The 111,694-nt window shown below is 73.6% G+C and carries 103 protein-coding genes, 1 tRNA gene, 5 pseudogenes and 2 riboswitches (1 of these 111 running past the window's edge); of the genes and pseudogenes, 43 read left to right on the top strand and 66 right to left on the bottom strand.

What is annotated here, in order from left to right; all coding sequences use genetic code 11:
- Nucleotides 1-180 precede the first annotated feature (180 nt).
- From FXF52_RS01305 to FXF52_RS01290, 5 genes are all read right to left on the bottom strand, one after another.
- A complete protein-coding gene (locus tag FXF52_RS01305; protein ID WP_148793260.1) occupies nt 181-522 on the bottom strand; it encodes a DUF1416 domain-containing protein in 342 nt (113 codons plus the stop codon).
- 5 nt (nt 523-527) lie between these two features.
- Nucleotides 528-1,376: a sulfurtransferase gene (locus FXF52_RS01300; RefSeq protein ID WP_148793259.1), complete on the bottom strand. Its 849-nt coding sequence runs from the start codon at nt 1,374-1,376 to the stop codon at nt 528-530.
- A 203-nt stretch (nt 1,377-1,579) separates the two neighbouring features.
- Complete coding sequence (locus tag FXF52_RS43955; protein ID WP_311202345.1) at nt 1,580-1,657, bottom strand: Ms5788A family Cys-rich leader peptide; 78 nt, start codon at nt 1,655-1,657, stop codon at nt 1,580-1,582.
- Between the two features lie 122 nt (nt 1,658-1,779).
- Nucleotides 1,780-2,565: a DUF2993 domain-containing protein gene (locus FXF52_RS01295; RefSeq protein ID WP_148793258.1), complete on the bottom strand. Its 786-nt coding sequence runs from the start codon at nt 2,563-2,565 to the stop codon at nt 1,780-1,782.
- A gap of 98 nt (nt 2,566-2,663) precedes the next feature.
- The gene (locus FXF52_RS01290) at nt 2,664-3,710 is read right to left on the bottom strand and encodes a hypothetical protein (RefSeq protein ID WP_148793257.1); all 1,047 of its coding nucleotides are present in this window, start codon (nt 3,708-3,710) and stop codon (nt 2,664-2,666) included.
- A gap of 252 nt (nt 3,711-3,962) precedes the next feature.
- Here FXF52_RS01290 and FXF52_RS01285 point away from each other — a divergent pair, with 252 nt between their 5' ends.
- From FXF52_RS01285 to pstB, 7 genes are all read left to right on the top strand, one after another.
- On the top strand, nt 3,963-4,676 hold the full coding sequence (locus FXF52_RS01285; RefSeq protein WP_148793256.1) for a response regulator transcription factor: 714 nt from the start codon (nt 3,963-3,965) through the stop codon (nt 4,674-4,676).
- Between the two features lie 172 nt (nt 4,677-4,848).
- Nucleotides 4,849-5,694: a polysaccharide deacetylase family protein gene (locus FXF52_RS01280; protein ID WP_148793255.1), complete on the top strand. Its 846-nt coding sequence runs from the start codon at nt 4,849-4,851 to the stop codon at nt 5,692-5,694.
- Between the two features lie 146 nt (nt 5,695-5,840).
- Complete coding sequence (gene mshD / locus FXF52_RS01275; protein ID WP_148793254.1) at nt 5,841-6,767, top strand: mycothiol synthase; 927 nt, start codon at nt 5,841-5,843, stop codon at nt 6,765-6,767.
- 305 nt (nt 6,768-7,072) lie between these two features.
- A complete protein-coding gene (gene pstS, locus FXF52_RS01270; protein WP_148793253.1) occupies nt 7,073-8,176 on the top strand; it encodes a phosphate ABC transporter substrate-binding protein PstS in 1,104 nt (367 codons plus the stop codon).
- 44 nt (nt 8,177-8,220) lie between these two features.
- Nucleotides 8,221-9,306 carry a phosphate ABC transporter permease subunit PstC gene (gene pstC / locus FXF52_RS01265; protein WP_148793252.1) on the top strand — a complete coding sequence of 362 codons (1,086 nt, stop codon included), beginning with the start codon at nt 8,221-8,223 and terminating at the stop codon, nt 9,304-9,306.
- The gene (gene pstA / locus FXF52_RS01260; RefSeq protein WP_148793251.1) at nt 9,303-10,391 is read left to right on the top strand and encodes a phosphate ABC transporter permease PstA; all 1,089 of its coding nucleotides are present in this window, start codon (nt 9,303-9,305) and stop codon (nt 10,389-10,391) included. Before pstC ends, pstA begins: the two co-directional genes overlap by 4 nt.
- A 20-nt stretch (nt 10,392-10,411) precedes the next feature.
- On the top strand, nt 10,412-11,188 hold the full coding sequence (gene pstB, locus FXF52_RS01255) for a phosphate ABC transporter ATP-binding protein PstB (protein WP_148793250.1): 777 nt from the start codon (nt 10,412-10,414) through the stop codon (nt 11,186-11,188).
- Nucleotides 11,189-11,253: 65 nt separating this feature from the next.
- Here pstB and FXF52_RS01250 read toward each other — a convergent pair whose 3' ends face one another.
- Complete coding sequence (locus FXF52_RS01250) at nt 11,254-12,081, bottom strand: NUDIX domain-containing protein (RefSeq protein ID WP_148793249.1); 828 nt, start codon at nt 12,079-12,081, stop codon at nt 11,254-11,256.
- A 72-nt stretch (nt 12,082-12,153) separates the two neighbouring features.
- Between FXF52_RS01250 and FXF52_RS01245 the strand changes: the two are divergent.
- Nucleotides 12,154-13,122, top strand: a pseudogene (locus FXF52_RS01245) (Gfo/Idh/MocA family protein).
- A gap of 39 nt (nt 13,123-13,161) precedes the next feature.
- Here the strand turns inward: FXF52_RS01245 and FXF52_RS01240 are convergent.
- The 3 genes from FXF52_RS01240 to FXF52_RS01230 all read right to left on the bottom strand — a co-directional run bounded on the left by FXF52_RS01240 (nt 13,162) and on the right by FXF52_RS01230 (nt 15,913).
- Nucleotides 13,162-14,166, bottom strand: a complete 1,005-nt coding sequence (locus FXF52_RS01240; RefSeq protein WP_148793248.1) for an inorganic phosphate transporter — start codon at nt 14,164-14,166, stop codon at nt 13,162-13,164.
- A 4-nt stretch (nt 14,167-14,170) separates the two neighbouring features.
- Nucleotides 14,171-14,797: a DUF47 domain-containing protein gene (locus tag FXF52_RS01235; RefSeq protein WP_148793247.1), complete on the bottom strand. Its 627-nt coding sequence runs from the start codon at nt 14,795-14,797 to the stop codon at nt 14,171-14,173.
- Nucleotides 14,798-14,917: 120 nt separating this feature from the next.
- Nucleotides 14,918-15,913 (bottom strand): PPK2 family polyphosphate kinase, encoded by a 996-nt coding sequence (locus FXF52_RS01230; RefSeq protein ID WP_148793246.1) that lies wholly within the window; start codon nt 15,911-15,913, stop codon nt 14,918-14,920.
- Between the two features lie 176 nt (nt 15,914-16,089).
- Here FXF52_RS01230 and sigJ point away from each other — a divergent pair, with 176 nt between their 5' ends.
- Nucleotides 16,090-17,046, top strand: a complete 957-nt coding sequence (gene sigJ / locus FXF52_RS01225; protein ID WP_148793245.1) for an RNA polymerase sigma factor SigJ — start codon at nt 16,090-16,092, stop codon at nt 17,044-17,046.
- A gap of 7 nt (nt 17,047-17,053) precedes the next feature.
- Here sigJ and FXF52_RS01220 read toward each other — a convergent pair whose 3' ends face one another.
- Entirely contained in the window at nt 17,054-17,560 is a 507-nt protein-coding gene (locus FXF52_RS01220; protein WP_148793244.1) for a DUF402 domain-containing protein, read from the bottom strand.
- An 82-nt stretch (nt 17,561-17,642) separates the two neighbouring features.
- On the opposite strand from FXF52_RS01220, the gene FXF52_RS01215 reads away from it, so the two are divergent.
- Nucleotides 17,643-19,829: an ATP-dependent DNA helicase gene (locus tag FXF52_RS01215; protein ID WP_187413278.1), complete on the top strand. Its 2,187-nt coding sequence runs from the start codon at nt 17,643-17,645 to the stop codon at nt 19,827-19,829.
- 133 nt (nt 19,830-19,962) lie between these two features.
- On the opposite strand, the gene FXF52_RS01210 is transcribed toward FXF52_RS01215, so the two are convergent.
- A complete protein-coding gene (locus tag FXF52_RS01210; RefSeq protein WP_148793700.1) occupies nt 19,963-21,243 on the bottom strand; it encodes an AI-2E family transporter in 1,281 nt (426 codons plus the stop codon).
- A 172-nt stretch (nt 21,244-21,415) separates the two neighbouring features.
- Here FXF52_RS01210 and FXF52_RS01205 point away from each other — a divergent pair, with 172 nt between their 5' ends.
- On the top strand, nt 21,416-21,763 hold the full coding sequence (locus FXF52_RS01205; RefSeq protein WP_148793242.1) for a co-chaperone GroES: 348 nt from the start codon (nt 21,416-21,418) through the stop codon (nt 21,761-21,763).
- A 76-nt stretch (nt 21,764-21,839) separates the two neighbouring features.
- A complete protein-coding gene (locus FXF52_RS41420) occupies nt 21,840-22,007 on the top strand; it encodes a hypothetical protein (protein WP_187413277.1) in 168 nt (55 codons plus the stop codon).
- Nucleotides 22,008-22,104: 97 nt separating this feature from the next.
- Here FXF52_RS41420 and FXF52_RS01200 read toward each other — a convergent pair whose 3' ends face one another.
- Complete coding sequence (locus FXF52_RS01200) at nt 22,105-23,592, bottom strand: PrsW family intramembrane metalloprotease (RefSeq protein ID WP_187413276.1); 1,488 nt, start codon at nt 23,590-23,592, stop codon at nt 22,105-22,107.
- Nucleotides 23,593-23,615: 23 nt separating this feature from the next.
- A riboswitch (SAM riboswitch) is annotated at nt 23,616-23,736 on the top strand.
- Between the two features lie 49 nt (nt 23,737-23,785).
- Here FXF52_RS01200 and FXF52_RS01195 point away from each other — a divergent pair.
- Complete coding sequence (locus FXF52_RS01195) at nt 23,786-25,105, top strand: aminotransferase class V-fold PLP-dependent enzyme (RefSeq protein WP_148793241.1); 1,320 nt, start codon at nt 23,786-23,788, stop codon at nt 25,103-25,105.
- 25 nt (nt 25,106-25,130) lie between these two features.
- On the opposite strand, the gene FXF52_RS01190 is transcribed toward FXF52_RS01195, so the two are convergent.
- On the bottom strand, nt 25,131-26,393 hold the full coding sequence (locus tag FXF52_RS01190; RefSeq protein WP_148793240.1) for an aromatic acid exporter family protein: 1,263 nt from the start codon (nt 26,391-26,393) through the stop codon (nt 25,131-25,133).
- Between the two features lie 68 nt (nt 26,394-26,461).
- Here FXF52_RS01190 and FXF52_RS01185 point away from each other — a divergent pair, with 68 nt between their 5' ends.
- Nucleotides 26,462-27,103, top strand: a complete 642-nt coding sequence (locus tag FXF52_RS01185; RefSeq protein WP_148793239.1) for a metal-dependent phosphohydrolase — start codon at nt 26,462-26,464, stop codon at nt 27,101-27,103.
- Here FXF52_RS01185 and FXF52_RS01180 read toward each other — a convergent pair.
- Nucleotides 27,069-27,356 (bottom strand): DUF4031 domain-containing protein, encoded by a 288-nt coding sequence (locus FXF52_RS01180; RefSeq protein WP_148793698.1) that lies wholly within the window; start codon nt 27,354-27,356, stop codon nt 27,069-27,071. The two genes, FXF52_RS01185 and FXF52_RS01180, sit on opposite strands and share 35 nt — an antisense overlap.
- 59 nt (nt 27,357-27,415) lie before the next feature.
- On the opposite strand from FXF52_RS01180, the gene FXF52_RS01175 reads away from it, so the two are divergent.
- The gene (locus FXF52_RS01175; RefSeq protein WP_148793238.1) at nt 27,416-28,816 is read left to right on the top strand and encodes an FAD-binding oxidoreductase; all 1,401 of its coding nucleotides are present in this window, start codon (nt 27,416-27,418) and stop codon (nt 28,814-28,816) included.
- Between the two features lie 3 nt (nt 28,817-28,819).
- Here the strand turns inward: FXF52_RS01175 and FXF52_RS01170 are convergent, their stop codons facing one another.
- Nucleotides 28,820-29,329: a hypothetical protein gene (locus FXF52_RS01170; RefSeq protein WP_148793237.1), complete on the bottom strand. Its 510-nt coding sequence runs from the start codon at nt 29,327-29,329 to the stop codon at nt 28,820-28,822.
- A 61-nt stretch (nt 29,330-29,390) separates the two neighbouring features.
- The gene (locus FXF52_RS01165; RefSeq protein WP_148793697.1) at nt 29,391-31,196 is read right to left on the bottom strand and encodes a glycerol-3-phosphate dehydrogenase/oxidase; all 1,806 of its coding nucleotides are present in this window, start codon (nt 31,194-31,196) and stop codon (nt 29,391-29,393) included.
- Nucleotides 31,197-31,269: 73 nt separating this feature from the next.
- Between FXF52_RS01165 and FXF52_RS01160 the strand changes: the two genes are divergently transcribed.
- From FXF52_RS01160 to FXF52_RS01150, 3 genes are all read left to right on the top strand, one after another.
- Nucleotides 31,270-33,810 carry a S8 family serine peptidase gene (locus FXF52_RS01160; RefSeq protein ID WP_148793236.1) on the top strand — a complete coding sequence of 847 codons (2,541 nt, stop codon included), beginning with the start codon at nt 31,270-31,272 and terminating at the stop codon, nt 33,808-33,810.
- 71 nt (nt 33,811-33,881) lie between these two features.
- Nucleotides 33,882-34,811, top strand: a complete 930-nt coding sequence (locus FXF52_RS01155; RefSeq protein ID WP_148793235.1) for a GNAT family N-acetyltransferase — start codon at nt 33,882-33,884, stop codon at nt 34,809-34,811.
- A 92-nt stretch (nt 34,812-34,903) separates the two neighbouring features.
- Nucleotides 34,904-35,146: a hypothetical protein gene (locus FXF52_RS01150; RefSeq protein ID WP_148793234.1), complete on the top strand. Its 243-nt coding sequence runs from the start codon at nt 34,904-34,906 to the stop codon at nt 35,144-35,146.
- Between the two features lie 65 nt (nt 35,147-35,211).
- Here the strand turns inward: FXF52_RS01150 and groL are convergent, their stop codons facing one another.
- The 3 genes from groL to FXF52_RS01135 form a co-directional block, all read right to left on the bottom strand.
- Entirely contained in the window at nt 35,212-36,834 is a 1,623-nt protein-coding gene (gene groL, locus FXF52_RS01145; protein WP_148793233.1) for a chaperonin GroEL, read from the bottom strand.
- Between the two features lie 278 nt (nt 36,835-37,112).
- Nucleotides 37,113-38,411, bottom strand: a complete 1,299-nt coding sequence (locus FXF52_RS01140; RefSeq protein ID WP_148793232.1) for a hypothetical protein — start codon at nt 38,409-38,411, stop codon at nt 37,113-37,115.
- Nucleotides 38,412-38,519: 108 nt separating this feature from the next.
- Nucleotides 38,520-38,723, bottom strand: coding sequence for a cold-shock protein (locus FXF52_RS01135; RefSeq protein ID WP_013288855.1), 204 nt, complete (start codon nt 38,721-38,723; stop codon nt 38,520-38,522).
- A 223-nt stretch (nt 38,724-38,946) separates the two neighbouring features.
- Between FXF52_RS01135 and FXF52_RS01130 the strand changes: the two genes are divergently transcribed.
- Complete coding sequence (locus FXF52_RS01130; RefSeq protein WP_148793231.1) at nt 38,947-39,477, top strand: GNAT family N-acetyltransferase; 531 nt, start codon at nt 38,947-38,949, stop codon at nt 39,475-39,477.
- A gap of 269 nt (nt 39,478-39,746) precedes the next feature.
- Here the strand turns inward: FXF52_RS01130 and paaN are convergent, their stop codons facing one another.
- The 4 genes from paaN to FXF52_RS01110 form a co-directional block, all read right to left on the bottom strand.
- Entirely contained in the window at nt 39,747-41,420 is a 1,674-nt protein-coding gene (paaN, locus tag FXF52_RS01125; protein WP_187413275.1) for a phenylacetic acid degradation protein PaaN, read from the bottom strand.
- A gap of 52 nt (nt 41,421-41,472) precedes the next feature.
- Nucleotides 41,473-42,492 (bottom strand): GNAT family N-acetyltransferase, encoded by a 1,020-nt coding sequence (locus FXF52_RS01120; protein WP_148793229.1) that lies wholly within the window; start codon nt 42,490-42,492, stop codon nt 41,473-41,475.
- A 435-nt stretch (nt 42,493-42,927) separates the two neighbouring features.
- A complete protein-coding gene (thrC, locus tag FXF52_RS01115) occupies nt 42,928-44,217 on the bottom strand; it encodes a threonine synthase (protein ID WP_148793228.1) in 1,290 nt (429 codons plus the stop codon).
- A gap of 10 nt (nt 44,218-44,227) precedes the next feature.
- Nucleotides 44,228-44,359: riboswitch (SAM riboswitch) on the bottom strand.
- 175 nt (nt 44,360-44,534) lie between these two features.
- Nucleotides 44,535-45,527 (bottom strand): DMT family transporter, encoded by a 993-nt coding sequence (locus tag FXF52_RS01110; protein WP_148793227.1) that lies wholly within the window; start codon nt 45,525-45,527, stop codon nt 44,535-44,537.
- Between the two features lie 90 nt (nt 45,528-45,617).
- Between FXF52_RS01110 and FXF52_RS01105 the strand changes: the two genes are divergently transcribed.
- Nucleotides 45,618-45,935 (top strand): helix-turn-helix transcriptional regulator, encoded by a 318-nt coding sequence (locus tag FXF52_RS01105; protein ID WP_148793226.1) that lies wholly within the window; start codon nt 45,618-45,620, stop codon nt 45,933-45,935.
- 138 nt (nt 45,936-46,073) lie between these two features.
- Here FXF52_RS01105 and FXF52_RS01100 read toward each other — a convergent pair whose 3' ends face one another.
- Nucleotides 46,074-46,961 carry an ABC transporter permease gene (locus tag FXF52_RS01100; protein ID WP_148793225.1) on the bottom strand — a complete coding sequence of 296 codons (888 nt, stop codon included), beginning with the start codon at nt 46,959-46,961 and terminating at the stop codon, nt 46,074-46,076.
- Nucleotides 46,961-49,831, bottom strand: a complete 2,871-nt coding sequence (locus FXF52_RS01095; RefSeq protein WP_148793224.1) for an alpha/beta fold hydrolase — start codon at nt 49,829-49,831, stop codon at nt 46,961-46,963. The genes FXF52_RS01100 and FXF52_RS01095 overlap by 1 nt, the downstream gene beginning before the upstream one ends.
- Nucleotides 49,832-50,343: 512 nt before the next feature.
- On the opposite strand from FXF52_RS01095, the gene FXF52_RS43795 reads away from it, so the two are divergent.
- The 3 genes and pseudogenes from FXF52_RS43795 to FXF52_RS01085 form a co-directional block, all read left to right on the top strand.
- Nucleotides 50,344-50,814, top strand: a complete 471-nt coding sequence (locus tag FXF52_RS43795) for a hypothetical protein (RefSeq protein WP_148793223.1) — start codon at nt 50,344-50,346, stop codon at nt 50,812-50,814.
- A gap of 55 nt (nt 50,815-50,869) precedes the next feature.
- A pseudogene (locus tag FXF52_RS43950) lies at nt 50,870-51,464 on the top strand (ATPase); the annotation flags it as partial.
- A 131-nt stretch (nt 51,465-51,595) separates the two neighbouring features.
- Nucleotides 51,596-53,155, top strand: a pseudogene (locus tag FXF52_RS01085) (AAA family ATPase); the annotation flags it as partial.
- Between the two features lie 88 nt (nt 53,156-53,243).
- On the opposite strand, the gene FXF52_RS01080 reads toward FXF52_RS01085, so the two are convergent.
- The 16 genes and pseudogenes from FXF52_RS01080 to FXF52_RS01005 all read right to left on the bottom strand — a co-directional run bounded on the left by FXF52_RS01080 (nt 53,244) and on the right by FXF52_RS01005 (nt 64,107).
- Complete coding sequence (locus FXF52_RS01080) at nt 53,244-53,597, bottom strand: gas vesicle protein K (protein ID WP_222870412.1); 354 nt, start codon at nt 53,595-53,597, stop codon at nt 53,244-53,246.
- Nucleotides 53,594-53,830, bottom strand: a complete 237-nt coding sequence (locus FXF52_RS01075) for a gas vesicle protein (RefSeq protein ID WP_148793221.1) — start codon at nt 53,828-53,830, stop codon at nt 53,594-53,596. The genes FXF52_RS01080 and FXF52_RS01075 overlap by 4 nt, the downstream gene beginning before the upstream one ends.
- Nucleotides 53,831-53,882: 52 nt before the next feature.
- The gene (locus FXF52_RS01070) at nt 53,883-54,701 is read right to left on the bottom strand and encodes a GvpL/GvpF family gas vesicle protein (RefSeq protein ID WP_148793220.1); all 819 of its coding nucleotides are present in this window, start codon (nt 54,699-54,701) and stop codon (nt 53,883-53,885) included.
- A gap of 160 nt (nt 54,702-54,861) precedes the next feature.
- Nucleotides 54,862-55,062: pseudogene (gene gvpJ, locus FXF52_RS43945) on the bottom strand (gas vesicle protein GvpJ); the annotation flags it as partial.
- Between the two features lies 1 nt (nt 55,063).
- Nucleotides 55,064-55,414 carry a gas vesicle protein gene (locus FXF52_RS01060; protein WP_148793218.1) on the bottom strand — a complete coding sequence of 117 codons (351 nt, stop codon included), beginning with the start codon at nt 55,412-55,414 and terminating at the stop codon, nt 55,064-55,066.
- Nucleotide 55,415: 1 nt separating this feature from the next.
- On the bottom strand, nt 55,416-55,754 hold the full coding sequence (locus FXF52_RS01055) for a gas vesicle protein GvpG (protein WP_222870411.1): 339 nt from the start codon (nt 55,752-55,754) through the stop codon (nt 55,416-55,418).
- A 3-nt stretch (nt 55,755-55,757) separates the two neighbouring features.
- Nucleotides 55,758-56,534, bottom strand: coding sequence for a GvpL/GvpF family gas vesicle protein (locus FXF52_RS01050; protein WP_148793217.1), 777 nt, complete (start codon nt 56,532-56,534; stop codon nt 55,758-55,760).
- Between the two features lie 202 nt (nt 56,535-56,736).
- Nucleotides 56,737-56,958: pseudogene (gvpJ, locus tag FXF52_RS43940) on the bottom strand (gas vesicle protein GvpJ); the annotation flags it as partial.
- A complete protein-coding gene (locus FXF52_RS01040; protein ID WP_148793215.1) occupies nt 56,955-58,115 on the bottom strand; it encodes an SRPBCC family protein in 1,161 nt (386 codons plus the stop codon). The gene FXF52_RS01040 and the pseudogene gvpJ (FXF52_RS43940), both read right to left, overlap by 4 nt.
- A 2-nt stretch (nt 58,116-58,117) precedes the next feature.
- The gene (locus tag FXF52_RS01035) at nt 58,118-58,567 is read right to left on the bottom strand and encodes a hypothetical protein (RefSeq protein ID WP_148793214.1); all 450 of its coding nucleotides are present in this window, start codon (nt 58,565-58,567) and stop codon (nt 58,118-58,120) included.
- 288 nt (nt 58,568-58,855) lie between these two features.
- Nucleotides 58,856-59,365, bottom strand: a complete 510-nt coding sequence (locus FXF52_RS01030) for a GNAT family N-acetyltransferase (protein ID WP_148793213.1) — start codon at nt 59,363-59,365, stop codon at nt 58,856-58,858.
- 136 nt (nt 59,366-59,501) lie between these two features.
- Nucleotides 59,502-60,404, bottom strand: coding sequence for a hypothetical protein (locus FXF52_RS01025; protein WP_148793212.1), 903 nt, complete (start codon nt 60,402-60,404; stop codon nt 59,502-59,504).
- 205 nt (nt 60,405-60,609) lie between these two features.
- Nucleotides 60,610-61,053 carry a DUF3263 domain-containing protein gene (locus FXF52_RS01020; RefSeq protein ID WP_148793211.1) on the bottom strand — a complete coding sequence of 148 codons (444 nt, stop codon included), beginning with the start codon at nt 61,051-61,053 and terminating at the stop codon, nt 60,610-60,612.
- 131 nt (nt 61,054-61,184) lie between these two features.
- Nucleotides 61,185-62,198, bottom strand: a complete 1,014-nt coding sequence (locus FXF52_RS01015; RefSeq protein ID WP_148793210.1) for an ABC transporter permease subunit — start codon at nt 62,196-62,198, stop codon at nt 61,185-61,187.
- A complete protein-coding gene (locus tag FXF52_RS01010; RefSeq protein ID WP_148793209.1) occupies nt 62,195-63,202 on the bottom strand; it encodes an ATP-binding cassette domain-containing protein in 1,008 nt (335 codons plus the stop codon). Before FXF52_RS01010 ends, FXF52_RS01015 begins: the two co-directional genes overlap by 4 nt.
- Nucleotides 63,203-63,321: 119 nt before the next feature.
- Nucleotides 63,322-64,107 carry a DeoR/GlpR family DNA-binding transcription regulator gene (locus tag FXF52_RS01005; RefSeq protein WP_148793694.1) on the bottom strand — a complete coding sequence of 262 codons (786 nt, stop codon included), beginning with the start codon at nt 64,105-64,107 and terminating at the stop codon, nt 63,322-63,324.
- Between the two features lie 199 nt (nt 64,108-64,306).
- Between FXF52_RS01005 and FXF52_RS01000 the strand changes: the two genes are divergently transcribed.
- The 3 genes from FXF52_RS01000 to nagA are packed head-to-tail and all read left to right on the top strand — an operon-like array spanning nt 64,307 to nt 67,272.
- Entirely contained in the window at nt 64,307-65,236 is a 930-nt protein-coding gene (locus FXF52_RS01000) for an SIS domain-containing protein (protein WP_148793208.1), read from the top strand.
- Nucleotides 65,233-66,153, top strand: coding sequence for an ROK family protein (locus FXF52_RS00995; protein WP_148793207.1), 921 nt, complete (start codon nt 65,233-65,235; stop codon nt 66,151-66,153). Before FXF52_RS01000 ends, FXF52_RS00995 begins: the two co-directional genes overlap by 4 nt.
- Nucleotides 66,154-66,162: 9 nt before the next feature.
- The gene (gene nagA, locus FXF52_RS00990; RefSeq protein WP_148793206.1) at nt 66,163-67,272 is read left to right on the top strand and encodes an N-acetylglucosamine-6-phosphate deacetylase; all 1,110 of its coding nucleotides are present in this window, start codon (nt 66,163-66,165) and stop codon (nt 67,270-67,272) included.
- Between the two features lie 416 nt (nt 67,273-67,688).
- Here the strand turns inward: nagA and FXF52_RS00985 are convergent, their stop codons facing one another.
- The gene (locus tag FXF52_RS00985) at nt 67,689-68,900 is read right to left on the bottom strand and encodes a DUF4032 domain-containing protein (RefSeq protein ID WP_148793205.1); all 1,212 of its coding nucleotides are present in this window, start codon (nt 68,898-68,900) and stop codon (nt 67,689-67,691) included.
- Between the two features lie 140 nt (nt 68,901-69,040).
- On the opposite strand from FXF52_RS00985, the gene FXF52_RS00980 reads away from it, so the two are divergent.
- A complete protein-coding gene (locus tag FXF52_RS00980; protein WP_187413299.1) occupies nt 69,041-69,778 on the top strand; it encodes a phosphatase PAP2 family protein in 738 nt (245 codons plus the stop codon).
- Between the two features lie 9 nt (nt 69,779-69,787).
- The gene (locus FXF52_RS00975; protein WP_148793203.1) at nt 69,788-71,035 is read left to right on the top strand and encodes an APC family permease; all 1,248 of its coding nucleotides are present in this window, start codon (nt 69,788-69,790) and stop codon (nt 71,033-71,035) included.
- Nucleotides 71,036-71,041: 6 nt separating this feature from the next.
- Here FXF52_RS00975 and FXF52_RS00970 read toward each other — a convergent pair whose 3' ends face one another.
- The gene (locus tag FXF52_RS00970) at nt 71,042-72,820 is read right to left on the bottom strand and encodes an NAD-binding protein (RefSeq protein ID WP_187413274.1); all 1,779 of its coding nucleotides are present in this window, start codon (nt 72,818-72,820) and stop codon (nt 71,042-71,044) included.
- Nucleotides 72,821-72,907: 87 nt separating this feature from the next.
- Here FXF52_RS00970 and FXF52_RS00965 point away from each other — a divergent pair, with 87 nt between their 5' ends.
- Nucleotides 72,908-73,387, top strand: coding sequence for an MSMEG_6728 family protein (locus FXF52_RS00965; RefSeq protein ID WP_148793202.1), 480 nt, complete (start codon nt 72,908-72,910; stop codon nt 73,385-73,387).
- 326 nt (nt 73,388-73,713) lie between these two features.
- A complete protein-coding gene (locus tag FXF52_RS00960; protein WP_148793201.1) occupies nt 73,714-74,157 on the top strand; it encodes an HNH endonuclease in 444 nt (147 codons plus the stop codon).
- Nucleotides 74,158-74,236: 79 nt separating this feature from the next.
- Here the strand turns inward: FXF52_RS00960 and FXF52_RS00955 are convergent, their stop codons facing one another.
- The 3 genes from FXF52_RS00955 to FXF52_RS00945 form a co-directional block, all read right to left on the bottom strand.
- On the bottom strand, nt 74,237-74,503 hold the full coding sequence (locus tag FXF52_RS00955; protein WP_148793200.1) for a hypothetical protein: 267 nt from the start codon (nt 74,501-74,503) through the stop codon (nt 74,237-74,239).
- 118 nt (nt 74,504-74,621) lie between these two features.
- Nucleotides 74,622-75,389, bottom strand: a complete 768-nt coding sequence (locus FXF52_RS00950) for an enoyl-CoA hydratase/isomerase family protein (RefSeq protein WP_148793199.1) — start codon at nt 75,387-75,389, stop codon at nt 74,622-74,624.
- Between the two features lie 97 nt (nt 75,390-75,486).
- Nucleotides 75,487-77,883, bottom strand: a complete 2,397-nt coding sequence (locus FXF52_RS00945) for a M4 family metallopeptidase (protein ID WP_148793198.1) — start codon at nt 77,881-77,883, stop codon at nt 75,487-75,489.
- Between the two features lie 171 nt (nt 77,884-78,054).
- Here FXF52_RS00945 and FXF52_RS00940 point away from each other — a divergent pair, with 171 nt between their 5' ends.
- The gene (locus FXF52_RS00940) at nt 78,055-78,594 is read left to right on the top strand and encodes a hypothetical protein (protein ID WP_148793197.1); all 540 of its coding nucleotides are present in this window, start codon (nt 78,055-78,057) and stop codon (nt 78,592-78,594) included.
- 106 nt (nt 78,595-78,700) lie between these two features.
- Here the strand turns inward: FXF52_RS00940 and FXF52_RS00935 are convergent, their stop codons facing one another.
- From FXF52_RS00935 to FXF52_RS00915, 5 genes are all read right to left on the bottom strand, one after another.
- On the bottom strand, nt 78,701-79,312 hold the full coding sequence (locus FXF52_RS00935) for a histidine phosphatase family protein (protein ID WP_148793196.1): 612 nt from the start codon (nt 79,310-79,312) through the stop codon (nt 78,701-78,703).
- 68 nt (nt 79,313-79,380) lie between these two features.
- The gene (locus tag FXF52_RS00930; RefSeq protein WP_255471675.1) at nt 79,381-80,046 is read right to left on the bottom strand and encodes a DUF998 domain-containing protein; all 666 of its coding nucleotides are present in this window, start codon (nt 80,044-80,046) and stop codon (nt 79,381-79,383) included.
- Nucleotides 80,047-80,059: 13 nt separating this feature from the next.
- Nucleotides 80,060-80,479, bottom strand: coding sequence for a VOC family protein (locus tag FXF52_RS00925; RefSeq protein ID WP_148793195.1), 420 nt, complete (start codon nt 80,477-80,479; stop codon nt 80,060-80,062).
- Between the two features lie 35 nt (nt 80,480-80,514).
- On the bottom strand, nt 80,515-80,943 hold the full coding sequence (locus tag FXF52_RS00920; protein WP_187413273.1) for a helix-turn-helix domain-containing protein: 429 nt from the start codon (nt 80,941-80,943) through the stop codon (nt 80,515-80,517).
- On the bottom strand, nt 80,940-81,827 hold the full coding sequence (locus FXF52_RS00915; RefSeq protein WP_148793194.1) for a sigma-70 family RNA polymerase sigma factor: 888 nt from the start codon (nt 81,825-81,827) through the stop codon (nt 80,940-80,942). The genes FXF52_RS00920 and FXF52_RS00915 overlap by 4 nt, the downstream gene beginning before the upstream one ends.
- Before the next feature lie 146 nt (nt 81,828-81,973).
- Between FXF52_RS00915 and FXF52_RS00910 the strand changes: the two genes are divergently transcribed.
- The gene (locus tag FXF52_RS00910; protein WP_148793193.1) at nt 81,974-82,438 is read left to right on the top strand and encodes a carboxymuconolactone decarboxylase family protein; all 465 of its coding nucleotides are present in this window, start codon (nt 81,974-81,976) and stop codon (nt 82,436-82,438) included.
- Between the two features lie 66 nt (nt 82,439-82,504).
- On the opposite strand, the gene FXF52_RS00905 is transcribed toward FXF52_RS00910, so the two are convergent.
- Complete coding sequence (locus FXF52_RS00905; RefSeq protein ID WP_222870418.1) at nt 82,505-82,972, bottom strand: MarR family winged helix-turn-helix transcriptional regulator; 468 nt, start codon at nt 82,970-82,972, stop codon at nt 82,505-82,507.
- Between the two features lie 113 nt (nt 82,973-83,085).
- On the opposite strand from FXF52_RS00905, the gene FXF52_RS00900 reads away from it, so the two are divergent.
- Nucleotides 83,086-83,304, top strand: a complete 219-nt coding sequence (locus FXF52_RS00900; RefSeq protein ID WP_148793192.1) for a hypothetical protein — start codon at nt 83,086-83,088, stop codon at nt 83,302-83,304.
- A gap of 41 nt (nt 83,305-83,345) precedes the next feature.
- On the opposite strand, the gene FXF52_RS00895 is transcribed toward FXF52_RS00900, so the two are convergent.
- Nucleotides 83,346-83,419, bottom strand: a tRNA-Thr gene (locus FXF52_RS00895).
- 364 nt (nt 83,420-83,783) lie between these two features.
- Here FXF52_RS00895 and FXF52_RS00890 point away from each other — a divergent pair.
- A complete protein-coding gene (locus tag FXF52_RS00890; protein ID WP_148793191.1) occupies nt 83,784-84,875 on the top strand; it encodes an ABC transporter ATP-binding protein in 1,092 nt (363 codons plus the stop codon).
- 63 nt (nt 84,876-84,938) lie between these two features.
- On the opposite strand, the gene rlmB is transcribed toward FXF52_RS00890, so the two are convergent.
- Both rlmB and cysS read right to left on the bottom strand, forming a co-directional pair.
- Nucleotides 84,939-86,054, bottom strand: coding sequence for a 23S rRNA (guanosine(2251)-2'-O)-methyltransferase RlmB (gene rlmB, locus FXF52_RS00885; protein WP_148793190.1), 1,116 nt, complete (start codon nt 86,052-86,054; stop codon nt 84,939-84,941).
- The gene (gene cysS / locus FXF52_RS00880) at nt 86,054-87,469 is read right to left on the bottom strand and encodes a cysteine--tRNA ligase (RefSeq protein ID WP_148793189.1); all 1,416 of its coding nucleotides are present in this window, start codon (nt 87,467-87,469) and stop codon (nt 86,054-86,056) included. The genes rlmB and cysS overlap by 1 nt, the downstream gene beginning before the upstream one ends.
- A 64-nt stretch (nt 87,470-87,533) precedes the next feature.
- Between cysS and FXF52_RS00875 the strand changes: the two genes are divergently transcribed.
- Together FXF52_RS00875 and FXF52_RS00870 are read left to right on the top strand one after the other, a co-directional pair.
- Nucleotides 87,534-88,181 carry an IclR family transcriptional regulator gene (locus FXF52_RS00875; protein ID WP_148793188.1) on the top strand — a complete coding sequence of 216 codons (648 nt, stop codon included), beginning with the start codon at nt 87,534-87,536 and terminating at the stop codon, nt 88,179-88,181.
- 333 nt (nt 88,182-88,514) lie between these two features.
- Complete coding sequence (locus FXF52_RS00870; protein ID WP_148793187.1) at nt 88,515-89,633, top strand: hypothetical protein; 1,119 nt, start codon at nt 88,515-88,517, stop codon at nt 89,631-89,633.
- Between the two features lie 207 nt (nt 89,634-89,840).
- Here FXF52_RS00870 and FXF52_RS00860 read toward each other — a convergent pair whose 3' ends face one another.
- On the bottom strand, nt 89,841-90,800 hold the full coding sequence (locus FXF52_RS00860) for a DMT family transporter (protein WP_148793186.1): 960 nt from the start codon (nt 90,798-90,800) through the stop codon (nt 89,841-89,843).
- An 86-nt stretch (nt 90,801-90,886) separates the two neighbouring features.
- Here FXF52_RS00860 and FXF52_RS00855 point away from each other — a divergent pair, with 86 nt between their 5' ends.
- Nucleotides 90,887-91,432, top strand: a complete 546-nt coding sequence (locus tag FXF52_RS00855; RefSeq protein ID WP_148793185.1) for a CGNR zinc finger domain-containing protein — start codon at nt 90,887-90,889, stop codon at nt 91,430-91,432.
- A 116-nt stretch (nt 91,433-91,548) separates the two neighbouring features.
- Here the strand turns inward: FXF52_RS00855 and FXF52_RS00850 are convergent, their stop codons facing one another.
- Together FXF52_RS00850 and FXF52_RS00845 are read right to left on the bottom strand one after the other, a co-directional pair.
- Nucleotides 91,549-92,958 carry a class II fumarate hydratase gene (locus FXF52_RS00850; RefSeq protein ID WP_187413272.1) on the bottom strand — a complete coding sequence of 470 codons (1,410 nt, stop codon included), beginning with the start codon at nt 92,956-92,958 and terminating at the stop codon, nt 91,549-91,551.
- Between the two features lie 96 nt (nt 92,959-93,054).
- Nucleotides 93,055-96,030, bottom strand: coding sequence for a BTAD domain-containing putative transcriptional regulator (locus FXF52_RS00845; RefSeq protein WP_148793689.1), 2,976 nt, complete (start codon nt 96,028-96,030; stop codon nt 93,055-93,057).
- Between the two features lie 346 nt (nt 96,031-96,376).
- Between FXF52_RS00845 and FXF52_RS00840 the strand changes: the two genes are divergently transcribed.
- Nucleotides 96,377-98,773: a DNRLRE domain-containing protein gene (locus FXF52_RS00840; protein WP_187413271.1), complete on the top strand. Its 2,397-nt coding sequence runs from the start codon at nt 96,377-96,379 to the stop codon at nt 98,771-98,773.
- Nucleotides 98,774-98,836: 63 nt separating this feature from the next.
- Here FXF52_RS00840 and FXF52_RS00835 read toward each other — a convergent pair whose 3' ends face one another.
- From FXF52_RS00835 to FXF52_RS00825, 3 genes are all read right to left on the bottom strand, one after another.
- Nucleotides 98,837-100,504, bottom strand: coding sequence for a fumarate hydratase (locus FXF52_RS00835; protein ID WP_148793182.1), 1,668 nt, complete (start codon nt 100,502-100,504; stop codon nt 98,837-98,839).
- A gap of 67 nt (nt 100,505-100,571) precedes the next feature.
- Nucleotides 100,572-101,966: a PQQ-binding-like beta-propeller repeat protein gene (locus FXF52_RS00830; protein ID WP_148793688.1), complete on the bottom strand. Its 1,395-nt coding sequence runs from the start codon at nt 101,964-101,966 to the stop codon at nt 100,572-100,574.
- 143 nt (nt 101,967-102,109) lie between these two features.
- Nucleotides 102,110-102,613, bottom strand: a complete 504-nt coding sequence (locus FXF52_RS00825) for an Lrp/AsnC family transcriptional regulator (protein ID WP_148793181.1) — start codon at nt 102,611-102,613, stop codon at nt 102,110-102,112.
- Nucleotides 102,614-102,752: 139 nt separating this feature from the next.
- Here FXF52_RS00825 and hppD point away from each other — a divergent pair, with 139 nt between their 5' ends.
- From hppD to hisC, 4 genes are all read left to right on the top strand, one after another.
- On the top strand, nt 102,753-103,958 hold the full coding sequence (gene hppD, locus FXF52_RS00820; protein WP_148793180.1) for a 4-hydroxyphenylpyruvate dioxygenase: 1,206 nt from the start codon (nt 102,753-102,755) through the stop codon (nt 103,956-103,958).
- Between the two features lie 193 nt (nt 103,959-104,151).
- A complete protein-coding gene (locus FXF52_RS00815) occupies nt 104,152-104,691 on the top strand; it encodes an RDD family protein (RefSeq protein WP_255471673.1) in 540 nt (179 codons plus the stop codon).
- 132 nt (nt 104,692-104,823) lie between these two features.
- Nucleotides 104,824-105,828, top strand: coding sequence for an RDD family protein (locus tag FXF52_RS00810; RefSeq protein WP_148793178.1), 1,005 nt, complete (start codon nt 104,824-104,826; stop codon nt 105,826-105,828).
- A complete protein-coding gene (gene hisC / locus FXF52_RS00805; RefSeq protein ID WP_148793177.1) occupies nt 105,825-106,928 on the top strand; it encodes a histidinol-phosphate transaminase in 1,104 nt (367 codons plus the stop codon). The genes FXF52_RS00810 and hisC overlap by 4 nt, the downstream gene beginning before the upstream one ends.
- 69 nt (nt 106,929-106,997) lie before the next feature.
- Here the strand turns inward: hisC and FXF52_RS00800 are convergent, their stop codons facing one another.
- The 5 genes from FXF52_RS00800 to FXF52_RS00780 form a co-directional block, all read right to left on the bottom strand.
- Nucleotides 106,998-108,251 carry a PQQ-binding-like beta-propeller repeat protein gene (locus FXF52_RS00800; RefSeq protein WP_148793176.1) on the bottom strand — a complete coding sequence of 418 codons (1,254 nt, stop codon included), beginning with the start codon at nt 108,249-108,251 and terminating at the stop codon, nt 106,998-107,000.
- Nucleotides 108,252-108,360: 109 nt separating this feature from the next.
- On the bottom strand, nt 108,361-108,843 hold the full coding sequence (locus tag FXF52_RS00795) for an SRPBCC family protein (RefSeq protein ID WP_148793175.1): 483 nt from the start codon (nt 108,841-108,843) through the stop codon (nt 108,361-108,363).
- A gap of 110 nt (nt 108,844-108,953) precedes the next feature.
- Nucleotides 108,954-109,163, bottom strand: a complete 210-nt coding sequence (locus FXF52_RS00790; protein WP_148793174.1) for a DUF397 domain-containing protein — start codon at nt 109,161-109,163, stop codon at nt 108,954-108,956.
- Between the two features lie 138 nt (nt 109,164-109,301).
- Complete coding sequence (fahA, locus tag FXF52_RS00785) at nt 109,302-110,501, bottom strand: fumarylacetoacetase (RefSeq protein ID WP_148793173.1); 1,200 nt, start codon at nt 110,499-110,501, stop codon at nt 109,302-109,304.
- Complete coding sequence (locus tag FXF52_RS00780) at nt 110,498-111,364, bottom strand: hypothetical protein (protein ID WP_187413270.1); 867 nt, start codon at nt 111,362-111,364, stop codon at nt 110,498-110,500. Before FXF52_RS00780 ends, fahA begins: the two co-directional genes overlap by 4 nt.
- A 94-nt stretch (nt 111,365-111,458) precedes the next feature.
- On the opposite strand from FXF52_RS00780, the gene FXF52_RS00775 reads away from it, so the two are divergent.
- Nucleotides 111,459-111,694, top strand: partial view of a homogentisate 1,2-dioxygenase gene (locus tag FXF52_RS00775; protein ID WP_148793172.1) — the start only. 931 nt of this gene lie beyond the right edge of the window; only the first 236 of its 1,167 coding nucleotides appear in the window; the start codon lies at nt 111,459-111,461; the stop codon falls past the right edge of the window.

Raw genomic sequence — 111,694 nt, 5'->3', positions numbered from 1 at the left:
TGCCAGGTCGCCGATCTGGCGGTGTCGCACGGCCGCGGCCCCCACCACATCGCCGACCCGCAGTCGATCAATCCCGAGCCGGCCTGACCGGGCCAGGCCGGGCGGGAGCGCCCCGGAACGACCCGTGGCCCGCCGCCCTGGGGGGCAGGGCGACGGGCCACGGGTCGGTCAGAGCGTGGGTCAGGCGGCGACCGTCACGGCCACCTCGTTGATCCCGCGAGCGGCGGTGACGGCGGTGTCGCCGTTGCCGTGCCGGGAGAGCGCCCGCAGGGTCCAGTTGCCCGGCGCGGCGAAGAACCGGAACTGGCCGGCCGGGGAGGTCACCACCTCGGCGGTGAACTCGCCGGTCGAGTCGAGCAGCCGGACGTACGCGCCCGGCACGACCTCGCCGGACTCGGCCTTGACCAGGCCGGTGATGACGGTCTCCTTCTCCAGGTCCAGGCTGGCCGGCAGCGGCGCGGCCTGGTCGGGAGCAGCGCAACCGGCGGCGGTGGCAGCCGTTGCCGCAGTGGAAGCAGTCATGGTGATCAGGCCTCCCCCGGCTCGTCGCCGAGCGCGACCGGCACGCCGACCAGCGAGCCGTACTCGGTCCACGAGCCGTCGTAGTTCTTCACGTTCCGGTGGCCGAGCAGCTCCTGGAGCACGAACCAGGTGTGCGAGGAGCGCTCGCCGATCCGGCAGTAGGCGATCGTCTCCTTGCTGTCGTCCAGCCCGGCGTCCGCGTAGATCCTGCGCAGCTCGTCGTCGGACTTGAAGGTGCCGTCCTCATTGGCCGCCTTGGACCACGGCACGCTGATCGCGGTCGGCACGTGGCCGGCCCGCTGGGCCTGCTCCTGCGGCAGGTGGGCGGGGGCGAGCAGCCGGCCCGCGTACTCGTCGGGGCTGCGCACGTCGACCAGGTTCTTGGTGCCGATCGCGGCGACCACCTCGTCGCGGAAGGCGCGGATCGAGGTGTCCGGCTCGCTCGCGACGTACTGCGTCCGCGGGCGCTCCACCCGGTCGGTGACCAGCGGGCGGGCGTCCAGCTCCCACTTCTTGCGACCGCCGTCGAGCAGCTTCACGTCACGGTGACCGTAGAGCTTGAAGTACCAGTACGCGTACGCGGCGAACCAGTTGTTGTTGCCGCCGTAGAGGACGACGACGTCGTCGTTGCCGATGCCCCGGTCCGAGAGCAGCGCCTCGAACTGGGTCTTGTTGACGAAGTCCCGGCGCACCGGGTCCTGGAGGTCAGTCCTCCAGTCGAGCTTGACGGCGCCGGCGATGTGGCCGGTGTCGTAGGCCGACGTGTCCTCGTCGACCTCGACGAAGACGACGCCCGGGGCGTCGATGTTCTTCTCGGCCCACTCGGCCGAGACGAGTGCGGTGTCGCGACTCATCAGATCACTCCCTGGTGAGGACGGATGGTGAGCCTGCGCGCGGAGATCGAAGTCGGTAGTTGTCGCACCACGCGCGGGACCCAGAGCTAGGAACGGATCACGGGTACGTGCGACGGCGCCGCTGCCGGGCGATCAAGGGAAACCGGAGGGTACGCGGACCCTGTGTGCCGGTGGCCGCTAGGCGGCCGAGGACAGCCCCGCCGTCAGATGACGGGGCGACACAGGCAGGTGGCCACGCGGCACAGGTCGACCGCGCGCCGTTTGGTGAGGAGCGTCCCCATGGGGAGGGACACTACCAGCCGCTCCGGCCGGCGCCACCGGTCCGACCAGCATCCGGGACACGGCACCAGCCCGGACAACGCCGACGGCCCGACCGGTGGTCGGGCCGTGAGTAGGGATTCCGTCAGCTGGCGGAGTTGATCGGCACGTTCTTCGCGTCGGCGGTGACCACCAGGCCCTCCGGCTTCGGTTCCACCTTCCGGACAGCGAGCTGGAACGGCAGCTCGGGCAGGGGCACGTTGATCGAGATGCTCCGGGCGTAGTTGGCCAGCAGCGCCTTGGCCATGGGCAGGTTCGGCAGGCCCTCGGCGGTCAGGTCGTTGAACCGCAGCGCCACCTTGCCTCCGGCGACCGTCAGGTCGGCGGTGCCGTGGACGGTGAGCTTGACGCCGAGGATGTCCGCCGGAGCGGTGACCGTGAGCTTGCCGTCCCGCTCGCCGAGGGTGAGCCCCGGCCGGTCGAGCATCTTCGCCAGGCTGTCGTAGCTGATGGTGGCGCGACCGTCGACGCTCTCGGCGACCACGTCACCCTGGCCGGACCGGAGGGTGTCCAGCGACGCCCGCACGTTGCGGGCGTCCACGTCCAGCCGCGGCACACTGACCGCGTCGCCCTGCACGGAGCCCGTCACGTCGGTCAGCACGATCGAGATGTGCTGGTACTTTCCGGCGACCACCTGGGTGAGGAACGGGAAGCCGGCCACGTCGACCTTGGGCGGCGCGGACTGCACGTCCTGCTTGGCGACCTCCTGCCGCACCTGGTCGGCGATGGCGCGCTCGGCCACGCCGGCGGCCGCCCGGTCGGCGACCACCAGCAGCCCGGCCAGGACCAGCAGCAGGACGACGAAACCGATCAGCACCTTCCGGCCCCGTCGTCGGGGCCGGTCCTCGTACGCCGGGTACGCCTCTGCCACGCCGCCTCCTGTCCTCGCTGCCGGTCGCGAGATCCGCGCTGTCGTCCTCTCGGGGCGCAACGGTACTTACCCGAGGCGTGAAATCCCCAACCGCACGCTCAGAGGAAGAGCACGCACATGGCGTACGCGGCCGGCGCGGCGAGCGCGAAGCCGCCCAGTGGCCCCTGCATGTGCCGGGCGATCCACATGGTGGGCGGCTCGCCGGCCATCAGCCGGCCCGCCTCGGCGTACCCGACGGCGAGGTCGGCCAGCACGGCGGTGGCCGCCGTGACCAGCCCGACCAGGGCGGCGCTGGTGGGGGTGAAGCCGACCAGGTAGCTACCGAACACCGCGCTGGTCAGGGTGCCGAGCATGGCGCCCACGACCACGCCGGCAGCCCCCCGGGGCACCTGCGGGGCGAGCCGGGGCCAGGGCGCCACCGCGTCGGTCAGCCGAGCCACCAGGAGCGCGACACCGGTGGCGGTGAGGCAGACGGTGATCGCCTGGGTCCCCTTCGGGATCCGGCTGAGCACGATCAGGCTGGCGAACGCGACCACGCCCACCACGATCAGCAGGGTGCTGCCGAGCGAGTCGGTCACCCGGACCCGGTCCACCCGGCGGACGAGCTGGCCGAGCACGCCGAGCACGAAGCCAGCGGCCGCGGCGTACCCGAGCGGGGCCAGGCCGGCGATCTCCGACTGCACCGCGGCGGCGTCGGCGATCGCGGCCACCCCGGCGCTGACCAGCGCGACCACCAGCAGCGCCGGCGGGCGCATGGCCATCGTCCAGGCGAGCACGAAGAGCAGTTGGACGCCGAAGACGATGAACGCGAAGGGCAGCCGGTGCCCCGGGCCGGCGGTCTGCGCGCCGAGCACCAGGCCGACGCCGAGCAGCGCGGCGAAGCCCGCGACGGTCAGCGCCAGCGGTCGGCGGACCGGGACCGGGGGCACCTCCTCCACGGCCTCGTCGGCGGACTCGGGGTCCGGGCGTCGCCCCGGGCCGCCCTTGCGGAGCCGGCGCGGGCCCGTCCGTTCGGTCCGCTCCTCGCCGTCCGTCGGACCAGTGCGCGGACCCGGCGGATAGCCACGGGACGGGCCGGCCGGCCCCGGACGCGCGTCGTCGGCCCACGGGTCGCGGCCCGTGTCGGGCGAGGTGGAGGGAAACACGCCCCGATCGTGCCAGACCCGGCGGCTCCGGCGGAGGTCACGGTTTCGGCAACGTTAAAACCTGGGCCGCGATCGAGGGCAGATCGGACAAACGGGAAATCGTACGGAAGCCGGATCCGGTCGATCCGTTACGCTCAAGCCGTTAGTCGCCCGTCAGCGACGCCGGGTCCCACGCAAGTTCGCAGTGCCACCCCGCCCGGGAGTGTCGCTGGTCACGCGCGGCCGAGGCCGCCGGGGGACGGAGGTGATCGTGTGGAGATCCTGCTGCTGGTGACCGCCCGCGCGGGGGAACCATCGGCGGTGCTGCCGGCGCTCGACCTGCTGCCGCACTCGGTCCGCACCGCGCCCCGCGACGTCCGCACGCTGGTGTCCGGCCCGACCCCGGACGCCGTCCTGGTGGACGCCCGCTCCGAGCTGAGCGAGGCCCGCGCGACCTGCCGGATGCTGCACGCCACCGGGCTGGGGGTGCCGCTGGTCGCCGTGGTCACCGAGGCCGGCCTGATCGCGCTGAACGCCGACTGGGGCGTGGACGACGTCATCCTGGCCGGGGCGGGACCGGCCGAGGTGGAGGCGCGGCTGCGGCTCGCGGTCGGCCGGCTCAGCAACGCGACGGCCGGCGCCGGCGGCTCGATCCGGGCCGGCGAGCTCACCATCGACCCGGACACCTACGCGGCCAAGCTCAAGGGCCGCCCGCTCGACCTCACCTACAAGGAGTTCGAGCTGCTGAAGTTTCTCGCCCAGCATCCGGGCCGGGTGTTCACCCGCGACCAACTGCTCCGCGAGGTCTGGGGCTACGACTACTTCGGCGGCACCCGGACGGTCGACGTGCACGTCCGGCGGCTGCGCGCCAAGCTCGGCTCGGAGTACGAGTCGATGATCGGCACCGTGCGCCAGGTGGGCTACAAGTTCGTCGTGCCGCCGTCGCGCTCGCTGCCGGAGTCGGAGACCGCACCCCTGCCAGTCTGACCGGAAACCTCTTCTGTTTCCCTCTTTCGTGAAGCTTCCTCCCTTCTGACCCTTTTGCCCTCTTGGCCGAGATTATCCTGAGTCAAATTCGGACAAAGGGGGCGGCAATGCGTACGGGGATCAGGGAGAAGCGCACAGGCCGACACGGCGAGCCCGACGGGCGGTGCCGGTGATGTCGGCCAAGACACTACGCCGGATCGCGACCGTGACCCTGGTGCTGGCCGCGCTGCTCGGCTCGTCGTTCGCGATCGGCCACAGCCTGATGGCCCAGCTGGCACCCCCGCCCACCGGGGCGACCGCCAACGTCAACAGCACGCACTACGCCGACCAGCCACCCCCCACCCGCCCCTCCGCCTCGCCGTCCGCCAGCCCGAGCCCGTCCGAGCGGGACCGCCAGCCGCAGGGTGACCCGGACGGGCCGTTCGGCGCCATGGTCACCACCGGGTCGTCCCGGGTGGCGCTGACCTTCGACGACGGGCCCGACCCGCAGTACACCCCGCAGGTGCTCGCCCTGCTCAGGCAGTACCGGGTGAAGGCCACCTTCTGCGTGGTGGGGGAGAACGCGGAGAGCAACCCGGACCTGGTCCAGGCGATCGTGTCCGAGGGGCACACCCTCTGCAACCACTCCTGGAACCACGACGTGAGCCTGGGCGACCGGTCGCCGGGGACGATCCGGGACGACCTGCTGCGGACCGACGCGGCGATCCGGGCGGCGGCGCCGAACGCGCGGGTCGCGTACTACCGGCAGCCCGGTGGGGCCTGGACGTCCCAGGTCGTGTCGGTCGCCGAGGAGTTGGGCATGGTCCCGCTGCACTGGGCGGTGGACCCGGTGGACTGGTCGATGCCCGGCGCGGCGCAGATCGCCGATACGGTGCTGACCCAGACTGCCCCCGGCTCGATCGTGCTGATGCACGACGCCGGCGGCGACCGGTCGGGCACCGTCGAGGCGTTGCAGTACCTGCTGCCCGAGCTGCTGCGCCGGTTCCAGCTGGAGGCGCTGCCCACCGGCACCACGTGACGACCACCACGGGCCAGCGCGGGCGTCGGGCCGGATCGGCGGCCCGCCGCCCGCTACGGTGACGGGATGAGCGAGCGGCAGCGAGCGAATCGTCAGCACAGTGCCGTGGTGCCTCATGCCGCCGCCGAGCGCAGCGAGGCGGCGGCATGAGCAGCACCGAGCCGACCGCCGACCGGGTCGTCCGCGCCGACCGGCTGGCGCCGGTCGAGGTGGCCGAGGTGCTGGCGCTGGCCCGCGTCGCCGGAGACGCCGACGGCGCCGACCCGCTCGACGAGCACGTGCTGCTGCGGCTGCGGGAGCCGGAGGCGGCCGCCGTGCACCTCACCGCCCGGGCCACCGACAACACCCTCACCGGGTACGCCCACCTGGACACCACCGACCCGGCGAACGGCATCGGGGTGGAGATGGTGGTGCATCCGACGTACCGCCGGCGCGGCACCGGACGGGCGCTGGCCCGGGGCGTGCTGGCCGCGGCGTCCGGGCCGCTGCGCGCCTGGGCGCACGGCGACCACCCGTCGGCCGCGGCGCTCGCGGTCGACCTGGGCTTCGCCCGCGCCCGGGTGCTCTGGCAGCTGCGCCGCCCGCTGACCACGGCCCTGCCCGAGCCTGCGCTGCCAGACGGGGTCGAGCTGCGTGTCTTCCGCCCCGGCGAGGACGACGAGGCGTGGCTGGCGCTCAACAACGCCGCCTTTGCCGCGCACCCCGAGCAGGGCCGGTGGACCCTGGCCGACCTGCGGGTACGCCTCGCCGAGCCGTGGTTCGACCCGGCCGGTTTCCTGCTCGCCGTGGAGTCGTCCACCGGCCGGCTGCTCGGCTTCCACTGGACCAAGGTGCACGAGCGGCCCGGCTCGACCCCGATCGGCGAGGTCTACGTGCTCGGGGTGTCCCCGACCGCGCACCGGGGCGGGCTCGGCCGGGCGCTCACCACCGCCGGGCTGGCGTATCTGCGGGACCGGCGCGGGCTGGACCGGGTGATGCTCTACGTCGACGAGTCGAACACCGGGGCGGTCGCGCTCTACGAGCGGCTCGGCTTCGCCCGCTGGTCCGCGCACGTCAACTACCAGCTCGGCTGACCCCGTCGCCGACGTCGACAGGACCGGACAGCACGCATCACGGGACCATCACGGTGACGTTCCGGGGCGATCCCGCGCCGCCCGACGTATGGCGATAAAGGGGACACCTCCCCGCCAGTTCATGTAATGGACAACACACACTCAGCTGGCCGTCGTTCCACGGAGCGAGCCTGTTCATCTTCCGTTCACTTCTGACCGGCGAACCGTCTACCTGGCACTTCTAGCTTCATCTTCAGCCGGTCAGCGCCGGCACCCGGCCTCCCGGACCGGGCGACCTGACAAAGACGTGAAGGGAAACCCCTCAGGTGAAGCTGCAGCGCCACGGCGCCATCGCCTGCCTCGCTCTTACCGCGGTGCTCGGTCTCAGCGCCTGCGGTTCGGACAACAACGCGCCGAGCGGCGCCTCCGCCTCCGGCTCCGCCGCTGCCGCCGACTGCGCCACGGGCACGCTGAACGCGCAGGGTTCCTCCGCGCAGAAGAACGCGATGGCCGAGTGGATCAAGGCGTACCAGCAGAAGTGCGCGGGCACCACGATCAACTACGAGCCCAGCGGTTCGGGCGCCGGCATCCAGGCCTTCATCGCCGGCACCGCCGACTTCGCCGGTTCGGACTCCGCCCTCAAGCCGGAGGAGCAGCCGCAGGCGGACGCCAAGTGCGTCGGCGGCCAGGCCCTCAACCTGCCGATGGTGATCGGCCCGGTGGCCATCGTCTACAACGTCGGCGGCGTGGACAACCTCCAGCTCAAGCCGGCCACCCTGGCACAGATCTTCGCCGGCAAGGTGACCAAGTGGGACGACCCGGCGATCAAGGCCGACAACCCGGACGCCAAGCTGCCGTCGACCGCGATCCAGGCGGTGCACCGCTCCGACGAGTCGGGCACCACCGACAACTTCACCAAGTACCTCTCCAAGACCGCTGAGGCGGACTGGACCTTCGGCAACGCCAAGGCCTGGAAGGCCCCGGGCGGCGTCGGCGCGGCCAAGTCCGACGGTGTGGCCAGCAAGGTCAAGAGCACCGAGGGCACCATCAGCTACGTCGAGTGGTCGTACGCCGAGAACTCCGGCCTGAAGAAGGCCAAGGTCCAGAACGGTGCCGGCGAGTGGGCTGAGCTGACCGCCGAGTCGGCCGGCAAGGCGATCGCCGGGGCCAAGATCGAGGGCCAGGGCAACGACCTGAAGATGTCGATCGACTACAACACCAAGGAGGCCGGGGCGTACCCGATCGTCCTGGTGACCTACGAGATCGTCTGCAGCAAGGGCCTGGCGGCCGACAAGCTGCCGCTGGTCAAGGGCCTGCTGACCCACGCGGCCAGCGCCGAGGGCCAGCAGGACCTGGTCGAGCTGGGCTACGCCCCGCTGCCGGACTCGGTCCGCACCAAGGTCGAGACCGCGGTCAAGAGCCTCGCCTGACGCACCGGCCCACACCACCTTCTCAATGCGAAGCGAGCGAGCAGATGGGTGACACCCCTCAGCGCTCGGCGCACGCCGGCACCGGCGGGACCCGCGTGGCCTCAAGCCACGAGTGGCCCGCCGGTGCCTCGGCGCGTGTGGCCGAGACCTCCGGCAACCCTGGTAACCGCGAACCCGGCCTGGGCGGTGGCGGGGCCCTGCCCCGGGCCCGGGCCTTCGGCGCGGAACGGGCGTTCCGTGGCCTTACCCTGGCCGCCGGCACCGCCGTCCTGGTCGTCATCGCGGCGATCGCGGTCTTCCTGATCGCGAAGGCCGTGCCGGCGCTGCGGGCGAACACCGAGTCCTTCTGGACCTTCGAGGGTTGGTTCCCGAACGAGAACCCGCCGAAGTTCGGCATCGGGGCGCTCGCCTTCGGCACCGTGCTCACCGCGCTGCTCGCTCTGCTCATGGCGGTGCCGGTCGCGATGGGCATCGCCCTCTACCTGTCGCACTACGCCCCCCGCCGGCTGGGCAACGGCCTCGGCTTCCTGATCGACCTGCTGGCCGCCGTGCCCAGCGTGGTCTTCGGGCTCTGGGGCCGGGACTATTTCGCCCAGCCGATCGCCGACCTGTCGACCTGGCTCAACCGCTACTTCGGCTGGATCCCGATCTTCGGCGAGGGCCCGTACGGGAACTCGATCCTGCTCGGCTCGGTGGTGCTGGCGATCATGGTACTGCCGATCATCACCTCGCTGTCCCGCGAGGTGTTCCGGCAGACGCCGACGGCCAACGAGGAGGCCGCCCTCGCCCTGGGCGCCACCCGCTGGGAGATGATCCGGACCGCCGTCCTCCCGTACGGCCGGCCGGGCGTGATCGCCGCGGTGATGCTCGGCCTGGGCCGCGCGCTCGGCGAGACCATCGCCCTGGCGCTGACCCTCGGCTCCACGTACGCCATCTCGTTCAACATCCTGCAGAGCGGCGGCAACTCGATCGCGGCGAACATCGCGAACCGGTTCGCCGAGGCGAACGACACCGGTCGGGGGGCCCTGATCGCCTCCGGCCTGGTGCTCTTCGCGATCACGCTGATCGTCAACATCACCGCCCGCGCGATCATCTACCGCCGCCGCGAGTTCACGGAGTCGGCCGCATGACCACCACCGTCACCTCCCACCGCCCGCAGCCCCCGGCCCAGCCGGTCACGCTGCGGGCCAAGCGGCTTCCGGCGTACGCCGCGCCCGCCGTCGCCGTCGTGGCCCTGCTGGTCGCCGCCGGGATCGTGTACGGCGCCGGCATCGGCGGCCCGGTCCTGGTCGTGGTCCTCGGCGCGCTGCTCTACCTGGCCGGCCTCTACGCCGCCGCGAACGCGGTGGAGGGCCGCCGGTCCGCCCGCAACCGGACCTGGAGCGCGCTGATCCACTCCGCCTTCGTGCTGGCGGTGCTGCCGCTGGCCTCGGTGGTCTGGACCCTGGTCAGCAAGGGCGCCGAGCGGCTGGACGGCAACTTCTTCCTCACCTCGATGAACAACATCGGCGCCCGGGACGCGAACGGCGGCGCCTACCACGCCATCGTCGGGACCCTGGAGCAGGTCGGCATCGCCGCCCTGATCACCGTCCCGCTCGGCGTGCTCTGCGCCATCTACGTCGTCGAGTACGGCCGCGGCCGGTTCGCCTTCACGATCCGCTTCTTCGTGGACGTCATGACCGGCATCCCGTCGATCGTCACCGGCCTGTTCGTGCTGGCCTTCTGGGTGCTGATCGTCTCGCCATTCTTCAACGACGGCCGGCCCGGCTTCTCCGGCTTCGCCGCCGCCCTGGCGCTGAGCGTGCTCATGCTGCCCACCGTGGTCCGGTCCAGCGAGGAGATGCTCCGCCTCGTCCCGGCCCCGCTGCGGGAGGGCGCGTACGCCCTCGGCGTGCCGAAGTGGAAGACCGTCCTGCGGGTCGTGCTGCCGACCGCGCTGCCCGGCATCGTCACCGGCATCATGCTCGCCATCGCGCGGGCCGCCGGCGAGACCGCGCCGGTGCTGCTCGTCGCCGGTGGCGGCGCGGCGATCAACTTCAACCCGTTCGAGAACAACCAGTCGTCGCTGGCCCTCTTCGTCTACCAGCAGGCCGGCGAGGCCTCGAAGTACTCGCCGGCGCGGGCGTGGACCGCGGCGCTGACCCTGGTCGCCCTCGTCCTCATCCTGACCGTCGCGGCGAAGTTGCTGGCCCGTCGCAACCGGCTCGGCCGATGAACCCCGGAGGTACCACCACCATGGCCAAGCGCATCGAAGCCACCAACGTCACGGCCTACTACGGCGCCTTCAAGGCGATCGAGAACATCAACCTGACCGTCGAGCCGAAGACGGTGACGGCGCTGATCGGCCCCTCGGGCTGCGGCAAGTCCACCTTCCTCCGGTCGATCAACCGGATGCACGAAGTGCTGCCGGGTGCCCGGGTCGAGGGCAGCCTGACCATCGACAACCAGGACATCTACGACCGGGACGTCGACGTCACCGCGGTCCGCCGGATGATCGGCATGGTCTTCCAGCGGCCCAACCCGTTCCCCACCATGAGCATCTTCGAGAACGTGGTGGCCGGGCTGCGGCTCAACGGGGTGAAGAAGAAGTCGATCCTGGAGGAGGCGGCCGAGAAGGCGCTCCGGTCGGCGAACCTCTGGGACGAGGTGAAGGATCGGCTCGGCAAGCCGGGCGCCGGCCTCTCCGGCGGTCAGCAGCAGCGGCTCTGCATCGCCCGCACGATCGCGGTCGAGCCGCAGGTGGTGCTGATGGACGAGCCCTGCTCGGCGCTCGACCCGATCTCCACGCTGGCCATCGAGGACCTGATGTTCCAGCTCAAGGACAAGTTCACGATCATCATCGTCACGCACAACATGCAGCAGGCCGCCCGGGTGTCGGACCGGACCGCCTTCTTCTCGATCGAGAAGACCGGTGACCCGGGCCGGCTGATCGAGTACGACAACACCCAGAAGATCTTCAGCAACCCGAGCGTGAAGAAGACCGAGGACTACATCACCGGCCGCTTCGGCTGAGCCACTGATCCCGGTCCGCGAGGGGCGTCGGTCGATCTCGACCGGCGCCCCTCGGCGTACCCGGGTCAGTCGAGGAGGAAGCGGGGCTCGCCGTTCGCGGGGAGGTCGAGGCGCGGGGTGACGGGGGTGGCGGCGTCGCGGGTCGCCGCGGCCCGGGCCACGCCGGCCAGGTCACCCGTGGCGGCGACCTGATTCAGGGTGACCAGGGTGGGCGGCAACATGTTCAGCTCGCCGGCCGCCGCCCGGGCCAGGGCCTCCGCCGGGCGGATCCACATGGTGTGGTCGGCCTCGCCGGAGACGTCCCGGGTCCGCTGCCCCTCCGGCAGCAGGGCCACGAAGAAGTACGTGTCGAAGCGGCGCGGCTCGAACTCCGGGGTGATCCAGCGGCTCCACGGCAGCAGCAGGTCGGACCGGAGGGTAAGCCGCCGGCCGGCCAGCAGGTCGGCGAAGCCGGTCCGGCGGGACACCAGGTCCTGCCGGGCCGCCTCCCAGTCGTCCCCGCTCACGTCGCCGACCACGGTCGCCGCGTCCGGGCCGGCCAGCAGCACGCCGGCCTCCTCGAAGACCTCCCGGGCGGCGGCGCAGACCACCGCCTGGGCGGCGTCCGGGCCGAGGCCGAGCCGGCCACCCCACGCGGCCGGCTCCGGGCCGGCCCAGTCCAGGTGCGCCTGCGAGTCGGAGCGGTCCACCCCGCCGCCGGGGAACGCGTACACGCCGCCGAAGGCCATCGCGGCGACCCGGCGGATGACGTACACCTCGAAGTCGGCGCCGGCGGGGCGGAGCAGCAGCACGGTGGCCGCGACCCGGGGCACGGCCGGGACGCCGCCCTCGGCGCGGAACCGGCGGGCGTGCTCCACCAGGGCGGGGGGTGCGGCGAAACCGTTGGTGGTCATCCTGCGAGCCTAGTTCCCGACCAGTGGATCAACGCTCCGGCGATCCGGCGGACCGGGATAGCGTGCCGTCTCATGACGCGTTGGGGAATCCTGGCCACCGGGCTGATCGCCGGCCGTTTCGCGGCGGACCTGCGGCTGGTGCCGGGAGCAGAGCTGGTGGCGGTCGGCTCGCGTACCCGGGAGAGCGCCGAGCTGTTCGCCGCCCGGCACGACGTGCCCCGGGCGTACGCCTCGTGGGCGGAACTGGCCGCGGACCCGGACCTGGACGTCATCTACGTGGCCACCCCGCACGCCGCCCACCACTAGGCCGCCATGGCCTGCCTGGCGGGTGACAAGGCCGTCCTGGTGGAGAAGCCGTGCATCCTCGACCTGGCGACCAGCACCGAGCTGATCGAGACGGCGCGCGCCCGCGGCCGCTTCCTCATGGAGGCCATGTGGATGCGGACCAACCCGCTGCTCCTGCGGGTGCTTGAGCTGATCGCGGCGGGGGCGATCGGCGAGGTGACCCACGTACGGGCGGACTTCGGGGTGGCCGGGCCGTTCCCGGCCGGGCACCGGATGCGGGCCCGGACGCTCGGCGGCGGGGCCCTGCTCGACCTCGGGGTCTATCCGGTGAGCCTGGCCCACCTGCTGCTCGGCGTGCCGCGGCAGGTGCAGGCGTGGGCCCGACTGAGCCCGGAGGGCGTCGACGAGAACACCGGCATGGTGCTCGGCTGGGACTCCGGCGCGGTGGCGACCCTGAGCTGCGGGATGGTGGGCGCCACCGCGATCACCGCGTCGATCACCGGCACCCGCGGCCGGATCGACCTGCCCGAGCCGTTCTACCGGCCGGGCGCGGCGGTGCTGCACCGGCGCGGCGCCGAGCCGGAGACCGTCGCGGCGGAGCTGACCGGCGGCGGCTACCAGTACGAGGCCGCCGAGGTGCAGCGCTGCCTGGCGGCCGGGCTGATCGAGAGCCCGCTGGTGCCGCACGCCGCCACCCTGGAGGTGATGGCCCTGCTCGACGGCATCCGGGCCCGGATCGGCGTCTCGTACGCGTGAGGGCCCCCGGCCGGGCGGCCGGGAGCCCTCACGTCGGTCTCAGAACAGCGGACGGACCAGCAGGTACGCCAGGCAGGCGATGGCCGCCGCCGCCGGGAACGTGATGATCCAGGCGACGACGATGTTGCCGGCCACGTTCCAGCGCACCGCGGAGAGGCGCTTGGTCGCGCCCACGCCCATGATCGCCGAGGTGATGGTGTGGGTGGTGGAGATCGGGGCCTTCAGCACCAGGGCGTTGAAGTAGAGCACCGCACTGGCCACGGTCTCGGCGGCGAAGCCCTCCGGCGGGCCCAGGTCGATGATCTTGCGGCCCAGGGTCCGGATGATCCGCCAGCCACCCGCGTAGGTGCCGGCCGCCAGCATGGCCGCCGAGGTCCAGAACACCCACTGCGGGATGTGGGTCTTGTCGGACTGGTAGCCACCCGTGTAGAGGGCCAGCACGATGATGCCCATGGTCTTGGCGGCGTCCTGCATGCCGTGACCGACCGACATGGCGGCGGCCGAGGCGGTCTGCGCCCAGCGGAAGCCCCGGTTCAGCTTGCCCGGCTGCCCCTTCCGGAAGAGCCAGAGGATCGCCAGCATCACCAGGAAGCCGAGGATCAGGCCGACCACCGGCGAAAGCACCATCGGGATGATGACCTTGTCGATGATGTTGCCCCACTGCACGACGCCGTCGGCGGCGAAGAGGGTCGCCCCGACCAGGCCGCCGAACAGGGCGTGCGAGGAGGACGACGGCAGGCCGAAGTACCAGGTGATCAGGTTCCAGGCGATCGCGCCGAGCACGCCGGCGAAGACCACCCCGAGGCTGGCCACCCCGGTGGGCAGGGTGACCAGGCCGTCGCCGACCGTCTTGGCCACCCCGGCGCCGAAGTGCGCGCCGACGAAGTTGCCGACGGCAGCCAGCGCGAGGGCGACCCGGGGGGTCAGCGCCCGGGTGGAGACGCTGGTGGCGATCGCGTTGGCCGCGTCATGGAAGCCGTTCGTGTAGTCGAACGCCATGGCGACCACGATCACCGCCAGCACGGCGATGAGTTCGGGAGTCACGGGCTCAGGACTCCTTGACCGCGATGGTCTCGACGGTGTTGGCCACGTGCTCGAAGGCGTCGCAGGCGGCCTCCAGCTCGTCGGCCACCTCCTTCATCTTCAGCACGGTCAGCGCGTCGTACTCGCCGGAGAAGAGGCGGACGAGCAGCATCCGGTACGCCTGGTCACCGTCGTTCTCGAGCCGGTTGCACTCGATCCAGTAGTCCTCGAGGTTCTTCATCGACCGCAGCTGCGGCATGGCGTCGGCGGTCAGCTTGGCCTGCTGGTCCAGCACGTTCACCAGTTCGTGCAGCTCGCGCGGCAGCGCGGGGAGCTTGGTCAGGCCGTACAGGTAGAGCAGGTTGCCGACCGCCTCCAGGTGGTCCATCACGTCGTCGAGCAGCGAGCCCAGCCGGTAGATGTCCTCGCGGTCGAACGGCGTGATGAAGGTGGAGTTGATCTTCTTGAACAGGTCGTGGGTGATCTGGTCGCTGTCGTGCTCGACCTCGGTCAGCCGCTCGCTGACCGACTGCACGTCAACGCCGGGCAGCGCCAACTCGTTGAGGAGCTCGGTACCCCGCACCAGGTTCTGCGCGGCCCTGGTGAAGAGCTCGTAGAAGGCGCCCTCGGTGGGACGGAAGGAAAACTTCACAGCACGGACCTCGTCGTGTCGGTGGAAGGGTGGCCGTCGCCCCGCGGGGCGTCCGCTCTGCGCATGCTAGGTACCCGGCGTAACCGGGCATCCGTCGGCCCACCCCTGGTCAGGGGCGATTCACCGCTCGTTCACCTGCCGTTCACCTTGATCTTCCCGCCCCTCACCCCGCAACCGCTCGCGCTCCCGCTCGACGTCGAAATCGGCGGGCGGATACCCCAGATCCAGCCCGTCGAACGTTTCCCGGAGCAGGTGGGCCACCGCCCAGTCGCGGTACCACTTCCGGTCCGCCGGCACCACGAACCAGGGCGCGGCGTCCGTGGCGCACCGGTGGAGCGCCTCGGCGTACGCGGCCTGGTAGCCGTCCCAGCGGGCGCGGGTGTCGAGGTCGCTCGGGTTGTACTTCCAGTACTTCGTCGGGTCGGTGAGCCGCTCCATCAGCCGCTCGCCCTGCTCGGCGTACGAGATGTGCAGCATCACCTTCAGCAGGGTGACCGAGTTCTCGGTCAGCTCCCGCTCGAAGGCGTTGATCGCGTCGTAGCGGCCCCGCCAGGTGGCCTCGTCGACCAGCGACTCCACCCGGGCGATCAGCACGTCCTCGTAGTGCGAGCGGTTGAAGATCCCGACGTACCCGGGCGGCGGCAGGGCCCGGCGGATCCGCCAGAGGAAGTCGTGCCGCCGCTCCTCCTCGGTCGGCGGCCCGAACGAGCGGATGTGCAGGCCCAGCGGATTCATCGCGCCGGCCACCCGCTTGATCGTGCCGTCCTTGCCGCCGCAGTCCATGGCCTGGAGCACCAGCAGCACCCGGCGCGGGCCGTCGCCGGCCAGGTACGCGCCGGCCTGGGTCGGGGCGCTGGTCGGCGTCTCCGGGCCGGCGGCGGCCTTCGCCCCGGCGTACAACATCTCCTGCTGGCGGCCGAGCGCCACGCCGAGCAGCTCGACCTGCCCGCGCGCCCACTCCTTGCGCCGGCTGCCGCTCCCGGCCGCCACGGGCAGCCCCAGCGTCGACCGGGGATCGATGCCCGCGAGGTCCACGGCCCGGCCGTCCGGCGCCACCCGCAGCAGCTCCCGCATCGCGCCGCCCTCGGGCCGCACCACCTCATCGACTCCGCTCATCCCCCGATCCTCACCCACCGCGCCCACCCCCGCCTCCCGAGCGCACCCCGCCCCAAGATCCACACCCGGCGCTGATCGTTGACCTGACGGCGGGACGCGGCGACGTGTCACGTTTGGGGGCGGCGGATCGTCCAGAGGTACGGGGAGAATGTGTCTCCGGCGGGAGGGAGCGGATCGTGACGGACCTGGCCGCGGATTTCGAGGCGGAGCGTGGCCATCTCATGGCGGTCGCGCACCGGATGCTGGGCAGCCGGAGCGAGGCCGAGGACGCCGTGCAGGAGACCTGGCTGCGGTACGCGGGCGCGCTCGCCGACCCCGCCGCCCGCGCCCAGATCCGGGAGCTGCGAGGCTGGCTGACCACCACCTGCTCGCGCATCTGCCTGGACGTGCTCCGCTCCGCCCGGGTACGCCGCGAGGCGTACCCCGGTCAGTGGTTGCCGGAGCCGGTGGTGACCGACCTGCCCGCGGCGGACGGGTTCGCCCCCGACCCGGCCGAGCGGGCGGTCCGCGCCGACCAGCTCGGCACCGCCCTGCTGGTGGTGCTGGAACGGCTGAGCCCCGAGCAGCGGGTGGCGTTCGTGCTGCACGACGTCTTCGCCGTGCCGTTCGCCACGGTCGCGGAGGTGCTCGGCACCACCCCGGTCGCGGCCCGGCAGCTCGCCTCCCGGGCCCGCCGGGCGGTGACCGCGCCGGACGTCCCGCGGCACACCGCCGACCTGGCCGAGCAGCAGCGGGTGCTCGCCGCGTTCACCGCCGCCGTGGAGTCCGGCGAGCTGGAGCGGCTGGTCAAGGTGCTCGCCCCGGACGTGGTGCTGATCGGCGACAGCGGCGGGCACTTCCCGGCGGCCCGCCGGCCGGTGGTCGGGGCCGAGGCGGTGGCCCGCTTCATCCTCGGGCTCTTCGGCCAGGCCGCCCGGTACACCGGTCGGGTCCTTGCCCGGCCCGTGCTGGTGGACGGCACGCTGGGCTGGCACGCGGAGACGGCGTACCGGGACGGGCGGACGATCCGCATGGTCACCTCGTTCGCGGTGCACGAGGGCCGGGTCACCGGCGTCTACAACCAGCTAAACCCGGAGAAGGTGACCCAGCTGCCGGCGGTGGGGACGCAGGCGGGCTGGCCGCCGCACGGGTGAGGCCGGCTCAGACCACCAGGGCCAGCCACTTCCGGTACGACGTGGCGAACGGCTCGGTGCCGTCGCCGAGCGCGCCGAACAGCCAACGGGCCGCCGCCTCGGCCTCGACGACCAGGTCGTCCGGGTAGCCGAAGCGCTCCCGGTGCTCGGCGAACTCGTCCTCGTCGCGCAGCTCGACGACGCCGGTCTCGCGGCGGCGCACCACGTCCAGGTCGAGGTCGATCAGGTGGACCGTGTCCTCGCCCTCCCAGTGCGCCGGGGTGGTGATGTCGCAGTAGACCTCGCTGGTCCGAGGCGGCGGGTTGAACATCCCGGTCCACCAGTTGTGCCGGGGCACCAGCAGGACGAACGGGATCTGCTCGACCGACGGCCGGCCGTGGTAGACCGATTCGGTGCCGGCCGGCACGCCGAGCCAGACGCCGAGGTCGTCCTCGGCGAGCCGGCGGGCCGGGTAGTCGCGGTGGGCGCTGCCGTCGTACTTGCGGTAGATCACGCGGACCACGTCGCTCGGCATGACTGGCACCCTAACCGATTCCGGCCACGCGACGCGATCGGCAGGTAACCGGACGCGACCCCGGATCGCGCCACGCGGCCGGATGGGCGGGACCGCCGTCGGCCGCGGCGGGTACGGTCGCACGGTGACCCCGCCCCGTACCGCCACCGGTCCCACCGTCAGAAAGCAACGTCGGGGCACCCGGCCCAGCGGCGACGAGCTGCTGGCCGCGGCGGTCGGCGCGGTCCCCGGCGGCGCGGCGCGACCCGGCCAGCAGCAGATGGCCGAGGCGATCGAGCGGAGCATCGCCTCCGGCGAGCACCTGCTGGTCCAGGCCGGCACGGGCACCGGCAAGTCTTTGGCATACCTGGCGCCGGCGCTGACCGTGGACGGCCCGGTGGTGGTCTCCACCGCCACCCTGGCGTTGCAGTCCCAGCTGGTCGACCACGACCTGCCCCGGCTGGCCGACGCGGTGGAGCCGCTGCTCGGCCGCCGCCCCACCTTCGCCGTGCTGAAGGGCCGGCACCACTACCTCTGCCTGGCCCGGCTGGACAGTTCGGTCGAGGACGAGCCGGAGGAGGCCCTCTTCGACGCGCCCCGGCCCGGCGGCGGCACCAAGTGGCTCGGCGAGGCGGGCCGGCTGGGCAAGCAGATGCAGCGGTTGCGCGACTGGGCGGAGGAGACCGCCACCGGCGATCGGGACGAGCTCGACCCGGGCGTCGACGACCAGGTCTGGCGGTCGGTCTCGATGCCGGCCCGGGAGTGCGTGGGCGCCACCCGCTGCCCGTTCGGCCAGGAGTGCTTCGCCGAGGCGTCCCGGGCCCGGGCCCGCGAGGCGGACATCGTGGTGACCAACCACAGCCTGCTCGCCGTCGACATGCTCGCCGGCCGGCACATCGTGCCGCCGCACAAGCTGCTCGTGGTGGACGAGGCGCACGAGCTGGCGGACCGGGTGTCGTCCGCCGCCCAGGCGGAGCTGGTCCCCGAGCTGATCGACCGGTCCGCCCGCCGGGCCCGGCCGCTGCTCCGCCCGGAGATCGCCGAGCGGCTCACCGAAGCGGGCGACGCCCTCGCGGTGGGGCTGGCCGAGGCGCCGGCCGGGCGGCTCACCGCCGGGCTGCCGCCGGCCCTCCGGGAGGCGTGCACGCTGCTCGACGCGGCGACCCGGGCCGCGCTGGAGGCGATCGGCGAGGTCAAGGCCGACGACCCGGACCCGGTCCGCAAGCAGCAGGCGAAGGCGGTGCTGGACGAGCTCTCCACCACCGCGCAGCGGCTGCTGGAGGAGGCCGACCACGACGTCGCCTGGGTGGAGAGGCCGGAGAACGGGAGCCGGCGGGCGCTGGTGGTCGCGCCGCTCTCGGTCGCCGGCACGCTCGCCACCCACCTGTACGACGAGCGCACGGTGGTCGCCACCTCGGCCACGCTGGCGCTGGGCGGCCGGTTCGACACCGTCGCCCGGGCGCTGGGGCTGGAGGCGCCGCCGCCCGCCCCGCCCTCCCCGGCCGCCGCCGCGCTGGCCAGCGCGGCCGCCGCTGGCCGCACCGGCACCGCCGCCGCGCCGGTCGCGAGCACCGCGGGCAGCCGCGCCGCCGTCGGCACCGTGCCCGCCACCGACGGGCCCGGCTGGCGGTCGCTCGACGTCGGCTCGCCGTTCGACTACGCCCGGCAGGGCATCCTGTACGTCGCCGCGCACCTGCCCCGGCCCAGCGTCTCCGGGCTGCCCGAGGCGGCCGGCGAGGAACTGCTGGCGCTGGTCGGCGCGCTCGGTGGGCGTACCCTCGGGCTCTTCTCGTCGCGACGGGCCGCGCAGCAGGCGGCGGAGCTGCTCCGCGCGCGGACCGACCTGCCGGTGCTGCTCCAGGGCGAGGAGGCGCTGCCGCTGCTGGTCCGCCGGTTCCGGGAGGAGCGGGAGAGCTGCCTGTTCGGGGTGATGTCGCTCTGGCAGGGGGTCGACGTGCCGGGTGACGCCTGCCAGCTGGTGGTGATCGACCGGCTGCCCTTCCCCCGGCCGGACGAGCCGCTCGCCGCGGCCCGGGCGGCGGCGGTGGACGCGAGCGGCGGCTCCGGTTTCGCGGCGGTCAGCGTGCCGATCGCGGCGGTCCGGCTGGCGCAGGGCGTCGGCCGGCTGATCCGGGCGACCGGCGACCGGGGCGTGGTGGCGGTGCTCGACTCCCGGCTGGAGACGGCCCGGGGCTACGGCCCGTTCCTGCGGCGCTCGCTGCCGCCGTTCTGGTACACCACCCGGCCGGACGTGGCCCGGGGCGCGCTGGAACGCCTCGGCAGGTCCTGATCCCGGCGTTGCTCCACTCCGGGTGCGGCGGGCGCCCTCCGCGCCGCCCTCGGCGCCCTCGGGCAGGTCGCGGCCTCCGGCCGGGCGGCCGCCGCGCCGGGCGGCACCCGGGAGTGGAGCGGGACAGGGTGGGTCAGGGGGCCTGGGAGGCGACCACCACGGCGTCCGGTGGGGTGTCCGGCACGGTCCGGGCGGCGAGCCGGCGGATCGCGGTGTTGAGCACGGCGATCAGCGGCACCGCGACGAGCGCGCCGGCGATGCCGGCGAGGACCACCCCGGCAGCGATTCCGATGATCACGGCGAGCGGGTGGATGGCCACCGCCCGCCCCATGATCAGCGGCTGGAGCACGTGCCCCTCCAGCTGCTGCACCCCGATCACCGCACCAAGGATGATCAACGCGGTCACCGGGCCGCTGTCGACCAGCGCCACCAGCACGGCCACCCCGCCGGAGAGCGCCGCCCCGACGATCGGGATGAACGCCCCCAGAAAGACCAGGGCGGCCAGCGGGAAGGCGAACGGGATGTTGAAGACGACCAGGAAGATGCCGATGCCGACCGCGTCGATGAAGGCGACCAGCACGGTGGCCCGGACGTACGCGCCCAGCGTCGACCAGGAGGCCCGGCCGGCGTCGTCGACCTTCCACCGGGCGGCCACCGGCAGCAGCCGGACCAGGAACCGCCAGATCTTGTTGCCGTCGCGGAGGAAGAAGAAGGTCGCGAAGAGCACCAGGACGGTGCCGGTGAGCACTTCGGCCAGCGTGGCCGTGGCGGAGAGGGCGCTGGTGGTGAACGTCTTGGAGTTGCCGCTGATCCAGGTCTGCGCCTCGTCGATGTAGTGGTTGATCTGGCTGTCCGACACGTGCAGCGGGCCGGTCTTGAGCCAGTTCTGGATCTGCCGGACGCCCTGCGACGACTTGTCGCTCAGTTCCGGCACGCCCTGGATGAACTCGTTGACCACCAGGGTGAGCGTGCCGACCACCGCGGCCAGGCCGCCGACCAGCACCACCCCGGTCGCCAGCGACCGCGGGAAGCGGGCCTTGAGCAGCCAGCCGACCGCCGGCGCGAGCAGCGCGGAGAGCAGCAGCGCGATCGCCAGGGGGATGATCACGATGCGAATGGTGCCGATGATCTTGAGCAGCGACCAGGCCACGATGCCGATCACGATCAACCGCCAGGACCAGGCGGCGGCGATCCGCATCGCGTGCGGCACCTCCGCGTCGTCCCGGCTACCGGTCGAGGTGTGCAGGGCGGCCGGGGGCTCCACCCCGGCCACCGTCGCCGCAGTGGGGGCGGCCGGGCCCGGCGTGGACGGCGAGGCGACCCCCGACTCCCCCGGCGCGCGGTCGGGGTCGGTCCGGGCGGCCCGCGCCGAGTGGCGACCGGACTCGTATGCACGGCGGAGCCGTCTGCGCATCCGCTCGAAGCGGCTCAAGCGCACCTCCCGCAAATCTGGTCCGCCCACGCACAGGGGGGACAGGATACGTCCGTCCGTCCCACCCTAGGGCGAGATCGCCACACATTGCCCGTGTCGCGCGCCGATCAACCACGCCGACGGTCGACTCCGGGGCACGCGGTAGCGTCTTCGCGTGACCGCCGACCAGAACCTCGACTCCGGCCTGCCGATCCGCCTGCTGCACGACCGCGTACTGGTGCGTACGGAGGGCGCCGACGGTGAGCGCCGCTCCACCGCCGGCATCGTGATCCCGGCCACCGCGGCCGTGGGCAAGCGACTGGCCTGGGCGACCGCGATGGGGGTGGGCCCGCACGTGCGCTCCATCGTCGCCGGCGACCGGGTGCTCTTCGACCCCGACGACCGCTCCGAGGTGGAGTTGCACGGGCGGGCGTACGTCCTGCTGCGCGAGCGGGACGTGCACGCCGTCGCGGCCGAGCGGGTGGAGAACGAGCCGGCCGGATCGACCGGCCTCTACCTGTAACCGCCCGCCCCGGGGTGCTGTTTGCGCCGCTTTCCGCTGGGAAGCCAGGCAACCACCAGCGCCCTGGGGAGGGACCATGCCGGTATTCCTGAAGAAGCTGCTGATCGTGGGAGCGGTCGGCTTCCTGATCTTCTTCATGGCGTTCCGGCCGGACGGCGCGGCGCAACTGTTCAAGTCGATCGGCGCCGTCCTGATGGCCATCGCCCAGGGTCTCGGCGACTTCCTCACCGGCGTGATGGCCTGACCCTCCCCACGCCCGGCCAGACGAGGCCGCCAGGCGCCGGGGACCCGGGTCGGCGGGCCCACGGAGAACCGGTGCCGGACCAGCCAGGTGGGCGCCGTCAGGCGCCGGGGGGCCAGGGCGCGGCGGTTCTCGGGCCGGACCAGCCGGGTGGGCCGTAGGCGCCCGGGTCGGGCGGGGGCGGCGGCTGGGTCAGCACCACCGGGATCGGCACCACCGGCTCGTCCGGAGCCGCCACCGGGCGCTGCGAGCCGTCCGGGAACCGCAGGTGGTAGCGCTGCCCGTCCCACACCCCGACCGGGGCCTGCGGGTCCCGACCCACGAAGAACGCCCGGTACGCGGCGATCGCGTCCAGCAACTCCCGTTCCTCCCGCAAGGTCCGGTCCCGTTCGGCCGGTTTCCGGTCCAGCCCGCGGCGTATCCCGTCGCGCAGCAGCGCCAGTCGGGTGGCGGCGAACTGGTAGCCCCGCATCGCCTTCACCCCGCCGTCGCCGGCCACCCGCCGGGCCCAGGTGCGCGCGGCGTGCCGCCGCCCGAGGCTGCCCAGCGCCGCCACCTCCGGTGGGGTGAGCCAGCCGGCCCGGACGTAGTCCGGCAGGATGCGCTCGGTGAGCCGCCCCTCCCACGCCCGCAGCCAGATGGCCAACCCGACCATGCCGAAGAAGATGGGCACCATCACGCCGATGTAGCCGTACAGCACGATGATCGGCTGCCCGGTGGCGGCGGCCAGCGACGGGAGCAGGTTCCAGGTGCCGTGCAGCATCATCGCCAGCAGCAGGCCGGCGATCAGGGCGAGGACGCGGATCCGCCGGTCGGCGGTACGGGCGGCGACGCCCAGCCCGACCCCGGTCATCGAGGTGAACAGCGGGTGGGCGAAGCCGAAGAGCAGGATCCGCACGATGAAGATGGCGATCACCTGCTGGGCGCCGGTGGCCGGCCCGTACTCCTCGACGCCGGTGCGGTAGCCGTATCCGCCCAGGTAGAGGATGTTCTCCACCATGGCGAAGCCGACCGCGGAGAGCCCGCAGTAGACCAGCGCGTCGGTGATCCCGGAGAACTCCCGACGGCGGAAGATCAGCAGCAGGATCGGCCCGGCCGCCTTGGTCAACTCCTCGATGAACGGGGCGACCAGCACGGCGGTCAGCGCGGTCGGCAGCCCCCAGTCCTTGAACAGCCGGGCGCCGGTCTCGTTGACCAGCAGCGAGATGGCGGTGGAGACGAACGCGCCCCAGGCGAAGCAGAAGATCAGGTATTTCAGCGGCTCCGGCTCGTACCGGTCCAGCCAGAGGAAGCAGGAGACCAGCACCGGCACCGGCAGGATCGCCGCGACCACGCCGACCAGCAGGGCCTCGGCACCCAGGCTCTCGCCGAGGGTGAAGACCATGAACACCGCGCCGGCGGCGATCAGCAGCACCACCGCGGCGAGCGCCAGGATCCGCCGCCAGCCGAGCCGGCGCAGCGGCATCCGGGGGGTCGACGACCCCGGCGGCGGGAGGACGGGCGCGGACGGCGGCGGCAGGGCGCCGCCGGGCGGGGTGTCGGCCATGCGGTCAGCGTAGTCACCCGTGCCCCTCTGGTCCGGCCGCATCCGGCCCGCTATGCTGCGGGGCAGGTCACGAGCGCCAGCGTCAAGCCCCGGCTTGCTGGCCGGCAACCCTCGTCGAGTTCGCGGTGGGGTGCCCCGGGTGATGACCGGGCCCAGCCCGAACCGCGTGCTGGGCAAGCGCGGACCCCGTCCCGGTAGCCCACCCCGGGGTCCCCTGGACCCGGGAGGTTCCGGCATGACCGTCACCCTCGTACCCTCGCTGCCCACGCTGCCGGCGCCGACCCGGCCGGACCCGCTGGGCGTGCTCGGCGTACCCGGAGAGATCAACCTCGACCACGCCGCCAGCGCGCCGTGCGCGCGGGCCGCGGCCGACGCGGTGGCCGAGCTGCTGCCCTGGTACGCGAGCGTGCACCGCGGCGCCGGGGCGCTGTCGCGGCGCTGCACCCTCGCCTACGAGCGGGCCCGGCAGACGGTCGCGGACTTCCTCGGCGCCCGCCCGGACGATCACCTGATCTTCACCCGCAACACCACCGACGCGGTCAACCTGCTGGCCCGGGCGCTGCCCGCCGGCACCACCGTGGTCACCTTCGCCGGTGAGCACCACGCCAACCTGCTCCCCTGGCCGCGTGGCTCGGTCCGGCTGCCGGTGCCGGCCAGCCCCGCCGAGGCGGTCCGCGCCCTCGACGCCGCCCTCACCGAGCTGCGCCGGGGCACCGCCACCGGGTCGGGTACGCCGGCCGGGCGGTCGCGGCCGGCGGCAGGTGCCGAGAGCCGGCCGGGCCTGCCGGTGCTGGTCGCGGTGACCGGCGCGAGCAACGTGACCGGGGAACGCTGGCCGGTGGCCGAGCTGGCCCGGGTGGCGCACCGGCACGACGCCCGGATCCTGGTGGACGCGGCACAGCTCGCCCCGCACGTCCCGGTGGACCTGGCCGCGCTGGACGTCGACTACCTGGCCCTGTCCGGGCACAAGCTGTACGCCCCGTTCGGGGCGGGCGTGCTCGTCGGGCGCGGCGACTGGCTGGACGCGGCCCCGCCGTACCTGGTCGGCGGCGGGGCCACCAGCCACGTCGGCACGGCCACCCACGAGGTGCGGTGGGCCAGCGGGCCGGCCCGGCACGAGGCGGGGACCCCGAACCTGCTCGGCGCGGTGGCCCTCGCGGCGGTCTGCACCGCGCTGGCCGAGGCGGACCGGGACGCGCTGCACGCCCAGGAGCAGGCCCTGCTGACCCGGCTGCGGACCGGGATCGCGGCCCTGCCGCACGTGGTGGAGCTGTGTACCTTCGGGCCGGACGCGCCCCGGGTGGGCATCGTCTCCTTCGTGGTCGCCGGGCGGGACTCCGCCGAGGTGGCCGCCCACCTGGCCGACGCGCACCGGATCGGGGTCCGAGACGGGCTCTTCTGCGCCCATCCGCTGGCCCGTCGGCTGCTCGCCGAGGCGGCCGCGCGCAGTGGCCGGAGCGACCTGCCGCCGACCGCGCTCCGGGCGAGCCTCGGCCTCGGCAGCACCGCCGCCGAGGTCGACGCCCTCCTCACCGCGCTGGCCACCCTCCCCTGACCGGCCGCCGGACCACCGGGGCGGGTCAGCCGACCGGGGGTGCGGTGGGGGGCGGGGACGCGCCCTGGTCGGGCTGGCTGGCGGCCCGCTGCTCCCGTTCGCCGAACGCCTGCCGGATCAGCCGGTTCGCCTCCTCCTGGTCGATGCCGGAGGCCACCATCAGGTCACTGGCCGCGGTGCGGACCTGCGCGATCACCACGCTGCCGGAGAAGCCCACGCCCTCGGCGTACGCCCGGCTGGCCTCGCTGACCGCGCGCAGCGACCGCTCCCGCGCCTTCTGCGGCTCCTGTCCCGCGGAGAACTCGTGCCGCAGCACGCGGACCGACTCCGCGAGGTGGGCGATCGCATCGGGCATCGGCTCGGGGATGGGCTCCTCGTCCTCGATCAGGGTGACCGAGCGACGGATCAGGGTGCCGCTGTTGCGCATCGCCCGGTCGATCGGGTCGGCCGCCTCCGCGTAGTGGGTCAGCTCGCTGCGCCGGTGCCAGCGGGCCGGCGAGATGGTGGCGGTCTCCTTGGCGCCCTCGATCGCCTCGGAGAGCGCGGCCAGCTCCTCCTTGTTCTCCCGGAGCCGGAGCAGCGCCTGCTGCGCCGCGTTCCGGTCCCGTCTGCGCAGCGCCTCCGCGCAGGCGTCGAGCTGATCGGAGAGGAGGTCCAACGCCGGCCGGGCGGCCCGGTTGATCACCCGTAACGGGTTCAGCGGCAGCAGGATCGCCGTGACGATCAGCGCGATGCTCCCGCCCACGAACGCGTCGATGAAGCGTGGCACCTCCAGGTTCTTGGTGGACGGGCTGAGCGTCACGATCAGCACGGCGGTGGCCGCCGCCTGGATCACCACGGCCACGCTCGCCCCGGCGAAGATGCTCAGCAGGATCGCCGCGGTCACCACCAGACCGAGCTGCCAGGCGCCGGTCCCGAGGAGGTAGACCAGGCCATCGCCGAGCGCCACCCCGATGGCCACCCCGACGATCAGCTCCACGGTCCGGCGGAACCGCTGGCCGACGGAGGCGGCCAGGGTGCCCACCGCAGAGATCGGCGCGAACACCGGTTGCGGGTTCCTGAGCAGCCGGTGGGAGACCAGGTAGGCCAGGGCGGCGGCGAGACCCGCCTGGACGGCGAGGCCAGCGGCGGTACGCACCCGGTGCAGCCGGTCGTGCCAGGTGGCCTTGCTCCGGTGGCGGAGCTCGTCCATCGCCTCGGCGATCCGGGCCCCGTCGACGTCGACCAGCCCTTCGCGCAGCCGTTTACGCCGCAGGAACGGCAGTCGTCGGTCCCGGGCCCCGGCCATGGCCGGGACTACCCGGTCCGCACCCGGTGAATCCTCCTTCTCGCCGATGGTGGGGCAGACTGCACCGGGTGGAGGAGCTGATCGAGCGGTGGCGGGACGCGGCCCGGGCGGCGGGGGCGGCCGATCCGGCCGCCGTGGCGCGCGCCGGGGCGCGGCTGCTGGCCGGGTGGCGGGAGCCGCACCGGCACTACCACACGGTGGCGCACCTGCGGGCGGTGCTGGACGTGGTTGACGCGTACGCCGGGCAGGCGCGGCGGCCGGAGCTGGTCCGGCTGGCGGCCTGGTACCACGACGCGGTGTACGACCCGCGGGCCGGCGGGGACGCCAACGAGCGGGCCAGCGCCGAGCTGGCCGGCGACCTGCTCGCCGGGCTCGGGCTGCCGCCGGACGCGGTGGCCGAGGTACGCCGGCTGGTGCTGCTCACCGCCGGGCACGCGGTGCGGGCGGACGACCCGGACGGCGCCCTGCTGTGCGACGCCGACCTGGCGGTCCTGGCCGCCCCGCCCGAGGGGTACGACCGCTACGCCGCGGCCGTCCGGCGCGAGTACGCCCACGTCCCCGACCCGGACTTCCGCGCCGGCCGGGCGGCGGTGCTGGCCGGCCTGCTGGCCCTGCCCGCCCTCTACCGCCTGCCCGAGCCGCACGCCCGCTGGGAGGTCCCGGCCCGCGCCAACCTCACCCGGGAACTCGCGACCCTGCGGGCCGGGTGAGGTGTTTGGGGCGGCGGAGTCCGGCGTCCCGCAGCAGCCGGACGAGGTCCCGGGAGGGGACCACCCGGGCGCCGAGCCAGACGGCCATCGGGAACCGCTCCGCCGGCAGGTCGTAGTGGTCCCGGTCGAAGCCGCGGCGGGGCGCGCCCAGCGCCTCGGCGAAGGCGTGCAGCTCCGCGTACGAGACGTCGCTGATCAGGTGCGACCAGAGCCGTCCCCGCCAGGGCACCGCCGGCCGGTCCAGGTACAGCATGGCGACCCAACGGTACGCCCGGTTGATGATCACGACGGTCACGACCTAGCCTTCCCGGCATGACCGCCATCCCCCTCCTCGACGACCTGCGGTCAGCGCTCGGCGACGCCGCCGTGCTGACCGACCCGGACCTGCTCCGCACCCACGAGCGGGACGAGGCCGACCTCTGCACGGCCGGGAAGCCGCTGGCCGTGGTCCGCCCGCGCACCACCGCGGAGGTCGTGGCGGTGGTGCGGGCGGCGGCCCGGCACGGCGTACCGGTGGTGCCGCAGGGGGCGCGGACCGGGCTGGCCGGCGCGGCGAACGCGGTCGACGGTGCGGTGCTGCTGAGCATGGTGGCCATGGACCGGATCCTGGAGATCGACCCGGTGAGCCGGATCGCCGTGGTGCAGCCGGGCGTGGTCAACGCCGCGCTGGCCGACGCGGTGGCGAAGCAGGGGCTGTGGTACCCGCCGGACCCGGGCTCGTGGGAGTCGTCCACCATCGGCGGCAACGTGGCCACCAACGCCGGCGGCATGTGCTGCGTCAAGTACGGCGTGACCACCGAGTACGTGCTCGGCCTGGAGGTGGTGCTCGCCTCCGGCGAGGTGCTGCGCACCGGTCGGCGCACCGCCAAGGGGGTCGCCGGTTACGACCTGACCCGGCTCTTCGTCGGCTCCGAGGGCACCCTCGGCGTGATCACCGAGGTGACCGTCTCGCTGCGGCCGGCGCCGGAGGACTCGCTGACCCTGGTCGCGGTCTTCCCCACCACGGCGGCGGCCGGCACGGCGGTCGCCGGCATCGCCGAGCGCGGACTCACCCCGAGCCTGCTGGAACTGCTGGACCACACCCACCTGCGGGCCATCGAGGCGTACCGGCCGATGGGGCTGCGGACCGACGCGCAGGCGCTGCTGCTGGCGGCGGTGGACACCGGTGGGCGGGCGGCGGACGACCTGGCCGGGATCGCCGAGGTGTGCACGGCGGCCGGCGCGGACGAGGTCTATGCGGCCACCGACGCGGCGGAGGCGGCGGCCCTGCTCCAGGCGCGGCGGCTGGCCCACCCCGCGATGGAGAAGTTCGCCGCCGACACCTTCCCCGCCGGCACCGGCGGCCTGGTCATCGACGACGTGGCGGTGCCGCGCGGCGCGCTGGCGGCCCTGCTCGACGGGGTGGCCCGGATCGCCGAGGAGTGCGGCGTGCTGATCGGCGTGGTGGGGCACGCCGGCGACGGCAACATGCACCCGAACATCGTGGTCGACCGGGCCGACCCGGCCAGCGTGGCGCGCGGCCGGCGAGCCTTCGACGAGATCATGCGGCTCGGGCTGGAGCTCGGCGGCACCTGCACCGGCGAGCACGGCGTCGGGCTGCTCAAGCGGGACTGGCTGGCCCGGGAGATCGGCCCGGTGGGCATCCGGGTGCACCAGGCGATCAAGCAGGCGCTCGACCCGGCGGGCCTTTTCAACCCCGGCAAGGTGTTCTGACGCTCAGCCCTTGTCCTCGGCCGGGGTGACCTGGGTGAGCAGCAGCAGGATCCGGTTGGCCACCGGCGGCTTCTCCTCGCCCGGGCAGTCCTGCGAGGTGATGGTCAGCCCCGGCGGGATCAGCAGGGTGGAGGTCAACGCGTCGATGCAGCTCTGCTTGTAGCGGCGGGCCTCGTCGGTCTCCTGGGCCAGGGCCGGGTCGGCGAGCATCCGCTGCAACCGCCGCGTCTGCTCCGGGTTGAGCGATCCGGTCGATTCGACCCCGTCACCGGCGCAGTCCCGGCACTGCCACCGCCCGCTCGGGTCCACGTCGAGCGTCCGGACCGGGCCGTCGATGCCCAGCCGCTGCACCAGCGAGACGCGTCGGGCGTCCGTGGTGGCGCTCGATGCCTGGCCCGCGTCCGGCGTGGTGGCGCCCTCGGCCGGGCCGATCAGCGAGCAGCCGGTCAGGGCGGTCGCCAGCAGGACGCCGGCGGACCCGGGGAGAACGCGCGACCATGATGGACGAAGCACGCAGGGAACCTACACTTCCGTAGGTAGCGCCGGTACCCTCCGGAGCGACGTTACCCGCTGGTCACCGTGGGGATGACGGAAGCTCGTCCCCACCCCGGTCCGCCGCGAAGCCGCGGACGTCGGGGGCACCCAGCCGCGCCGCGTCGGCGGCCACGTCGTCCGGCATCGCCTGCGACCGCCGCTCGGCCTCCACCCGGGCCCGGTAGTGGGCGACCTCGCGGGCCCGGGTCGCCTCGTCCCAGCCGAGCACCGCACCCATCAGCTCCGCGGCGTGCTCCGCCGACTCCAGGCCGCGGTGGCTGGTCTCGATGGAGATCCGGGTACGCCGGGTCAGCACGTCCTCCAAGTGCAGCGCCCCCTCGGCGCGGGCCGCGTAGGTCACCTCGGCGGCGAGATATTCGGGGGCCCCGGCGAGCGGCGAGCCCAGCAGCGGGTCGGTGCCGACCAGGGCGAGCACGTCGAGGGTGAGCGTGCCGTACCGCTCCAGCAGGTGCTCGACCACGCCGACCGGCACCCCGTGCCGGCGGGCCAGGTCGGCCCGGTCCCGCCACATCGCCGCGTACCCGTCGGCACCGAGCAGCGGCAGGTCGGCGGTACGCGACGGGCGCGTCCAGCCCAGCCGGTGCACCGCCCGGTCGACCACGTCCGAGGCCATCACCCGGTACGTCGTGTATTTGCCGCCGGCCACCAGCAGCAGCCCGAGCATCGGCTCGACCACCGCGTGCTCCCGGGAGAGCTTCGAGGTGGAGTCCGCCTCGCCGGCCAGCAGCGGGCGCAGCCCGGCGTACACGCCCTCGATGTCGTCGGTGGTGAGCGGGCGGTCCAGCACCGTGTTGACCTGCTCCAGCAGGTAGTCGATGTCCCGCGCGGTGGCCGCCGGGTGGGACCGGTCGAGCCGCCAGTCGGTGTCCGTGGTGCCGATGATCCAGTGACCGCCCCACGGGATGACGAAGAGCACGCTGGTGGCGGTCCGCAGGATCAGCCCGGCCTCGCCGGTGATCGCCGAGCGGGGCACCACCAGGTGCACGCCCTTTGAGGCCCGGACCCGCAGGCCGGGGCGCAGCCCGACGTCGTTGAGCATCCGCGACATGTCGTCGCTCCACACCCCGGTCGCGGCGATCACCGTGCGGGCGCGTACCTCGAACTCGGCGTCCGGCGAGCCGGTGGGCGCCTCCAGGTCGCGGACCCGGACCCCGGTGACCTCGCGGGCCTGCCGGAGCAGCCCGACCGCTCGGGCGCTGGTCACCACCGTCGCCCCGAGGCTGGCCGCCGTCCGGGCCAGCGTCACCACCAGGCGGGCGTCGTCGACCTGCCCGTCGTAGTAGCGGATCGCCCCGGCCAGCTGGTCGGCGCGCAGGCTCGGGAAGACCCGGCGGGCGCCCTCGCGGGTCAGGTGCCGGTGCAGCGGCATGCCACGGCCGCCGCCGAACACCCCGGCGAACGCGTCGTAGGCGGCCACCCCGGCGCCGTAGTACGACCGGCGGAAGAACCGCCTCGGCAGGTCCCGCGGCCCGCCCTCGGCGGGGAGCGGCACCAGGAACGGCACCGGCCGCACCAGGTGCGGGGCGAGCCGGGTGGCGAGCAGCCCCCGCTCGGTCAGCGCCTCGTGGACCAGGTGGAACTCCAACTGCTCCAGGTAGCGCAGGCCGCCGTGGATGAGCTTGCTGGACCGGCTGGAGGTGCCCGCGGCGTAGTCCCGCGCCTCCACCAGGGCCACCTTGAGCCCGCGGGACGCCGCGTCGACGGCGGCACCCGCCCCGGTCACCCCACCGCCGATGACCAGCACGTCGAAGCGCTCGGCGCGGAGTCGGCGCAGGTCATCGGCGCGGCGCTCGGCGGAGAGCTGACCGGCCACGGATCGGGACACGTTCGGGTCGCGCACCCGTCCACCGTAACCGTCCGCGCGCTTCGACGACACGCGCCGCCCGGGCCGTACGGTGATGGTCATGGACGTCGGTCCCCCCGCTGCCCCGGTCCCGCCGCCGGCTCCCGCTCCCCGCCAACCCGGGCCGTGGCCGGTGGTCGCCGCCGTGCTCACCGGCGCCTGGGCCGTTCTCGTGACCGTGCCGGGCCAGGTCGCCGGCTGGGTGGTCGACCAGGTGGTGCTGACCGCCGGCCTGCCGCGCGCGGTGCTGGCCTGGCCGGTGGTCGCGCTGGCCAGCGTGTTGCTGGTGGGCGCGCCCACCCTCGCGCTGGCGCTGCTGCCCCGGTCCCCGGCGGTCCGCGTCACCGGCCGCGCCTGGCTGGCCGGGACGCTGGCGCTCGGCGCGCTGACCCTGCTGCGGACGGTGCCGCCGGTGCACGAGGAGGCGTACCTGGCCGCGCTGGCCGCCGCGGCCGCTCTGCTCGCACTGGTCGTCGGCCGGCTGTCGCGCGGCCGTGCGGAGGCGCCGCCCGCCCCCCTCGTGGCCCGCCCGGGCGGGCCGGCAGCGAGCCCGGAGCACGGCGCGGCTGGCCCGGCCGGCGGGCCGCCGGGCTCGGCGCACGCGCCGCCGGGTGGCGGTGGGTCGGCCGGCGGGCGGCGGTTCGACGCCGTGACCCTGCTCGCGGTCGCCGCCGGGCTCGCCGTGCTGCTGCCCTGGGCCTGGGTGGGCGCGCTCGGTGGGGCGCTGGAGACGCTGCTCGCCGCCCTCGCCGCCGCCGCGCTCGGCGCGCTCGCGGCGGCCCTGCTCGACGCCGCCTTCTGGGCCCGGTTCGCCGTCGGCGCGCCGCCCCGGCCGGTCCGGCTGGTGCTGGTGGGCGGGCTGGTCGCCGGGGTCACCCTGGCGCTGCTGGCCGCCGCGGCGGGGCAGTCCGGGGCGCAACTGCCGGCGCTGTTCCTGCTGCCGCCGCTCGGCGTCGTGCTGGGCGCGCTGGAGGTCGCGGCTCGGCGTGCGGGCCGGCCAGCCGGCCGCCGTCCGGTCCGCTGGCTGGTCGGCCTCGCGCTGCTCGGGCCGCTGGCGTTCACCGACCCGGAGGAGATCACCGTCCTGCTGGCCGCCAGCCGCGACGTGCCGTACTGGGTGGCGGTGGGGACCGGCGTCGCGTTCGCCGTCGCGGTCCTGCTCGCCGTCGGGTACGGGGTGCTGCTGGCTCGGCCCCGCGCCCGCGCCCCGCGCCGGGGCGCGGCCGGGCTGACCGCCGCGGCGCTGCTCGCCGCCGTGGCCGTGGTGTACCTCGTCCCCGGCCAACCCGGCCTGCACGGCGAGCGGCTGTTCGTGGTGCTGCGCGAACAGGCCGACCTGACCGGGATCCCGGCGGCGCCCGGGCGGGCCGGCCGGACCGCACGGGCGGCCGAGGTGTATCGGCGGCTGGTGGCCACCGCCGACCGGACCCAGGGGGACCTGCGCCGCGAACTGAGCCGGCTGCGCCTGCACCCGACGCCGTACTACCTGGTCAACGCCATCGAGACGGACGGCGGGCCGGAGGTACGGGCCTGGCTGTCCGGGCGGCCGGAGGTCGGCCGGGTGCTGGTCAGCCAGCGACTGCGCCCGTTGCCGGCGGCGGCGCCCCCGGCGCGGGGCAACCAACCGGCGCCGACCGGCCCGGCCTGGAACGTGTCCCTGATCGGCGCCGACCGGGTCTGGTCGCAGCTGGGCGTGACCGGCACGGGCGTGGTGGTGGGCAGTTCCGACTCCGGAGTGGACGGCCGGCACCCGGCGCTGGCTGCCGGCTTCCGCGGCGGCGACGACTCCTGGTACGACCCGTGGGAGCACCGCCGCACGCCGGGTGACCGGGGTGGTCACGGCACCCACACGGTCGGCAGCGCGGTGGGCCGCGGCGGGATCGGCGTGGCCCCCGGGGCGGACTGGGTCGCCTGCGTCAACCTGGACCGCAACCTGGGCAGCCCGGCCCACTACCTCGACTGCCTCCAGTTCATGCTGGCCCCGTTCCCGCCGGGCGGGAACCCGTTCACCGACGGCCGGCCGCAGCGCGCGCCCGACGTGCTGACCAACTCCTGGGGCTGCCCACCGATCGAGGGCTGTGACCCGGGTGCGCTGCGGCCGGCGACCGCCGCGTTGGCCGCGGCCGGCATCCTGGTGGTGGCCGCCGCCGGCAACACCGGCCCGCACTGCGGCTCGGTGTCCGACCCGCCGGCGCCGTATCCGGACGTGCTGACGGTCGGCGCGGTGGACCGGGACCGGCAGCTCACCCGCTTCTCCAGCCAGGGACCGGCCGCCGGGGGCGTCGCCAAGCCGGACCTGGTCGCGCCCGGTGCGGGGGTGCTGTCGGCGTTCCCCGGGGGCGGTTGGACCACCCTGGACGGCACCTCGATGGCGACGCCGCAGGTGGCGGGGGTGGTGGCGCTGATGTGGTCGGCGAATCCCGCGCTCGTCGGCGATCTGGCCCGGACCCGGCGGATCCTCCTCGACACGGCCGCCCCGGCCGGCGTACCACCGGACGCGGCGCGCTGCGGCGGCCCCGCCGACGAGATCGGCGCCGGCCTGGTCGACGCGTACGCGGCGGTCCGCGCCGCGCAGCGGGCCCGGGCCGCGTCCTGACGGGCGGGTCTCCGGTCGACAGCCGGTCGGGCGGTGCCGGACGGCCGCCGGATGACCTAGGGTCGGCGACCATGGACGCGGAGATCATCGAACTCGGCCCGGACCGCCTGCCCGCGGTCGTCGACCTCTGCCGACGGGCCCTCGACCTGCCCGAGGACGCGGCCGAGGCGCCGGCCATCGTGGACACCCTCGCCGCCCGCGCGGCGGCCGACCGGCCGGTGCTGCGGCTCGGCGCGGTACGCGGCACCGAGCTGATCGGGGTGCTGGTCGGGTCGCGATCCGGACGGGACCGCCGGCTCGGCCACGTGGACCTGCTGGCGGTGGCGCCAGAGGAACGGCGCCGGGGCGTCGGGCGGGCCCTGCTGGCCGAGGCGGAACGGCGGCTCGCCGGGCTGGGCGCGGCCGAGCTGCTGCTCGCCGGGAATCCGCCGTACTACGCCTGGCCGGGGATCGACGTGCGGTACACCCCGGCGGTCTGCCTCGCGCTGCGGCTCGGCTACCGGCAGGACCGTACGGCGTGGAACATGACCGCGGACCTGGCCGACGGCGCGCCGGCGCTGCGTACCACGGAACCCGCCGAACGCCGGCTGGCCGACCAGGGCGTCACGGTACGCCGGGCCGAGCCGGCGGACCTGCCGGCGCTGGCCGCGTTCGCCCGGTCCACCTTCGGCGGGGCGTGGGACGGCGAGTTGGCCGGTTCGCTGGGGCGGCCGGACGCGGGGACGCACCTGGCCGAACGGGACGGCGAGATCCTCGGCTTCGCCGCGTACGGCTCGTCCCGGCCGAGCTGGTTCGGGCCGATGGGCACGGCCCCGGCGGCCGAGGGCTCGGGCATCGGCGGGGTGCTGCTCCGGCGCTGCCTCCGCGACCAGGCGGCGGCGGGAATCGGCACGGCGCAGATCGGCTGGGTGGGTCCGGTGCCGTTCTATGCGAACGCGGCGGGGGCCCGGATCGAGCGGGTCTTCTTTCTGTACCGGAAAGCGCTGGCCGGACAGGAATGACTAATAGGGCGAAAAGTGCATAGACGCTAATAATGCCATTCCGGCCCGTGGCCATTGACCGCCCCCTACGGTCGAGTCATAAGGAGGCAGCCATGACCACGGACGACGAACGGACCGATGACCAGCCCACGAGCTGGCACCCGGTCGGCGAGGTCTCCGGCCAACTGCCGTTCGACCGGCTCGACTACGGCGACGCCGAGCAACTGGTGGAGATGGCCGGCGTCGACGAGCCGTCCGGCGACGAACCGCTGCAACTGGTGGACGAGCCGATCCGCATCCCACCCCCGTACGAACGGGCGCACAAGCGGCGGAACCAGCGGCGGCTGCCGACGTGAGACACGGAAAGGGGGCGGACCGCTGACGCGGCCCACCCCCTTTCGGCGTGCTGGTGGAGCTGGACTCAGAAGTCCATGTCCCCGCCACCCGGGCCAGCCGGGGCGGCCGGGGTCTTCTCCGGCTTGTCCGCCACGACGGCCTCGGTGGTGAGGAACAGCGCGGCGATCGACGACGCGTTCTGCAGCGCGGAACGGGTCACCTTGGCCGGGTCGATGATGCCCGACGCGAGCAGGTCGACGTACTCGCCGGTCGCGGCGTTGAGGCCGTGACCCGCCTCGATGTTGCGGACGTGCTCGACGACGACGCCACCCTCCAGGCCGGCGTTGACGGCGATCTGCCGCAGCGGGGCGTCCAGCGCGATCTTGACGATCTGGGCGCCGGTCGCCTCGTCGCCGGTCAGGTCCAGCTTGTCGAAGGCGGTCTTGCCGGCCTGCACCAGCGCGACGCCACCACCCGGGACGATGCCCTCCTCGACGGCGGCCTTCGCGTTGCGGACGGCGTCCTCGATGCGGTGCTTGCGCTCCTTCAGCTCGACCTCGGTGGCCGCGCCGACCTTGATCACCGCAACACCGCCGGCCAGCTTGGCCAGGCGCTCCTGCAGCTTCTCCCGGTCGTAGTCGGAGTCGCTCTTCTCGATCTCGGCCCGGATCTGGTTGACCCGACCCTGGATCTGCTCGGCGTCGCCGGCGCCGTCGACGATGGTGGTCTCGTCCTTGGTCACCACGACCTTGCGGGCGCGGCCCAGCATGTCGAGGCCCACGGCGTCGAGCTTGAGGCCGACCTCCTCGCTGATGACCTGGCCACCGGTGAGGATGGCGATGTCGGCGAGCATGGCCTTGCGGCGGTCACCGAAGCCCGGCGCCTTGACGGCGACCGACTTGAAGGTGCCCCGGACCTTGTTGACCACCAGGGTGGCCAGGGCCTCGCCCTCGATGTCCTCGGCGATGATCAGCAGCGGCTTGCCCGACTGCATGACCTTCTCCAGGATCGGGAGCAGGTCCTTCACCGACGAGATCTTGCTGTTGACGATCAGGAGGTACGGGTCGTCGAAGACGGCCTCCATACGCTCCGGGTCGGTCATGAAGTACGCGGAGATGTAGCCCTTGTCGAAGCGCATACCCTCGGTGAGCTCCAGCTCCAGGCCGAAGGTGTTGCTCTCCTCGACGGTGATGACGCCTTCCTTGCCGACCTTGTCCATCGCCTCGGCGATGATCTCGCCGACGCTGGTGTCACCAGCCGAGATGGAGGCGGTGGAGGCGATCTGCTCCTTGGTCTCCACGTCCTTGGCGAGCTTCAGCAGCTCCTCCGAGACGCTGGCCACGGCGGCCTCGATGCCCCGCTTCAGGGCCATCGGGTTGGCACCGGCGGCCACGTTGCGCAGGCCCTCGCGAACCAGGGCCTGGGCCAGGACGGTCGCCGTCGTCGTGCCGTCACCGGCGACGTCGTCGGTCTTCTTCGCGACCTCCTTGACCAGCTCGGCGCCGATCTTCTCGTACGGGTCCTCGAGCTCGATCTCCTTGGCGATGCTCACACCATCGTTGGTGATGGTGGGGGCACCCCACTTCTTCTCGAGCACGACGTTGCGGCCCTTGGGGCCGAGGGTCACCTTCACGGCGTCGGCGAGCTGGTTCATGCCCCGCTCGAGGCCGCGGCGCGCCTCTTCGTCGAACGCGATCATCTTGGCCATACGGCGTTGTCCTCCTGGACACTCACGGGCCACCCGCGGGGGTGCCCCCCGGATGGGCCGCCTGGTGTACGCACCTTGGGACGCCGCCACCTGGCGACGACGACGTCCGCCGGCCGGGCCGGATAGCCCGCGACGACCGGCCTCGTGCCACCCCGGCGCCATCGAGACACCGGCGTGGCCGTGGCCCTACCGCCCCGACCATTTGGCACTCAACGTACGCGAGTGCCAATGACTTGTTTAGCACTCTCCCTAGCCGAGTGCAAGCACGATGCCCCCGCTCAGCCGAGTTCCGCGGCCAGTCGGGCGGCGTTCACCGGGCCTTCCTGGGCCCGCTGCTCGGCGTACGTGACGACCACTCCGACCAGCTGCGCCAGGTAGACCGGGGTGACCAGCACGGCGGCCACCAGGGACACCGCGACCGCGCCGGCCGCCGTACCCGGGGCGGACATCGGATCGACCCCGAACGGGAGCTGGCCGACGCCCTCGATGATCCCGCCGACCAGCGAGCCGACGATGACCGCCGCCGCGACCAGCGCCACCCGGCCCAGCACCATCCCGAACCGCTGGTGGAACATCCGGAAGGCCCGGCCGATCGGCTCCTGCCGCTCGAAGAGGTAGACCGGACCGAACAGGGCGACCGCGAAGGCCGCGTAGATCCCCGGCAGCACGCAGAGGCAGAACCCGACCGAGATCAGCAGGGTGGCGACGATGGTCCAGCCCCAGACGCCCAGGGCGCGGCGCCACCCGTACCGGAGGGCGGCTCCGACACCGACCGGCTCGCCGGCCGCTTGGCGGGCCACCACCCAGGTGCCCGCGGCCCAGCCCGCGCTCTGCAGCGGGCCGAAGATCAGGGCGGCCAGGAGGATCAGGCCGTAGAGGGCGAAGATGTCCTGGAAGTAGCCGTCCGGCAGGACCGGCGCACCGTCCGGCGCGGTGGTGGGCTCCACCGCCGGGACGAGGACGAGCGTGAGGACCGAGATCACCGCCGCCGGGAGCGTCTGGGTGAGCAGCATGATCGGCAGCAACTGACGCCAGCCGCGCTGCACGGCCCCGCTGCACCGGGCGAACCAGCCGCCGATGCCCGCGTGCGGCGGCGTGACCAGCGGGTCACCCGGGTCCGCGCCCGGATACCAGCCGTACGGCTGGCCCGGCATGGGGGCACCCGGCCAGGCGCCGGCCGGCACCGGTCCGCCCGCGGCCGGCCACACCCAGCCCGGCGCCGGCCCGGCCGGATCCGTCGAGTACGTCCCCCAGGGCTGCCCGCCGGACACGCCGTACCCCGGCTGGCCCGGCACGCCGTACCCCGGCTGGCCCGGCACGCCGTACCCCGGCTGGCCCGGCACGCCGTACCCCGGCTGGCCGGGTTGCGCCGGCGCGGCCGGGTGACCGGCGGTGGGCTGGGCGGGCACACCCGGCGCTGTCGGGGTGGACTGTCCGGGTGTGGCCGGTTCGCCCACGTGGCCCGGCGTCGAGGCCGGCTCGTGGGCTGGCGACGTCGACCGGGTCGGGTCGGCCGGGGGACCGGACGACGCCGGGGGGACCGGCTCGGTGGAACCCGACGGGGGCTGGTCGGACATGAACCCTCCTCAGCGTGGCGGCTGGAACGGCTCATGATCTTTCACGGTACACGCCGGCACCGCAGCCCCTGATCGGGTGGAAAGGCCGCCGGTCGGGCGGCGACGGGGTCAGGCGATGACGCGGACCCGCTCCGCCTGCGGGCCCTTCTGGCCCTGGGCGATCTCGAACTCGACCCGCTGGCCGTCGTCCAGCGCCTTGTAGCCGTCCATCTCGATCGCGGAGAAGTGGACGAAGACGTCCTGCCCGCCGTCGACGGCGATGAAGCCGTAGCCCTTTTCGGCGTTGAACCACTTGACGGTGCCCTGTGCCACGGTGCACTTCCTCACTCTGCGCGGCGTTCCACAACCCGGAGACCGGCGGACCGGCACCGGCGGACCACCCGTTTCGGCGGATCGGCGACGACCGCTGAATCGGTGACCGAAATCGCACGCTACACGAGGCGTGACGACCGCGCACGACCCCAAATCGGGCATATTCGGGCCAGCACCCGACCCCGGCGGGCAGGGACGGTGCCTGGTCCGGTATGCAGGCGGCATGAGCAGCGCGCCGATCACGACCATGGCCCGCACCGCGACCGTCCGCCGGGTCCGTGCCGAGGACGCCGCGCGGATGCGGGCGCTCCGGCTGGAGATGCTCGCCGACTCGCCGCTGGCGTTCATGGAGACCGTCGCCGAGGCCGCCGCCCGGCCGCACGCCGACTACGCGGCCCGGATCGCCTCGGTCGCCGAAGGTGCGGTGACCGCCCAGTTCGTGGCCGATCCGGGCGGTCGGCTGGTCGGCCACGCCGGCGGCACGGTCGTACCGGGCGAGCCGGGACTGACCGTGATCTATGCCGTCTACGTCACGCCGGCCTGGCGCGGCGCCCGGCTGCTCGGTGCGCTGGTGGACGAGGTGGCCGCCTGGTCCCGCGCCTGCGGCCGCCCCGAGCTGATGCTGGAGGTGGTGGTCGGCAACCACCGCGCCTACCGGGCCTACCAGAAGCTCGGCTTCGTCGACACCGGCGTACGCGTCCCACACCCCAAGATCCCCGCCCTCAGAGAACTCCAGATGCGCCGCCCCGCCTAGACCCCGCCCCGCTGACCGAGGGCCCATCCCACGGCGGTCACCCCGGAGATCACCCGCTGACCGCGGACCTGACCCAAGGCAGCGCCCTGAGATCAACACCCCTGGCCGAGGCGGTGCGATCAGGGTGACGCGGACGGGTTTCCGGGGCAGGCCGCCTCGCGGCGGGATCAAGCCTGACCGCCCGGAGCGAGGTGGCCTGCCCCGGAACCCCAAGAGGTGGCCGCCCGGAAACCCCAGCGGCGGCCGCCCCGGAAACCCCAAGAGCAACCTCAGACGTGCCGACGTGACTGCACGATCCGGAACCGGTTCGAAACGTACGCCCCGTCCGTCAGCGCGGAATTCGCCGCCGGGTTCGCCCCCGAGCCGTGGAAGTCGGAGAACGCCGCCGACTGGTTGACGAAGACCCCGCCGGTCAGGTTGCAGGACAGGTGCACCCCCGCGTCGATCGCCACCCCCTCGGCCGCGTCGAGCACCGCCTCGTCGGTGGAGTAGACGCCCGCGGTCAGCGCGCCCTTCTCCCCGACCGTGCTGCGCAGGATGTCCAGGCTGTGCGCGGTCGAGTCGGTCGCGATGGCGAACGAGATCGGCCCGAACCACTCCCGCGAGTAGGTCGCCGTGTCGGCCGCGTCCAGCTTGACGATGGTCGGCGTACGCACCACGGCGCCGGGGAAGGACGGGTGCTCGACGGTCCGCGACTCCAGCACCGGCTCGCCGACCTTGGTGACCTCCTCCAGCCGCTCCAGCACGCCGTCGTTGACGATCGCGCCGGTCAGCTCCACGCCGCGGGCCGGGTCGGCGGTGAGCTTGCCGACCGCCCCGGCGATGCCGGCGGCCACCTCGTCGAAGCTCTTGTGCCCCTGGTCGGTCTCGATGCCGTCCCGCGGGATCAGCAGGTTCTGCGAGGTGGTGCACATCTGGCCGCTGTAGAGGGTGAGCGTGAAGCCCAGGTTGCGGCACATTCCGACGAAGTCGTCGGTGGAGTCGATGACCACCGTGTTCAGGCCGGCCTTCTCGGTGTAGACGGCGGCCTGCCGGGCGTTGGCCTCCAGCCAGTCGCCGTACTCGGTGGAGCCGGTGAAGTCGACGATCTTCACGGCCGGGTGCAGCGCCAGGGTCGAGGCGAGCTTCTCGCCCGGCGCCTCCGGCGCGAGCTGCACCAGGTTGGGGTCGAAGCCGGCCTCGGCGAGCACCTGCCGGGCGTACTTCGCGGTGATCGCGAGCGGCAGCACCGCGCGCGGGTGCGGCTTGATGATCACCGGGTTGCCGGTGGCCAGCGAGGCGAAGAGCCCCGGGTACGAGTTCCAGGTCGGGAAGGTGTTGCAGCCGATCACCAGCGCCACGCCGCGCGGCACCACGTGGAAGGTCTTGGTCATCCGCAGCGGGTCGCCCTTGCCGGCGGCCTTCTCCCAGCCGGCCGTCGCCGGGTGGCGGGTCATCTCGGCGTACGCGTAGGCGATCGCCTCCAGCGCCCGGTCCAGCGCGTGCGCGCCGCCGGCCTGGAAGGCCATCACGAACGCCTGGCCGCTGGTGAACTGCACCGCGTTGGCCAGCTCGAACACGTTCCGGTGCAGCCGGTCGAGGATCTCCAGGCAGACGCCCGCCCGGGCCTGCGGGCCCGCGTCCCGCCAGGCCGGCAGGGCGGCGGAGGCGGCGGCCACCAGCTGGTCGGCGGTGGCGTGCGGGTAGCGCACGTCCAGCTCCACGCCGAACGGGCTGACCTCGGTGGCGACCGTCTGCCCGTCACCCGGCTGGTCGAGCGGGAAGTCGGCCTTCAGGTACGCCTCGAACGCCGCCTTGCCGTCCGCGGCGGCGGTCTCGCCGTACACCCGTGGGCTGGGCGACTCGGGGTAGGCGGACCAGTACCCGCGCTCCGTGATGGCGGTCAGCGCTCGGTTGAGGGTGTCGGCGTGCCTGTCGTACAGGGGGTGCGGGGTCTCCGTCATGCCCGCCATCATGCAACAGCGAGCCAGCAGATCAGTAGGGGCGTGTCACAAGTCAGATCGTCAGCTGCCAGTCCGTCCAGGCGTCCACCGGCCGGAAGCCGAGTTGCTCGTTGATCGCGATCATGTGCCCGTTCTCGGCGGCGTTCCAGGTGTCGATCGTCCGCAGCGCCGGCTCGTGGGCGAGCGCGTACCGCAGGTTCTCGATCTTGACGAGCAGGCCGAGCCGGTGCCCGCGGTGCGCCGGGTCGACGATGGTGATCTGCTGCCAGGCGTGCCAGTCGGCGCTCGGGCCCAGGTCGATCAGGGTCCAGGCGACCACCTGGCCGGACGCCTCGTGCACCGCCGCCTGGTGGTACCGGCGGCGCCCGCGGGCGTCCAGGGCCCGTTCGGTCGCCCGCAGCCGCTCGACGTCGATCCGCTCCGGCTCCCACTCCAGGTCGCCCAGGGGCGCGTCGGCCATCAGCCGGCCGTCCAGGTACGCCACGTCGGCGGCGTACTCCTCGGGCGTGTCACCGCGCCAGCGGACCACGCGGTAACCGGTCGCGTGCGCCCGCGCGTCGGCGGCCAGGCGGTCCAGCGCCGCCTGGTCGAGCCGCCCGGTGTCCAGCCGGCGGCGCACCTCGGCGAGCGCCGGCCGGGCTCCCGTGGCGGCGGCGAAGGCGTCGCCGGCCTGCGGCCGGGCCACGCCGCCGGGCAGCGCCGAGACGGTCACCCCGATGACCCGCTTGCGGCCGTGTTCGCGCAGCAGGCGCAGGCCGTGCTCGTGCAGCGCCCGCCCGACGCCCCGGCGCCGGTACGCCGGATGCACCACCAGCTCGGCGTCGGCGTTGTCGGTGTTGTCGAGCTGCGGCAGGTCGAGTGCGAGGTAGCCGGCCGGCACCCCGTCGAGCCGGGCCAGCGCCCAGAGCCGCACGGTGCCCGGCATCGGGTGCCGGACGCTGGCGGTGAACCGCTGCCGGCAGAACGGGGGGAAGTCCGGCAGGTCGGCCCGCTCGGCCGCCGCGCCGATCCGGTACGCCGCGTCGATCGCGGCCGGGTCGGCGGCGTCGAACGGCGCGATCGTGATGCCCATGCGGTGAGCCTGCGTCACGCACAGCGAAGGGGCCAGCGGTTTTCCGCTGGCCCCTTCGGACGTTGGTCGGGAGGGACGTCCGCACAACGCCTCCGGCGTTGGGTCGCAAGAACTTGAAGTCTCCGGCGGATGCCCTCCCGCACCGAGCATCTTGCGCCGTCCAATTCCTGCCGTCAAGTCCTTGTCGGCGGGTTTTCCACACTCACAGCGAAAAGCCAGTTACCCGGCGGATCGACCCGATCCCCCGTCCGGGCGATCCGCCCCTCCCCCACCCGGCCCCGGCGGCCTCCCGGTCGCCGCGTGCGGGACATCGCGGTGTCCGGGCAGCGGGACACCGCACCTGGAGTGGATCACGACTGGGCAGGACGGGCAGGCGGGCCGGACGGGCCGGACGGGCCCGGACGGGCCGGGCCCGTCGGCCGGCGAGCGTCGGCGTCAGCCGAGGAGGCCGGCGTCGCGGGCGGCGCGGAGCGACGGCTTGATCCGGTGGGTGGGGCCGACCTGGGCGGCCACCGCGTCGAGGGTTTTGAGACCCTCGCCGGTGTTGAAGACGACCGTCTCGGCCGCCGGGTCGAGACGCCCGGACTCGACCAGCTTGCGCAGCACGGCCACGGTGACGCCGCCGGCGGTCTCCGCGAAGACCCCGGTGGTACGGGCGAGCAGCCGGATGGCCGACCGGATCTCGTCGTCGTCGGCGTACTCCATCCAGCCGCCGGTGCGGCGGACCGCCTCCAGCGCGTAGAGGCCGGCGGCGGGATCGCCGATGTTCAGCGACTTGGCGATGCCGGTGGGCTTCACCGGCACGATGGTGTCGCTGCCGTTGTGCAGCGCGGTGGCGATCGGGTTGCAGCCGGCCGACTGGGCGCCGAACACCCGCCAGCCCCCGGCCGGCGCCTCGACCAGCCCGACCTCGACCAGTTCGGAGAACGCCTTGTCGATCTTCGTGAGCAGCTCGCCGCTGGCCATCGGGATGACCACCTGGGCCGGGATCCGCCAGCCGAGCTGCTCGGCCACCTCGTAGCCGAGGGTCTTGGAGCCCTCGGCGTAGTACGGCCGCACGTTGACGTTGACGAACGCGGTGTCCTCGAACTCGTCGGTCTCCACCAGCTCACCGCAGAGCCGGTTCACGTCGTCGTACGACCCGTCGATGGCGACCAGGTCGCCGCCGTAGACGGCGGTGGTCACCACCTTGCCCTGCTCCAGGTCGCTGGGGATGAAGACCACCGACGGCGCCCCGGCCCGGGCGGCGTGGGCGGCCACCGAGTTGGCCAGGTTGCCGGTGGAGGCGCAGGCGTACCGGGTGAAGCCGAGCGCCCGGGCGGCGGTCAGCGCCACCGAGACCACCCGGTCCTTGAACGAGTGCGTCGGGTTGGCGCTGTCGTCCTTGATCCAGAGTGGGGCGGTGAGGCCCAGCTCGGCGGCGAGGTGCGGGGCGGCGACCAGCGGGGTCAGCCCCGGGTTCAGGGTCACCCGGGCAGCCGGGTCCTGGCCGGCGGGGAGCAGGCCCGCGTACCGCCAGAGGTTCTTCGGGCCGGCCTCGATCTGCTCGCGGGTGACCGTGGCGAGGGCGGCCGTGTCGTAGTCGACCTCCAGCGGCCCGAAGCACTCGTAGCAGGCGTGCTGGGCGGCGAGCGGGTAGCGCGCGGAACAGCCGCGACAGACCAGGGCGCGGGCCGGGCTGAGCGTGGTGTCGATGCCGGAGCTGGCGGGAAGCGTCGACGTCATGTCGAGGGTCCTCTCATCTTCCCCCGCATCGCCTCGTGCGGCGGGGACGGAATTGGCACCTGCCGGCGTCGCTCGTCGTCGAGCGCGCGGGTGGTTGCCGGGGCGTCATCGGGCCGTATCCCTCAGCCCCTCTGGATGAGGTATGCAGTTGTGCCACCGAGTCTAAGCAGACTCCGTCCCGCCGCCGAGCCGGGTTCCCACGCTGTGAGCTACCGCGCCGGATACGAGCACGGAAAAGAGTGGCCTGCGAGAACGGCAGACCACTCTTTCCGGGCAACTGTCCCCGCCGGTCCCGCTGCCGGTGCGGAGGGTGGCGGTCAGCGGGCCGCGACGGCGACCGGGTCGACCACCGCCGGGTGATCGGTGACGGCGACCCGGGCGGGACCGGCGGCCGCCGGAGCGGCGCCGGCGGCCGGGCGCGCCGTCCGGGCACGGCCGGCGAGGTTCGCGGCGACCAGGGCGGCGATGGTCAGGGCCGCGCCGGCCAGCTCCACGGTGCCGGGCCGGTAGCCGCGGAGGGTCTGCACCGCGAACGTGGTCACCGGGACCAGGTTCATGAACAGCGCGGCGTCGGCGGCGCCGAGCCGGCGTACCCCGGTGTTCCAGGCGAGGACCGCGAGGACGGCAGCGACCACCACGGCGTACGCGAGCTGCGGGGCGACCGCGACGAGGTCGGCGGCGGCCGGGGCGTGCTGGAGCCCGGTGAGGTCGGCGACGGCGCTGGCGGCCAGCATGGCGACCGTGCCGGCGACGGCGGTCAGGGTGGTGTAGCGCAGCGGGGAGTACTCGGGGAAGCGACTCGCGCCGTGGGTGTAGATCGCCCAGCTGATCACCGCACCGATCATGAGCAGCCCGCCGACCCCGAACTGGCCGAGCCCGTCGAGCCGGCCGCGGGTGATCACTAGACCCACGCCGACCAGGGCGACCAGCGAGAGGCCGAGCAGCGCCGGCCGGGGCCGTACGCCGTCGCGCGCCCAGCGGACGAGCTGGGTGACCAGGGGCGTGGTGGCGGCGAAGAGGGCGATCTGCTGCGGCGCGGCGTGCCCGAGGGCGAGGTTGGTGAGCACGTTGAAGCCGGCGAACCCGACCACGCCGAGCAGCACCGCCTCGGTCCCGCGGCCGTCCGCGCGCAGCGCGGTCCACCCCTCCCGGGCCAGCAGCAGGGCGACGAGCACGGCGGCGGCGAGGACGTACCGGGCGGTGGTCAGGTTGAGCGCGTCCACCCGGGTGAGCGCGTTGGCCAGGACGGGAAACATGACGCCCCAGCTCAGCACGGCGAAGAGCGGGAAGGCGGCGTGACGAGAGCGCATGTCAGCTCCAATGTTCGAGTATCGTCGAACCAGCACGGCCGACTCTAGGAGCTTGTTCGACGATTGTCGAACATGGGTTACCCTGGTCACATGGAGCTGCACGAACCCGAACTGCGCGAGGTACCGGTCACCGCCGTGCTGGCCGCCCTGGCCGACGACGTACGGCTGCAGATCGTGCGCGCCCTCGCCGAGGGCGGTGAGTACGCCTGCGGCACCTTCGAGTTCGGCGTCTCCAAGGCGACCCGCAGCCACCACCTCAAGGTGCTGCGCGAGGCCGGCCTGACCCGGACCCGGGTGGCCGGCACCAGCCGGTACGTGCGGCTGCGCCGGGACGAACTGGAGCACCTCTACCCGGGCCTGCTGGACGCGGTCCTCAGCCGCAGCACCACGCCCGCCGAGCACTCCTGACCCGGCGCGCCGACCGCCCCCGGCCCCTCGGACGACGCCTGGCAGGATCAAGCGCGTGACGGTGACGGCACGGTTTGAGATCTTGGTAGGAAATGGCCCCTGGAGGGACGGTTTCCTACCAAGATCTCAACGAAACGGTCAGCTCGTGACGTCCTTGCGGGTGAACCGCCAGAAGGCCAGGCCCCAGAAGACGGTGGCGTAGACGATCGCCGAGATGGCGCCGCGTACCACGTCGTCGGTCTGCATCGGGGTGGAGAGCAGGCCCAGCCAGGCGCTGCTGTAGTGGGTCGGCAGCAGGGCCCGCAGGCCGCCCAGCGCGGTGATCTGGTCCAGGATGCTGGAGAGGATCCAGAGCAGCACCGCCCCGCCGACCGCACCGAGCGCGGCGTCCGTGCTCACCGAGAGCAGGAACGCCAGCCCGGCCACCACCAGCAGGACGACCGCCAGGTAGCCGAGGATCGCGAGCAGGCGGACCAGCCCGTCGGCCGGGGCCAGCTCGGCGGCGACCTGGCTGCGCAGCGGGGACCAGCCGTACCGGAGGGTGCCGGCGAGCAGCGCGGTGGCGGCGAGCAGCAGCAGGGCCAGCCCCGAGTACGCGAGCGCGACCAGCAGCTTCACCGTGAGCAACCGGGCCCGGGGCACCGGGACGGCCAGCAGGTAGCGCAGGCTGCCCCAGCTCGCCTCGCTGGCCACCGTGTCGCCGCAGAAAAGCGCCACCACCACGACCAGCAGGAACGACGCCGAGACCAGGATGGTGAACAGGGTGAAGTTCAGCCCGCCGGAGGTGGCCAGGTCGGCCAGGCTGGAGAACTCCCCCCGGCCGCCGCGGTCGTCCTCGCCGGAGTTGAACTGGAAGGCGACCAGGATGATCAAGGGCAGCAGCACCATGAACCCCAGCGCGAGCTGGGTACGCCGGCGCGACGCCTGCCGGCGGAACTCGGCCAGGAACGGCAGGGTCGCCGACGGCCGGTAGCCCCGCGCCGCCCCGCCCCGGTCCACCGTGGCCACGGATGACGACTGTCCCATCACCGGTCCCCGCTTCCTCGGGAGTTCTCGCCGACCAGGGCGAGGAACGCGTCCTCCAGGCGACGGCGGGGCACCACCCGGTCCACCCCGATGCCGGCCCGGACCAGCTCGGCCACCACCTCGCTGCGGGCCGTGCCGTTGGTGTCCACCACCAGCCCGCCGTCACCGTCCGGCAGCACCCGTACGCCGTGCAGCCGCCTCAGCACGCCGCGCGCCGCGTCTGGGTCGCTCACCTCGAACAGCACGCTCGGCGACTCGCCGACGATCTCCCCGACCGGCCCGGAGGCGACGATCCGCCCCTTGTTGACCACCACCGCGTGGGTGCAGGTCTGCTCCACCTCGGCCAGCAGGTGGCTGGAGACCAGCACAGCGCGACCGTCGGTGGCGTACCGCTGGAGCACCCGGCGCATCTCGGCGATCTGCGGCGGGTCGAGGCCGTCCGTCGGCTCGTCGAGCACCAGCAGCTCCGGCAGGCCCAGCATGGCCTGGGCGATGGCGAGCCGCTGCCGCATGCCGTGGCTGTACTTGCGGGTCTTACGATGCACCGAGTCGCCCAGCCCGGCGATCTCCAGCGCCTCGTCGAAGTGCGCGTCCGCCCAGGGCCGCCCGGTCGCCCGCCAGTACGCCTTCAGGTTCTCCAGGCCGGACAGGTGCGGCAGGAAGCCCGGCCCCTCCACCAGCGCCCCGATCCGGGAGAGCACCGGCGAGCCGGGCACCAGCCGGTGCCCGAAGACGTAGATCTCGCCGGCGGTGGGCTGGGTCAGCCCCATCAGCACCCGCAGCGTAGTGGTCTTGCCGGCGCCGTTCGGGCCGAGCAGGCCCATCACCTGACCGGGGTGCACCTCGAAGTCCACGTTGGAGACGGCGACGAAGCCGTCCGCGTACTCCTTGCGGAGCTGGCGGACGGCGAGCGGGACGCCCGCGTACTCCGGGTGGACCGAGCTGTCCTGGCGGCGGTGCCGGCGCCGGGCGACCAGGACGACCACGGCGAGCCCGACCGCGATCGCGGCGAGCAGGCCGACCAGCACCCAGCGCCAGACCGTGGCGGTGGTGGGGATCGGCTGGGCGTCGACCGTGGGCAGCACCAACGGACCGCCGCCGAGGGCCACGGTGTGCACCACCGGCTCGGCCGGGGTGGCGTACGCCTGGTCGGAGGTGGCCACCACGACCCGCAGCCGGTGCCCGGCCTCGACCCGGCGGACGATCGCCGGCAGGGTGACCGCCACCGGCTGCGCGGCGTCGAGCGTCTTCGGCAGGCCGGTGAGCCGGACCGGCGCGACCAGCCCGTCGGGGAGGGTGGCCGCGCCCTTCGGGTCGACGTCGTAGAGCTTGACGAAGAGCACCGCCTCGCCGGTGGGCGAGGCCGCCCGGATCCGCACGGTGGGCGCGCCGACCACGTCGACCGCGTCGGTCAGCGGGGCGGACTCGAACCGGGCGTGCTGGCCGGGAATGTCACCGGCCACCCCGTCCAGCAGCGAGCCGATCGCCCCGGCGAACGGCACCGCGGAGATGGCCGCCGGGTTGCCGTTGGGCGGGTTGGCGATCGACTGGGCGGGTCCGGCCAGCGCGACCTCGTGGCGGCTCTGGCCGGCCACGCCGGGATAGTCGGTGGTGTGGTAGCCGGTGGCCACCAGGCCCCGGTCGAGCGCGTCGAAGCCGGCGATCCGGGAGAAGGTGAAGGACCCGCCCGGCGCGGCACCGTCGCCCTTGACGTAGTGGTCGAGCCACTGGGCGGTGAGGAACTTCACCCGGTCCGAGTCGGAGGTCGGGCCGGTGCCGCCGTCGTGGCCGCCGGTGAACCAGGCGACCCGGACCGGCGTACCGGCGGCGGCGATCCCGCGCGCGTTGGCGTCCGCCTCGGTGAGCGGGAAGAGGGTGTCCGCCTCCCCCTGCACCAGCAGGGTGGGCGCCTTGATCCGGTCGAGCACCCCGGCCGGGGAGGAGCGGCGCAGCAGGTCGACCGCCGCGGCGTCGGCCCGTCCGGTGGTGGCGATCCGCAGGTACGCGGCGCAGACGTCGGCGGCGAAGCGGCCGCAGGACGGGTCGGCGGCGCCGCCGGGGGCGCGCCCGGAGCCCGTGCCGGGCCCAGCGCCGGGCTGCGGGCTCGGCGCGCCGGCCGACGCCGGGGCGCCCTCGGGCTGGCCGGCGCTGGTGCCGGAGATGCCGGCCGGGCCGGAGCCGGCGTTGCCGCCGCCACCGAAGAACATGCCGGCCCAGCCCTTCTTGAACACGCCCTCGGTGGGCGCCTTGCCGGTGCTCTCCGGCAGGAAGGCCCGGGACAGGTCGTTCCAGGTGATCATCGGGACGATCGCGTCGACCCGGCGGTCCTGGGCGGCCAGCAGCAGCGCCAGGCCGCCGCCGTACGAGCCGCCGACCACGCCGACCCGGGGGTCGCCGGCGGCGTCGAGGCGGATGTCCGGGCGGGTGGCGAGCCGGTCGAGCAGTCGCTGGGCGTCCCGCACCTCGTAGTCCGGACTGTCCAGGTGGATCTCGCCGCCGCTGCGGCCGAAGCCCCGGGCGGTCCAGGTGAGCACCGCGTACCCCCGGTCGGCCAGGTCCTCCGCGTCGGAGCGGACCGACTCCTTGGTGCCGCCGAAGCCGTGCGCCAGCAGCACCGCCGGCACCCGGTGCCGGGCCGACGCGTCCCGCGGCAGGTAGAGCGTGGTGTCCAGGTCGACCGGCTGGTCGCCGGCGGCTCCGGAACGGACGGTCACCAGCGCCGACTCGGTCCGGAAGCCGGATCGCTGCGGCCGGGCCGCCCAGGCCACGGCGGCGGCGACCAGGGCGACCACCGCCACCGCGGCGACGACTCGGCGACGGCGGGTGGCCAGGGCACGCCGGAGCCGCGCGACGGCGAGCGGTGATCTCATGCGGCACACGCTACGGCCCGGACGCTGAGCGTTCCCTGAGATCCGCCGTACGTTCGTCCGGGTGCGCCGTTCGGTGCGCGGGATCCGTCGACCGTGGTCCGTCGAGGCCGGCTCAGCGGGACGACTTCGGATGCCGTGAAATCGCATCTACGGGCGCGAACCCCGCCGATCCCGCCATCCCGACGACCGTCCCGGCACGCAGCGCGCCCGGCCGGTCGACGACCCGTCATCCGCGCCGGGAGTGACGCCTAGCCGACTCGGTGTCGGCGATCACACCCGGGCTGTGCTGGGCTACGTTCCGGTCCGGTGCACGGGACGCTTACCGCCGAACTGGAAGTCGCCGTGCTTCGCGCGAGGCCGTACGAGAGGCGGTCGGCCGGCGGGCCGCGCAGCCCGCGGTTGATCGCCGAGTTGACGAATGCCGCAGCGATGCTGGAGTGGTTTGGCGCGGAACCGGGTACCGGACCCGTCGCTGCCTGCGCGGTCCGTTCTCGACGAAAGGGGTGGACACGATGAGAGGCGATCTGGACGAGACCCTGGCCCGGCTGGCGCGCCGCGAGGAGGCCCTGCGCCGCCGGGAGGCCGGCGACGGGGCCGACCGGGACGAGGCGCCGCCCACGGTGGCGCGGCGGGACGGGCACGGCGCGTACCGGCTGCGCGGCGGGACCGGGCCGGATCAGGTGCACCCGGTCGAGGAGGTGGCCGAGGCGGTACGCCGAGTGGTCGCCGAACACCCCGGGTTGGCGGTCACCCTGCGGGTGGAGCACGGCGGGCAGGCGTACCCGCTGCGGGTCGCCTGGACGGGCCGGGAGGTGACGGTCGGCCCCGTGCCCGCGTCACCGCCGGCCCCGCCGGCCTGGCCGGTGCCGGTGACCCCGGTGCCGTCCCCCGGGCCGGACCGGGAGGGCCCGGACCCGGCGGCCCGGCTGGCCGAGATGGTCCGGCGCGACCCCTCGCTGCTGGAGGACCCGGGCCCGCGCTGACCCGGCGGACGCGCGCCGCGGACGCCAGGTGGTGCCGGCGGCTACTGTCGGGCGGGTGGCGGAACCCGAGCTGACCCTGACCGCGAGCCTGCGCCCGGCGGCGCTGGACGCCCGGCGCGGCGTGGTCCGCCTGCACCCCGAGGTGCTGACCGCGCTGGCGCTGCGCCCCGGCGATCCGGTACGCCTGGCCGGTCGCCGGGTGACCGCCGGCATCGTGGCCGCGGCCGAACCGACCGCGAGCACCGCCCTGCTCTACGCCGACGACCTGCTGCTGGGCAACCTCGGCGTGCGGGACGGCGGGCAGGTGACGGTGAGCCCGCTGCCGGTGACCCCCGCCCGCCGGGTGACCCTGAGCGGGCCGGTCGCGATCGTCGCCGCGGTCTCCCCGGAGATGCTCCGGCTCGCCCTGCTCGGCAAGGTGGTCACCGCCGGGGACGACGTCTCGCTGCTGCCCCAGGACGTGCTGCCCGACGCGGCGGTCCGCGGCCTGGTCGAGGCCGCCCGGCGCAGCCTCGCCAACACCGTCGGATACGCGTGGACCAGCACCCTGCTCACCGTGGTCACGGCGGAACCGGGGGCCGGCGCGCTGGTCACCATGGACACGGTGGTCGGCTGGGAGCACGGCCCGGCCACCCACGGCCCCGGCGCCGCCGGCCCGTACCCGAATGGCCGGCCGACCGCCGAGCCCGGCCGCCGGGCCCCGGTCAACCGACCGTCCGGCGCCGGGACCGAGTGGACCGCCCCCACCCCGACCGAGCCCGAACTCGTCGAGCCGGCCGAGGCGCCGGACGTGGACGAGCTGCCCGGGCTGCGGTCCCAGGCCGAGGAGCTGACCGAGCTGCTCGACCTGGGCTTCCACCACCGGGAGGTGCTGCGGCGGCTGGGCACCACCGTGTCGCTGGGCGTCCTGGTCAGCGGGCCGGCCGGCTCGGGCAAGTCGGCGCTGGTCCGCGCGGTCGCCGCCCGGGTACGCGCCCGGGTCTGCCCGCTCTGGGCGCCGGAGCTGGCCGCGCTGAGCAACGACGCGGCGGCCCGCCGGCTGCGCGAGGCCGCCGCCGCGGTACGCGCCGACGGAGCCGCCGTGCTGCTGGTCACCGACGTGGAGGCGCTCGCCCCGGCGGACGAGCCGGGCCCGGTGGCCACGGTGTTCCGCCAGGTGGTCGCCGAGACGGTCGCTTCCGGGGCGGCGGTGGTCTGCACCACCGGCCGCCCGGAGGCGGTGGATCCCGCCGTGCGCGCCCCGGACCTGCTCTCGCTGCGGATCACCGTGCCGCTGCCCGACCAGCCGCTGCGCCGGGAGCAGTTGACCGTGCTCACCCGGCAGGTGCCGCTCGCCGAGGACGTCCGGCTGGACGAGGTGGCCGCCCGGACGCCCGGCTTCGTCGCCGCCGACCTGGCCGCGCTGGTCCGCGAGGCCGGCGTACGGGCCGCCCTGCGGCAGAAGGCGGCCGAGACACCGACGGTGGCGATGGCCGACTTCACCGCCGCGCTGGAGGTGGTCCGGCCCACCACGATGGCCGCGTCCACCCTGGAACTGGCCTCGGTGACGCTGGACGACGTCGGCGGCCTGCACGAGGTCAAGGAGACGTTGACCGAGTCGGTGCTCTGGCCGCTGACCTACCCGGACACCTTCGCCCGGCTGGGCGTGACGCCGCCGCGCGGGGTCCTGCTGTACGGGCCGCCCGGCTGCGGCAAGACCTACCTGGTCACCGCGCTGGCCGGCTCCGGGCGGGCCAACGTGCTGTCGGTGAAGGGTGCGGAGCTGCTCTCCAAGTGGGTGGGCGAGAGCGAACGCGCGGTCCGGGAGCTGTTCCGCCGGGCCCGGGAGGCCGCGCCCACCCTGGTCTTCCTGGACGAGGTGGACGCGCTCGCCCCGGTCCGGGGGCAGGCCACCGACGGCGGTACCACCGACCGGGTGGTGGCCGCCCTGCTCACCGAGCTGGACGGGGTGGAGGCGCTGCGCAACGTGGTGGTGGTCGGCGCGACCAACCGGCCGGACCGGGTGGACCCGGCGCTGCTGCGCCCCGGCCGGCTGGAGCGCCTGGTCTACGTACCGCCGCCGGACGGTCCGGCCCGGGCGGAGATCCTCCGCGCGGCGTCCCGGAACGTGCCACTCGCCCCCGACGTGGACCTGGCCGCGCTCGGCGCGGAGCTGGACGACTTCTCGGCCGCCGACTGCGCGGCCCTGGTCCGCGAGGCGGCGCTCGCCGCGATGCGCGAGTCCCTGTCCGCCGCCACGGTCACCGCCGCCCACGTCGAGGCGGCCCGCACCCGCGTCCGCCCCTCCCTCGACCCCGCCCAGCTGTCCGCCCTGGCCGCCTACGCCGCCGCCCACCAGTGACGTGCGTTGATCATGAAGTTGTTGCGCGCCGCACCGGGGCGTGTCGGGGCAACAACTTCATGATCACCGCATGAGGGGGCAACCGGGTTCAGTCGGTGGGGAGGAGGGGGCCGAGGGGGCCCAGGTCGAGGTTGAGGTCCTCCGGGGAGAGGCCGAAGTAATCACGGAGGTGGGCCATCTGCTCCTCCAGGGCCATCAGCGTGGTGCCGATGCGTTCGACCTGCTCCTCGGTGAGGTCACCCAGGTCGACCCGGCGCAATGCCTGGCGTTCCATGAGCTGCCGCAGCAGCTCGACGATCGTGAGCACCAGGCTGGCCAGCCCGCGCTCGACGGAGTCCTGGTCGACGGCGAGCCGGCGGTCCAGCGGCCGGACCCGGGGTGCCTGCCACTGCGCCTCCCCCAGCGCCGCCGCCAGTTCGGCCGCCTCGTCCCGGCTGGTCACGGCTGTACCTCCACTTCGGCCGGTTCGAGTTCGGGCGGGGCGAGCGCGCCGACCGAGGCGATCAGCGCGCGCAGCGAGATCCGGACCAGGTCGACGTCGGCGATGGCGATGGTGATGTCCCCGGTGATCACCACGCCGGTGGCGAGCACCCGGTCGAGCAGGTCCACCAGGGCCACCGGCCGGTAGGTCAGCGGGTCGTCGGCGCTGCTCGGGACCAGCGAGGTCACGCCCATGCCGACCGCCACCTTCCGGGGCCGCCCAGGGCCGGGCGGGCCGCCGCCGCGGTCACGCCGCCCCCCGAACCGGGTGCGGCTCCGGTTCCGCCACGAAGGAGTACGGCGGCCAGGGGCCGGTCAGCTCCAGCCGGATCTCCGGGTGCCGGTCCGCCAGCGCGCCGATCAGCGCGGAGAAGGCGTCCAGCCCGTCCCGGTCGATCAGGTACGCGCCGTTGAGCACCATGGCCGTGGGCGCGCCGGAGAGCCGCCGGTCCTGCGGGGCGTGCCGGCGGGCGGCGACCGCACACCCGGCGAGGGCGGTGTGCACGGCGGCCGCCGCGTCGGCGGCGATCCGCTGCCCCTCCTCGCGGGCGCTGAGCTGGGCCCGGCGCCGCCGCAGGTACGCCGCACCGGCCCCGCCCCCGCCGGCCGGTTCCTCGACGCGCGGCGTCGCCCCGGGCACCACGTACCCCTTGACGCCCCACTCCTCGCGGCCGGTGAGCCGGGCCAGCGTGGCGGTCAGCTCGTCGCGCCGCTCGACCAGCGCCCGGGCCGCCCGGTCGTCGTCGCGGTAGACGGTGGCCAGCCGGGCCGGCACCACCGCGCCGGCCCGGGACAGCGCGTCGACCACGGCGTGATGACTGCGGGCGGCCCGTTCCAGCCAGGCCAGGTCCTCCAGATTGCGGCGCAACGCCTCCTCGCCGTACTCGGTCAACGGGGCGTCGCTCACCACGGCGACCAGACCGGCGGCGGCCACCGTCCGCACCGGCGTGCCGGCGATCCCGGTGATCCCGGCCAGGGTGGCCGGGTCCGCCTCGGCGACCACGCCGTGCAGCCAGACACCGGTGTCCAGCGCGGCGGCCGAGGTGCGGTCAGCCGTCGTACTCATCCCACTCCTCCCTCGCGGCCCGCTCGGACCGGCCGGCGACCCGCGGCCGGCGGGCCGCCTCGACCTCCTCCGGGTCATGGGGACCCGGCTCGACCGGCGGGCGGGCCCGCGAACTGAGCCACGGGTCGTGCTCCCACCAGTCGATGCCGATCTGCCGGGCCGTGTCCACCGACGCGATGACCAGCCGCAGCTTGAGCGTCAGCAGCTCGATGTCGAGCAGGCTGACCCGGATGTCACCGGCGATGACTATGCCCCGGTCGAGGACCCGTTCGAGGATGTCCCCGAGGTTCGCCGGATCGTGCCCGGCCGGCAGCACCTGACCGGAGTTCTGCACCACCGCAGGAGTCCGCCCAACGGTCATCTCAGTCCCCCTTGCCCCGCTGGTAGCGGCGCGTCCGCCGGTAGGCGAACAGGCTGCCGGCCAGGTCCAGCTCGACCTCATAGAGGCCGAGCAGGTCGGTCGACGCCGGGATGCGGCGGTCCTCGACCACCTCCACCCCGATCAGCCAGCCGTCGTCGGTGGGCTCGATCGAGGTGATCCCGAGTGGGTCCCTGCCGGTCAGCCCGACGATCTGGCGCAGCCCTTCCCGGGCCGCCTCGGCGGCCGAGATCTCCTCGTACTCCTCCTCGTCGGCGTACCGGCCGGCTTCCCGGTCGTCCGGGTCGCGCCGGCGTTCGCGGTCGCCGTCGCCGCGGATCCGTCCTGGTGCCATCTCATCTCCCTCGCCCGCGGCGCGGCCCGTCCCGTCGGCCGCCGGCCCGCCGCCGCACGGGCGGCTGCCGTCGGCCGGTGGCGGTGCCGCGGGACGGGGTCGGGCTGGTGGAGCCGGTGGGCTCGGTCAGCCGGTCCAGCACCCGCTGCTGGGCTCGGTCCCGCTGCCGCGGGCTGATCTCGCCGGCCGCCGCCGCCCGGTCCAGCTCCTCCAGCTCGCGCCGGATGTTGACCGGGTTGTACTGCTGCGACTCCGCCTCCCGGGCGATCACCTTGACCACCACGGTGAGCCCCCGCACCGGGGCGTACGGCAGGGTGAGCAGCCCCCAGAGGATGTCCACGGCTCAGTCCACCAACTGGTGGGCGCTGACGAAGTCGTACGGGGCGAGCGGGCCGAGCAGCCGCATCCGGACCAGGTCCCGCCGCCGCTCGGCGAAGTCCTCCACCGCCTGGATGAACTCGTCCTCGTCGTCGGTGGTGACCAGGAAGGCCACGTTCACCGCGTCCAGCTCGTGGCTGGGCGGGCGGGCGGCGTTCGCCACCGCGTACCGGCCCACCGCGTCGACGAGGTCGCGGTTCTCCGCCTCCCGCCGCAGTTCCACGGCCTGCGCGATCATCTCGCCGAGCCGGATCCGCTCCTCCCGGCACTCCACCTCCGACCGGCCGCGCACCTGGTCGGCGAGCGCGGCGGCGGGCGGGTTCTGGGCCAGCAGCCCGCTGATGAATTCCGCCTCGGCGAACCGACCGTGCACCGTGTACTGCACGCGATCCTCCAGCTCCGCCAGCGCGGCGGCGAACCGGTCGTGGTGCGCGTCCAGCAGGTCGTCGACCGCATCCTCGCCGGTGACCACGGTGCCGAACCGCACCGGCAGCACCGGCGCCACCGCCGCGGTCGCGTCCAGCAGCCGCTGGTACGCGGTCAGGTCGGCCGGCCGGCCAATCGGCTCCTCCAGCCCGACCTCGCTGACCAGCACGGCGAGGTCACCCTGCCGGATGGCGGTCACCTCGCCCGGCGGGGAGCCGACCCCCTCCGCGTCCGGGGTCGGCTCCACGTCGGACGGCATGATGCCGTAGAGGAACAGGCCGGTCTCGCCGGCCGGCTGCTTCCGCTCATCGGTCATGTCAACGCTCCTCGTCCCGGCGCCGGCGCGGTCGCTCGCGGTCGGCGTCGCGGTCGCCCAGCGAATCCACCACGGCACCGCTGATCTCCTGGGCCGCCTTGCTGAGGCCGGAGACCGCCTTGCCCTTGGTCGCCGCCCCGGCCGCGTCCCCCACCATGTCGGGCAGGCCCTTCGTGCCCTTCGGGGTGATGCTCAGCCGGTCCACCGTCTCGGCGAACCGCAGGTACGTCTCGACGCTGGCGATGACGATCCGCGCGTTGATCTCCAACAGCTGGATGCCGACCACCGCGACCGACACCTGGGCGTCGATCACCACGCCCTTGTCCAGCACCGTCTCTACGACGTCGGCGAGGCCACCCCCACCGCTGCCGCTGCGCTCCAGGGCGCTACCTGACTGACTTCCGGTTGTCGTGGCTACCGTCATTCGTGACGCTCCTCTCGCCGGCGGCGAACCACCGGCCGTCGGGGGGATTCCGGGGTACGCCGGGCCAGCCGGGACCGCTGCGGCTCCGGGCGCGGCTCCCGCTCCTCGCGGGGCTGCGGGCGGCGGGCCCGCTCGGGCTGCCGGCGCCGCCGTTGCTCCTCCTCCGGTTCCTCGGCGTACTCGTCCTCGTCGTAGTCGTCGCCCTCGTCGTAGGCGTCGTACTCCTCCTCCTGCTCGGGGGGAAGCCGGCGCTGCGGGGTACGACCGCGGCCGCGCTCGGCGGGCGGGCGCTCCGCAAGCTCCTCCTCGCAGCCCGCGTGGGCCTGCTGCTCCTCGCGAAGGGCGGTCTCGTGGTCCTTGACCACCCGCGAGTCCTCGATCTCGCCGCGCCAGCCCTCGACCGCCTCGGGGTCGAGCACGGTGTGGGTCATCACGTGCCGGACGAAGTGCTTCAGCTCCAGCCGCACCCGGCGGCCCTGGGCCCGCCAGAGGTTGCCGGTGCGCTCGACGAGGCCCTGCGGGTGGTATTCCAGGACGACCAGGATCCTGGTCAGTTCGGGGCCGACCTCGTGGAAGCTGACGGTGCCGTCGACGTGCCCCTTCTCGCCCTTGGACCGCCAGTGGATCAGCCGGTCGGGGATCTGCCGGACGATCGTCGACTCCCAGGTCCGGTGCGACCAGAAGACCTGCGCCTTCCAGGTCATCTGCTCGTCCGACTCGCAGTCGGCCTGCGCCACCTTCTTCATGAAGCTCGGGAAGTCGCCGAAGGTCGTCCACTGGTTGTACGCGACCCGGACCGGCACGCCGACCTCGATCGTCTCGACGATGTTGGTGACCTTGAGCTTCTTGCCGCCCTGGGCACCCTTGCCGCCGCCACCACTGAACGCCGACATCAACTTCTCCTTACCGCCGGCCAGGCCGGCATGGAACATGGCCTTCATCGGCGAGTGGCCCTCGGCGAGCTTCTGCATCCCGGTGGCGGCGGCGACCAGGCCGGGGCCGCCGCCCTGCTGCGCGTACTCGCTGAGCCGGCCGGTGGCGCCGATGATCCGGTCGGTGACCGCCTGCACGGCCCGTTCGCCGATCGCGGAGGCCAGGTTGCGCAGCTCGTCGCCGAGCTGGTCACGCGCCTTGTCGGCCAGGTTGCTGGTCGCCATGCTCACCGCCTCCGTCGCCGGCTGCCGGCCTCGGCCCGGTCCTCGTCGTCGTCCCCCGCCTCGGGCTGCTGGTCGAGCTCCTGCTCCTCGTCGGGGGCCGAGCGCTCCCCGGCGGCCGCCTCCGTGCCCTGCCGGTCGCCGCCGGACCTGCGGCGCAACGCGTCGGCGCTGCCGCGTAGCTTCCCGCTCAGCGCGTCGATGCCGCTGCCGGCGGCGGCGGTCGCCGCGGCCTTGCCAGCCGTGGCGAGCGGTCCGCCCAGCTTGCTGAGGTTGCTCAGCTGGGGCGAGGAGTTCACCAGCTCGCTGCCGTACCGCAGCAGGCCGCCGGGGTCCTTGCTGGCCCGCCCGACGGCCACCGCGGCGGCCAGGGTGAGGGCGGTACGCAGCTTTCTGCGGCGGCCGAGGAGGTAGCCGAAACCCACCGCCAGCGCTACCCGTGCTCCGCTCTTCATACGTTCTCCTTCGCTCCCCGGCGGACGCGGACACCGCTCGTGGGGGCAGGCCGGAAAACAGCTACCGGGGACCAGCGGAAATGGGCCTGCGACCGGGCGTCCCGTATCAGCGGACCCGGCGGGCAGTACCCGGGGCCCCATCCGCAAAACCTGTCCGCGCAATTCGCGAGAGGTGTGTCACGGGGTAATCGGACAGCCGATCATGACCGGGCATCGGGCGAACAAAGCGGACAGGCGTAGCGCCACGAGCAGAGAGAAGGCGATATCACCCAGAAAGGAGAGGGGAACTCAGCGGGCGGGAAGCGCGGAATCGAGACACATTTCCGCGTGCAACTTCCCGTCCTTCTCGCGCAATTCTGCGCCGCATTTCTTCAGCACGGATATCGCACCGTGATTGTCCGGGGTTGTTTCCGCGACCACGGTACGCATACCGGCCGCGGCGGCGGCGTTCAGCAATTCACGCAGGGCGGCCGCGCCGAGCCCCTGGCCCCGGGCCGAGCGCCCCAGCCACATCCCGGTCTCCACCGTTCCGGGTTCGTCGCAGCGGGTCATCCGGACCATGCCGACCACCTCGCCACCCGCCACGATCGCGAACATCAGGGTGCGGGTGGGGCCGTCCAGGCCGCCGAAGCTGGCCCGGTGAAACTCTCGGAACGCGTCCCGGCGGGCCAGCGACCAGCCGGCCGGGGCCTCCACCGGGGGCATGACGTCCTCCGGTTCCGCCTCGGCCGCTGCTACGGAGAGCAACGGCTCCAGGTTTCCCTCGTCCACCGGCTCCAGTCGAACGGCACGCGTCACGAGCCGCAGTCTGCCGGTCGTACCGGCCCAAGTCCACCCCTTTGGTCCCGGACTGCCGGTCCGGCGGAGCGTACCGGCCGGTCGTACCCCCTCGGTGTTCCGCATCACGCTCCGTTGTCAGCCGACCGGACCTTCTTCAGTCCGCCGGGCCGAACTCGCAGAACACCACCGAGGCGTCGTCGGTCCGTTTGTGCCGGCGCAGCCGGTCCGGGTGGTCCCGCTCGGCGGCCCGCACCCGGCCGATCAACCCCGCCGGCCCCGCCGCGGCCGTCACGTCGAGCAGGCCCGCCCAGTCGAAGAGGCCGAACTGCTCGACCGCGCAGGACGCGCCGTCGCTGAGCAGCGCCGCGCGCCGCAGCGCCCCCGGCCCGCGCAGCGGCAGCGTCCCGGTCACCGCGTGGTACGCCGCGTCCGGGTCGGCGGCGGCGGCCCAGTAGCCGTGGGTCCGGTTCATCCGGGCCCGCTGCACGGTCACCGACCGGTGGAACCGGGTCGCCGGGTCGATGTCTCCGTCGGGCAGCGCGGCAGCGGCCCGGCGCAGGTCCGCGAGCGCCGCCTCCAGCCGCTCGTCGGAGACCACGCTGACCTCGCCACCGGCGTCCAGCACCAGCGGGCTGTCGCAGAGCACCAGGTAGTCCACCTGCTCGCCGCCCTCCCGGAGCAGGCAGACCGTGGACGACGGGGTCCCCGGGTGGTCGAGGTCGCACTCCCCGCCGTGGTCGGCCCGGACCGCCAGGATCGCCGCCGCGAGGCTGCTCATCAGCGTGGCCGCCGGCCGGGCCGCGACGGCCAGGCCGATCCGGGCGGCCAGGTGCCGGACGTACCAGGCCGGGCCGTGCACGCACCCGGTGTCGAAGCCCTCCGGCACGGTGGCTCCGTCGAGGACCCCGACCAGCGGCCCGAACTGGAAGGCGACGTCCTCGTTCTCCAGGCGGCCCGGCGCGGGATCGGAGGCGGACCGAATCCGCATCATCGGCGCCGTGCCGACCGGCCGCGCCGGCCGGCTCCCCGTCGGGTACCGGTGATCTGGTGCCCCCATCCGTCAGCTCCCTCCGTACCGGCGCTCCCCCGCGGCGCGGCCGACGCCGCGCAGCACCCCGGGAGCCGTCGCCTCCCCCGGCCTACCCGGAGCAGCGGACGCCATGCGGACGGTGACCGGGACGGCAGCCCCGCAACTCACCGAGGCGCACCCCGACTCGGGCGCGCCGCCGCCATCCTGCACCGGCCGCACGCGGACGGGAAGGTCAGCGCCGCCGGTTGCGGGCCCGGGAGGAGCGCAACCGCCGCAACCGACCGATCAGCACCGGCTCGGCGGCCAGCGCGGCCGGGTGGTCGAGCAGCGCGTTGAGCAGCTGGTAGTAGCGGGTGGCGGAGAGCCCGAAGGTGTCCCGGATGGCCTGCTCCTTGGCGCCGGCGTGCTTCCACCACTGCTGCTCGAAGGCGAGGATCTGCCGCTCCCGCTCGGTCAGGCCGTCCGCGCCGTCGGCCGGTTCGGGAGCGCGGTCGGCGGCCTCCGCCGGCCGGGTGTCGGGGGCCGACGGCGGATCGGCGGGCGGTGCCGGATCGGCCTCGACGGCCGGGGCGGAGCGGGGCGGGGGGACGGTGACGCCGGCCTCCCGGCGCGCGACGTCGGCGGGCCCGGACGGCTCGGGCCGATCGGTGGCGGCCGCGGAGGCGTCGGCGGGCATGGCGCTCCTCGGGAGGCGGACGGCCGGCGCGGCGACCGCCGGCCGGGGGGACCCCAGCCTAACCAGGGCCCGCCCCGGCCGCATCGGACGTGGTGTCCGCGCCGGTCAGCGGCACGGACACCGGCGGGCGGTCAGGAGATGTCCCGCCGCCGCATCAGCCAGAACGCGGCGACCAGCACCAGCGCGGTGCCGACGCCGAACACCAGCGCCGAGTCCTGCCAGGTGATCAGCAGTTCCTTGGGGTTGCACTGCCCCTGGGCGAAGTCACAGGACTTGTAGTCGAGCAGCTTCCACTGCTTCTCGAACCAGGCCATCGCGTAGGTGGAGAGGACGTAGCGGTCGCCGAAGCGCACCCCGGCCAGCCCGACGGCGATCCGGATGCCGATCTCGCTGATGACGCCGAGCCCCACCGCCGCGCCGAGCGCCATCGCGGTGTGCCGGCCGAGCGAGGCGAGCGCGGCGGCCACCGCGGCCACCGCCAGCACCAGGGCCAACGCCCGGCCTCCGCTGATGGCCGTGGACTGCCAGGCCCCGGAGGTCATCTTCGCGGTGCTGCCGCGGTACGTGCCGATCAGCCAGAAGGCCAGCGTCCAGAGCGCCCCGAGCACGATGCTCACCCCGAGCACCGCGCTCAGCACGGCGGCCAGCTTGGTGGCGAGCACCGCCAGCCGTTTCGGCCGCCAGAGCAGCAGGTTCATCATGCCGCCGGTGCTCCACTCGGCCCCGACGAAGGATGCCCCGACGATGAACGCGAAGAGCGCCAGCATGCCGGCGAACACGGCGATGAAGTTGCCGAACTCGCCACGGAAGTCGAACTGGTAGGGCAGGTGCCACTTCGGGTCGAACATCTCCGGCTGCGGCTGCCACTGCCGGCCGCAGTCCGGGCCGTACCGCTCCTCGGTCTTCTCCCCCCGTGCGGCAGCCGCGTCACACTCGGCAACGGTCCGCTCCCAGTCCTTCGTCGCCTGCCGGTAGTCGGCGTCGGCCTTCGCCTGCGCCTCCGCGACCACGGCCGGGGAGAGCTTGTGACTGGAGTAGCTGAAGGCGGTGGCGACGCCGGCCAGCCCGAGCACCAGCAGGACCAGCAGCAGCCGGGTGAGCCGGCGCTTGAACAGCCGGCGCAGTTCGGTGACATACAGGCTCATGCGCCCCAACCTCCTCCGGTGCCGGCAGTTCCCGGCTCACCGACCTTCGTGGACTGGTCGACCTGCCGGTGCTGGCCGGGGACCGGCGCGGTGGCGGTCAGTTCGAGGAAGACGCTCTCCAGGTCGACCGCGACCGGCGTCAGCTCGCTGACGTACAGGCCCTGCTCGGCGAGGAGGCGACTGACCGTGGCCGGCTTGTCGACGCCGGTGAGCAGCAGGTGGTCCGGTTCCGTGCCGACCCGGATCCCGGCCCGGGTGAGCGTGTCGGCGGCCTTGGGCAGGTCGGTGACCGCCTCCAGCCGGACCCGCACGGTGCCCTGCGAGTGGGCCGCGAGCACCTGCTCGACCGGCCCGAACGCGACCCGCCGCCCCAGCGAGATGATGGTGACCGAGTCGCAGATGAGCTGGATCTCGCCGAGGATGTGGCTGGAGAGCACCACGGTCATGCCCGCGGCGGCCAGGTCCCGCATCAGGCTGCGCATCTCCCGGATGCCGCCCGGGTCGAGGCCGTTGGCGGGCTCGTCCAGGATCAGCAGCCGCGGGTTCTTGAGCAGCGCGGAGGCGACCGCGAGCCGCTGCTTCATGCCCAGCGAGTAGGTCTTCACCCGCTCGCCGGCCCGATCCCGGAGCCCGACCAGCTCCAGCACCTCGTCGACCCGCTGCCGCGGCAGCTCGCCGGCCTGGGCGAGCAGACCCAGGGTGTCCCGGGCCGAGAAGTGCGGGAAGAACTGCGGACTCTCCACGATGGCCCCGACCTGCCCGGCCACGACGGGCAGCGAGTGCGGCAGCTCCTGACCGAGGATGGCCATCCGGCCGCCGTTGGGCTTGATGAGGCCGAGCAGCGTACGCAGCGTGGTGGTCTTGCCCGAACCGTTCGGGCCAAGGAAGCCGTGCACCTGCCCGGCCTCGACCCGCATGTCGAAGCCGTCGAGCGCGTGTCGCACCCCGCGTTTGCGGCTCCGGTACGTCTTGCGGAGACCCTCGATTTCCAGGACAGCCGACAAGCTGACCTCCCCCGATGTGTAGGTGACAGCCGACACCATACTTGGTATGCAGCGGGCGGCAATACCGGGTATGCAGCGACTCGCCCAAGTGAGCTAGTCGAGAGGGGTTTCCTGGCCGATCAGGCGCAGACGACCTGCACCCCGGCGTCCCGGAACGCCTGCACCACAGCCGGGGCCGCGCCGGAGTCGGTGACCAGCGTCTCCACCCGGTCCACCGGGCAGATCCGGGCGAAGGCGTGACCACCGAGCTTGGACGAGTCGGCGATCACCACCACCCGCTTGGCCCGGGCCACCATCAGGCTGTTCATCGCCGCCTCGCCCTCGTGGTGCGCGGCGGCGCCGAGCTGCGGGTCGATCGCGTCCACGCCGAGCAGCGCGACGTCCAGGGTCACCTCGCGCAGCAACGCCCCGCCCAGCGGGCCGACCAGCTCGAACGACTTGGGCCGGACCACGCCGCCCGCCACCACCACCTTCATCCGGGAGCGGACCAGCAGCTCGTTGGCGATGTTCAGGGCGTTGGTGACCACGGTGAGCTGGGCACCCTCGGCGTTGGTGTTGAGATCCGGCCGCACGGCCAGCGCCCGGGCCACCTCGGTGCTGGTGGTGCCACCGTTCAGGCCGACCACGGTGCCCGGGGACACCAGCGCCGCGGCGGCCGCCCCGATCCGCTGCTTCTCGGCCGAGTGCTTGGCGGTCTTGTAGCGCAGCGGCAGGTCGTACGACACCCCGTTGGCGACCGCCCCGCCCCGGGTACGCGTGATCATCTGCTGCTGGGCGAGCTGGTCGAAGTCACGCCGGATGGTGGCCTGGGAGACGTCCAGCCGCTCGGCCGCCTCCTCGACGCTGACCCGACCGCTGTCGGTCAGCATCTCGAGCAGGGCGTTCCATCGGGCGTACCGGTCCACCGCGGGGGCCTCCACTGACTCTGCACGAACGGTGATTGATTGCGTGCACAGTAGTGCGCGAAACTACCAACACGCAAAACCCTGACCTGCGCAATCTGGGAGGCAGTTGCCACGGCCACCCCGGTTCGCGCAGAATGACGCGCGAAAGGCGGCCATAACGCGCCGTATTGCGCAAGGTCTCCCTTGGCGAGGAGTTGTCATGGCGTACGTGCACGCGGAGATCGCGAGCCAGCCCGACTGCTGGCGGGAGGCGGCGCGGCTCGCCCCGACGGTCGCCGACAGCCTGCCGCGCCCCGGCGAGCGGGTCGCCGTCGTCGGCTGCGGCACGTCGTGGTTCATGGCGACGGCGTACGCCGGGCTGCGCGAACGCGCCGGCCTGGGCGAGACGGACGCCTTCCAGGCCAGCGAGTTCCCCACCGGCCGCCGCTACGACCGGCTCATCGCCATCACCCGCTCCGGCACCACCACCGAGGTGCTGGACCTGCTCGCCGCGCTGCGCGGCCAACTCCCCACCACGGTGCTGGTCGGCGACCCGGCCTCCCCGGCGGTCGAGCTGGCCGACGCCGCGGTGACCATGCCCTTCGCCGACGAGCGCTCGGTCGTGCAGACCCGCTTCGCCACCAGCGCGCTCGCCCTGCTCCGCGCCCACCTCGGCGAGGACCTGGGCCGGCTGGCCGCCGACGCCGAGGTGGCCGTCCGGGCCCCGCTGCCGGTCGACCCGGCCGGGATCGAGCAGGTCACCTTCCTGGGGCGCGGCTGGACGGTCGGGTTGGCCCAGGAGGCCGCGCTGAAGTGCCGCGAGGCGGCCACCTTCTGGGCCGAGGCGTACCCGGCGATGGACTACCGGCACGGCCCCATCTCGATCGCCGCCCCGGGCCGGCTGGTCTGGGCGTTCGGCGGGATCCCCGAGGGGCTGCCCGAGGACGTCGCCGCCACCGGGGCCACCTTCGTACACAGCCGCACCCACGGCTGCCACACGGTGCTGACCAGTTGGGCGGCCGGGCGTACCCCGGTCGACCCGATGGCCGACCTGATCCTCGCCCAACGCTTCGCCGTCGCGCTCGCCACCAGCCGCGGCCTCGACCCGGACGCGCCCCGGCACCTGACCCGCTCCGTGGTGCTCGCGTGACGTCAGGCGACGAGGTCGTCGTCGCGCTCGACGTGGGCGGCACCGGGATGAAGTGCGCCCTGGTCCGCCCCGACGGCCGGACCGCGCACACCGAACGCCACGCCACCGGGGCGGCCCGCGGCCCCGAGGCGGTGGTGGGGACGATCCTCGACGTCGCCGAGGGGCTGGCCGGCAAGGCGCGCGCCGATGGCCTGACCCCGGTGGCCTGCGGGATCGCCGTCCCAGGGGTGGTCGACGAGGCCCACGGGATCGCGGTCTGGTCGGCGAACGTGGGCTTCCGGGGCGTACCGGTGCGGGACCTGGCGCAGGCGCGGCTCGGCCTGCCCACGGCGCTCGGCCACGACGTGCGGGCCGGCGGCCTGGCGGAGGCGCGGCTCGGTGCCGGCCGCGATGGTGGCCACGTGCTCTTCGTCGCGATCGGCACCGGCATCGCCGCCGCCCACGTGGTCGACGGCTCGGCCACCGTCGGCGCGCACGGCGCCGCCGGGGAGATCGGCCACATCCTGGTACGCCCCGACGGCCCGCGCTGTGGCTGCGGCCGCCCCGGCTGCCTGGAGGCGGTGGCCTCGGCCTCGGCGATCGGCCGCCGGTACGCCGAGCTGTCCGGCGCCCCGGCCACCGCGGCCGAGGTGGCGGACCGGTCGGCGGCCGGTGAACCGCTGGCCGGCCGGATCTGGCGGGAGGCGGTCGAGGCCCTCGCCGACGGGCTCGCCTCCGCCCAGGCGCTCTTCGACGTCGAGACGATCGTGATCGGCGGCGGGCTGGCCCAGGCCGGATCCCGGCTGCTCGACCCGCTGCGCACGGCGCTGCGCGAACGGCTGACCTTCCACCGGGAGCCGCGCCTGGTCGAGGCGGCCCTCGGTGACGAGGCCGGCTGCCTCGGTGCCGCCCTGCTCGCCCTGGACATCCTGGATTAAGGAGAGTCGATGACCCTGCGCGTGACCGGCAAGGTGGTGACCCCGACCGGCGTGATCCGGCAGGGCTGCGTCGAGATCGTGGGTGACCGGGTCCGGGCCGTCGCCGAATACCCGTCGGTGCGCGACGGGCACTGGATCGTGCCGGGCTTCGTGGACATGCACACCCACGGCGGGGGCGGGCACACCTTCACCACCGGCGACGCCGGTTCGGCCCGCGAGGCGGCCGCGTTCCACCTGCGGCACGGCACCACCACCCTGCTGGCCAGCCTGGTCAGCTCCCCGTACGAGCTGATGCGACAGGCCACCGCCGCGTACCGGCCGCTGGTCGAGTCCGGCGTGCTGGCCGGGGTCCACTTCGAAGGGCCGTACCTGTCGGCGGACCGCTGCGGCGCGCAGAACCCCGAGTTCCTCCGCGACCCGTCGACCGACGAGCTGACCGAGCTGATCGAGCTGGGCGGCGGCGCGGTCCGGATGGTCACCCTGGCCCCGGAGCGGGACGGCGCGCTGGAGGCGATCAAGCTGCTCGTCTCGCGCGGCGTGGTGGCCGCGGTCGGGCACACCGACGCCACCTGGGAGCAGACCCGGGCGGCCGTGGCGGCCGGCGCGAGCGTCGGGACGCACCTGTTCAACGGGATGCGCCCGGTGCACCACCGGGAGCCCGGACCGGTGGTCGCCCTGCTCGACGCGCCGAACGTGGTCTGCGAGCTGGTCGCCGACGGTGTACACCTGCACGACGGCATGCTCGCCTTCGCCACCTCGGCGGCCGGGCCGGAGCGGGCCGCCCTGATCACCGACGCGATGGCCGCCGCCGGCATGCCCGACGGCGAGTACGAGCTGGGCGGCCAGGCGGTCACCGTGTCCGGCGGGGTGGCCCGGCTGAGCCGGGACGGCGCCATCGCCGGCAGCACCCTGACCATGGACGCCGCCCTGCGGCACGCCGTCGCGGCGGGCGTCGCCGTGCCGGACGCCTGCCGCATGGTCGCCACCACCCCGGCTAGGGCGATCGGCCTGGGTGACCAGGTCGGGGCACTCCAGCCCGGGCTCCGGGCCGACCTCATCGTGCTCGACGACGACTTCAACGTGGTCCGCGTGATGCGCGGCGGCTCCTGGGTGGAGTGACGCTGCGGGCTGCGGGCTGCGGGCTGCGGGCTGCGGGCTGCGCCTTGCGGCGCCGCGGGCAGCTGCAGCTCGTCGATGCCCTACGAACTTGATGACGTAGATGGATCGCCCGGGTCGCGGCGAGCGGCGGCTCCGGCGGCGGGACGCCTGAGTCGTTTACGACATCAAGTTTGTAGGCGACCACCAACCACCCGTCGGCGCGGCGCCACGCCGGGCGAAGCGGGCACTACGCCGTCGGCGAAGGGGGCACCGTGCCGCCGTGCGAAACAGGGCCGCCGCCGCCGTGGGAAACAGGGCCGCCGCCGCGCGAAACAGGGCCGCCGCCGCCGCCGCGCGGAGCGGACGCCACATCGCCGCACGAAGCAGGCACCACGCCGCCGCACAAGCGGGGCACCACGCCGCCGGACGAGGCGGCGTCAGCCGGCGGCGGGGACCTCGACGCCGAGCACGGCCTGCTCGTCCGGGCGGTGCACCAGCACGTCGGAGAGGAACGACTGCATCGCGGGGCCCATGCCGACGTCCCGGCCGGCCCGCTCGGAGAGCAGCCACTTGTGCTCGATGATCTGGGTGAAGAGTTCCTGCGGCTCCAGCTTGCGGCGCAGGTGCGCCGGCACCGCCCGGACCACCGGCTCGAACACCTCAGTCAGCCAGCGGTGGGCCGCCTGCTGCTCGTCGGTCAGGTCGCTCTCCACCCGGTACGCGTCCAGGTCGTTGAGGAGCTTGCGGGCCTGGTTCTCCTCGGCGTCCAGGCCGGTGAGGCGGAGCAGCCGCCGCGTGTGGTAGCCGGCGTCGACCACCTTGGGCCGGACCAGGTACCGGCCGTCGTCGGCGGTGGACATGGCCACCTCGGCGACGTCGAAGCCGAGTTCGTTGAGGCGGCGGATCCGCCCTTCGATGTCGTGCCGGGCGTCCCGCTCGATTTGCTGCTCGTAGGTGATCTCGTGCCAGAGCCGCTCGTAGCGCTGCACGACCTCCTCGCAGACCACCTCCGGGTCGATCGACTCGTGCAGCAGCCCGGCGGCCTGCAGGTCCAGTGCCTCGCCGAAGATGTTGACCCGGGCGATCTCCAGGTCCTCCCCGCGCTGGCCGTTGGAGAGCGACCGGTGCAACGCCCCCGTCTCGGCGTCCACCAGGTACGCAGCGAACGCCCCGGCGTCGCGGCGGAACAGGGTGTTGGACAGCGAGCAGTCGCCCCAGAAGAAGCCGGTCAGGTGCATCCGGACCAGCAGTACCGCCAGCGCGTCGAGCAGCCGGTTCATGGTCTCCGGTCGCAGCATCCGGGAGAAGAGCGCCCGGTACGGCAGGGAGAACTGGAGGTGCCGGGTGATCAGCACCGGGTCCAGCGGCTGCCCGTCGTCGGTCTGCCGGTCCGCCACGATCGCGACCGCCTCGACCGATGGGAAGTCGATCCGCTCCAGCGCCCGGAGCAGGTCGTACTCCCGCTCGGCGACCCGCTCGCCGGTCTCCTTCACCGCGTAGACGTAGCCACCGAGTCGGACGAAGCGGACGATGTGCCGCGAGATGCCCTGCGGCAGCGCGACCAGGTGCTGGGCAGGCCACTCCTCCAGCGGGGTCGACCATGGGAGGTCGAGCAGCGCCGGGTCCACGAGGGCCGAGGTGATCCGCACGCCGACAAGTGTGACCCCTTCCCCGGTGCGGCGCTTCCCGTCGTGGGCCGGCCCACAGCCGCCGACGCCCGCACCGGCCCGGCGCCGCCGGCGGCCGGTAGCGTGGTCGCGTGCGGGAGACCACGGGAGTACGCGAGAAGCTGCGGCTCCGGCCCGTCCGGCCCGCCGGCTGGCGGTGGGACGGGCTGCTGCTCGCCGCCCTGGTGGCCCTGACGGTGGCGCTCGCCACCGGCCACCTCTTCGGGGTGGACCGGGCCGTCGTCGACTGGGCCGCGGACCACCGCCCCACCGCCGCTCGGTGGACGGCGATGATCCTGAACTTCCTGGGGCAGGGCACCCCGCTGACGCTGCTCGCGGCCGGGCTGGGCGTGCTGGTGGCGATCCGGCTGCGCTCGGTCCGCCCGGTGCTGCCCCCGGTGGCCGCGTTCGTGCTCACGACCTTCACCATCGGGCCGTTGAAGGTGTGGACCGCGCGGCCGGCGCCCAGCGCCAGCGTCAAGGAGCCGTTCCTGCCGCCCGACCAGACCCTGCCGCTGTTCCAGCACGACCTGCCGGTGCGGTTCGCCCAGTCCTACCCGTCGGGGCACGTGGCCAACGCCATCGTCTGGTACGGCATGCTCGCCCTGCTCCTGGTGCCGCTGCTGCGCACCTTCGGCCGCACCGTCCCGCCCCGGCTGGTCACCGTGCTCCGGGCGCTGCCGCCGCTCACCGTGCTCTGCACGACCACGTACCTCGGCTGGCACTGGCTGACCGACTCAGTCGCCGGGCTGCTGCTCGGCCTGCTGCTGGACCGGCTGCTGCACCGGGTGCCCTGGGACAGCCTGCCGTTACCCGGTGCGCTGCGGAACTGGGATCGGCCGTTCATCTCGGCCCCGTAGCCTGCGCCCGTGGCGGAACTGGCGCGGCGGCTGGCCGTACCCGATGCGGTGGTCATCGGTCTGGGGTCGATGCTCGGCGCGGGCGTCTTCGTGGTCTTCGCCCCGGCCACCGCGGCGGCCGGCGGCGTCGGGCTGCTGCTCGCGCTGGCCCTGGCCGGTTTCGTCGCCTTCTGCAACGCGACCAGCTCCGCGCGGCTGGCGGCCCGCTACCCGGAGTCCGGCGGCACCTACGTCTACGGGCGGGAACGGCTGAACCCGTTCGCCGGCTTCGTCGCCGGCTGGGGATTCGTGGTCGGCAAGACGGCGAGCTGCGCGGCGATGGCGCTGACCATAGGGGCGTACCTCTGGCCGGGGCGGGCGCGGCTCGTCGCGGTCCTCGCGGTGGTGGCGGTGACCACGGTGAACCTGCGCGGCATCGCCAGGACCGCGACCGCGACCCGGATCCTGGTGGGCCTCGTGCTGGCCGTGCTGACCCTGGTCGCGGTCACCGGTCTCGCCGCCGGGCACCTGGCCCCGGCCCGGATCGGTGACCTGGGCGGCAGCGGTGTCCGGGGCGTGCTGACCGCCGCCGGCCTGCTCTTCTTCGCCTTCGCCGGGTACGCCCGGATCGCCACCCTCGGCGAGGAGGTCCGCGACCCGGAGCGGACCATCCCCCGCGCGGTGCCGCTGGCCCTCGGCCTCGTGCTGGCGATCTACCTGGTGCTGGCCGTGGTGGCGCTCGGCGTGCTCGGGCCCCAGCGGCTGGCCGCCGCCACCGCGCCGCTGGCCGACGTGGTGACCGCCGCCGGCCTGCCCGACCTGGCCTGGCTGGTCCGGACCGGCGCGACCGTGGCGGTGACCGGGGTGCTGCTCTCCCTGCTCGCCGGGGTCGGTCGGACCACCCTCGCGATGGCCCGGCGCCGGGACCTGCCCGGCGTGCTGGCCGCTGTGCACCCCCGGTACCGGGTGCCGCACCGCGCCGAACTGGCCGTGGCCGCCGTGGTGGTGGTCGTGGTGGCCGTGGCCGACGTACGGGGCGCGATCGGCTTCTCCAGCTGCACGGTGCTGGTCTACTACGCGATCGCGAACGCCTCGGCGCTCACCCTGGGCCGCGACCCGGGCCGGAAGATCCCGGTGCAGCTCCTCGCCGCGCTGGGGCTGGTCGGCTGCATCGTGCTGGCGGTGAGCCTGCCGCTGTCCAGCGTGCTCGCCGGGTTCGGCGTGCTCGTCCTCGGCGCCGCCGGGTACGCCCTCCGCCACGCGCTCGGCCGCGCCTGACCGCGGTCATTCCTCCGACTGACGCGGCGCTGGCGTGCCGGGCGGCTCCGGCGGGAGCGGGGTGGTTTCCCGGAGCAGGGCGCTCAGCCCGGCGCGTCGGGCCACCACGGTCAGCCGGTCCCCCGCGTTGATCACCATCCGCGGGTCAGCGGACCACTCGGTGCGCTGCCCGGCGCGGGTGTAGGCGAGCAGGCGCACCTCGCCGGGGCGGGCCACCGCGGCGAGGGGGCGGCCGTCCAGCGGCGAGCCGGCCATGACCGGCACGTCGGTGACCAGCAGCGCGTGCCGGCCCACCGGGATGGTGGCGATCACCGCGCGGTCCAGCAGCGCCGCCGCGAACGCGGGCGCGGCCAGGTAGGACACGCTGCGGGAGATGCCGATGCCGAACGCCTGCTGGATCCGCTCGGCGAAGTCGCCGTCGAAGAGCCGCAGCACGACCCGCAGGTCGGGGTCGAGGCTGCGGGCGTTCAGCGCGGCGCGCAGGTTGGCGCCGTCGTCGGTGGAGACCACCACCAGCGCCTGGCAGGTCGCCACGGAGGCGGCTCGCAGCGTCTCCTCCTGGCCGGCGTCGCCGACGATGAGCGGCACACCGAGCCGGTGCGCGAGCGCCGCGCCCCGGGCGTCCGGATTCCGGTCGATGGCGACCACCTCGACCCCGAAGTCGTGCAGCTGGGCCATCACCCGGGTGCCGATGTTGCCCAGCCCGACCACCACCACGTGGCCGGCGCGGTCGGGTTGGATCCGCCCGTTGTGCAGGGCGAGCCGGGCGTTGACGATGCCGTCGACCACCGCGGCCGTGATCAGCGGAATCAGCGCCAGCCCGGCCAGGGTGAGGACCACCTGCATGATCTGGGCGGCGACCGGCTTGTCGACGTCCGGATCCTCCCCGCTCAACGTGTTGACCAGGGTGAGGTAGAGCGCGTCCGACCAGTTCACGCTCGCGGCGCGGGCGTTCAGCCAGCCCAGGACGGCGATCACCGCCAGCAGCACCAGCACCGCCACGCCGATCTTGCGGGTGGCGAAGCTGCGGACCGCACGGAGCAGCACGAGGAAGGGCTGCCGGCGCCGCCGGGCCCGGGCCAGCCGGCGGGCGGCCAGCTCGGTGCCGGCCGGCTGCCCGCTCGCCTCGGCCAGCACCACGTCGGCCGCCGCCTCGTCGGCGGGCAGCACCCGGATCAGCTCCGGATCGGTGGTGACGGCCAGCCCGGAGAGCACGTCCTGCGGGCGTACGTCGGCGCGGCGGGCCACGTAGAGGGTGCGTCCGGCGTGCCGGAAATGGGTGGGAGCCAGCTCGCCCAGCGCGGCCGCGACGAACGCCGGGGCGGCCATCGAGGCGTCGGAGAGCACCGCCGAGTCGGGGAAGAGCTGCTGCAGGCCATTGGCGAGGCTGGTGTTGAACATGCGTACCACCAGGCGCAGCCGGGGCTCGACCTCCTGGGCACAGAGCGCGGCGTGCATGTTGCCCACGTCGTCCTGGTGCAGCAGGGCCAGCCCGTCCGCGCCGGCCAGCCCGGCCCGGCGGAAGGCGTTCTCGTCGACCCGGTCGGACAGGACCACCTGGACGCCCTCGATGTCCCGGCCGTCCGGCCCGTCGGAGCGGCGGCGCTCGGGCACGATCAGGGTGACCCGGACCTGCCCGGTCGGCGAGTTGGTGGCGAGCAACGACCGGACCACCCAGTACGCCAGCGGGTCGGAGCCGCAGACCACGTAGTGCGGGCGGACGTCGCCGTTCATCCGCAGGCGGCCGGCGGCGCGGCGGGCGCGGTCGCGCAGGGGCTCGGCCATGCCCGGATGGTAGTCACCCGCTCGCGGTGCGCGCAGCCCCATGATCGTGAACGCATGGTGTCCCCCGGTACGGGTAGGCGGTGCGCCATGCAGACGTTCCTCCCGTACCCGGACTTCCTGGCGAGCGCCCGGGCGCTGGACCAGAAGCGGCTGGGCAAGCAGCGGGTGGAGACCATCCAGGTGCTCCGCGGGCTGACCTGGCCGGCGTACGGCTGGCGCAACCACCCCGCGGTGAAGATGTGGGCCGGGTACGAGGAGGCGCTGACCCGGTACGGGCTGGACGTGTGCGCCGTGTGGTGCGAGCCGGGGCGCGCGGACACCTGCGCGGCCACGCTGACCACGGATCTCGCCGCCGCCTGCGGCATCAGCGCCGTCCGTACCCAGGCGGAGCTGGCCGAGGCCGGGGAGCTGCCGCCCTGGCTGGGCCGGGAGGACCTGCACCGCAGCCACCGGTCGTCACTGCTGCGCAAGGATCCGGCGCACTACGGCCCCCAGTTCGCCGACGTCCCGCCCGACCTGGAATACGTCTGGCCCCCGTCGGATCGTGAGCGTCGCTGCGTGCACTGAGGGGAAGGGTGCACGCGTGGCGCTGTCGCGAGTGGTCGGTCCATTCCCGCGGTCTGCCGGCCGGCCAGGGATCGAAATGCGTTGCCCGCCTCTCCCGTGCGGCTCTACCGTGAGCGCGCAAGGTCAACCACCGCTCCGGGAGCCGTCGATGTCGCTGCCACACCGCACCACCGTGCCGTCGTGGCTGCTCAGCGTCGGTTGCCGAGCCGAAGGTCCCCGCACGGGGTGGCCCGACTGACGCGTACGCCCGTACGCGCCACAGCCGCCCCGTCGCCAGGACCGGGCGGCTTTTTGCTGCCCGCCACCGATCGTGAAGGGAGAGCCCGGTGGACGCCGTCCTCGTTGTCAACGCCGACCTCGGCCCGCTGCACCGGGTCACCGTCCAGCACGCGATCCGGATGCTCTGCCGGCGGGTCGCCGAGATCCACGAGGCCGACCCGGACCAGGTGATCGGGGTCTTCCCGGTCCCCCGGGTGGTCCGTCTCGTCCGGTACGTCGTCACCCGCTGGCGGTTCAGCGCCGGGCCGGCCTGGTCGTGGGGCGGGGTGCTGCGCCGCGACGGCCGGCGCTGCGCGTACTGCGACGCCCCGGCCAGCACGATCGACCACATCCTGCCCCGCTCGCGCGGAGGCCGGAACACCTGGAAGAACACCACCGCGGCCTGCTACGAGTGCAACCAGCGCAAGGGCGACCGGACGCCGGCCGAGGCGGGCATGCCGCTGCGGCGCGAGCCGGTGACGCCGACCTGGGCGGCGCTCGCGGGGCGGTGACGGCCGGCCGGCGGGCACAGGGGGTCGCGTCGGAGGTACGCCTCCGGCGCGGCGCCCGCCGGCCCCGGGACGTTCCCGCTCAGCCCGGTGTCACCGGCCACCACCGGAGACCGTCGTCGGAGAGGTACACGCCGTTCGCGTCGTACCAGAGGAGGAAACGAGCCGGTCGAGCCAGTGCCCGGGCATAGGCCTCGTGCACCACGTCCTGCGCCTCAGGCAGGCTGCCGGTCAGCGCGCAGAGCTGCCCCACCAACCGGCGATAGTGCGCCCGGTACGCCTCGTGCACCGCCGTCACGCCGTCCATCCGCTCCCCTTCCGACGGGTTCTCCCAACGGACCAGCGGCACGGCGGGAAGGTTGCACCCATCCTGAGGAAAGCTGATCCGGCCGGACGGATCGGTATGAACCTGCGGAGCCGGACTTGGTGCGGGCCGGCGAGCACGCGGTCGCGGCTGCCGCAGGCGGTCAGGGGCGGCCGGGTGGTGCCCAGCCGAAGCGCGGCGGTCGGCGTTCGTTGGCCGCCGCCACCCCCTCGCGGGCCTCGCCGCTCGCCCGGACCTGGCCGTGCCACCAGGCGATCCGCGCGTCGTCGGCGCGCCCGTCGATGATCTCCTTGGCCGCGGCGACGGTGAGCCGCGACCGCTCGGCGATGGCGGCGGTGACCACCGCCACCCGGGGAGCCAACCCGTCGGCCGGCAGCACCTCGTCGACCAGGCCGATCCGCAGCGCCCGCTCGGCGTCGACCAGCTCGCTGGTGAACAGCAGGTGCTTGGCGGCGGACGGGCCGACCAGCCGGGCCAGCCGCCGGGTGGTCGGGGCGGGGTAGACCAGCCCCAGCCGCGCCGGGGGTACGCCGAACCGGGCGTCCGCCGCAGCGAGCCGCAGATCGCAGGCGACGGCCAGCTGGCAGCCGCCGCCGACGCAGGCCCCTTCGACGGCGGCCACCGTTGGCTTGGCGAAGGCGGCCAGCCGTTCCTCGGCGGCCACCGCGATGCTGCCGTCCCCGGCCTCCAGCAACTCGTCCAGGTCGCCGAGGTCCGCCCCGGCGCAGAACGTGCCGTCGGCGCCGGTGAGCACCAGCGCACGCACCGCCGGGTCCGCGTCCAGGCCGTCCAGCAGCACGGGGAGCTGCCGCCACATGTCCGGGGTCATCGCGTTGCGGCGGGCCGGGTTCCGGATGGTCACGGTCGCCACCGGGCCGGTCACCGTCACGGTCAGCTCCGCGTCCGACATGTGTCCCCTTCCGCCGCCGGTCCGGCTGACCATAACGGCGCGGGCCCGACGACCACCCGCATGGGTGGCCGCCGGGCCCGCCGACGGTACGGTCAGGTCAGGAGACGTTGACCGCGGTGTCGTCGATCACGAAGGACGTCTGCAGCGAGATGTCCTCGGCGCCGGTGAACTTCAGGGTGACGGTCTGCCCGGCGTACGCGGCCAGGGAGAACGACTTCTGGCTGTAGCCGGCGGCCTTGTTCAGGTTCGAGTAGGTGGCCAGGGTGGCCAGCACCGTCCCGGACGAGTTGAGCACCTGCACCCGCAGCGTGTCGTACGCCGTGGTGGTGGTCGACTCGGAGCTGTCGATGTGCAGCCAGAAGCTGAAGTTGTACGACGAGCAGCCGGCCGGCAGGCTCACCGCCTGGGAGAGCGTGTCGGTGTGGGTGGTGCCGTAGCCGTCCAGCCAGGCGTTCCAGGTGCCGCCGTGGGTCGGCTGGCCGCTGGAGCCGTACTGGCCGATGACGCCGGAGGTGGACGACCAGACGGTGTTGCCGGACTCGAAGCCGGGGTTGCCCAGCTTCTGCCCGGCGCCGGTGCAACCACCGGTGCCGTTCACGGTCAGCTGGTAGGTCGCCGAGTGGTTCGCCGAGGTGCCGGTGCCGGTGACGTTGACCGAGTAGGTGCCCGCCGGGGTGCTCGCCGAGGTGCTGATGGTGAGGGTGGACGAGCCGCCCGAGGTCACCGAGGACGGGCTGAACGACGCCGTGGCGCCGGTCGGCAGGCCGGACGCGGAGAACGTCACGGTCTGCGCGGTGCCGCTGGTGGTGGCGGTGGACACGGTGGTGGAGACGGCGCTGCCCGGGTTGACCGAGCCGGAGGTCGGCGAGAGCGAGACGGAGAAGTCGTTGCCGGTCGACCCGCAGGGCGCGTCGTTGCCGGCCACGTTCACCGCGGTCCACGCCGCCTGGACGGTCTTGTACTCGGTGGAGCAGTTGCCGTACAGGTCCGTCGCCGCGCGCAGCGTGTACGCCCGGGCGGTGTTCGCCGGGTTGCTGGTGTTGACGTACGACGTGCTCGAGGTGAAGTACAGGTCGAGCGCCCGGTACCAGATCTTCTCCGCCTTGGCCCGGCCGATGCCGGTCACCGCCGGAGCGGAGCCGCACAGCGGCGAGGTGCCGTACGCGGTGGAGCCGGTGCCCTCGGCCAGGTTGAAGAAGAAGTGGTTGGCCGGGCCGGACGAGTAGTGCACGTCGACGTTCTTGGTCGAGGTGGACCAGCAGGTGTGCGAGGCGCCGTCCAGGCCCGGGTTGTACATGTAGCGCAGCGGAGTCCCGTTGCCGTTGATGTTGATCTTCTCGCCGACGTCGTAGTCGCCCGGGTCGCTCGGTGCGGCGGCGTAGAACTCCACCATGTTGCCGAAGATGTCGCTGGTGGCCTCGTTGAGGCCGCCCGACTCACCGGAGTAGACCAGGCCGGCGAGCGCCTCGGTGACCCCGTGGCTCATCTCGTGACCGGCCACGTCGAGCGAGACCAGCGGACGGGAGTTGCCGGAGCCGTCGCCGTAGGTCATCTGGGAGCCGTCCCAGAAGGCGTTGACGTAGTTGCTGCCGTAGTGCACCCGGCTCGGCACGCCGGTGCCGTTGCCGAAGATGCCGTTGCGGCCGTGCACGTTCTTGAAGTAGTCGAAGGTCTTCGCGGCGCCGAAGTGGGCGTCGACACCGGCCGACTGCCGGTTGGAGTTGGTGCCGTTGCCCCAGGCGTTGTCGGCGTCGGTGAAGGTGGTGCAGGTCGACGTGCCGTTGTTCATGTCGCAGGTGCGGCCGTTGCCGTGCGACGGGTCGACCATCTGGTAGGTGCTGCCGGAGAGCGTCGTGTCGATGCTGACCGAGCCGGTGTAGATGCCCTGGCCGCTGCCGACCACCGTCTCGATCTCGTCGTACGAGCCGATCACCTTGCCGGTCGTGGCGTCGGTGATGACGTGCAGCTTGGACGGCGTCTGCTTGTCCGCCTTCCAGCCGGCGGCGACGGTCTCCCAGGCCAGGCGGCCCTTGCCGGAGCTGGCGTCGACGAAGAGCTCCGGGGCGCCCACCGAGGTGAGCGTGCCGGAGAACGTCCGGCGGGCGCTCGCCGCGGCCGCGGCCGAGCTGACCTTGGCCGCGGTGCTCAGGGTGAGCGGCGCGTCCAGGCCGACGGAGGCGCCGGTCATGGTGCCGTTCGGCGCGGTGTGGATGACGAAGTCACCGCCGTAGACGCGCAGGCCGTGGTACGTCCGGGTGTAACGGGTGTGCGCCGCACCGCTCGCGTCCACCTTCGTCCGGACCGCCTGGTACGCCTCCCCGCTGGCGCCCTGGACGGCACCGGGGTTGGCGCGGAGCAGGCTGTCCGCACGAGTTGCGGCAGCGGACTCGGGGGCGGGGGCACTCGGGGTTGCCGCGTACGCCGAGGTGGTGACGCAGGTCAGCACACCGCTGGTGAGCAGAGCTGCGCTGACGGCGGCAATGGGTCTTTTCACGGGCCCTCCTGACAGGAGAAAGTTGTGACGGGGGTAGTCACTGATGTAGATATAGTGATACATCGAAGAAGATGGAAGAGGGCGAGCGCTTTCCTGCCGGCAACACTGGCCGTTCGGAGGAGGGGACGCAGGTTGAAGGAACCGGACGGCCCCGTCGTGCGTCCGACCGGCATGAGATCAGCCCGCGTCGCGGCGGTCCTCCTCGCCGTGCTTCTCGCCCCACTCGCCGGTTGCGCGCAGACCGGTGGCACCACCGCCACGGAGACCGGCCGGCCGACCGCCACGCAGCCCACCGCCACGCAGCCCGGCGCCACCGCCACGCCGGCCACCCCGGCCGCTACGGCCACCGGCACCGGCGCGCCGGGCCGCCCCGGCGTCGACGTGGTGCTGACCAAGTCCGGCGGGATCGCCGGGCTGGAGGACACCCTGACCGTGACGCCCGACGGCCACTGGACCAGGGTCGACCGGGCCGGCGCCTCCCGTACCGGCCAGCTCAGCCCCGCGGACCTGGACCGGCTGCGGCAGCTCACCGCCGATCCGCGCCTGGTCGCCGAGGGGTCCGCCACCACGACGACCACGTGCGCGGACGCCTTCACCTACCGGCTCACCGTGGGCCCGGTGACCACCGGCTACGTGGACTGCCCGCCGGAGGTCACGCCGCCCGCCGCCACCGCCGCCGTGGTCGAGCTGCTCACCGGCCTCACCGACTGACCCCGCGCCCCGCAGCAGTGGAATCGCGTAGAGACACGGAAAGAGTGGTCATCCCGGTTCGGATGGCCACTCTTTCCGTGGGCGAGGCGGCATGCGGGGACGCCCGCTAGATCAGGTAATCGGCGGGGAGGCCGGTGGCGCGCAGGTCGGGTGGCAGGTGGGCCACGTCGTTGAGGGCGAGCAGGTTCGGCGGCCCGGCCGAGCCGTAGCGGATCACGGTGAGCCCGCAGTTGTGGTGGTTCAACCCCAGCCAGCGGCGCTCCGGGGCGTCCAGCGCGTGCCGGACGAGCCAGGCGATCAGGAAGTTGTGGGTGATCACCAGCTCACGGACATCCCCCTCAGCCGGTGCCGTCGCGAACCGGGCCACGGCCTCCGCCGTCCTTCGCGGCCCGTCCGCCCGCTCGCGCTCGGTGAAGTCGGCCAGGAAGTCCGCGTACCGCTGGGGAAGGCCGGCCGGGTCGGTGTCGTGCGGCAGGTGGTCTCCGACGCTGTCCGAGACGTGCACCGGGACGCCCGGCAGCGCGGCGGCGACCAGTGCGGCGGTCTCGACCGCGCGGCGCGCCGGTCCGTGGTGGATGGCGGCGAAGGGCGTACCCCGCAGCCGGTCCGCCAGCAGGGTCGCCTGCCGCCGACCCCGCGCGGAGAGGCCGGTGTCGCCGGCCTCCTCCGTCCCGTCCTGCTCGCCGTGCCGGACAAGGTAGAGAAGTCGACTCGCCACCGCACACCTCACCGTCGTCGGGAGGCGCGAGCCTAACCCACGCCTCCCGAACCCGTGGGGGCCGTCGCTCAGCCGGCCGCCGCGCGCAGTGCCCGCCGGAGCGTGGCCGACACCCAGCCCCAGCCGGCCACCACGGCCACCGCGAAGGCCAGCATCGCCACCGGGTGCCCACCGGCCATCAGGGCCAGCCAGGCCGCCGCGAAGAAGCCTCCGGTCAATAGGCTGTACGCCGCCCAGCCACGCTCACCGTGCCGGGCGAAGCGGCGCGCGGCGACCAGGCAGGCCGCGATGAGCGCCGTGAAGGCGACCGCCCCGGCACCGAAGTGCGCCACCCCGTGCCAGCTCACCTCGCCCGGGCCGCGCGGCGTACCGGCCGGGAAGCCGTCCAGCGGATCGGCCACGAAGATCCCGGCCAGCACCAGCCCGACGCCGTACTGGCCGATCAGCCAGGGGCCGCTGACCGGACCGAGGCCGGGGTGAGGAATCCGCCGCAGAGCCAACGCCGCCCCGACGCAGAGCAGGCCGGCGACCACGAAGTTGCCGATCTGCACCCAGCCCAGGTCGCCGGTGCTGAGCACGCTCACCGGGTGCCGGCGTGGGTCGAAGCCCTCCCGGGTCAGCGCCTGGACCAGCGCGACCGCCACCCAGAGCGGGCCGGCCAGGACGCCGCCCGCGAGCAGGATCCGCTCGCCCGTCGTGCGGGCCACGGGCCGTGCCACGATCGCCTCGGTCACCGGTCCGCTCCCGTCAGGCCCGCGGGAACATCTGGCCGATGCGGATCTTGTTGCCGAAGGGGTCCCGGATGCCGAAGTCGATGCCGTACGGCTGCTCGGTCGGCTCGTCGTAGACGTCCACGCCCTTCGCCACCAGTTCCTCGTACGTCTTGTGGGCGTCGTCCGTGGTCATGAAGAGGTGACCGCCGAGCGCCCCCTTGGTGAGCAGCTCGCGGACCTGCTCGGCGGTGGCCGGGTCGAGGGCCGGCGGGCCGGGCTTCTCCAGCAGGATCTCGCGCTCCGGGTCGCCGGGCAGGTTGACCGTGAGCCAGCGCATGAAGCCGAGGTCGGCGTCGGTGTTGACCTCCATGCCGAGCTTGCCGACGTAGAAGTCGAGGGCCTCGTCCTGGTCGAGGACGTAGATCTGGGAGCGGGAAATCGCGTTCATCGTCATGCCGAAGACGCTAGGCCAGGCCACCCACCGGCTGCTTATCCAAAACTGATGGATTGGCTGGTCGGGTGGTGGACGCTCGGGCGCATCCACGCCTTGATGAAGCAGTTCGGCACCGCCGCCGGCACCGTCTTCCGCGTCCGGTAGGCCGACGGCGACTCCCCGACGATCCCCCGGAAGGTCCGGCTGAACGTGCCCAGGCTGCCGAAGCCGACCGCGTGGCAGATCTCGGTGACCGGCTGGTCGGTGCGCACCAGCAGGTACATGGCCCGCTCGACGCGCCGGCGTTGCAGGTAGCGGTGCGGGGTCTCGCCGAAGGTGGCGCGGAAGGTGCGGATGAAGTGCGCCTCGGACACGTGCGCGATCCGGGCCAGCGCGGGGATGTCCAGCGGCTCCGCGTACGTCCGGTCCATCGCGTCCCGGGCGCGCAGCATCGCGCGGTTGGACTCCTCCACTGCGCGACTCACCCGGCCACCTCCTCCAGACCGTCGACCACCAGGTCGAGTGCCGCGAGCTGGTCCGGATCGGCCACCACCTCGATCCCGAGGATCTGGTCGGTGACGGTGAAGCTGAGCGCCAGGGCGATCCGGCCGTCCCGGACCACCACGGCCCCCGCCATCCCGTCGACGAACGCGGGCAACGCGCCCTGGGCGCGGCCGTTGAAGAAGTCGGCCACCGGGGACGAGCCGCGCAGCTCGCCCATCCCGCCCATCCGCACGGCGGTGGCGTCGGCGCGCAGCACCACGTACGGGTCGAGCAGGGTGACCAGATCGTCGAAGCGGCCCTCCCGCGAGGCGGCGAGGAAGGCGTCGACGACCCGGCGCTGCCGGACCGGATCGGTGCGCGGGTCGGCCGAGCGCGTCTGCACCCGGCGCCGGGCGCGACTGGCGATCTGCCGTACGGCGGTGGAGCTGCGGTCGACCACCGGCGCGATCTCCTCGAAGGAGACGGCGAACATGTCGTGCAGCACGAACACCAGCCGCTCGGTCGGGCCGAGGGTGGTCAGCACCACCTCGAGGGCCCGGCCGACCGACTCGGCGAGCAGTGCCTCCTGTTCCGGGTCCCGCCCGCCGGGCACCTCGGTGGGCGGCTCCTCCCCCGTCACGTCCGCCGCCTGCTCGTGCCGGCTGCTGCCGGACCGGAGCCGGTCCAGGCAGACCCGCCCGACCGTGGTGGTCAGCCAGCCCGGCAGGTTGTCGATGGCGTCCACGTCAGTGCGACTGAGCCGCAACCAGGTGTCCTGCACGGCGTCGTCAGCCTCGGCGGTAGAGCCGAGCATCCGGTGGGCCACCGCGCGCAGCCGGGGACGCTGCGCCTCGAAGCGCTGCGCCAGCAGATCGGTGTCGCTCACGGCCTCGCCATCCTGATCCGACCGCGGCCCGGGTGACCGCCGTCACATCTGTCACGCCATCCGCGGGGGCGCTCGACATCCCGGTGACGGACGACGACACGCCGGCGGCGAACGCCGGCCAGCCTAACAAGACAGGACGGACGGACATGGCTCTCGAAGCACGGATCCAGAACCCGGCGGCGCTGCTCCCGGACGCGGTGAAGGGGGTCAACCTGCTCTACAAGGCCGCGCACTCGGCGGGCGTACCGGCCAGCACCCTGGAGCTGGTCCACCTGCGGGCCAGCCAGATCAACGGGTGCAGCGCCTGCGTCGACTCCGGAGCGCGCAACGCCCGGAAGAACGGCGAGACCGAGGAGCGGCTGTTCGCGCTGGCCGCCTGGCGCGAGACGCCGTACTTCACCGACGCCGAGCGGGCCGCGCTGACCCTGGCCGAAGCCGCGACCCGGCTCGCCGACCGGAGCGACCCGGTGCCGGACGAGGTGTGGGACGAGGCCGCTCGGCACTTCGGGGAGAAGGAGCTGGCTGCGTTGGTTCTGTGGATCGCCACCACCAACTTCTTCAACCGGCTGAACGCGACGACCCGGCAGCCCGCCCCGCAGAACTGGGGCTGACCGGCGGCGTACGCCCGGCAGGGGGTGGTCGTGGTCGCTCCGGCGACGACGACCGCCCCGCGCGCGTCAGGGCCGGGGGTCGACCGGCGGCGGGGCGGCCTTCGACGCCTGCCGGGCGGCCTCGATCACCTCGGTGAGGGTGGCGTGCAGCTTCCGGAGGTCGTCGAGCGGCATGCCGAGCCGCTCGACGATGGCCGGCGGGATCCGCTCGGCCTGGCTGCGCAGCGCCCGCCCCTTGGCGGTGAGCGTCACCGCGAGGCTGCGCTCGTCCGCCGGGTTCCGCTCCCGCTGGAGGTAGCCGATCGCCTCCAGGCGTTTGAGCAGCGGCGACAGGGTGCCCGGGTCGAGTTGCAGCAGCCGGCTCAGGTCCCGTACGGAGAGCGGCCCGTGCTGCCACAGGGCGAGCATCACCAGGTACTGCGGGTGGGTCAGGCCGAGCGGTTCGAGCAGCGGGCGGTACACCGCCACCACGCCGCGGGCCGCGACGGACAGGGCGAAGCAGACCTGCTGCTCCAGAGCCAGCGGGTCGTCGATCCCGCTCAGGTCACCCGATCCGGCACCGCTTCTCGCCACGCTGCTACCGTACCAATAGTTGGGGCACCAACCATTTGCCCACCAACGGGCAGACGCGGGACGGAGCGTGGACGATGGCTGCCGAGGAGAAGAAGGCACCCGGCGAGGGCGGACGCATCCTGTCGTGGGTGTTCAAGAACCTGGCCGGCCCACCGACCGTGGAGAACGCCGTGCAGGGCGGCTCCCAGCAGGCCCGCGACCTGTGGAAGGAGGACCTCGAACGGCGTAAGCAGTGGAGCCGGGAGCAGCGCGAGCGCAAGCGCGCCGAACGCGAGGCCCGCCGCTCCCACTGAGGACGGCGGGCCGGGCAGGCGCGAAACCGGCGGTGTATCGGAGCCCCCGGCCGGGATCGAACCGGCGACATCTCGCTTACAAGGCGAGTGCTCTGGCCAGCTGAGCTACAGGGGCGCGTGGTGCCGTGGTCAGCATAGCGACTACGGCCCGGAAATCCCGTTCCGCAGGGCTCCCGAGCACGGAAAACGTCAGTTTCGTGACCTCGACGCCGACGGATGGACGTCGCACCACCCGGGAACGCTGGGGATTGATGCCTCTGCGTGCCCGAGTGACCGGAATGCGTGTGCAGTCCGCCCCTTCCGGCCCACCCCGTCTTGGCACGATCGCAAAACCCGTTTACGGTGCAGTGACACGGACGACACTCCGGTCCGCCTCGGCTGCCCGGGTGACCGCCCGTTGGCCGGCACCGTGGGTGCCGGTCGCTCCTTCCACTCGGATCGTCCGGCACGTTCCTGCCGGTGAAAGGAAGCGCTCCACCATGGCTACGGTCACCTACGCGAAGGCATCCCGGATCTACCCGGGCACCGAGCGCCCCGCGGTCAACAAGCTCGACTTGGAGATCGGCGACGGGGAGTTCCTCGTCCTGGTCGGCCCGTCGGGCTGCGGCAAGTCCACCAGCCTGCGGATGCTCGCCGGCCTGGAGGACGTCGACGACGGCGCCATCTACATCGACGACCGGGACGTCACCCACCTGCCGCCGAAGGCCCGCGACATCGCGATGGTCTTCCAGAACTACGCGCTCTACCCGCACATGACGGTATACGAGAACATGGCGTTCGCGCTCAAGCTGCGCAAGACCTCGAAGTCGGAGATCGACCGGCGGGTCAAGGAGGCGGCGGCGCTGCTCCAGCTCGAGGACTTCCTCAACCGCAAGCCGAAGGCGCTCTCCGGTGGCCAGCGCCAGCGGGTCGCCATGGGCCGCGCGATCGTCCGCGAGCCGCAGGTCTTCCTCATGGACGAGCCGCTGTCGAACCTCGACGCCAAGCTCCGGGTGCAGACCCGTACGCAGATCGCGTCGCTCCAGGCCAAGCTGGGCGTCACCACCGTGTACGTGACCCACGACCAGGTCGAGGCCATGACCATGGGTCACCGGGTCGCGGTCATGCTCGACGGCGTCCTCCAGCAGGTGGACACCCCGCGGGCGCTGTACGACACCCCCGCCAACGTCTTCGTCGCCGGCTTCATGGGCTCCCCGGCCATGAACATCAAGACGGTGCCGCTGACCGAGCAGGGCGCCGAGTTCGCCGAGATGCACGTGCCGCTGACCCGGGAGCAGGTCGAGGCGGCCAAGGCCGAGGGCGGCGACGGCAAGGTCACCGTCGGTTTCCGTCCGGAGGACTGCGACCTGGTCAGCCCGACCGAGGGCGGCATGCCGGTCGTGGTCGAGCTGGTCGAGGACCTGGGCTCCGACGCCAACGTCTACGGCCACGCCGCGCTCGGCGGCAGCTCCGAGCGGTTCGTCGTGCGGACCGACCGCCGCACCATGCCGAACATGGGTGACACCGTGTTCGTCAAGCCGCGCCAGGGCCGCAGCCACGTCTTCCACGCTGCCACCGGCAACCGGATCTGACGTACGGAAAAAAGGGGCGGTCCGCCACGGCGGACCGCCCCTTTTCGTGTCCTCCCGGACCGGCTAGGCCTCCACGGCGCGGCGCCGGGCGACCTCGGCGAGGGTGACCGCCGCGGCGACGCTGGCGTTGAGCGACTCGACGTCGGAGACCATCGGGATGCTCACCGTCAGGTCGCAGGTCTCGCCGACCAGCCGGGACAGCCCGCGACCCTCCGAGCCGACCACCACGACCAGCGGGCCGACGGCGGCCTCCAGGTCGTACAGGTCGGTCTCGCCGTCGGCGTCCAGGCCGACCACGACGAAGCCGGCGTCCTTGCACGCCTTCAGCGACCGGGTCAGGTTGGTGACCTGGGCGACCGGCACCCGCGCCGCCGCGCCGGCGCTGGTCCGCCAGGCGGTCGCGGTGATCCCGGCGGCCCGCCGCTCGGGTACGAAGACGCCCTGCGCGCCGAACGCGGCGGCGGACCGGATCACCGCGCCGAGATTGCGCGGGTCGGTGACCCCGTCCAGCGCGACCAGCAGCGGGCACGCCTGCTCCAGCGCCGCCGCCATCATGTCCTCGAACGGCTCGTAGGCGAAGGGCGGGACCTGGAGGCCGACGCCCTGGTGCAGCACCCCGCCGGTCATCCGGTCCAGCTCGGCCCGGCTGACCTCCAGGAGCGCGATGCCCCGGTCGGCGGCCGTCCGGACGATCTCGTTGACCCGGTCGTCGACGTCGATGCCCTGCGCCACGTAGAGGGCGGTGGCCGGCACCTGGGTGCGCAGCGACTCCAGCACCGGGTTCCGCCCGACCAGCAGCTCCGGGCTGTCCTTCGCCGGGTTGGACCGGCGACCCGGGGCGACCCGGGGACCACCGCGGGCGGCCGCCTTGCCCTTGCCGCCCTTCAGCGGGACGCCGGCGCGGCTGCCCTTGCCCCAGGTGGTGTCCTTGGTGCCCGGCTGGCCGATCTTGGGGGCGCGCCCCTCCTCGGCCGCCGTGCGGCGCTCCTTCTCCTGCTTCCAGGCGGTGCGCTGGGGCAGCTTCTCGGTGCCCGAGTATGCCTTGTGCCAGGGCCGCTCGTCGGCGGGCAGGGTGCGGCCGCGGCCCGCGAGGGCGTCCCGCCCCTTGCCGCCGGAGCCCTTCGGGGCGCTCGCCTTCGGCGTCAGCCGCCGGCCACGGCGCTGCGAATTGCCGGCCATCAGTCCTGCTCTCCAATAGTCCAACGGGGGCCCTGGGGGGTGTCCTCGACCACCACGCCGGCCTGCTTGAGCTGGTCGCGTACGGCGTCGGCGGCGGCCCAGTCCTTGCGGCTGCGGGCCTGCGCGCGCTGCTCCAAGGCGAGCGCGATCAGGGAGTCCACCACGCCGCGCAGGTCGCTCGCGCGGCCGCCGCCCGTCCAGGCCGGGTCCAGGGGGTCGACGCCGAGGATATCCAGCATCGCCCGCGTGGCGGCCAGGGTCGTGCGGACGGTCACATCGTCGCCGGCGGTCAGCGCGGTGTTGCCGTCCCTGACCACCTCGTGCAGCACGGCCAGGGCGGCGGAGGTGTTGAGGTCGTCGTCCATCGCCGCGACGAAGCCGGCCGGCAGCTCGCCGAGCTGCCCGGCGCCGACCCGCTCGGCCGCCCGCTGCACGAAACCCTCGATCCGCCGGTACGCGACGGCGGCCTCGCGCAGCGAGTCCTCCGAGTAGTCGATGCGGGACCGGTAGTGCGCCGCGACGTAGTAGTAGCGCAGCTCCACCGGGCGCACCCCGAGGGACGCCACGTAGTCGAGGTCGAGGGTGTTGCCCAGCGACTTGCCCATCTTGGTGCCGCCGATGCCGAGCAGGCCGTGGTGCACCCAGTAGCGGGCGAACGGCAGGTCGGCCGCCTGCGACTGGGCGATCTCGTTCTCGTGGTGCGGGAAGGTCAGGTCGAGCCCGCCGCCGTGAATGTCGAACTCCGCGCCCAGGTAGCGCCAGCACATCGCCGAGCACTCGATGTGCCAGCCGGGCCGGCCCCGACCCCACGGCGACGGCCAGTACGCGTCCGCCGGCTCGTCCGGCTTGACGCCCTTCCACAAGGCGAAGTCGCGCGGGTCGCGCTTGCCCCGCTCGGGCGCGTCCCCGGCGGGCTGCATGTCCTCCGGCGACTGCCCGGACAGCGACCCGTACGCGGGCCAGGAGGCCACGTCGAAGTAGACGTCGCCGGAGCCGTCGGTGGCCGGGTAGGCGTGCCCGGTCTCGATCAGCCGGGCGATCAGCTCGTGCATCTCCGGGACGTGCCCGGTGGCCCGCGGCTCGTAGGTCGGCGGCAGCACGTTCAACGCCCGGTAGGACTCGTCCAGGATCTGCTCGTTCGCGTACGCGATCGACCAGAACGGCCGCTCCTGCTCCGTCGCCTTGACCAGGATCTTGTCGTCGATGTCGGTCAAATTGCGGATGAAGGTGACCTCGAAGCCGGAGGCGAGCAGCCAGCGCCGCAGCACGTCGTAGTTGACGCCGGAACGAAGGTGGCCGATGTGCGGCGGGGCCTGGAGGGTGAGACCACACAGGTAGACCCCCACCTTGCCGGCTTCCCGCGGGACGAAGTCCCGCACCGATCGGGTGGCGGTGTCATACAGGCGTAGCGTCACCGTACAAGGGTAGCCGTCCCGCGGGTTTCGAGGTTGTGCGGAGCCGGGTCGTACGCTGCGTGCTGTGGACACGGCGGCACGGGCGGGAGAGACGGCCCAGACCCTGGACCGGGGGCTGCGCCTGCTGCACCTGGTCGCGGACGCGCCCGGCGGGCTGACGGTCACCGAGGCGGCGAACCGGCTGGGCATCGGCCGGGCGGCGGTCTACCGGCTGGTCGGCGCGCTGACCGGGCACGGCATGCTGCGCCGGGACGGCGCGGGCCGGCTGCGCCTCGGCGCGGGCGTCCTGCACCTGGCCCGGCGCGCCCAGCCGCTGCTCGCCGAAGGGGCGCTGCCGGCGCTGCGGCGGCTGGCCGAGCAGACCGGGGCGACCGCCCACCTGACCGTGGTCGAGGGAGGCGAGGGGGTCGCCCTCGCCGTGGTGGAGCCGAGCTGGACGTCGTTCCACGTGGCGTACCGGACCGGGTCCCGGCATCCGCTGGAGCGGGGCGCGGCGGGGCGGGCCATCCTCGCCGGCAGGTCGGGCGCCGCCGGCCCGGTGAGCAGCAGCGGGGAACTCCAGTCCGGGGCGTACGGGGTGGCCGCGCCGGTGCTCGGCGTACCAGGGCTGGAGGCGAGCGTCGGCGTGGTGTCGCTGACCCCGCTCGACGTGGCGGTGGTCGGCGACCAGGTCACCACCGCCGCCCAGGCCATCACCACCGCCCTCGCCTGACGTCCCCGCCTGGCGCCGGATCGGCGGCGTGGCGGTGTCCGGCCCCGGGGCCCGTCGGGTCGGCAAAGTTGGCGGTATCCAGCCCCCGAGAGGCCGCCGGATCGGCGAAGTGGCGGTATCCGGGAGTTCGGGAATCCGCCGGATCGGCGAAAAGGCGGCGGGGCGCAGCCGCGACCCACCGGAAGAAGGTGGCGGCCCGCCCACGGGGGCGGAGGGTCCTCTACCACAGGTTGCGGGGGACATGGCGGTTGTCCACAGGGCAGGGCGACACGACCGGTCATGGTTGTCCACAGGGGTGTCGCTCGCTCTCCGCCCGCCGCCAGGCTGGTCGGCATGCCTCCTCATCCGCACCGACCGGCCGAGTTGGCCTGGCAGGTCTTCCGCGGCTCGGACGTGGTCCGGCGTGGGCTGCTGACCCGGCATCAACTCCGGGGCGCGTCCTGGTTCCGCCTGCGGCACGACGTCTACGCCGATGCCCGGCTCGACCGTGACCACGCGCTGGCCTGCCGGGCCGCGCTGCTCCGGCTGCCACCGGGCACGCTGATCGCCGGGCCCTCGGCCGCGTACCTGCACGGCGTGGAGCACGCCGCTTCTTTCGCCGACGACGTGCACGTCCTGCTACCACCGACGGCCCGAGCCGACGCCCAGCCCGGGATCCGGGTCCACCGCATCCGACCGGACGTATCACCCACCTGCGCAGGCCTTCTCGACGTTGGCAGCAGCGCCACCAACAGCGCCGTACGGACCAGCAACGACAGGACCGCCGGTGGGACGGACCGCCCGGTGGACGATGCGAGGCCCTTCCGGCCCGTTCCGACATCGGCTCTCGCCACCACCGCCCGGCCGGTCAGGCGGACGGCCCCGCCGGCCGTCCGTCAACCCGGTCGGGTCGGCGGAGATCACCTCCGGCCTGGCCCGCTGTCCTTGCTGCCGCGCAGCGCCCCGGCGGCGTGTGCCTGGGAGACGGCGGTATGGGCCGACCCGGTACGAGCGGTCGGCGTCATCGACGCGCTGCTGGCCCAGGGTCTGGTCAGCCGGGGCGCGCTCGCCGACCTGGCGGACCGCAACGGTGGACGGCCCGGTGGCCGGCGCGCGAGTTGGGTGTTCGGCCTGGCGGATCCGGCGGCGCAGTCCCCGCCGGAGTCGCACCTACGGGTCCGCCTCGTGCTGGCCGGCCTGCCGCGACCGGTCGCGCAACACCCGATCCGGCTCGCCTCCGGGCTGGTCCTGCGTCCTGACCTGGCCTGGCCGCAGTTCCGCGTCGCCGTCGAATACGACGGCACATGGCACGCCGACGCCGACCAGTTGCACCGCGACCGGCAGCGGCTCAATCAGTTCGTCGGTGCCGGCTGGGTGGTGCTGCACGTGACCAGCCGCCGGCTGCACCGGGACTTCGCCGCCGTGGTGCGCGAGGTCCGGGCCGCTCTCGTGGCCCAGGGATGGCGAGCGTGATGCGCCAGTACGCCGACGTGGCGGGATCCCAAGCACCCGAATACCGCCACGTCGCCGACCTGGTGCGGGGCCCGACCGAAGGCCGGGCCGGCCCGCCGGGGTCCACCGCCGGCTCTCCTCGAGCACGGCCTCCAGCGCGCCGGTGACCGCCGGGCGCATGTCGATCAGGTCTCGTCGGCGTCGAAGACGACCGGGTACGCGGTTCGCTCATCGCTCGCCGGCCAGCGCCGGCTCGGCCGGGGCCGGCGGGGCCGCCTGCGGCGCACGCAGCTCGTCCAGCCGGACCAGAGCGACTCCGATCACGATCAACGCCCCGCCGAGCAACTGGACGGCGGTCGGCAGCTCGCCCAGCACCAGCCAGGCGATCAGCACCGCGAACATCACCTCGGTCAACCCGACGAAGGACGACAGTCGCGCGCCGAGCAGCCGGGCTCCCGCGACCCCGGACAGGTACGCGACCACCGCGGCGATCAGCGACAGCCCGGCGATCGGCACCAGCCAGCTCACCTGGTGCCCGGCGAAGGTGACGTCGGCGGTGTCGGCCCGCAGCGGCAGCAACCGGGCGAAGCCGAGCAGGGCCAGCGCCAGCGCGCCGACGACCATCCCGCCGCTGGCCATCACCACGGACGGCAGCGCGGCGTCGACCCGACCCGCGATGACGAAGTAGCCGGCCAGCCCGACCCCGGCGCCCAGCCCCCAGAGCACCCCGATCGGGTCGAGCCGCCCGCCGCCGGTCAGATCCAGCACGAACACCAGTCCGCCGAGCGCGGTCAGCGACCCGATCACGGTGAGCAGTCGGGGCCGCTGGCCGTGGACCAGCCACATCCAGCCGACCACCAGCACGATGGCCAGGTACTCCAGCAGGAGCGCGACACCGACCGGCAGGTAGCGGACCGCATTGAAGAAGCACGCTTGGGCCACCGCCACCCCGAGCAGTCCGAACACGACGACCCTGCCGGCGTTGCGCCGGAGCACCGGCCACCGTCCGCGCAGCGCCAGCAGCGCCGGCACGGCCAGCACCAGCGCCGCGATGCCGACCCGGGCCAGCACCAGCGCCTCGGCGGACCAGTTACCGGCGATCAGCGAACGGGCGAAGGTGCCGGAGGTGGCGAAGGTGAGCGCGGAGAGCAGGGCCAGGCCGAGGCCCATGCCAGACCGTTCACGCATCGACAGCTCCTTGGATCGAACGACCGGTCATGGGTGAAACCTGGTTATGCTGATGACGCTAGGCCGGCATCCTGACAGGAGTCAAGTTGCTCTTCGCCCATGACACCGAATGTGGCCTGGTCGCCGCCGCAGGGCTGGTGAACAGCGCCGGCCCGGACCGGGAGGGGCTGCCCGACGTGGCTGCCCTCGACGAGTTCATCGCCGCGCACGGCTGGACCGGCCGGCACGAGCACACCGACACGGAACTACGCGAGGTCCGCGCCCTGCGACCCCGGCTCCGCCGGATCTGGTACGCCGACACCGACGAGCTGGTGGCCATCGTCAACGGCCTGCTCCGCGAGTCGCACGCGCTGCCCCAGCTCATCCGGCACGACGGCGAGCCGTACCACCTGCACGCCGTGCCCCGCGACGCGCCGCTGGCGACCCGGATGGCCGTCGAGGCCGCCATGGCGATCGCCGATCTGGTCCGCATGGGCGAGCTCAGCCGGCTGCGCCTGTGCGACCACCCGGACTGCGACAAGGTGCTGGTCGACCTCTCCAAGAACCGGTCCCGCCGGTTCTGCGACGCAAGCTGCGGCAACCGCGCCGCGGTGAGCGCCTACCGGGCCCGCAAGGCGGCGGCCCACTCCTGACGCACCCGGAGCCAGCCCGCCCCGGCGCCGAACCACCCGCACACCCTTTCGGCGAGGTGGCGGTGTCCGGGGCAGGGTGACACCGCCAGATCGGCGATCCGGAGCCGGAACCTCGGTCAGGGGTGGGTCATCCGCAACAGGTCCAGCGCCTCGTCGAGCTGGGCCTCGCTGAGCTTGCCCGATTCGACGTGGCCCCGCGAGATCACCACCTCCCGGATCGAGACCTGCCTGGCCAGCGCCTCCTTCGCGATCGAGGCGGCCTCGTCGTATCCGAGGTGACGGTTGAGCGGGGTGACGATCGACGGCGACCCCTCCGCGTACGCCAGGCAGACCTCGGCGTCCGCGACCAGGCCGACCACCAGGCGGTCGGCGAAGAGCCGACTCGACGCGGTCAGCAGCTTGATCGACTCCAGCAGGTTGCGGCCCATCACCGGGAGCATCACGTTCAGCTCGAAGTCGCCCTGCGAGCCGGCGAACGCGACCGCGGCGTCGTTGCCGATCACCTGGGCGCAGACCTGCCGCATCGCCTCGGCGACCACCGGATTCACCTTGCCCGGCATGATCGACGAACCGGGCTGGAGGTCGGGGATGCGCAGCTCCCGCAGGCCGGCGCGCGGGCCGGAGCCCATCCAACGGATGTCGTTGGCCATCTTGTAGAGCCCGACCGCGACGGTGCGGAGCTGGCCCGAGGTCTCCACCAGCGCGTCCCGGGCACCCTGCGCCTCGAAATGGTTGCGCGCCTCGGTCAACGGCAACCCGGTCGACTCGCGCAGCTTCTCGATCACCCGGGCCGCGAAGCCGAGCGGCGTGTTGATCCCGGTGCCGACGGCGGTGCCGCCGAGCGGCAGCTCGGCCAACCGCGGCAGCGCCGACTCCAGCCGCTCGATGCCGTAGCGGACCTGAGCGGCGTACCCGCCGAACTCCTGGCCCAGGGTGACCGGGGTGGCGTCCATCAGGTGGGTACGCCCGGCCTTGACCACGGTCTCGAACTCGGCCGCCTTCTCCTCCAGCGCCCCGGCCAGGTGCTTCAGCGAGGGGATCAGATCCTCCACCACGAACTGGGTGGCGGCCAGGTGGATCGACGTCGGGAACACATCGTTGCTGGACTGCGAGGCGTTGACGTCGTCGTTCGGATGCACGTTCCGGCCCAGCTCGCGGCTGGCCAGCGTGGCGATCACCTCGTTGGCGTTCATGTTGGACGACGTGCCGGAGCCGGTCTGGAAGACGTCGACCGGGAACTGGTCGTCGTACCCGCCGTCGGCCACGTGCGCGGCAGCGGTGGCGATCGCCTCGGCCACGTCCGCCCCGATCACCCCCAGCTCGCCGTTGACCTGCGCGGCGGCCCCCTTGATCTGCGCCAGCGCCTTGATCTGGGCCGGTTCCAGGCCCCGTCCGGAGATCGGGAAGTTCTGCACCGCGCGCTGGGTCTGCGCCCGCCACAACGCCTCGGCGGGCACCTCCACCTCGCCCATCGAGTCGCGTTCGATCCGGTATCCGGCTGCCTCTGGAGTCGTCACGCGTACCATCCTGCCGCGCGGGTCGGCGGCCCGCAGCGAAAGCCGGCCGCACTGGCACGGGCTGGTCGCCGGCCCGCAGCGAAAGCCGGCCGCACCGCCACGGGCTCAGCCCAGCTCGGCGAGGAGCTGCTCCACCTCGTGCCGCTCGGGTGCCTCGAACTCACGGAACAGCTCCAGCGCCCGGATCCAGTGGGCGCGGGCGGCACCCGGATCAGGGCCACGCAGGCAGCGGGCGATCCCGTCCAGCGCCCGGGCCTGCTCGTACCGCGCGTCCAGCTTCGTGGCGTCGACGAGCACCCGCCGGTGCAGGTCCAGCGCGCTGGTCACGTCGCCTTGGTCGAGCAGGGCCCGAGCCAGCAGGTTTCGGGATGCGCACTGCCCGTTGCGGTCGCCCGCCTCGGTCATCACCACCAACGCCTCGTGGTGCAGGTCCATCGCCGTTTCCGGGTGACCGCTCGCCCGTTCCACGGCGCCGATCTCGTTGAGCAGCTCGCCGACGCCGTACCGGTTGCCGAGCCGGCGCTTGATCGCGAGCGCGGCGCGGAGCCGACGAAGAGCCGGCTCGCCGTGCCCCATCCTGGCCCGGGCCATCGCGATGTGGCCCATGGCGTTGGCCGTGTCGTACAGGGTGCCCAGCGTGCGTGCCAGCATCAGGTGCATGCGGGACACCGCCAACGCCTCGGCCAGCCGCCCGGAGAGCAGGAGGGCCCCCGCCTGGTTGGTGAAGAGCGCGACGACCCCGACGTCGTGCCCCTCACTGCGGAGGATGTCCAATGCCTCGGCCAGGTGCCGCAACGCCGCCGGGACGTTGCCGTGGATGCTGTGGACGGCCGCGATGTTCTTGTGCGTGCCGGCCTGTCCCACCCGGTCCCCCAGCCGGCTACGCAGGCTGAGGGCGATCTCCATCGACGCCAGTGCGTCGCCGTAGCGAGCCAGCCGGTAGTAGCCGGAGGCGAGGTAGTTGTGCATGGTCGCGACCGCCGCGTCGTCGCCGAGGCGCTCCGCAGCCCGGAGCCCGATCGTGTGCGTCTCGATCAGCTCGTCCAGGTGGCCGTACGCGAACCAGTAGCTCCATCCGGCATGGGCAAGCTGCCAGCAGTAGACGTCCCGGCCCGTCTGCTCGGCGAGCCGGATCATCGCGATGAGGTTCGCCCGATTCTCGTCGAGCCACTCGACCGGCGGCACCTCCGCCCCCAGATCGGGTCGGAGCACCGGGATCCGCGGTAGCGGTGCCGGGCTCGCCGAGCGATTGAGCTGGCGGGACGCGGCCGTGACCAGGTGCAGGTGGACGTTGAACATCCGGTCCAGGGCCGCCGACCGCTCGACGGCGAACGCCGGATCCGCCATCAACTGCCGCGCGTAGTCGCGTACGAGGTCGTGGAACCGGAACCGGCGCTGATCGACCTCCTCAGCGAGGTGCGCGTCGACCAGTTCCTCGAGCAGATCCTCCGCCTCGGGCAGCGGCGCGTCGGCCAGCGCGGCGGCAGCCCACCCGTCGAACTGCGTTCCCGGGTGCAGCCCGAGCAGCCGGAACATCCGCTGAGCGGCCGGCGTGACCTGCGCGTACGACAGGGTGAAGGCCTGGCCGACGGAGCGGTCGCCGGCCACCAGCTCGGTCAGGACGTCTCGTCCGTCGGCGAGCCGTGCGGCGAGGTCGGCGATGCGCCAGCGAGGGCGGTGCGCGAGCCTCGCCCCGGCGAGCCGGATGGCCAGTGGCAGTTGCCCGCACCGGCGGACCACCTCGGCGGCGGCCTCCGGCTCGGCGGCCACCCGTTCGGCGCCCACGACCCTCGCGAGCAGCTCGATCCCCTCACCCGGCTCGAGCACGGCGAGCGACGAGGGACGCCCCTCGTCCAGGCCGACCAGCCGACGCCTACTGGTGATCAGGGTCAGCGTGTCCCGGCCGCTGGGCAGCAGCGGCGCCACCTGGGCGGCCGACGCCGCGTTGTCCAGCACCACCAGCGCCCGCCGGTCGGCCAGCTCGCTGCGCCACAGGGCGGCCCGCTCGTCGACGTCGGCGGGTATGCGCTCGCCGGGCACGCCGAGCTGGCGCAGCAGCGCGGCGAGGGCCGCGGCCAGGGGCACCGGCTCCCGCTCGCTGTGCCCGTGCAGATCGATGAAGAGCTGCGCGTCGGGGTAACGCTCCGCCAGCGCCGTGGCGAGGTGGATCGCCAAGGTGGTCTTGCCGCTGCCGGCCATACCGTCGATCAGCTGGACCCGGGCACGCTCATCCGCAATTTCCTTGATCAGCCGCGCGAGGGTCTCCTGGCGACCGGTGAAGTCGCTGATGGCTCGGGGCAGGCAGCGGACCGGGGCGGCGCGGACGTTCGCCGGGCCGGCCAGCGCCAGGTCGCCCGCGAGCACCCGCTGGTGCAGCTCCTGCAACGCGGCACCGGGCTCGATGCCCAACTCCTCGGCGTAGATGCGGCGGCCCTCGCGGTAGACGGCGAGCGCGTCCGCCTGCCGGCCGACTGCGGACAGGGCGAGCATGAGCTGGCCGCGCAGCCGCTCCCGCAGCGGATGCCGGTCCACGCTCTCGGCCAGTTCGTCGATCAGGTCGGCTGCCTGGTGCAGTCGCAGTTCGACGTCGACGCACTCCTCCAGGGCGGCGATGCGCTGCTCGTCGAGGGCCTGCGCCCGGCGCCGGACGGGCCGGCTGGCGATGCCGCTCAACGCCGGGCCACGCCAGAGCGCCAGCGCGGCCCGGTAGTGCCGGCGCGCCTCGGTCGGCTGCCCGGCGGCCACCGCGGCCCGACCGGCCTCGACCGCGCGGGCGAAGACCTCCGCGTCCAGTTCGGCCGGATCGACCCGGATGCCGTAGCCGACCGGGTCGGTGACGATGGACGCTGAGGACAGCCCGAGCCGGGCGAGCCGCTGCCGCAGTCGCGACACGCAGATCTGGAGCTGGGCCCGGGCGGTGGCCGGCGGGCTCTCCTCCCAGACCGCGTCGACCAGCTCATCGACGGACACCACCCGGCCGGCGCGCAGCAGCAGCATGGCGAGCACGGTCCGGTCCCGTCCCGCGGTGACGGTGGCCTCGCCACCACCCACCCTCAGGGGCCCCAGGATCCCGAACCGCATCTGCTCCCCGTACGCCTTCCGGTGCAACTTCCAGCAGGGTAGCCCGGCGGTCACGGATCGCCGCGCCCGGACGATAGCGATGTGATAGCGGATCGACAGGGCCAGCCCGCAGACTCGTCCCGGGTTGTCGGCGACGACATCCGACGGGGGCGGTGCGCCCGCTGGGAATCCCCCGTCCCGGCGGGCGCACCGATGTCGATGGACGGCGCCACGGTGCGGGGCACTCGGTCACCCGCGCTCGACCGAAAGTCGGGCGCTCAACAGGCACTCATGTACCTAAGATCATGGAAGTCTTTCCACTCTCTTGGAGGCTTCCACCTTGTTCGACAACGGGGGTTCCACCGGCGTGTCCACGGCACGCCACCGGCGCGTACCGCGCCGGTTCCTCATCGCGGGTCTGGCGGCCGTGCTGGCCAGCACGGGCGCCCTGGCGGTGACCGGCCAGCCAGCCGCCGCCGCCCCGACCCGCTGGGTCCTGCCGACCAGCACCAGCTACACCGACGCCCGGCAGCCGACCGCGGCCTTCCCGACGGCCGGCAGCGAGGACCTGCCGGTCGGCACCTGGGAGGCCGACGGGGTCAAGCACACCTCGCGGGCCTACTTCACCTTCGACCTCACCCCGTACCGGGGGAAGGAGATCATCAGCGCCCAGCTCCAGACCGGTGAGGCGTCGGTCGACGACTGCGACAAGCCACGCGAGCTGGAGCTCTGGCGTACGGACACCCCGGCCACCGCGCCGACCTGGGCGGACGCCCCGGCGGTGCACGAAAAGGTCGGTGACCTCGGTGCCACCGCGACCCACTGCCCCGCCGGCTACCTCGAGTTGCTGGTCACCGCGGCGGTGCAGCGAGCGGTCGACGAAGGGCGGGACTCGCTCACCCTGATGGCCCGGATCGCCGGCGACCACGAGGAGGGCAAACACTTCGGCCGGCGGATCGAGCGGCCGGGCATCTCGCTCGACGCGAACGCGGCGCCGAACCTGCCGGGCAAGCTCACCGTACACGGGCTGGCCTGCGCCGACGGGCTGCTGATCGGCACCACCACGCCGATCCTCTCGGCTGAGGTGACCGACCCGGACAAGGTGGACGGCTACGCGGGCGACCTGGTGACCGCCACCTTCGCCTGGTGGCCGGTCGACCGTCCGGCGGAGCGGACCGAATGGACCTCCTACGGCCTGTACGCTCCCGACCGCTTCACCTACTCGGTGCCGAGCGGGCTGATGGCCAACGGGGGCACATACGCCTTCGCGGTGAAGGCCGCCGACCAGCACGCCAGCTCCGACTGGTCGCCGGAATGCCGGTTCACGGTCGACACGCAGGTCCCGCCGGCCCCCACGGTGTCCTCCACCGACTACCCGTCCGGCTGGAACCCGCCCGGCTACGGCGGCCCGGGCATCCCGGGCCGGTTCACCTTCACCTCGGCGGCCGACGACGTCGCCGGTTACCGGTGGGGCCCCAGCGGTACGACCACGTACGTCGCCGCGGACGCGTCCGGCGCGGCCACCATCACCTGGGCCCCGACCGACTACGGCCTGAAGCGGCTCTACGTCCAAGCCGTGGACCGGACGGGCAACCGCTCGACCGTGACGACGTACGAGTTCCGGGTGCGCAACACCGCGCCGACGGTGGCCGACGGTAATCCGGACGGGCGGCTGGGCGAGACGCGCCCGTTCACCTTCGCCCCGAACATGACGGACGTGGTGGAATACGTCTGGCAGCTCAACAGCGGTGCCGAGCAGACCGTCGCGGCCGACGCCGACGGCCGGGCCACGGTCCAGGTGACGCCGACGACCGCGACCAACACCCTGCACGTCCGCAGCCGTACCCGGGACGGGCTGCTCTCCGGCGACGCCGGCTACCGGTTCACCGTCCGCACTGAGCCGTCCGTCAGCTCCGCACAGTGGCCGCTGGACGGCACGGTCGGCGCACCGGTCGGCACCGCGGGCAGCTTCGTCTTCACCCCGGCCATGGACGGCGTCACCGAGTACGTCTACTCGTTCGACTACGGCGAGTGGCGGACGGTCGCGGCCGGCGCCGACGGCACCGCCACGGTCAGCTACACCCCGACCGAGGCGTACCAGCATTCGATCCAGGTGTTCAGCCGCACCGGTGACGGCATCCAGTCGGCGACCGCCTACCGGTCGTTCCAGGTGGCCTCGCTCGCCCCGAGCGTCGAGTCCACGGTCTACCCGCGCAACATGACCGGCGGCGGCCCGGGGGTGACCGGCACCTTCACCTTCCGGCCGCACGCCGGGAGCACCGACATCACCTCGTACGTCTACACCTTCCGCGGTGAGCCGGAGCGTACCGTCGAGGCGGGACCGGACGGCACGGCCACCATCGAGTGGACGCCGAGCAGCAGCAACGACGAGTGGGGCGGCTGGAACGAGCTCCAGGTGCGTGCCCGTACCGCCGCCGGGACGACCACGAACCCCGAGTTCTACTCCTTCCGGGTCGACCCGCTGAGCCCGATCGTCTCCTCGGACGTCTTCGTCTGGGGCGGGAACGCGACGGTCGGCCAGACCGGTGAGTTCGTCTTCAGCGCCCAGCTTCCGGGCACCACCGAGTTCGTCTATTCCTTCGACGAGGGCCCGGAGCAGACCGTGGCGGCCGACGCGGCCGGCACGGCCCGGGTGAGCTGGACCGCCGAGTCGGCGTACAACCACAGCCTGACCGTACGCAGCCGCACGGCGAGCGGCGTGACCTCCGGGGCGACGTACTACAGCATCTGGATCGACGGCTGATCCGGTTGACGCGGAAAGGGGCGCCGGGTGGGATCCCGGCGCCCCTTTCGCGTACGCGGGACGTCAGCGCCGGCCGACGGTGAGCACCGGCTTGGTGACCTCGGCGAAGAAGTCGTTGCCCTTGTCGTCGACCACGATGAAGGCCGGGAAGTCCTCCACCTCGATCTTCCAGACCGCCTCCATGCCCAGCTCGGGGTATTCGAGCACCTCGACGTGCTTGATGCAGTCCTGCGCGAGCCGGGCGGCCGGGCCGCCGATCGAGCCGAGGTAGAAGCCGCCGTGCTGCTGGCAGGAGCGGGTGACCTGGGCGGAGCGGTTGCCCTTCGCCAGCATCACCATCGACCCGCCGGCCGCCTGGAACTTCTCCACGTACGCGTCCATCCGGCCGGCGGTGGTCGGGCCGAACGAGCCGGAGGCGTAGCCCTCGGGGGTCTTGGCCGGGCCGGCGTAGTAGACGGCGTGGTCGCGGAGGTACTGCGGCATCGGCTCGCCGGCGTCCAGCCGCTCAGCGATCTTGGCATGCGCGATGTCCCGGGCCACCACCAACGGGCCGGTCAGCGACAGGCGGGTCTTCACCGGGTACTTCGACAGCTCGGCGCGGATCTCGTCCATCGGCCGGTTCAGGTCGACCCGGACCACCTCGGACGCGTCGAGCTGCGCGTCGGTCACGTCGGGCAGGTAGCGCGCCGGGTCGGTCTCCAGCCGCTCCAGCCAGACCCCGGACGGGGTGATCTTGGCGACGGCCTGCCGGTCCGCCGAGCAGGAGACGGCGATCGCCACCGGGCAGGAGGCGCCGTGCCGGGGCAGCCGGACCACGCGTACGTCGTGGCAGAAGTAGCGACCGCCGAACTGCGCGCCGATGCCGAAGTTGCGGGTCAGCTCCAGCACCTCGGCCTCCAGCTCCAGGTCGCGGAAGCCGTGCGCGCTCATCGAGCCGGAGGTGGGCAAGGTGTCCAGGTATTTGGCCGAGGCGTACTTGGCGGTCTTCAGCGCGTACTCGGCGGAGGTGCCGCCGATGACGATGGCCAGGTGGTAGGGCGGGCAGGCCGCGGTGCCGATCAGCCGCAGCTTCTCCTCCAGGAACTGCATCATCCGCGTCGGGTTCAGCAGCGCCTTGGTCTCCTGGTAGAGGTACGACTTGTTGGCCGACCCGCCGCCCTTGGCCATGAACAGGAACTTGTACGCGTCCGGGTGCCCGTCCGGGTCCTCGGCGTAGAGCTCCACCTGGGCGGGCAGGTTGCTGCCCGTGTTCCGCTCCTCCCACATGGTCAGCGGGGCGAGCTGCGAGTAACGCAGGTTCAGCCGGGTGTACGCCTGGTAGACACCGCGCGAGATGGCCTCGGCGTCGGTGCCGTCGGTGAGCACGTGCCGGCCGCGCTTGCCCATCACGATGGCGGTGCCGGTGTCCTGGCACATCGGCAGCACCCCGCCGGCGGCGATGTTGGCGTTGCGCAGCAGGTCCAGCGCGACGAACCGGTCGTTCGGCGAGGCCATCGGGTCGTCGATGATGGACCGGAGCTGGGCCAGGTGCGCCGGGCGCAGGAAGTGGGCGATGTCGTGCATCGCCTCGGCGGTCAGCGCGGTCAGCGCGGAGGGCTCCACGGTGAGGAATCGACGGCCACCCGGGCCGTTGACGACGTCGACCCCCTCGTCGGTGACCAGGCGGTATTCGGTCTGGTCGGGACCGGTCGGCAGCAAGGGGGCGTACGAGAACGCGGCGGCACTGCTCATGACGGAAAAGCCTAGGGCAGAGGCGTCGATCGGTGGCACCCGCCGGGGGCGTCCTGGGATGCCGCTCTCACCCGCCGTCGCCCTGCGGGTCGCAGAGCTCCCGCTTCGGTCCGCAGTTCCCCTGGCCGGACGGGGGGCCGTCGGTGCTGCCACCCGGGCCGGGCGCGCCGCCGTCGTCGCCCACGGGCGGGGGCGGCACCGACGTCCCGGCGCCCCAGCGGACGTACCCGATCTCCCGGCCCTCCCCGATGATCATGCCGGTCGGCCCGACCGCCAGGGCGTTCGCCGAGGTACGCAGCACCGCCAGCTCCCGCCCGGTGCGCGGGTCGACCGCGATCAGCCGGGACGGCTTCTCCTCGGCGATCACCGCCGCGTACGGGGTGAGGGCGGCGCCGCTCTTGGCTCCGGCGGCCCGGGTCCACGCGTTCCGGTCGACCGACAGCTCCCGGCCCACGATCGAGCGCTTGTCGGCGCTGCGCACCAGCGCGTACCGGTCGTCGACGGCGAGCAGCTTCTCGCCGTCCGCGCCGACGTGCAGCAGCCGGCCGTCGTACCCGTCGAGCACGGCCTCGCGGCCGTCCGGGGCGACGCCGATCAGCACGTTCCGGGCGCCCTGCGGGTCCTCCCGCTGCACGCAGCCGGCGTAGTCCGCGGTTCGCAGGTTCACCCCGGTGCGCTGCCACACCTGCCGGCCGGTCGCCGGGTCGACCGCGGAGATGACGAAGTAGCAGCTACCGTCCCGGGAGGTGGCGCTGATCCGGAGCAACCGGCCGCCGACCACCGCCAGCCGCTCCTCCCGGCCGGGCTGGACGTTCTGCAGCACCCGGCCGGTGGCGGTGTCCACCACGTGCACCCGCCCGTCGACCGGGAAGCCGAGCAGCGGCGGGGCGCCCTCCGGCCCGGCCACGCCGCCGTCGATCCGCGGGGCGCTCAGCCGCCGGGTGCCGAGCAGGTCCGGGTTGTCGGCGAGCAACCCGCTGTGCACGCCGGGCAGGAACGCCGTCCACAGCGGCCTGGTCCCGCGCGGTTCCCAGGCGCTCAGCGTGCAGTCGGTGGCCGCCACGCAGTGCGCGTCGAGAAGCAGGTTCCGGTAGGTCCAGACCGCCACCGCCCGGTCGTCGCTCCGGCGGACCGCGCCGCTGGTCGGGTCGAGCAGCTCGTACCCCTTCACCAGGAGCTTGCCCACGGCGACGACCGGGTCCCGGTCGCCGCCGGCGACCGCCGCCCAGTCCGCCTTGCGCTCCCAGAGCTGGGTGCCGGTGGCCAGGCTGCGCGCCTCGACCCGGGTCCGCTGCTCGACGATGACGGTGTCGCCGGCGATGGTGACGCTCTTCGGGGTGCCGCCGACCCGCTGCTGCCAGACCACGTCCGGCTGGGAGATCGGCTCGCTCCGGTCGACCCAGTCCCACATGCTCGGGAACGGATTCCACACGCCGGTGGCGGCCAGCACGATCACGGTGATGAGCCCCAGCAGCAACCAGCCGCGTACGCCAAGGCCCTTCACACCGCACACGGTAGCGACGATCACCGCGCCGCCGAGCCCGCGCGGGTGCGTGTCGCGCCGCTTTCTCCACCCCGCGGCGTGTTAGGAGGGGACCGGACGCGTCAGGAAGGGGCCCTTCCTTCCCGGGCGGCGGAGCGGACCAGGGGGAGCGTGCGGTAGGGGATCTGCTGGGCGAGCGCGATGATCGTGGAGGCGCGCCGGATCCCCTCGGAGGAGACGATCTGGTCGATCACCCGCTGGAGGTCGGTGTTCGACCGGGCCACGATCCGGCAGAGCAGGTCGCTGGAGCCGGTGATGGTGTGCGCCTCCAGCACCTCGGGGATGGCGGCCAGGTGCGCGGTGACCGGGTCGTGGCCGTGTCGCTGGCTGATCTCCAGGGTCACGAAGCTGGTCACCCCGAAGCCGATGGCGGCCGGGGAGATGTCCGGGCCGAAGCCGGCGATCACTCCCCGATCGACCAGCTTGTCGAGCCGGGCCTGGACGGTGCCCCGGGCCACGCCGAGCCGGCGGGAGCACTCCAGCACCCCGATCCGCGGCTCCTCGGCGAGCAACGTGAGCAGTCGCGCATCCAGCTCGTCGAGCTGTACATCCTGACCAGCGTTCATGGGGTTTCACTTTACCAAATGCACAACCTGACCAGCATTTTGGCCAACTGTTGCCCAACCGATGGCGGGAAAGCGATGCTCGCCACAACTGCATCCAACGGCGGCCCACGAGGCCGGCCGGTACGCAAGGGAGGCCACCATGACCCAGGCGATCGACCGACCCCAGTCGACCGAGGAGGTCGACGTCGACGCCCTCGTCGGCGCCGTCGACCACGACATCAGCCGGGACCCGTTCCCGGTCAAGGGCCTCGACCACGTGCACTTCCTGGTGGGCAACGCCAAGCAGGCCGCCCACTACTACTCCACCGCGTTCGGCATGACCTGCGTGGCCTACCGCGGTCCGGAGCAGGGCTACCGGGACCACGCCCAGTACGTGCTGACCAGCGGCTCGGCCAGGTTCGTGCTGACCGGCGTGGTCCGCCCCGACGCCGAGGGCGCCGAGCACGTGGCGAAGCACAGCGACGGTGTCTCCGACATCGCGCTGGAGGTGCCGGACGTGGACGCCGCGTACGCGCACGCCACCGCCCAGGGCGCGACCGGCCTGGTCGAGCCGCACGACGTCGCCGACGAGCACGGCACCGTCCGGCTGGCAGCCATCGCCGCGTACGGCGACACCCGGCACACCCTGGTCGACCGGTCCCGCTACACCGGCCCGTTCCTGCCCGGCTTCGTGGCCCGTGGGCCCATCGTCGACCGGCAGCCGATGATCGACGCGGGCATCCAGCCGAAGCGCTTCTTCCAGGCCGTCGACCACGTGGTCGGCAACGTGGAGCTGGGCCGGATGGACGAGTGGGTCGAGTTCTACAAGCGGGTCATGGGCTTCAGCAACATGGCCGAGTTCATCGGTGACGACATCGCCACCGACTACTCCGCCCTGATGAGCAAGGTGGTCGCGAGCGGCACCCGCAAGGTGAAGTTCCCGCTCAACGAGCCGGCCCTCGCCCGCAAGAAGTCGCAGATCGACGAGTACCTGGAGTTCTACCAGGGGCCGGGCGCCCAGCACATCGCCGTCGCCACCAACGACATCCTGGCCAGCGTCGACGCCATGCGCGCCGCGGGCGTCGAGTTCCTGGACACCCCGGACTCCTACTACGACGACCCGGAGCTGCGCGCCCGGATCGGCCAGGTGCGGGTGCCGATCGAGGAGCTGAAGTCCCGGAAGATCCTGGTCGACCGGGACGAGGACGGCTACCTGCTGCAGATCTTCACCAAGCCGGTGCAGGACCGCCCGACCGTCTTCTTCGAGCTGATCGAGCGGCACGGCTCCCTCGGCTTCGGCAAGGGCAACTTCAAGGCCCTGTTCGAGGCGATCGAGCGGGAGCAGGAGAAGCGCGGCAACCTGTAACACTGTCCGCGTGACCCAGCCTCCCCCGACCACGCAGCCGCCGCCCGCCGGGCCACCGTCCGCGGGCGGCGGCTTCGCGCCCCCCTCCGGACCCGGGCCGCTGCGGCCTCCGGTGCCACCGCAACACCTCCCACCGCTGTACGCCGGGCCACCTGGCTATCCCCCGGCGGCCCATCCGCCGTACCCGGGTGTCGTGCCACCCCCACTGGCGCCGAACGGTCAGCCGCTCGCCAGCTTCGCCGACCGGCTGCTCGCCTGGCTGATCGACACCGCGGTGGCGAGCCTGGTGTCGGTGGTGCTCTTCCTGCCGGTCATCCTGTGGATCTGGTTCCGCACCTTCACCGAGCTGATGAAGGTCAACCCGGACGGGACGATGAACGAGCCGGACCCGGCCCGGATGATGAGCGACTTCGTCGTTCCGCTGCTGCTCGCCGAGGTCGGGCTGTTCCTGGTCCTCCTCGTCTTCTACTGGCTGTACCACGTCGAGTACGCCCGCCGGACCGGGCAGACGTTGGGCAAGAAGGTGATGAAGATCCGGATCGTCCCGGTCGAGCCGTCCGCCACCCTGACCCGGGGGGCACTGGGCCGGCGCTGGCTGGTCGAGTTCGTCGCCGGCTCGCTGGTGCCGTTCCTCAACTACCTCGACGGGTTCTGGCAGCTCTGGGACAAGCCCTGGCAGCAGTGCCTGCACGACAAGTTCGCCGGCACGGTCGTCGTTAAGGTTGCACCGTGAGCGTGAGGAGTGAGCCGGGCCTGCGAGCCCCGGAGCCGCGAACTGAGATGACGCCGTGAGCGTGAGGAGTGAGCCGGGTCTGCGAGCCCCGGAGTCGCGAACTGCCGTGAGCGGACGCAGCGAGGCACGACGGTGAGCGTGACACCCGGCTGGTACGTGGACCCCGCCGATCCCGAGACCCGGCGGTACTGGGACGGCGAGGGCTGGATCGGCGCGCCGATCCCGGTCGACGCCACCCCGCCCGAGGGCCCGCCGCCCCCCGAACCGGCTCCCGCCGCGGCGCCGGCCCCCACCACACCCGCCCCCCACCCGGGCCCGCCCGCCGGGCCGCACCCCGGCCAGCCGGTCAGCGGGCCGTATCCCGGGCAGCCGGCCGCTGGGCCGTATCCCGGGCAGCAGCCGGTCAGCGGGCCGTACCCGGGGCAACCGGCCGGCGGGCCGGCCCCGTGGCCGGGGCAGCCGACCGGACCGGGTCAGCCGGCGGGGCCGCCGCCGGGCTGGCCGTACCCGACCTGGCCGGTACGCCCGCCCGCGCCGCGGCCGCACGGGCTGCCGCTCGCCTCGTACGGCGCACGGCTGGTCGCCCGGCTGATCGACATCGGCGTGGTGTTCCTGCTCAATGTCGTGGTGAACGGCTGGTTCGTCTGGCGCTACTTCGAGGAGATCTCGCCGTACCTGCGCGAGTCGGTGCGCCGGTCGCTGGCCGGAAACACCTCCACCGAAGGGCTGCCCCAGCCGGGCGAACAGGCCGCCGGGCTGCAGATCGCCATCCTGCTGATCGCCACCGCGCTCTGGTACGCGTACGAGGTGCCCTCGATGGCGGCCCGGGGCCAGACCTTCGGCAAGCGGGTGATGGGCGTCCGCGCGGTGCCGGTCGAGGCCGACCAGCCGCTCGGCTTCGGCCGGGCCACCCGCCGGTGGAGCACCCTCGGCCTACCCACGCTGCTCTGGTACTGCTGTGGCTTCGGGCTGCTGCTCCAGTTCGTCGACGCGGTCTCCCCGCTCTTCGACCAGCCGCTGCGCCAGGCCCTGCACGACAAGCGGGCGCAGACCGTGGTGGTCCAGCTCCCCCGCACCAGGCCCGACACCCGTACCGCCTCGCGCGACAGCGCCAATCCCCCGGGAGACACCCCATGACCGACACCGGACGTCACCAGCCTCCGCTGCGGCTGACCCGCGCCGACCTGGACGCGCTGCCCAGCTACGTGCCCGGGCGCAGCCCGGCCGACCTGGCCCGCGAGCTGGGCCTGCCCGAGGCGATCAAGCTGGCCAGCAACGAGGTCCCCTACGGCCCGTTGCCGGGCGTGGTGGAGGCGGTCGCCGAGGCGGTCGCCGGCTCGCACCGCTACCCGGACATGGGCGTGGTGGCGCTGCGCCAGGCCCTCGCCGAGCGGTACGGCGTGGACCCGGAGCGGATCGCCACCGGCTGCGGCTCGGTGGCGCTGGCCGAGCACCTGGTCCGGGCCACCTGCCTCCCGGGCGACGAGTTGCTCTACTCGTGGCGGTCCTTCGAGGCGTACCCGATCATCGCGGCGACCAGCGGCGCGACCAGCGTGCGGGTGCCGAACGACGCCGGCCACGGCCACGACCTGGCCTCGATGGCGGCGGCGGTGACCGACCGGACCCGGATGATCCTGGTCTGCAACCCGAACAACCCGACCGGTAGGGCGGTCCGCAAGGGGGAGCTGGACCGCTTCCTCGACGCGGTGCCGGACGACGTGCTGGTGGTGATCGACGAGGCGTACCGGGAGTTCGTCACCGACCCGGAGGTGCCGGACGGCCTGAGCTACCTGGACCGGCCGAACGTGGCCGTGCTGCGCACCCTCTCCAAGGCGTGGGGGCTGGCCGGCCTGCGGATCGGCTGGCTGGTCGCCGAGCCGACCGTGGCCGCCGCCGTCCGCAAGGTCGTCACGCCGTTCTCCACCAGCCTGGCCGCCCAGGCCGGCGCGCTCGCCGCGCTGGCCCAGGCCGACGAGGTCGAGCGCCGCTGCGCGCTGGTCATCGCCGAGCGGGACCGGGTCACCGAGGCGGTCCGCAAGCTCGTCCCCGACGTGCCGTCCAGCCAGGCCAACTTCGTCTGGCTGCCGCTCGGCGAGCAGGCCGTCGAGTTCGGCAAGGCGTGCGAGGCGCGGGGCGTGATCGTCCGGCCGTTCCCCGGGGACGGGGTGCGGGTCACCATCGGCACCCCGGCCGAGAACGACGCCTTCCTGGCCGCCGCCGAGGCGGCGCTGGCCTGAGCCGACAGGAGGGGCCCTGGTCAACGCCGGGCGTGGTACCGGGGCCCTTTCCGCACACCCGGCGGGGCGTCAGCTCGCGGCGAGCAACACCGCCTCCGGCATCAGGAAGTACGCCTGGTCGTCGTCGTCCGGGCCGGCCCGCTCCCGGACCCGCTCCACGGCCACGTAGCCGTCCCCCGCGTACGCCCGGCCGGGCACCCAGCCGGTCCCGTCCCGGCCGATGTCCATCGGGAAGCGGGACCGCTCGGCCCCGGTGGCCGGGTCCAGGGTGACCAGATCGTTCCGCTCGGTCAGCAGGTGCACCCGGCCGGGCTGGACCGCGAGGATCCGTACCGGCCCGAGGTCGGGGCGCCGCCACAGCTCCGCGCCGGTGCGGGCCGACCGGCCGGTGAGCACTCCCCCGTGCACGCCGACCACAAGCTCGTCGGCGAGTTCGGCACCCGGCCCGTCGAGGGCGGGCGCGGCGACCGGCTCGCCCGCACCGATCAGCCACCCCCGGCCGGCGTCGTCCCCCGGGCCGGCGGTGCGCAGCCCTCGGCACTCCGAGCGGACGTTCCGGCAGCCCACCAGGGTCACCGTCAGCTCCGGCGGGCCGCCGGGCGGCTGCCAGCGGGTGCGTACCTGGCCGGTGGCGGCGTCCCGGAACTCGACCGTCGCCGGTCCGGCGCAGGCGTCCACCGCGAGCAGCTCGCCAGCCGCCGTGGTGCCCACATCGGTACGGCAGTCGTCCCCGACGTCGGCCCGCCAGAGCTGCCGGCCGTCCGCCAGCGCGTACCCGGCGACCCGGCCCGGGCCGGCCGCGACCAGCACTCGCCGGCCGTCGGCGGTACCGGTGACGTGCAGGCCCGCCGGGTCCCAGACGGTCGAGGCGTAGGTCCGGCGGGGCTTGGCCACCGGCCCCGGCGCGGGCCCGTCGGCCCGCCAGGCGACCCGCCCGGTACGCGCGTCGAGCGCCACGAGGAGCCCATCCGACCAGCGGCTGACCACGGTGGTGTCGTCGGCGAGCACCCCGACGAGCTGCGCCGGCCAGCGGCGGTACGACCAGAACGGGGTCACCCGGTGCCGCCCGTCGACCGGCTGGTCGGCGTACACCTGGCGGGCGCCGGCGTAGACGCGGAGCCGGCCGTCCACGACCAGCGGCGCCACCGGAAGCCGGCCGATCACCCCGACCTGGGGGGTCGGCGCCGCCGGGTACGCGCCCCGGGCGACCGTGTCGACCTCGGCGGGCGCGAGCACCCGGTAGATCACGGTGGCCGCCGCGCCGACGGCCAGCACCGCCGCGAGCGCCACGATGATCCACCGCCGCCCCACGGGCCACCTCATGCCGCACCTCCGCGAGGCACCCTACCCACCGAACGGCGTCAGGTCCCAGCGGCGGGCAGCCGGGCCCAACTGGAGCCCTCGAAACCCGGTGAGGTGGGGCCGGGTCGGCTCAGGCGGCCTCTGCGGAGCGGGTGGGCTCGACGGCCAGCGCCAGATCGGCGAGGTCCCGCCGGAGGGCGCCCTCCACCGCACGGGCGGCCAGGCCGCCGAGGATCAGGGCCAGCATCCGCCCGTACCGGGCGGTCGGCTCGGCCTCCTGCTCGACGGTGACCTCGGTGCAGGCGCGGCGCCGGCGCTCGACCGTCCGCAGCGTCCAGGTGATCCGGTAGTCCGCGCCGGCGCCCCGCGAGCTGAGCACCAGCCGCTCCGGGGCGACCATCTCGACCACCACGAACTCCTCCGGCACCTCGGCGCCGTCCGGCCGGAGCCGGGTCTCCCGCCAGGCGGTGCCGGGCCGGAAGTCGCCAGGGGTGAGGACGTCGACCGCGCCGACGGCGGACAGCCACCGGGCCCGCGCGGGGAGATCGGTGAGGAGCCGCCAGACGTCGACGTCCTGCGCTTCGATGAATGCGGCAACTGTCACCGTCGACATGGCACCTCCCGTGTTGTCCACGGTACGGCGCGTGAACCCGAAACGGGGAGCCCGCGGTGACATTTCCACCACCGGCGCCCCGCGGGGCACCGGGCGTGCGGCGACCGGGGTCAGCGGCGGAAGGCGTCGGCCCGGATCGCGGTGACGAACGCCGTCCAGCCTGGCGGGCTGACCACCAGCGTCGGCCCGCTCCGATCCTTCGAGTCGCGTACCCCCACCACGCCGTACGCGGCGACCACGTTGGTCGCCACCTCGACACAGAGGCCCTGATCGTTGGAGCGGCTGCTGGTGCGCCAGACGGCGCCGGTCAGCTCGGGCATCCTCGTTCCCTCCTGTTCCACGCGGGTGCGCCCCGGCCCGCACCACCGGGGCGTACCGGATCCGGGACGATCAACGCGGGACGCAACGGCCCCGGTCGCACAGCGGGTGCGACCGGGGCCGGAGGGTGAAGGCGCTGCTCAGCGGGGCGGGAGGATGGTGCCGGTGACCTCGCCGAGGGCGATGGTGGTGCCGTTCAGGCCGGGGGCCGTGGCGGTGACGGTGACGGTGTCGCCGTCCTCCAGGAAGGTGCGGGTGGTGCCGTCGGCGAACTTGACCGGCTCGATCCCACCCCAGGTCAGCTCCAGGAACGAACCGACCTGGCCGCGCTCCGGCCCGGAGACCGTGCCGGAGGCGTAGAGGTCGCCGGTACGCAGCGACGCCCCGTTGACCGTGACGTGGGCGAGCTGCTGGGCCGGCGTCCAGTACATGGTGGCGAAGGGCGGCTCGCTGACCCGCTCGCCGTTCCACTCCACCGACAGGGCCAGGTCCAGCCCGAGGTGGGGCGTGTCCCGCAGGTAGTCCTGCACCGGCGGGTCCTGGTCGGGGGCGGGCACGAAGGCGTCGGCCAGCGCGTCCAGCGGGGTCACCCAGGCGGAGACCGAGGTGGCGAAGGACTTGCCCAGGAACGGGCCGAGCGGCTGATATTCCCAGGCCTGGATGTCCCGGGCGGACCAGTCGTTGACCAGCACCACACCGAACACGTGGTCGGCGAAGTCCCCCACCGGGACCCGGTCGCCGAGCCGGCTCGGCAGGCCGACCACGAAACCGACCTCCGCCTCGATGTCCAGGCGTACGGAGGCGCCGGTGGTCGGGCCCTGCGCGGTGGCCCGCTGCCCGGTGGGACGGACCACGGGGGTGCCGGAGACCACCACCGTGCCGGCCCGGCCGTGGTAGCCGATCGGCACGTGCTTCCAGTTGGGCAGCAGCGGCGGCTGGCCCGGCCGGAAGATCTGCCCGATGTTGGCCGCGTGGTGCTCGGACGAGTAGAAGTCGACGTAGTCGGCCACCTCGAAGGGGAGCAGCAGCTCCACCTCGCGCAGCGGCACCAGCAGCGGCTCCACCGCCGGCCGGTGCCCGGCGTCGGTGAGCAGCTCGGTGACCCGCTGCCGGACGGCGCTCCACTGCGGGCGGCCGAGCGCCATGAACTCGTTCAGCGTGGGCCGGCCCAGCGCCCCGGCCGCCAGCACCAGCCCGGCGGCCTCCGCGCCGCCCAGGTCCAGCACGAAGTCACCGATGCGTACGCCGATCCGCGGCTCGCGATCGCCGTGCCGGAACACCCCGTACGGCAGGTTGGTCACCCCGTACGGCGAACCGTCGGCACCCGTCACCCAGGTCATTCCTCGAAGCCCCCGTTCACCAGCCCCAGCCGGATCAGATCGGTCAGTGGTTCCTCGATGCTGCACGAGCCGTACCCCACCCAGAGCGGGCGCTCGGTGTCTCGGCGCGCCCGGACCAGCTCGACCACGCGTACCGGGTCGGTGGCGGCGAGCAGCTCGGCGACCGCGTCCACCTCGCCGCCGGCGGTGGCGGCGAGGGTCGCGGCGAGCACGTTGACGAAGCCGTGGTGGGTGAAGCCGGTCTCCGGGTCCCGGTGGCGGATCGCGTGGTGCAGCCCGGCGGTCAGCTTGAACGGCAGCTGCCGATCGCGGCAGGCGCAGATCACCGCGGCCAGCTCGACCGGGGTGGGAAACAGCTCGGCGGCCAGCCCGCCGGTGCGGAACTTGGCGGCGACCGGCAGCCCGCCGGCCCGCGCCTCGGCGAGCGCGTCCAGGGCACCCAGCAGTCCGAAGGTCATCGGGATCTCGGCGTAGACCGGCGTGCCGTCGAGCCGCTCGGTGAGCTTCAGCAGCTCGGTGAGCCCGGGCTGCGGGTCCTCGCCCCGCTTGGCGACCGGCACCTCGATCTGCCGGGCGGTGACCCGGTCCGGCGCCAGAAACGACAGCGCCGACGGCACCCCCTCGACGCCGGTGTCGCCGATGAGCCCGATGACGAACCCCTCCGCAGGATCGACCAGCCCGCTGAGGTCACCGGCGGTGACGGCGGAGGCGGGCAGCAGGAGCGGGCCGACGAGGTCGGCGTACCAGGCGGTGCGATGCCGCCGGTGGGCGACCACCGCGTCCGGCAGCGTGGCGCTGCCGGGCGGGAAGACCGCGGCGTCGTCGACCAGGCCGGAGAAGAGGCGGGGCACCTGCGTTGACACGAGACAAGAATGTACGGGACGCTACGGTGAACGGACAACCGCGTCCGATTATCGGACGCTCCCGGCCGGAGAACGGGACATATCGGGAGGCGAGATGCCGTACTACCGCAGGGTCGGCGAGGTGCCCCGCAAGCGCCACACCCAGTTCCGTCAGCCCGACGGCAGCCTCTACGCGGAGGAGCTGGTCGGCCAGGAGGGCTTCTCCTCCGACTCGTCGCTGCTCTACCACCGGCACGCGCCGACCGCGATCGTCGCCGCCGAGGAGTTCACCCCGCCCGCCGTCACCCGGGTGCCCAACCTGCCGCTCAAGCCGCGCCACCTGCGTACCCA

Source organism: Micromonospora sp. MP36 (assembly GCF_008119785.1).
Taxonomy (GTDB): domain Bacteria; phylum Actinomycetota; class Actinomycetes; order Mycobacteriales; family Micromonosporaceae; genus Micromonospora.
This window is presented reverse-complemented; position numbering and strand designations above follow the sequence as displayed.

What these genes read in the sequence shown, in the direction of transcription:
- FXF52_RS01305 (WP_148793260.1), bottom strand. Translation starts at nt 522, where the DNA reads ATGACTGCTTCCACTGCGGCAACGGCTGCCACCGCCGCCGGTTGCGCT.
- FXF52_RS01300 (WP_148793259.1), bottom strand. Translation starts at nt 1,376, where the DNA reads ATGAGTCGCGACACCGCACTCGTCTCGGCCGAGTGGGCCGAGAAGAAC.
- FXF52_RS43955 (WP_311202345.1), bottom strand. Translation starts at nt 1,657, where the DNA reads ATGGGGACGCTCCTCACCAAACGGCGCGCGGTCGACCTGTGCCGCGTG.
- FXF52_RS01280 (WP_148793255.1), top strand. Translation starts at nt 4,849, where the DNA reads ATGTCGGCCAAGACACTACGCCGGATCGCGACCGTGACCCTGGTGCTG.
- mshD (WP_148793254.1), top strand. Translation starts at nt 5,841, where the DNA reads ATGAGCAGCACCGAGCCGACCGCCGACCGGGTCGTCCGCGCCGACCGG.
- pstC (WP_148793252.1), top strand. Translation starts at nt 8,221, where the DNA reads ATGGGTGACACCCCTCAGCGCTCGGCGCACGCCGGCACCGGCGGGACC.
- pstA (WP_148793251.1), top strand. Translation starts at nt 9,303, where the DNA reads ATGACCACCACCGTCACCTCCCACCGCCCGCAGCCCCCGGCCCAGCCG.
- pstB (WP_148793250.1), top strand. Translation starts at nt 10,412, where the DNA reads ATGGCCAAGCGCATCGAAGCCACCAACGTCACGGCCTACTACGGCGCC.
- FXF52_RS01250 (WP_148793249.1), bottom strand. Translation starts at nt 12,081, where the DNA reads ATGACCACCAACGGTTTCGCCGCACCCCCCGCCCTGGTGGAGCACGCC.
- FXF52_RS01230 (WP_148793246.1), bottom strand. Translation starts at nt 15,913, where the DNA reads ATGAGCGGAGTCGATGAGGTGGTGCGGCCCGAGGGCGGCGCGATGCGG.
- FXF52_RS01220 (WP_148793244.1), bottom strand. Translation starts at nt 17,560, where the DNA reads ATGCCGAGCGACGTGGTCCGCGTGATCTACCGCAAGTACGACGGCAGC.
- FXF52_RS01215 (WP_187413278.1), top strand. Translation starts at nt 17,643, where the DNA reads ATGGGCGGGACCGCCGTCGGCCGCGGCGGGTACGGTCGCACGGTGACC.
- FXF52_RS01210 (WP_148793700.1), bottom strand. Translation starts at nt 21,243, where the DNA reads ATGCGCAGACGGCTCCGCCGTGCATACGAGTCCGGTCGCCACTCGGCG.
- FXF52_RS41420 (WP_187413277.1), top strand. Translation starts at nt 21,840, where the DNA reads ATGCCGGTATTCCTGAAGAAGCTGCTGATCGTGGGAGCGGTCGGCTTC.
- FXF52_RS01200 (WP_187413276.1), bottom strand. Translation starts at nt 23,592, where the DNA reads ATGCGGCCGGACCAGAGGGGCACGGGTGACTACGCTGACCGCATGGCC.
- FXF52_RS01195 (WP_148793241.1), top strand. Translation starts at nt 23,786, where the DNA reads ATGACCGTCACCCTCGTACCCTCGCTGCCCACGCTGCCGGCGCCGACC.
- FXF52_RS01190 (WP_148793240.1), bottom strand. Translation starts at nt 26,393, where the DNA reads ATGGCCGGGGCCCGGGACCGACGACTGCCGTTCCTGCGGCGTAAACGG.
- FXF52_RS01180 (WP_148793698.1), bottom strand. Translation starts at nt 27,356, where the DNA reads ATGCTGTACCTGGACCGGCCGGCGGTGCCCTGGCGGGGACGGCTCTGG.
- FXF52_RS01175 (WP_148793238.1), top strand. Translation starts at nt 27,416, where the DNA reads ATGACCGCCATCCCCCTCCTCGACGACCTGCGGTCAGCGCTCGGCGAC.
- FXF52_RS01160 (WP_148793236.1), top strand. Translation starts at nt 31,270, where the DNA reads ATGGTCATGGACGTCGGTCCCCCCGCTGCCCCGGTCCCGCCGCCGGCT.
- FXF52_RS01155 (WP_148793235.1), top strand. Translation starts at nt 33,882, where the DNA reads ATGGACGCGGAGATCATCGAACTCGGCCCGGACCGCCTGCCCGCGGTC.
- FXF52_RS01150 (WP_148793234.1), top strand. Translation starts at nt 34,904, where the DNA reads ATGACCACGGACGACGAACGGACCGATGACCAGCCCACGAGCTGGCAC.
- groL (WP_148793233.1), bottom strand. Translation starts at nt 36,834, where the DNA reads ATGGCCAAGATGATCGCGTTCGACGAAGAGGCGCGCCGCGGCCTCGAG.
- FXF52_RS01140 (WP_148793232.1), bottom strand. Translation starts at nt 38,411, where the DNA reads ATGTCCGACCAGCCCCCGTCGGGTTCCACCGAGCCGGTCCCCCCGGCG.
- FXF52_RS01130 (WP_148793231.1), top strand. Translation starts at nt 38,947, where the DNA reads ATGAGCAGCGCGCCGATCACGACCATGGCCCGCACCGCGACCGTCCGC.
- paaN (WP_187413275.1), bottom strand. Translation starts at nt 41,420, where the DNA reads ATGACGGAGACCCCGCACCCCCTGTACGACAGGCACGCCGACACCCTC.
- FXF52_RS01120 (WP_148793229.1), bottom strand. Translation starts at nt 42,492, where the DNA reads ATGGGCATCACGATCGCGCCGTTCGACGCCGCCGACCCGGCCGCGATC.
- thrC (WP_148793228.1), bottom strand. Translation starts at nt 44,217, where the DNA reads ATGACGTCGACGCTTCCCGCCAGCTCCGGCATCGACACCACGCTCAGC.
- FXF52_RS01110 (WP_148793227.1), bottom strand. Translation starts at nt 45,527, where the DNA reads ATGCGCTCTCGTCACGCCGCCTTCCCGCTCTTCGCCGTGCTGAGCTGG.
- FXF52_RS01105 (WP_148793226.1), top strand. Translation starts at nt 45,618, where the DNA reads ATGGAGCTGCACGAACCCGAACTGCGCGAGGTACCGGTCACCGCCGTG.
- FXF52_RS01100 (WP_148793225.1), bottom strand. Translation starts at nt 46,961, where the DNA reads ATGGGACAGTCGTCATCCGTGGCCACGGTGGACCGGGGCGGGGCGGCG.
- FXF52_RS01095 (WP_148793224.1), bottom strand. Translation starts at nt 49,831, where the DNA reads ATGAGATCACCGCTCGCCGTCGCGCGGCTCCGGCGTGCCCTGGCCACC.
- FXF52_RS43795 (WP_148793223.1), top strand. Translation starts at nt 50,344, where the DNA reads ATGAGAGGCGATCTGGACGAGACCCTGGCCCGGCTGGCGCGCCGCGAG.
- FXF52_RS01075 (WP_148793221.1), bottom strand. Translation starts at nt 53,830, where the DNA reads ATGGGCGTGACCTCGCTGGTCCCGAGCAGCGCCGACGACCCGCTGACC.
- FXF52_RS01070 (WP_148793220.1), bottom strand. Translation starts at nt 54,701, where the DNA reads ATGAGTACGACGGCTGACCGCACCTCGGCCGCCGCGCTGGACACCGGT.
- FXF52_RS01060 (WP_148793218.1), bottom strand. Translation starts at nt 55,414, where the DNA reads ATGGCACCAGGACGGATCCGCGGCGACGGCGACCGCGAACGCCGGCGC.
- FXF52_RS01050 (WP_148793217.1), bottom strand. Translation starts at nt 56,534, where the DNA reads ATGACCGATGAGCGGAAGCAGCCGGCCGGCGAGACCGGCCTGTTCCTC.
- FXF52_RS01040 (WP_148793215.1), bottom strand. Translation starts at nt 58,115, where the DNA reads ATGGCGACCAGCAACCTGGCCGACAAGGCGCGTGACCAGCTCGGCGAC.
- FXF52_RS01035 (WP_148793214.1), bottom strand. Translation starts at nt 58,567, where the DNA reads ATGAAGAGCGGAGCACGGGTAGCGCTGGCGGTGGGTTTCGGCTACCTC.
- FXF52_RS01025 (WP_148793212.1), bottom strand. Translation starts at nt 60,404, where the DNA reads ATGGGGGCACCAGATCACCGGTACCCGACGGGGAGCCGGCCGGCGCGG.
- FXF52_RS01020 (WP_148793211.1), bottom strand. Translation starts at nt 61,053, where the DNA reads ATGCCCGCCGACGCCTCCGCGGCCGCCACCGATCGGCCCGAGCCGTCC.
- FXF52_RS01015 (WP_148793210.1), bottom strand. Translation starts at nt 62,198, where the DNA reads ATGAGCCTGTATGTCACCGAACTGCGCCGGCTGTTCAAGCGCCGGCTC.
- FXF52_RS01000 (WP_148793208.1), top strand. Translation starts at nt 64,307, where the DNA reads ATGGCGTACGTGCACGCGGAGATCGCGAGCCAGCCCGACTGCTGGCGG.
- nagA (WP_148793206.1), top strand. Translation starts at nt 66,163, where the DNA reads ATGACCCTGCGCGTGACCGGCAAGGTGGTGACCCCGACCGGCGTGATC.
- FXF52_RS00970 (WP_187413274.1), bottom strand. Translation starts at nt 72,820, where the DNA reads ATGGCCGAGCCCCTGCGCGACCGCGCCCGCCGCGCCGCCGGCCGCCTG.
- FXF52_RS00965 (WP_148793202.1), top strand. Translation starts at nt 72,908, where the DNA reads ATGCAGACGTTCCTCCCGTACCCGGACTTCCTGGCGAGCGCCCGGGCG.
- FXF52_RS00950 (WP_148793199.1), bottom strand. Translation starts at nt 75,389, where the DNA reads ATGTCGGACGCGGAGCTGACCGTGACGGTGACCGGCCCGGTGGCGACC.
- FXF52_RS00940 (WP_148793197.1), top strand. Translation starts at nt 78,055, where the DNA reads ATGAGATCAGCCCGCGTCGCGGCGGTCCTCCTCGCCGTGCTTCTCGCC.
- FXF52_RS00925 (WP_148793195.1), bottom strand. Translation starts at nt 80,479, where the DNA reads ATGACGATGAACGCGATTTCCCGCTCCCAGATCTACGTCCTCGACCAG.
- FXF52_RS00910 (WP_148793193.1), top strand. Translation starts at nt 81,974, where the DNA reads ATGGCTCTCGAAGCACGGATCCAGAACCCGGCGGCGCTGCTCCCGGAC.
- FXF52_RS00900 (WP_148793192.1), top strand. Translation starts at nt 83,086, where the DNA reads ATGGCTGCCGAGGAGAAGAAGGCACCCGGCGAGGGCGGACGCATCCTG.
- FXF52_RS00890 (WP_148793191.1), top strand. Translation starts at nt 83,784, where the DNA reads ATGGCTACGGTCACCTACGCGAAGGCATCCCGGATCTACCCGGGCACC.
- rlmB (WP_148793190.1), bottom strand. Translation starts at nt 86,054, where the DNA reads ATGGCCGGCAATTCGCAGCGCCGTGGCCGGCGGCTGACGCCGAAGGCG.
- FXF52_RS00870 (WP_148793187.1), top strand. Translation starts at nt 88,515, where the DNA reads ATGCCTCCTCATCCGCACCGACCGGCCGAGTTGGCCTGGCAGGTCTTC.
- FXF52_RS00860 (WP_148793186.1), bottom strand. Translation starts at nt 90,800, where the DNA reads ATGCGTGAACGGTCTGGCATGGGCCTCGGCCTGGCCCTGCTCTCCGCG.
- FXF52_RS00850 (WP_187413272.1), bottom strand. Translation starts at nt 92,958, where the DNA reads ATGGTACGCGTGACGACTCCAGAGGCAGCCGGATACCGGATCGAACGC.
- FXF52_RS00845 (WP_148793689.1), bottom strand. Translation starts at nt 96,030, where the DNA reads ATGCGGTTCGGGATCCTGGGGCCCCTGAGGGTGGGTGGTGGCGAGGCC.
- FXF52_RS00835 (WP_148793182.1), bottom strand. Translation starts at nt 100,504, where the DNA reads ATGAGCAGTGCCGCCGCGTTCTCGTACGCCCCCTTGCTGCCGACCGGT.
- FXF52_RS00825 (WP_148793181.1), bottom strand. Translation starts at nt 102,613, where the DNA reads ATGAACGCTGGTCAGGATGTACAGCTCGACGAGCTGGATGCGCGACTG.
- hppD (WP_148793180.1), top strand. Translation starts at nt 102,753, where the DNA reads ATGACCCAGGCGATCGACCGACCCCAGTCGACCGAGGAGGTCGACGTC.
- hisC (WP_148793177.1), top strand. Translation starts at nt 105,825, where the DNA reads ATGACCGACACCGGACGTCACCAGCCTCCGCTGCGGCTGACCCGCGCC.
- FXF52_RS00800 (WP_148793176.1), bottom strand. Translation starts at nt 108,251, where the DNA reads ATGAGGTGGCCCGTGGGGCGGCGGTGGATCATCGTGGCGCTCGCGGCG.
- FXF52_RS00795 (WP_148793175.1), bottom strand. Translation starts at nt 108,843, where the DNA reads ATGTCGACGGTGACAGTTGCCGCATTCATCGAAGCGCAGGACGTCGAC.
- FXF52_RS00790 (WP_148793174.1), bottom strand. Translation starts at nt 109,163, where the DNA reads ATGCCCGAGCTGACCGGCGCCGTCTGGCGCACCAGCAGCCGCTCCAAC.
- fahA (WP_148793173.1), bottom strand. Translation starts at nt 110,501, where the DNA reads ATGACCTGGGTGACGGGTGCCGACGGTTCGCCGTACGGGGTGACCAAC.